At 65.4% G+C, this 113059-nt stretch carries 108 protein-coding genes and 2 tRNA genes (2 of these 110 only partly in view); 68 read left to right on the plus strand and 42 right to left on the minus strand.

Annotated features, from left to right (window positions below; translation table 11 throughout):
• Positions 1–1458: the 3' portion of a tannase/feruloyl esterase family alpha/beta hydrolase gene (locus CO669_RS22230; RefSeq protein ID WP_245444439.1), read on the plus strand. Its footprint begins 219 nt before the window's first position; the window shows 1458 of its 1677 coding nt (coding positions 220–1677); its start codon lies off the left edge, out of view; its stop codon occupies positions 1456–1458.
• A 13-nt stretch (positions 1459–1471) separates the two neighbouring features.
• On the opposite strand, the gene CO669_RS22235 is transcribed toward CO669_RS22230, so the two are convergent.
• On the minus strand, positions 1472–2479 hold the full coding sequence (locus CO669_RS22235) for an LLM class flavin-dependent oxidoreductase (RefSeq protein WP_097662076.1): 1008 nt from the start codon (positions 2477–2479) through the stop codon (positions 1472–1474).
• A gap of 122 nt (positions 2480–2601) precedes the next feature.
• The gene (locus CO669_RS22240; RefSeq protein ID WP_097662077.1) at positions 2602–3501 is read right to left on the minus strand and encodes a LysR family transcriptional regulator; all 900 of its coding nucleotides are present in this window, start codon (positions 3499–3501) and stop codon (positions 2602–2604) included.
• Between the two features lie 116 nt (positions 3502–3617).
• On the opposite strand from CO669_RS22240, the gene CO669_RS22245 reads away from it, so the two are divergent.
• The 5 genes from CO669_RS22245 (at position 3618) to CO669_RS22265 (ending at position 7240) form a co-directional block, all read left to right on the plus strand.
• A complete protein-coding gene (locus CO669_RS22245) occupies positions 3618–4781 on the plus strand; it encodes a mandelate racemase/muconate lactonizing enzyme family protein (RefSeq protein ID WP_097662078.1) in 1164 nt (387 codons plus the stop codon).
• A 134-nt stretch (positions 4782–4915) separates the two neighbouring features.
• Entirely contained in the window at positions 4916–5338 is a 423-nt protein-coding gene (locus CO669_RS22250; protein ID WP_097662079.1) for an MgtC/SapB family protein, read from the plus strand.
• Positions 5339–5492: 154 nt separating this feature from the next.
• On the plus strand, positions 5493–5996 hold the full coding sequence (locus CO669_RS22255) for a peptidase associated/transthyretin-like domain-containing protein (protein ID WP_097662080.1): 504 nt from the start codon (positions 5493–5495) through the stop codon (positions 5994–5996).
• A gap of 12 nt (positions 5997–6008) precedes the next feature.
• Positions 6009–6638: a ferric reductase-like transmembrane domain-containing protein gene (locus tag CO669_RS22260; RefSeq protein WP_097662081.1), complete on the plus strand. Its 630-nt coding sequence runs from the start codon at positions 6009–6011 to the stop codon at positions 6636–6638.
• Positions 6639–6763: 125 nt separating this feature from the next.
• Positions 6764–7240 (plus strand): cyclic nucleotide-binding domain-containing protein, encoded by a 477-nt coding sequence (locus CO669_RS22265; protein ID WP_097662082.1) that lies wholly within the window; start codon positions 6764–6766, stop codon positions 7238–7240.
• A 993-nt stretch (positions 7241–8233) separates the two neighbouring features.
• On the opposite strand, the gene CO669_RS22270 is transcribed toward CO669_RS22265, so the two are convergent.
• On the minus strand, positions 8234–8584 hold the full coding sequence (locus CO669_RS22270; RefSeq protein ID WP_097662083.1) for a RidA family protein: 351 nt from the start codon (positions 8582–8584) through the stop codon (positions 8234–8236).
• A gap of 64 nt (positions 8585–8648) precedes the next feature.
• A tRNA-Thr gene (locus tag CO669_RS22275) sits at positions 8649–8723 on the minus strand.
• Positions 8724–9040: 317 nt separating this feature from the next.
• Here CO669_RS22275 and CO669_RS22280 point away from each other — a divergent pair.
• From CO669_RS22280 to CO669_RS22300, 5 genes are all read left to right on the plus strand, one after another.
• Positions 9041–9229, plus strand: coding sequence for a hypothetical protein (locus tag CO669_RS22280; RefSeq protein ID WP_097662084.1), 189 nt, complete (start codon positions 9041–9043; stop codon positions 9227–9229).
• 25 nt (positions 9230–9254) lie between these two features.
• Positions 9255–10961, plus strand: coding sequence for an FAD-dependent oxidoreductase (locus tag CO669_RS22285; protein WP_097662202.1), 1707 nt, complete (start codon positions 9255–9257; stop codon positions 10959–10961).
• A gap of 203 nt (positions 10962–11164) precedes the next feature.
• Positions 11165–11473, plus strand: a complete 309-nt coding sequence (locus CO669_RS22290) for an EthD family reductase (RefSeq protein ID WP_097662085.1) — start codon at positions 11165–11167, stop codon at positions 11471–11473.
• A gap of 190 nt (positions 11474–11663) precedes the next feature.
• Positions 11664–12173 (plus strand): hypothetical protein, encoded by a 510-nt coding sequence (locus tag CO669_RS22295; RefSeq protein WP_097662086.1) that lies wholly within the window; start codon positions 11664–11666, stop codon positions 12171–12173.
• Between the two features lie 128 nt (positions 12174–12301).
• Entirely contained in the window at positions 12302–13126 is an 825-nt protein-coding gene (locus CO669_RS22300) for an alpha/beta fold hydrolase (protein WP_097662087.1), read from the plus strand.
• A gap of 6 nt (positions 13127–13132) precedes the next feature.
• Here CO669_RS22300 and CO669_RS22305 read toward each other — a convergent pair whose 3' ends face one another.
• Positions 13133–13762, minus strand: coding sequence for a TetR/AcrR family transcriptional regulator (locus CO669_RS22305; RefSeq protein ID WP_097662088.1), 630 nt, complete (start codon positions 13760–13762; stop codon positions 13133–13135).
• Positions 13763–13846: 84 nt separating this feature from the next.
• On the opposite strand from CO669_RS22305, the gene CO669_RS22310 reads away from it, so the two are divergent.
• From CO669_RS22310 to CO669_RS22350, 9 genes are all read left to right on the plus strand, one after another.
• Positions 13847–14785 (plus strand): SDR family oxidoreductase, encoded by a 939-nt coding sequence (locus CO669_RS22310; RefSeq protein ID WP_097662089.1) that lies wholly within the window; start codon positions 13847–13849, stop codon positions 14783–14785.
• A gap of 26 nt (positions 14786–14811) precedes the next feature.
• On the plus strand, positions 14812–15471 hold the full coding sequence (locus tag CO669_RS22315; protein WP_198964188.1) for a Rossmann-fold NAD(P)-binding domain-containing protein: 660 nt from the start codon (positions 14812–14814) through the stop codon (positions 15469–15471).
• Between the two features lie 82 nt (positions 15472–15553).
• Positions 15554–16003, plus strand: a complete 450-nt coding sequence (locus tag CO669_RS22320; RefSeq protein ID WP_097662091.1) for a DUF2948 family protein — start codon at positions 15554–15556, stop codon at positions 16001–16003.
• 145 nt (positions 16004–16148) lie between these two features.
• Positions 16149–17444: a histidinol dehydrogenase gene (hisD, locus tag CO669_RS22325; RefSeq protein ID WP_097662092.1), complete on the plus strand. Its 1296-nt coding sequence runs from the start codon at positions 16149–16151 to the stop codon at positions 17442–17444.
• The gene (locus tag CO669_RS22330) at positions 17441–17938 is read left to right on the plus strand and encodes a UPF0262 family protein (RefSeq protein WP_097662093.1); all 498 of its coding nucleotides are present in this window, start codon (positions 17441–17443) and stop codon (positions 17936–17938) included. The genes hisD and CO669_RS22330 overlap by 4 nt, the downstream gene beginning before the upstream one ends.
• Positions 17939–17943: 5 nt before the next feature.
• Entirely contained in the window at positions 17944–18411 is a 468-nt protein-coding gene (locus tag CO669_RS22335; RefSeq protein WP_097662094.1) for an arsenate-mycothiol transferase ArsC, read from the plus strand.
• Between the two features lie 153 nt (positions 18412–18564).
• On the plus strand, positions 18565–19194 hold the full coding sequence (locus tag CO669_RS22340) for a Maf-like protein (RefSeq protein ID WP_097662095.1): 630 nt from the start codon (positions 18565–18567) through the stop codon (positions 19192–19194).
• Between the two features lie 144 nt (positions 19195–19338).
• Entirely contained in the window at positions 19339–19521 is a 183-nt protein-coding gene (gene yacG / locus CO669_RS22345; protein ID WP_097662096.1) for a DNA gyrase inhibitor YacG, read from the plus strand.
• 185 nt (positions 19522–19706) lie between these two features.
• Positions 19707–19782, plus strand: a tRNA-Phe gene (locus CO669_RS22350).
• A 120-nt stretch (positions 19783–19902) separates the two neighbouring features.
• Here the strand turns inward: CO669_RS22350 and CO669_RS22355 are convergent.
• The 4 genes from CO669_RS22355 to CO669_RS22370 all read right to left on the minus strand — a co-directional run bounded on the left by CO669_RS22355 (position 19903) and on the right by CO669_RS22370 (position 24605).
• Positions 19903–21027, minus strand: a complete 1125-nt coding sequence (locus CO669_RS22355) for a Bug family tripartite tricarboxylate transporter substrate binding protein (protein ID WP_097662097.1) — start codon at positions 21025–21027, stop codon at positions 19903–19905.
• Between the two features lie 253 nt (positions 21028–21280).
• On the minus strand, positions 21281–22498 hold the full coding sequence (locus tag CO669_RS22360; protein ID WP_097662098.1) for an SAM-dependent methyltransferase: 1218 nt from the start codon (positions 22496–22498) through the stop codon (positions 21281–21283).
• A 3-nt stretch (positions 22499–22501) separates the two neighbouring features.
• Entirely contained in the window at positions 22502–23251 is a 750-nt protein-coding gene (locus CO669_RS22365; RefSeq protein ID WP_245444441.1) for a DUF1365 domain-containing protein, read from the minus strand.
• Positions 23252–23291: 40 nt separating this feature from the next.
• Complete coding sequence (locus CO669_RS22370) at positions 23292–24605, minus strand: NAD(P)/FAD-dependent oxidoreductase (RefSeq protein WP_097662100.1); 1314 nt, start codon at positions 24603–24605, stop codon at positions 23292–23294.
• A 167-nt stretch (positions 24606–24772) separates the two neighbouring features.
• Here CO669_RS22370 and CO669_RS22375 point away from each other — a divergent pair, with 167 nt between their 5' ends.
• Together CO669_RS22375 and CO669_RS22380 are read left to right on the plus strand one after the other, a co-directional pair.
• Complete coding sequence (locus CO669_RS22375; RefSeq protein WP_097662101.1) at positions 24773–25579, plus strand: DUF1295 domain-containing protein; 807 nt, start codon at positions 24773–24775, stop codon at positions 25577–25579.
• Between the two features lie 90 nt (positions 25580–25669).
• Positions 25670–26071 (plus strand): DUF2177 family protein, encoded by a 402-nt coding sequence (locus tag CO669_RS22380; RefSeq protein ID WP_097662102.1) that lies wholly within the window; start codon positions 25670–25672, stop codon positions 26069–26071.
• Positions 26072–26099: 28 nt separating this feature from the next.
• Here the strand turns inward: CO669_RS22380 and CO669_RS22385 are convergent, their stop codons facing one another.
• From CO669_RS22385 to CO669_RS22400, 4 genes are all read right to left on the minus strand, one after another.
• A complete protein-coding gene (locus CO669_RS22385; RefSeq protein ID WP_097662103.1) occupies positions 26100–26402 on the minus strand; it encodes a hypothetical protein in 303 nt (100 codons plus the stop codon).
• Positions 26403–26421: 19 nt separating this feature from the next.
• Complete coding sequence (locus CO669_RS22390) at positions 26422–26964, minus strand: RNA polymerase sigma factor (protein WP_502694503.1); 543 nt, start codon at positions 26962–26964, stop codon at positions 26422–26424.
• A gap of 121 nt (positions 26965–27085) precedes the next feature.
• Complete coding sequence (locus tag CO669_RS22395) at positions 27086–27727, minus strand: ChrR family anti-sigma-E factor (RefSeq protein ID WP_097662105.1); 642 nt, start codon at positions 27725–27727, stop codon at positions 27086–27088.
• The gene (locus CO669_RS22400; RefSeq protein ID WP_097662106.1) at positions 27724–28269 is read right to left on the minus strand and encodes a sigma-70 family RNA polymerase sigma factor; all 546 of its coding nucleotides are present in this window, start codon (positions 28267–28269) and stop codon (positions 27724–27726) included. The genes CO669_RS22395 and CO669_RS22400 overlap by 4 nt, the downstream gene beginning before the upstream one ends.
• Positions 28270–28568: 299 nt before the next feature.
• Here CO669_RS22400 and CO669_RS22405 point away from each other — a divergent pair, with 299 nt between their 5' ends.
• The 6 genes from CO669_RS22405 to CO669_RS22430 all read left to right on the plus strand — a co-directional run bounded on the left by CO669_RS22405 (position 28569) and on the right by CO669_RS22430 (position 32690).
• Complete coding sequence (locus CO669_RS22405; RefSeq protein ID WP_097662107.1) at positions 28569–28817, plus strand: hypothetical protein; 249 nt, start codon at positions 28569–28571, stop codon at positions 28815–28817.
• 111 nt (positions 28818–28928) lie between these two features.
• Positions 28929–29426, plus strand: a complete 498-nt coding sequence (locus CO669_RS22410; RefSeq protein ID WP_097662108.1) for a hypothetical protein — start codon at positions 28929–28931, stop codon at positions 29424–29426.
• 164 nt (positions 29427–29590) lie between these two features.
• Complete coding sequence (locus tag CO669_RS22415) at positions 29591–29770, plus strand: hypothetical protein (RefSeq protein WP_097662109.1); 180 nt, start codon at positions 29591–29593, stop codon at positions 29768–29770.
• Between the two features lie 234 nt (positions 29771–30004).
• A complete protein-coding gene (locus CO669_RS22420; protein WP_097662110.1) occupies positions 30005–30679 on the plus strand; it encodes an FABP family protein in 675 nt (224 codons plus the stop codon).
• 22 nt (positions 30680–30701) lie between these two features.
• On the plus strand, positions 30702–31409 hold the full coding sequence (locus CO669_RS22425) for a RibD family protein (protein ID WP_097662203.1): 708 nt from the start codon (positions 30702–30704) through the stop codon (positions 31407–31409).
• A 9-nt stretch (positions 31410–31418) separates the two neighbouring features.
• Positions 31419–32690 carry a flavin monoamine oxidase family protein gene (locus CO669_RS22430; protein WP_097662111.1) on the plus strand — a complete coding sequence of 424 codons (1272 nt, stop codon included), beginning with the start codon at positions 31419–31421 and terminating at the stop codon, positions 32688–32690.
• Between the two features lie 32 nt (positions 32691–32722).
• On the opposite strand, the gene CO669_RS22435 is transcribed toward CO669_RS22430, so the two are convergent.
• Positions 32723–33046 (minus strand): hypothetical protein, encoded by a 324-nt coding sequence (locus tag CO669_RS22435; RefSeq protein WP_198964189.1) that lies wholly within the window; start codon positions 33044–33046, stop codon positions 32723–32725.
• On the opposite strand from CO669_RS22435, the gene CO669_RS35725 reads away from it, so the two are divergent.
• Entirely contained in the window at positions 33045–33227 is a 183-nt protein-coding gene (locus CO669_RS35725; RefSeq protein WP_198964190.1) for a hypothetical protein, read from the plus strand. The two genes, CO669_RS22435 and CO669_RS35725, sit on opposite strands and share 2 nt — an antisense overlap.
• Here CO669_RS35725 and CO669_RS22440 read toward each other — a convergent pair.
• Both CO669_RS22440 and CO669_RS22445 read right to left on the minus strand, forming a co-directional pair.
• Positions 33210–33779, minus strand: a complete 570-nt coding sequence (locus CO669_RS22440) for a cysteine hydrolase family protein (protein ID WP_097662113.1) — start codon at positions 33777–33779, stop codon at positions 33210–33212. The genes CO669_RS35725 and CO669_RS22440 overlap by 18 nt on opposite strands.
• Before the next feature lie 106 nt (positions 33780–33885).
• Positions 33886–34233, minus strand: a complete 348-nt coding sequence (locus CO669_RS22445) for a DUF3088 domain-containing protein (RefSeq protein WP_097662114.1) — start codon at positions 34231–34233, stop codon at positions 33886–33888.
• Between the two features lie 112 nt (positions 34234–34345).
• Between CO669_RS22445 and CO669_RS22450 the strand changes: the two genes are divergently transcribed.
• Together CO669_RS22450 and CO669_RS22455 are read left to right on the plus strand one after the other, a co-directional pair.
• Positions 34346–36172 carry an AMP-dependent synthetase/ligase gene (locus tag CO669_RS22450; protein WP_198964203.1) on the plus strand — a complete coding sequence of 609 codons (1827 nt, stop codon included), beginning with the start codon at positions 34346–34348 and terminating at the stop codon, positions 36170–36172.
• A 95-nt stretch (positions 36173–36267) separates the two neighbouring features.
• On the plus strand, positions 36268–37827 hold the full coding sequence (locus tag CO669_RS22455) for an oleate hydratase (RefSeq protein ID WP_097662116.1): 1560 nt from the start codon (positions 36268–36270) through the stop codon (positions 37825–37827).
• Between the two features lie 18 nt (positions 37828–37845).
• Here the strand turns inward: CO669_RS22455 and CO669_RS22460 are convergent, their stop codons facing one another.
• The 5 genes from CO669_RS22460 to CO669_RS22480 form a co-directional block, all read right to left on the minus strand.
• Positions 37846–39696, minus strand: a complete 1851-nt coding sequence (locus CO669_RS22460) for a sensor histidine kinase (protein WP_097662117.1) — start codon at positions 39694–39696, stop codon at positions 37846–37848.
• 149 nt (positions 39697–39845) lie between these two features.
• Complete coding sequence (locus CO669_RS22465; protein ID WP_097662204.1) at positions 39846–40424, minus strand: hypothetical protein; 579 nt, start codon at positions 40422–40424, stop codon at positions 39846–39848.
• 203 nt (positions 40425–40627) lie between these two features.
• On the minus strand, positions 40628–41941 hold the full coding sequence (locus CO669_RS22470) for a tetratricopeptide repeat protein (protein ID WP_097662118.1): 1314 nt from the start codon (positions 41939–41941) through the stop codon (positions 40628–40630).
• 15 nt (positions 41942–41956) lie between these two features.
• The gene (locus CO669_RS22475) at positions 41957–42967 is read right to left on the minus strand and encodes an aldo/keto reductase (protein ID WP_097662205.1); all 1011 of its coding nucleotides are present in this window, start codon (positions 42965–42967) and stop codon (positions 41957–41959) included.
• A 163-nt stretch (positions 42968–43130) separates the two neighbouring features.
• Complete coding sequence (locus CO669_RS22480; RefSeq protein ID WP_198964191.1) at positions 43131–43556, minus strand: PaaI family thioesterase; 426 nt, start codon at positions 43554–43556, stop codon at positions 43131–43133.
• A gap of 71 nt (positions 43557–43627) precedes the next feature.
• Between CO669_RS22480 and CO669_RS22485 the strand changes: the two genes are divergently transcribed.
• Together CO669_RS22485 and CO669_RS22490 are read left to right on the plus strand one after the other, a co-directional pair.
• On the plus strand, positions 43628–44254 hold the full coding sequence (locus tag CO669_RS22485) for an NUDIX hydrolase (protein ID WP_198964192.1): 627 nt from the start codon (positions 43628–43630) through the stop codon (positions 44252–44254).
• A 53-nt stretch (positions 44255–44307) separates the two neighbouring features.
• Positions 44308–45522 (plus strand): hypothetical protein, encoded by a 1215-nt coding sequence (locus tag CO669_RS22490; RefSeq protein WP_097662121.1) that lies wholly within the window; start codon positions 44308–44310, stop codon positions 45520–45522.
• Between the two features lie 157 nt (positions 45523–45679).
• On the opposite strand, the gene CO669_RS22495 is transcribed toward CO669_RS22490, so the two are convergent.
• Positions 45680–45997 carry a hypothetical protein gene (locus CO669_RS22495; protein WP_097662122.1) on the minus strand — a complete coding sequence of 106 codons (318 nt, stop codon included), beginning with the start codon at positions 45995–45997 and terminating at the stop codon, positions 45680–45682.
• Positions 45998–46191: 194 nt separating this feature from the next.
• Between CO669_RS22495 and CO669_RS22500 the strand changes: the two genes are divergently transcribed.
• The 5 genes from CO669_RS22500 to CO669_RS22520 all read left to right on the plus strand — a co-directional run bounded on the left by CO669_RS22500 (position 46192) and on the right by CO669_RS22520 (position 51390).
• Entirely contained in the window at positions 46192–46671 is a 480-nt protein-coding gene (locus CO669_RS22500) for a hypothetical protein (RefSeq protein WP_198964193.1), read from the plus strand.
• 191 nt (positions 46672–46862) lie between these two features.
• Positions 46863–47810, plus strand: coding sequence for a TAXI family TRAP transporter solute-binding subunit (locus CO669_RS22505; protein WP_097662124.1), 948 nt, complete (start codon positions 46863–46865; stop codon positions 47808–47810).
• A 186-nt stretch (positions 47811–47996) separates the two neighbouring features.
• A complete protein-coding gene (locus CO669_RS22510; protein WP_198964194.1) occupies positions 47997–50117 on the plus strand; it encodes a TRAP transporter permease in 2121 nt (706 codons plus the stop codon).
• Positions 50078–50491 carry a DUF1850 domain-containing protein gene (locus CO669_RS22515; protein ID WP_097662125.1) on the plus strand — a complete coding sequence of 138 codons (414 nt, stop codon included), beginning with the start codon at positions 50078–50080 and terminating at the stop codon, positions 50489–50491. The genes CO669_RS22510 and CO669_RS22515 overlap by 40 nt, the downstream gene beginning before the upstream one ends.
• Before the next feature lie 92 nt (positions 50492–50583).
• Positions 50584–51390: an SDR family NAD(P)-dependent oxidoreductase gene (locus tag CO669_RS22520; protein WP_097662126.1), complete on the plus strand. Its 807-nt coding sequence runs from the start codon at positions 50584–50586 to the stop codon at positions 51388–51390.
• A gap of 103 nt (positions 51391–51493) precedes the next feature.
• Here the strand turns inward: CO669_RS22520 and CO669_RS22525 are convergent, their stop codons facing one another.
• Positions 51494–52264, minus strand: a complete 771-nt coding sequence (locus CO669_RS22525; protein WP_097662127.1) for a hypothetical protein — start codon at positions 52262–52264, stop codon at positions 51494–51496.
• Between the two features lie 105 nt (positions 52265–52369).
• The gene (locus CO669_RS22530; protein WP_097662128.1) at positions 52370–53947 is read right to left on the minus strand and encodes a cation:proton antiporter; all 1578 of its coding nucleotides are present in this window, start codon (positions 53945–53947) and stop codon (positions 52370–52372) included.
• 93 nt (positions 53948–54040) lie between these two features.
• Between CO669_RS22530 and CO669_RS22535 the strand changes: the two genes are divergently transcribed.
• The 5 genes from CO669_RS22535 (at position 54041) to CO669_RS22555 (ending at position 59817) form a co-directional block, all read left to right on the plus strand.
• Positions 54041–54805: a tetratricopeptide repeat protein gene (locus CO669_RS22535; RefSeq protein WP_097662129.1), complete on the plus strand. Its 765-nt coding sequence runs from the start codon at positions 54041–54043 to the stop codon at positions 54803–54805.
• Positions 54806–54894: 89 nt separating this feature from the next.
• The gene (locus CO669_RS22540; protein WP_097662130.1) at positions 54895–56280 is read left to right on the plus strand and encodes a tetratricopeptide repeat protein; all 1386 of its coding nucleotides are present in this window, start codon (positions 54895–54897) and stop codon (positions 56278–56280) included.
• Between the two features lie 184 nt (positions 56281–56464).
• Positions 56465–58375, plus strand: coding sequence for a propionyl-CoA synthetase (locus tag CO669_RS22545; protein WP_097662131.1), 1911 nt, complete (start codon positions 56465–56467; stop codon positions 58373–58375).
• 233 nt (positions 58376–58608) lie between these two features.
• Positions 58609–58878: a hypothetical protein gene (locus CO669_RS22550; protein ID WP_097662132.1), complete on the plus strand. Its 270-nt coding sequence runs from the start codon at positions 58609–58611 to the stop codon at positions 58876–58878.
• A gap of 192 nt (positions 58879–59070) precedes the next feature.
• Positions 59071–59817 carry an OmpW/AlkL family protein gene (locus CO669_RS22555; protein ID WP_097662133.1) on the plus strand — a complete coding sequence of 249 codons (747 nt, stop codon included), beginning with the start codon at positions 59071–59073 and terminating at the stop codon, positions 59815–59817.
• 157 nt (positions 59818–59974) lie between these two features.
• On the opposite strand, the gene CO669_RS22560 is transcribed toward CO669_RS22555, so the two are convergent.
• Positions 59975–60670 carry a DUF1013 domain-containing protein gene (locus tag CO669_RS22560; protein ID WP_198964195.1) on the minus strand — a complete coding sequence of 232 codons (696 nt, stop codon included), beginning with the start codon at positions 60668–60670 and terminating at the stop codon, positions 59975–59977.
• Positions 60671–60934: 264 nt separating this feature from the next.
• On the opposite strand from CO669_RS22560, the gene ispH reads away from it, so the two are divergent.
• From ispH to rnhA, 3 genes are read left to right on the plus strand one after another with little or no spacing between them, the layout of a single operon-like run.
• The gene (ispH, locus tag CO669_RS22565) at positions 60935–61903 is read left to right on the plus strand and encodes a 4-hydroxy-3-methylbut-2-enyl diphosphate reductase (RefSeq protein WP_097662135.1); all 969 of its coding nucleotides are present in this window, start codon (positions 60935–60937) and stop codon (positions 61901–61903) included.
• Positions 61904–61909: 6 nt separating this feature from the next.
• On the plus strand, positions 61910–62893 hold the full coding sequence (locus CO669_RS22570) for a homoserine kinase (protein WP_097662136.1): 984 nt from the start codon (positions 61910–61912) through the stop codon (positions 62891–62893).
• A complete protein-coding gene (rnhA, locus tag CO669_RS22575; RefSeq protein WP_097662137.1) occupies positions 62890–63354 on the plus strand; it encodes a ribonuclease HI in 465 nt (154 codons plus the stop codon). The genes CO669_RS22570 and rnhA overlap by 4 nt, the downstream gene beginning before the upstream one ends.
• Before the next feature lie 453 nt (positions 63355–63807).
• On the opposite strand, the gene CO669_RS22580 is transcribed toward rnhA, so the two are convergent.
• From CO669_RS22580 to CO669_RS22605, 6 genes are all read right to left on the minus strand, one after another.
• Positions 63808–64293, minus strand: coding sequence for a peroxiredoxin (locus tag CO669_RS22580; RefSeq protein ID WP_097662138.1), 486 nt, complete (start codon positions 64291–64293; stop codon positions 63808–63810).
• 108 nt (positions 64294–64401) lie between these two features.
• Positions 64402–64956 (minus strand): DUF924 family protein, encoded by a 555-nt coding sequence (locus CO669_RS22585; protein WP_097662139.1) that lies wholly within the window; start codon positions 64954–64956, stop codon positions 64402–64404.
• 15 nt (positions 64957–64971) lie between these two features.
• Positions 64972–66657 carry a long-chain fatty acid--CoA ligase gene (locus CO669_RS22590; RefSeq protein ID WP_097662140.1) on the minus strand — a complete coding sequence of 562 codons (1686 nt, stop codon included), beginning with the start codon at positions 66655–66657 and terminating at the stop codon, positions 64972–64974.
• Positions 66658–66846: 189 nt separating this feature from the next.
• Positions 66847–68325 carry a D-alanyl-D-alanine carboxypeptidase family protein gene (locus CO669_RS22595; RefSeq protein ID WP_097662141.1) on the minus strand — a complete coding sequence of 493 codons (1479 nt, stop codon included), beginning with the start codon at positions 68323–68325 and terminating at the stop codon, positions 66847–66849.
• Positions 68326–68515: 190 nt separating this feature from the next.
• Positions 68516–70312, minus strand: coding sequence for a glucan ABC transporter ATP-binding protein/ permease (locus CO669_RS22600; RefSeq protein WP_097662142.1), 1797 nt, complete (start codon positions 70310–70312; stop codon positions 68516–68518).
• 85 nt (positions 70313–70397) lie between these two features.
• Positions 70398–71450 carry an ABC transporter substrate-binding protein gene (locus CO669_RS22605; RefSeq protein ID WP_097662143.1) on the minus strand — a complete coding sequence of 351 codons (1053 nt, stop codon included), beginning with the start codon at positions 71448–71450 and terminating at the stop codon, positions 70398–70400.
• 226 nt (positions 71451–71676) lie between these two features.
• Between CO669_RS22605 and CO669_RS22610 the strand changes: the two genes are divergently transcribed.
• From CO669_RS22610 to CO669_RS22640, 7 genes are all read left to right on the plus strand, one after another.
• Positions 71677–72045, plus strand: a complete 369-nt coding sequence (locus CO669_RS22610) for a hypothetical protein (RefSeq protein ID WP_063200312.1) — start codon at positions 71677–71679, stop codon at positions 72043–72045.
• A 117-nt stretch (positions 72046–72162) separates the two neighbouring features.
• Complete coding sequence (gene hisE / locus CO669_RS22615; RefSeq protein ID WP_097662144.1) at positions 72163–72567, plus strand: phosphoribosyl-ATP diphosphatase; 405 nt, start codon at positions 72163–72165, stop codon at positions 72565–72567.
• 165 nt (positions 72568–72732) lie between these two features.
• Positions 72733–73314, plus strand: a complete 582-nt coding sequence (locus CO669_RS22620; RefSeq protein WP_097662207.1) for a YqaA family protein — start codon at positions 72733–72735, stop codon at positions 73312–73314.
• A 153-nt stretch (positions 73315–73467) separates the two neighbouring features.
• Complete coding sequence (locus CO669_RS22625) at positions 73468–74007, plus strand: hypothetical protein (RefSeq protein WP_097662145.1); 540 nt, start codon at positions 73468–73470, stop codon at positions 74005–74007.
• 37 nt (positions 74008–74044) lie between these two features.
• Positions 74045–75445, plus strand: coding sequence for an aspartate ammonia-lyase (locus CO669_RS22630; RefSeq protein ID WP_097662146.1), 1401 nt, complete (start codon positions 74045–74047; stop codon positions 75443–75445).
• Positions 75446–75697: 252 nt separating this feature from the next.
• The gene (locus tag CO669_RS22635) at positions 75698–76666 is read left to right on the plus strand and encodes an NAD(P)H-dependent flavin oxidoreductase (RefSeq protein ID WP_097662147.1); all 969 of its coding nucleotides are present in this window, start codon (positions 75698–75700) and stop codon (positions 76664–76666) included.
• Between the two features lie 39 nt (positions 76667–76705).
• Positions 76706–77479: a thioesterase family protein gene (locus CO669_RS22640; RefSeq protein ID WP_097662208.1), complete on the plus strand. Its 774-nt coding sequence runs from the start codon at positions 76706–76708 to the stop codon at positions 77477–77479.
• Positions 77480–77962: 483 nt separating this feature from the next.
• On the opposite strand, the gene CO669_RS22645 is transcribed toward CO669_RS22640, so the two are convergent.
• Complete coding sequence (locus tag CO669_RS22645) at positions 77963–79525, minus strand: AMP-binding protein (RefSeq protein WP_097662148.1); 1563 nt, start codon at positions 79523–79525, stop codon at positions 77963–77965.
• A 125-nt stretch (positions 79526–79650) separates the two neighbouring features.
• Between CO669_RS22645 and CO669_RS22650 the strand changes: the two genes are divergently transcribed.
• From CO669_RS22650 to CO669_RS22665, 4 genes are all read left to right on the plus strand, one after another.
• Entirely contained in the window at positions 79651–80625 is a 975-nt protein-coding gene (locus tag CO669_RS22650) for an NAD(P)H-dependent flavin oxidoreductase (RefSeq protein ID WP_097662149.1), read from the plus strand.
• Between the two features lie 140 nt (positions 80626–80765).
• Positions 80766–81014 carry a hypothetical protein gene (locus CO669_RS22655; RefSeq protein WP_097662150.1) on the plus strand — a complete coding sequence of 83 codons (249 nt, stop codon included), beginning with the start codon at positions 80766–80768 and terminating at the stop codon, positions 81012–81014.
• Between the two features lie 137 nt (positions 81015–81151).
• Complete coding sequence (locus tag CO669_RS22660) at positions 81152–81871, plus strand: hypothetical protein (protein WP_198964204.1); 720 nt, start codon at positions 81152–81154, stop codon at positions 81869–81871.
• 87 nt (positions 81872–81958) lie between these two features.
• The gene (locus CO669_RS22665) at positions 81959–82675 is read left to right on the plus strand and encodes a hypothetical protein (protein WP_097662151.1); all 717 of its coding nucleotides are present in this window, start codon (positions 81959–81961) and stop codon (positions 82673–82675) included.
• Positions 82676–82725: 50 nt separating this feature from the next.
• Here CO669_RS22665 and CO669_RS22670 read toward each other — a convergent pair whose 3' ends face one another.
• Positions 82726–84297, minus strand: coding sequence for a winged helix-turn-helix domain-containing tetratricopeptide repeat protein (locus CO669_RS22670; RefSeq protein ID WP_097662152.1), 1572 nt, complete (start codon positions 84295–84297; stop codon positions 82726–82728).
• Between the two features lie 391 nt (positions 84298–84688).
• Here CO669_RS22670 and pcaB point away from each other — a divergent pair, with 391 nt between their 5' ends.
• Together pcaB and CO669_RS22680 are read left to right on the plus strand one after the other, a co-directional pair.
• Positions 84689–86050, plus strand: a complete 1362-nt coding sequence (pcaB, locus tag CO669_RS22675) for a 3-carboxy-cis,cis-muconate cycloisomerase (RefSeq protein ID WP_097662210.1) — start codon at positions 84689–84691, stop codon at positions 86048–86050.
• A gap of 112 nt (positions 86051–86162) precedes the next feature.
• Positions 86163–87419 carry an aminopeptidase gene (locus CO669_RS22680; RefSeq protein ID WP_097662153.1) on the plus strand — a complete coding sequence of 419 codons (1257 nt, stop codon included), beginning with the start codon at positions 86163–86165 and terminating at the stop codon, positions 87417–87419.
• Here the strand turns inward: CO669_RS22680 and CO669_RS22685 are convergent, their stop codons facing one another.
• Positions 87420–87974 (minus strand): hypothetical protein, encoded by a 555-nt coding sequence (locus CO669_RS22685; RefSeq protein ID WP_198964197.1) that lies wholly within the window; start codon positions 87972–87974, stop codon positions 87420–87422. It lies immediately after the preceding gene.
• 237 nt (positions 87975–88211) lie between these two features.
• Between CO669_RS22685 and CO669_RS22690 the strand changes: the two genes are divergently transcribed.
• Positions 88212–88667 carry a cupin domain-containing protein gene (locus CO669_RS22690; protein WP_097662155.1) on the plus strand — a complete coding sequence of 152 codons (456 nt, stop codon included), beginning with the start codon at positions 88212–88214 and terminating at the stop codon, positions 88665–88667.
• Between the two features lie 80 nt (positions 88668–88747).
• Here the strand turns inward: CO669_RS22690 and CO669_RS22695 are convergent, their stop codons facing one another.
• The 5 genes from CO669_RS22695 to CO669_RS22715 all read right to left on the minus strand — a co-directional run bounded on the left by CO669_RS22695 (position 88748) and on the right by CO669_RS22715 (position 93675).
• Entirely contained in the window at positions 88748–89800 is a 1053-nt protein-coding gene (locus CO669_RS22695; protein WP_097662156.1) for an amidohydrolase family protein, read from the minus strand.
• Positions 89801–89911: 111 nt separating this feature from the next.
• Positions 89912–90433, minus strand: coding sequence for a hypothetical protein (locus CO669_RS22700; protein ID WP_097662157.1), 522 nt, complete (start codon positions 90431–90433; stop codon positions 89912–89914).
• Positions 90434–90495: 62 nt separating this feature from the next.
• The gene (locus CO669_RS22705; RefSeq protein ID WP_097662158.1) at positions 90496–91308 is read right to left on the minus strand and encodes an MBL fold metallo-hydrolase; all 813 of its coding nucleotides are present in this window, start codon (positions 91306–91308) and stop codon (positions 90496–90498) included.
• 91 nt (positions 91309–91399) lie between these two features.
• Positions 91400–92929, minus strand: a complete 1530-nt coding sequence (locus CO669_RS22710) for a permease (protein WP_097662159.1) — start codon at positions 92927–92929, stop codon at positions 91400–91402.
• Positions 92926–93675 (minus strand): ABC transporter ATP-binding protein, encoded by a 750-nt coding sequence (locus CO669_RS22715; RefSeq protein ID WP_198964205.1) that lies wholly within the window; start codon positions 93673–93675, stop codon positions 92926–92928. The genes CO669_RS22710 and CO669_RS22715 overlap by 4 nt, the downstream gene beginning before the upstream one ends.
• Positions 93676–93947: 272 nt before the next feature.
• Here CO669_RS22715 and CO669_RS22720 point away from each other — a divergent pair, with 272 nt between their 5' ends.
• The 6 genes from CO669_RS22720 to CO669_RS22745 all read left to right on the plus strand — a co-directional run bounded on the left by CO669_RS22720 (position 93948) and on the right by CO669_RS22745 (position 100739).
• Positions 93948–94823 carry a branched-chain amino acid ABC transporter permease gene (locus CO669_RS22720; RefSeq protein ID WP_097662161.1) on the plus strand — a complete coding sequence of 292 codons (876 nt, stop codon included), beginning with the start codon at positions 93948–93950 and terminating at the stop codon, positions 94821–94823.
• 5 nt (positions 94824–94828) lie between these two features.
• Complete coding sequence (locus CO669_RS22725) at positions 94829–95980, plus strand: branched-chain amino acid ABC transporter permease (protein WP_097662162.1); 1152 nt, start codon at positions 94829–94831, stop codon at positions 95978–95980.
• On the plus strand, positions 95977–96735 hold the full coding sequence (locus tag CO669_RS22730) for an ABC transporter ATP-binding protein (protein WP_097662163.1): 759 nt from the start codon (positions 95977–95979) through the stop codon (positions 96733–96735). Before CO669_RS22725 ends, CO669_RS22730 begins: the two co-directional genes overlap by 4 nt.
• Positions 96736–96738: 3 nt before the next feature.
• The gene (locus CO669_RS22735) at positions 96739–97527 is read left to right on the plus strand and encodes an ABC transporter ATP-binding protein (RefSeq protein WP_097662164.1); all 789 of its coding nucleotides are present in this window, start codon (positions 96739–96741) and stop codon (positions 97525–97527) included.
• A 92-nt stretch (positions 97528–97619) separates the two neighbouring features.
• Entirely contained in the window at positions 97620–99458 is a 1839-nt protein-coding gene (locus CO669_RS22740; protein WP_097662165.1) for an AMP-dependent synthetase/ligase, read from the plus strand.
• Positions 99459–99539: 81 nt separating this feature from the next.
• Positions 99540–100739 (plus strand): ABC transporter substrate-binding protein, encoded by a 1200-nt coding sequence (locus CO669_RS22745; protein WP_097662166.1) that lies wholly within the window; start codon positions 99540–99542, stop codon positions 100737–100739.
• Positions 100740–101015: 276 nt separating this feature from the next.
• Here the strand turns inward: CO669_RS22745 and CO669_RS22750 are convergent, their stop codons facing one another.
• Together CO669_RS22750 and CO669_RS22755 are read right to left on the minus strand one after the other, a co-directional pair.
• Entirely contained in the window at positions 101016–102119 is a 1104-nt protein-coding gene (locus CO669_RS22750) for a lysozyme inhibitor LprI family protein (RefSeq protein ID WP_097662167.1), read from the minus strand.
• Positions 102120–102205: 86 nt separating this feature from the next.
• Positions 102206–102937: a transglutaminase-like cysteine peptidase gene (locus tag CO669_RS22755; protein WP_097662168.1), complete on the minus strand. Its 732-nt coding sequence runs from the start codon at positions 102935–102937 to the stop codon at positions 102206–102208.
• Between the two features lie 621 nt (positions 102938–103558).
• On the opposite strand from CO669_RS22755, the gene CO669_RS22760 reads away from it, so the two are divergent.
• Positions 103559–109852 carry a VCBS domain-containing protein gene (locus tag CO669_RS22760; RefSeq protein WP_097662169.1) on the plus strand — a complete coding sequence of 2098 codons (6294 nt, stop codon included), beginning with the start codon at positions 103559–103561 and terminating at the stop codon, positions 109850–109852.
• Between the two features lie 130 nt (positions 109853–109982).
• Positions 109983–112211: a CHASE2 domain-containing protein gene (locus CO669_RS22765; protein WP_097662170.1), complete on the plus strand. Its 2229-nt coding sequence runs from the start codon at positions 109983–109985 to the stop codon at positions 112209–112211.
• A 301-nt stretch (positions 112212–112512) separates the two neighbouring features.
• Here CO669_RS22765 and CO669_RS22770 read toward each other — a convergent pair whose 3' ends face one another.
• Positions 112513–113059, minus strand: partial view of an ABC transporter substrate-binding protein gene (locus tag CO669_RS22770; RefSeq protein WP_198964198.1) — the 3' end only. It continues 1049 nt past the right edge of the window; the window shows 547 of its 1596 coding nt (coding positions 1050–1596); the start codon falls outside the window, past its right edge — the gene reads right to left on this strand; it ends in the stop codon at positions 112513–112515.

The raw sequence follows: 113059 nt of genomic DNA on the forward strand, positions 1-113059 counted from the left end.
GCGTATCTCGACGAGCGAACCGGCGCCGAGGGCCAGAAGCTTGCCATCGGCCTGCATCTCAGATTGCCGGAGGCATGGAACGGCCGCTTCGTGTTCCAGGGGCAGGGCGGCACCGACGGCGTGCTCGGCAGCGGCGATGCGCAGCCCGGCGGCGGACAGCCGACCGCGCTCAATCAGGGCTACGCGACGGTCACGACGGATGCCGGCCACAGCAATGCGCCGGGCCCGCTCGGCGGCGCCAGCTTCGGCCTCGATCCGCAAGCGCGGATCGATTTCGGCTATCGCGCCGACGACGCCGTGACGCGGCAGGCGAAGCGCTTCATCCAGGCCTATTACGGCCGCTTGCCGAAATACTCCTATTTCCTCGGCTGCTCCAACGGCGGGCGGCACGGCATGGTGATCACGCAGCGCTTTCCGGAGCATTTCGATGGCGTGGCCGCCGGGGCGCCGGCATTTCGAATGCCCGAGAAGGGGCTGTCAGGCGCCGCCGTGACGCAAGGCTTTGCGGCGATCGCACCGAAGGCGCCTGACGGCCGCCCCATCCTGGCGCAGGCCTTGTCTCAGGCCGATATGGACTTGCTCTCCAGGGCGATCGTTCAATCCTGCGATGAAGCCGACGGCCTTGCGGACGGCATCATCGACAATGTGCCGGCCTGCCGTTTCTCGCCGCGCGCGCTGCAATGTGCCGCCGAGAAGACCGCGAGCTGTCTTTCGGCCGCGCAGGTTGGAGCGCTCGAGAACTATTTCCAGGGACCGACCACTGCTCAGGGTCGCCGGATCTATGCGCCCTATCCCTATGACGCAGGCATTGCCACCGAGGGGTGGCGGCGCTGGATTCTCGGCACGGCGCCCGACAGCCGCGTCAACGCCTTCAACGTCTCCTTTGGCGCAACCCTGGCCTATCTCTACATGACGCCGCCCCACGTGCCCTTGGCCAACGACGCGGACGCCGTCTACGACTTCTACCGTACCGTGGATGTGACGGAAGCCCATGCCAGAATTTTCGGCACGAGCGCGGCGATGCCTCAGTCCTCCGTGCAGACGATCTCGGCGAACTCGGTCGATCTTTCCACCTTCCGGCAGCGGCGCGGCAAGCTGCTGCTCTATCACGGCGTCAGCGATCCCACGTTTTCGGCGCTGGATACGCTCGACTGGTACAAGCGGCTCACCGATGCCGCGGGCGGCGAGAAGGAGACGGCCGACTTCGCCCGCCTGTTCCTCGTGCCCGGCATGAACCATTGTGCGGGAGGACCTGCCACCGACAGCTTCGACGTGCTGACCCCGCTGGTGGCCTGGGTCGAGCAGGGCCGCGCGCCCGAGCGCATCGACGCGCGCGCGGGCGCGAAGACGCCCTGGCCGGATCGCAGCCGGCCCCTGTGCCCCTATCCGCGCCAGGCGCGCTATCTCGGCCAGGGCAGCATCGAGCAGGCCGCGAACTTCAGCTGCGCCGTCCCTTAGGCCGTCGTGATGCTCACGCCGCCGGCTGCTTCGCCAACCGGTCCCGCACCCCGGCCGCGATCTCGAACGAGCGCAGCCGCGCGGCGTGGTCGTAGATCTGTCCGGTGGTGATCAGCTCGTCCGCGCCGGTCTCTGCGATCAGCGCCTTCAGCCTGGCCTCGACCACATCGGGCGTTCCGACCGCGGAGCAGGACAGCGACTGGCCGACCATGGCCTTCTCGGCCGGCGACCACAGCGCGTCCATGTCTTCCACCGGCGGCGGCAGGGGTCCCGGCGTGCCGCGGCGCAGGTTGATGAACTGCTGCTGCAGCGAGGAGAACATCCGCTGCGCCTCGGCGTCGCTGTCGGCGGCGAACACGTTGACGCCGACCATCGCATAGGGCTTGTCGAGCTGCGCCGAAGGCTCGAAGCGCGCGCGATATTCGCGCAGTGCCGGCATCATCATCTGCGGCGCGAAATGCGAGGCGAAGGCGAATGGCAGCCCGAGCATCGCGGCCAGCTGCGCGCCGAAGGTGCTCGACCCCAGAATCCACAGCGGCACTTTCGTTCCCATGCCGGGCACGGCGCGGATCGCCTGGTTTGGCTGCACATCGCCAAGCAGCGCCTGCAGCTCCAGCACGTCGTGCGGAAAATTCTCCGATGCCGTCGCGAGGTCGCGCCGCATCGCCCGCGCGGTGAACTGGTCGGTGCCCGGCGCCCGGCCGAGCCCGAGATCGATCCGCCCGGGATAGAGCGACTCGAGCGTGCCGAACTGTTCGGCAATGACCAGCGGCGAATGGTTCGGCAGCATGATCCCGCCGGAGCCGACCCGGATCGTCTTCGTTCCGCCGGCGATGTGGCCGATCACCACCGACGTCGCCGCGCTGGCGATGCCCGTCATGTTGTGGTGCTCGGCCAGCCAGAAGCGCTTGAAGCCCCAGCTCTCGGCGTGCCGCGCGAGGTCGAGCGAATTGGCAAAGGCCTGCGCCGCGTTGCTGCCCTGACAAATGGGAGCGAGGTCGAGCACGGAAAAGGGGATCATGCGGACGTCCAGGTGAGGGCGCGCGGAGCGGGCCGGCCCTCACATGTAGGGCTTGGCATCGGAAATAACAGAGCAGTTGCGCGGCGCCCGAGCAACCAGGCCATTCCGAAATCGCCGCTCGCTCAGTTCCCCGTCAGCGCATGCCAGAGTTCGTCGGCCACGTCATTCCTGCAATCGGGCGAGCGGATCAGCCTGATCTCGATCGGAATGTCGAACCGGTCGTCGCCTGCGCGAACGAGGCGGCCCTGCTCGATCTCCTCTCTCGCCAGGGTCAGTGGAAGCCAGGCCACGCCGTGGCCCTCGCGCGCCATGGTCATCAGCGTTGCGGCAAGGTGCGAGGTGAAGCCGGTCTGCATGTTGTCGATCGTGCTCCGGCCGACCGGATGGGCCGCGAGAATGCGGCCGAGGCCCGAAGCGCGGCTGTAGGAAAGCAGGCGCGCCGGCGGCGCGGCTTGCCCGTCGAGAGACCATGCCGGCTGTCCGTCGGAGCCGGGCGCGCAAAGCGGCACCAGGCAGTCGTCGCCGATGCGGTGGCTCTGGAAGCGTTCCGGCTCGAAGCGTGCCGGCGCCTCGGCATGGGCATGGCAAAGCAGGAAATGCACCTCGCCGCTGAGCATGATCTGTTCGCAGCCTTCCATGCTTTCCGAGATCAGGCTGAGCGCGCCGAGCGCTTCGAAGCGCAGGTGCTTTCGGATCCATCCGGGAAAGAACGTGAAGGAGAGCGCATGCGTCGCCGCGATGGACAAGGCGACCGTATCGCGTTCGCCCACGGATCGCGTGTCGCGCTGCGCCCGCTCCAGGCCGCGGATCAGGTCGGCGGCAAGCGGCTGGAAGTGCTGACCGGCGGAGGTCAGGCTTGTGCCTTGCGCGCCGCGTGCGAACAGAGGCGTTCCAATCCAGTCCTCCAGCGCACGAATGCGGCGGCTGAAGGCGGGCTGCGTCACGTTCCGCGCCTCGGCGGCCCGCGAGAAGCTCTTCAGCTCCGCCAGTGCCGAGAAGTCCTTGAGCCAGTCGAGATCCAATTGAAATCCTAACGAAATTGCGCCGATGCCGCCCGTGCATGAGGTGAACCGATCATGGCATTGGCCAATCGGGCCTGTCCAGACGTACATGCGTCGAGCCAAGCGAGGAGACCACCATGCGCATCGTCGACGTCCGCGAGATCACCAAGCCGATCGCCTCCCCGATCCGGAACGCCTATATCGATTTCTCGAAGATGACCGCGAGCCTCGTCGCCGTCGTCACCGACGTCGAGCGCGATGGACGGCGCGTGGTCGGCTACGGCTTCAATTCCAACGGCCGCTATGGCCAGGGTGGGCTGATCCGCGAGCGGTTCCGCAACCGCATTCTCGAAGCCGATCCCAAGGGCGTCCTCAACGAGGCCGGCGACAATCTCGACCCGCACAAGCTTTGGGCCGCGATGATGAGCAACGAGAAGCCCGGCGGTCACGGCGAGCGCTCGGTGGCGGTCGGAACGCTCGACATGGCGATCTGGGACGCCACGGCCAAGATCGCCCGCAAGCCGCTGTTCCGCCTGCTCGCGGAGCAGAAGGGGCGCGAGGCCGATCCGCGCGTCTTCGTCTATGCCGCCGGCGGCTACTACTATCCGGGCAAGGACAACACCGCGCTGCGCGCCGAGATGCGCGGTTACCTCGATCGCGGTTACAACGTCGTCAAGATGAAGATCGGCGGCGCGGCCATCGACGAGGACCAGCGCCGCATCGAGGCGGTGCTGTCCGAGATCGGGTCAGAGGCGCAGCTCGCCGTGGACGCGAACGGCCGCTTCGACCTCGAGACCGGCATCGCCTATGCAAAGATGCTCCGGCAATACCCCTTGTTCTGGTACGAGGAGGTCGGCGATCCCCTCGACTACGCGCTGCAGGCTGCGCTCTCGGAATTCTATCCGGGCCCGATGGCGACCGGCGAGAACCTGTTCTCGCATCAGGACGCGCGCAATCTGTTGCGCTACGGCGGGATGCGGCCGGACCGCGACTGGCTGCAGTTCGACTGCGCACTGTCCTATGGCCTCGTCGAATATCTGCGCACCCTCGACGTGCTGCATCAATTCGGCTGGGCCCCGTCGCGCTGCATCCCGCATGGCGGTCACCAGATGTCGCTCAACATCGCGGCGGGCCTCGGGCTCGGCGGCAACGAGAGCTATCCCGATCTCTTCCAGCCCTATGGCGGCTTCCCCGACGGCGTCAAGGTCGAAGCCGGTCACATCGTCATGCCCGAGCTTCCCGGGATCGGCTTCGAGGGCAAGTCGGACTTGATCAAGGTGATGCGCGAACTGGCGGAGTAGGGACGTCGTTTCGCTACACGCAAACGCACCCCGCACCGGCACATGCGGCAAATCCGCCCGTCCTGAAACCATCGGCAGCCCGACCGCGTTGCAGGCCGGCTTGATTTGATGCGGCTTTCGTTTCGGGATTTGCCTTGGACAGATTCAACATCGGTGTGCATTTTCTCGCGCTGGCGGCCGCGTTCGCGTTGGCGATCCCGATCGGGTGGGACCGCGAGAAGCGGGCGCGCAGCGCGGGCCTGCGCACCTTTCCGCTGGTCGCGCTGGCGAGCTGCGGCTTCGTGCAGGCCAGCGAAAGCCTGCTGGCGCATTCGCCCGACGGCATGGCCAAGGTGATCGAGGGCCTCATCACCGGCATCGGCTTCATCGGCGGCGGGGCCATCCTCAAGCAGGGCAATTCGGTGCAGGGCACCGCGACCGCCGCGAGCCTGTGGGCCACCGGCGCCATCGGCGTCTCCGTCGGGCTCGGTGCCTACGATGTCGCGGTGACGGTCGCGGTGTTTACGTTCCTGACGCTTCGCTTGCTGACGCTGGTCAAGGAAGAGGGCGATCTGTGACGGCATGCTTCGTCATGGCGCCGTGCGGGCGGCCTGCGCCTTCGTTCACAACGCTGTTATTGCGACTTGGTGCGCCCTTCATCTCGATTGGGCGTGTCGTGCTTGTTGTTGTACACTGCTCAGAGCCTCGGAACGGTCGCCAGGAGGAATTGACATGACCACGGTCGTATTCAACCGCCGCAGCCTCCTTGTCGCCGGCGGCTCCGTTCTTGCAACCGGCCTTCTGGCAGCCGGAGCCTCCGGGCTCATCCTGCCGGCTCGCGCCGACGGCCTCGCTCCGACCGAATCGATGTCGGGCGGCGCGAACAACTATCGCAAGGGCGCCGCGGTCGTGGACCGGATCGGCAAGGGCGGCTTCTGGATGAGTGGCACCGTGCGTCGCGCCGGCGACGGGGCGCCGCTCGCCGGCCAGCGCATCCAGATCTGGGCGCACACGGTGGAAGGCCAGGAGCACGAGCCGCAGAGCCACGGCGCCACGCTCACCGACAAGGACGGCAAGTTCCGGCTCGAGATGCCGCAGATCATCCCGATCTTCGGCCAGCCGCACGGCCACCTCGCCTATGACAGCGGCGAGTTCAAGACCGTGTTCCTGCGGCCGGTGATGCGCAGCGCCAAGGAAACCAGCCTCGAAGCCCACTTCGTGCTGCAGCCGGCCTGACCGGGCCGACGCATGACGGGGTGGAGGTCGGCACGCGTGATCCTGATCTGGGTCGCGCTTGCCGTGGCCGTCGGCGTGCCGATCGTGTTCGCAGCAACGAGCGAGCAACTCGCCTGGCGCGGGCCGGTCTACATCCTCGCCGGCTTCGCCGGGATCGTCGCGCTCGGTCTCGTGCTCGTGCAGCCCTTGCTGATCGGCGGCTATCTGGCGCCGCTGTCGGCCTATCGCGGACGGCGCGCGCATCACTGGATCGGCGGCGCGCTGGTGCTGGCCGTGGTGATCCACGTCGCCGGCCTCTGGATCACCAGCCCGCCCGACATGATCGACGCGTTGACCTACGCATCGCCGACGCCGTTCTCCCCGTTCGGCGTGACCGCGATGTGGGCGATCTTCATTGTCGCGCTGCTGGCGTCGCTGCGCCGCCGGCTGGAGCTGCGGCCGCGAACCTGGCGCTTCATTCACATGCCGCTCGCGATCGTCATCGTCGTCGGCAGCGTGGTCCATTGCCTCCTGATCGAGGGAACGATGGAGACGGTCTCCAAGGCCGTGCTGTGCGCCGCGGTTCTCGCGGCGACCATCAAGGTCATGATCGACCTGCAGGTGTGGCGAAAGCGACGAACGCTGCGCGGGGAAAGCCCGTAGCCCGGATGGAGCGAAGCGTAATCCGGGGCGACTGCATCCGCGGCCGAGGGCCCCGGATTACGTTTGCGTTCCATCCAGGCGCTGCTCTGCTTGCCGCATTCGGCGACGCGGCGTAACTTCACGCAATGGTTGTCACCGCCCCCGATCCGAAAGCGTTCCTGCTCGCGACGCCGTTTTTCGGCGGGCTTTCGGAGCCAAGCCTCGACCTCCTGATGTCGATGCTGGTCGAGCGCCGCTTCGAGGTCGGCAGCACCGTCGTGGCGGAAGGCGAGGCGGGACGTTCGATGTTCATCGTCAAGTCCGGCCGCCTCGCGGTGAGCAAGCGGACGAATGCGGGCCGCGTCATCCCGATCTCCGTCCTGCAGTCCGGTGATTTCTTCGGCGAGATGACGCTGATCGAAATGCAGAACCGCTCCGCCACCGTGGTGGCGGAGGCGCCGACCGTGCTGTACGAGCTGACCGCCCAGAATCTCTACGCCTGCTACAAGGCCGACATCCACGCCTACGTGATCGTGCTGCAGAACATCAACCGCGAGCTATCCCGCCGGTTGCGCCGGGCGGACGATCGGTTCGCAGGGCGCGCGGCGGACAACGACAATTGATGGCGCGTAGTGCGTAGGATGGGTAGAGCGCAGCGAAACCCATCATGCTTCGGCACCAGATAGGCCCGCGATGGGTTTCGCTGCGCTCTACCCATCCTACGAGTTTGATCCGGCTACAGCAGCGCCATCGAGTGCAGCGAGTTTCGATGAAGGCCGAAGGCAACGATGCCGGAGAGAAGCAGCGCAGTCCCAGTCACGATCAGGCAAAACGCAAGCACTCTGGAAGCCTCTGGTTCGTCATCAATGACACGGACGATAATGGATAAAATTTTAGCGACAATCGAAAGGAAGGATTAACCTTACCTGCGCGGCCCCATCGCGGCCCGTCGGGCAAAACACCCACCTCCCGCAAAACTCCGTCAACCCCCTTCGCCAAAAATATTCCACTTTACCGAAATTCGGATTCGCGGCATATTCCCGCCATCCCGGCCCGAGGAGAGGGGCGATCGTACGTCGCAACGAACGTGGGCCGGGGTGCGGTGGACGCGGCTGCGTCGGGCACGGCAAGGCGGGACCAGGGCGGGGCATCCTCGTGAGGTTCTGCTCCGTGCAGACGAACGAAGCGGTCGCGTACGGCTAAACCATGTGGTCCTGGCTGTCGTTGCTACAGCCAAGCTTTCGCGAAGATGCAGCGGCCAACCGGTCGCGGTGCATCGCCTGTCGCTGAAGTGACGGAGGACAGAGGGAACTCGGCTCCGGGGAGAGCAGGCATAAGCCGTCAACCCATCGCGCAGGGAAGGCCGGGTGTTTTCCGGCCCACCTGTTTTCCGCCTGCGCATTTGCGTGTGCATTTTTGCGCGCAGCGGAGCAATGGGTGCCGGCCGGCACCCGGCCTTCCCTGCGCCCTCTTCACAGAAGAGGGCGAAAGAGAAGAGCAAAACTCGGGCGCTTCACGCCGCGAGAACGCTGCATCATGTGAGGACGAAGGAATGACCGTGCGTTGTCACGCGAGCACGGACATGACGGGCCTTCTCGCCGCGCCGGTCGCCTGGATCAGCGAACGGCTGCGGTCGCCGTCAGCTCCAGCCTGACGCCCGGGCCGAGATCGGCAACGCCGATGGCGGCACGCGCCGGCAGATGGTCCGCGGTGAAATACCGCTTCCACACCTCGTTGAACGCCGCCTTGTCGGCGAGCTCGGTCATGAAGATGGTCACCTGCAGAATGCAGGAGAGATCCGAGCCGGCCCCCTCGAGCAGCGTCTTCAACTGCCTGAGCACATCGTCGGCCTGGCCTGCTATGTCGAGCCCGGCATCCTCAGGGACGATGCCGCCGAGATAGAGCACGCCGTTATGCTCGACGATCTCGTGGAGCAGTCCTTCATAGGGCAGGGAACGTTTGATCACGGGGCATCCATGGACGTTGCGGGCGCGCGGGCGGGGCGCAAAGCTTGCTTCGAGAGGGGAAAAATGGTGCTGCCAGACAGGATTGAACTGTCGACCTCTCCATTACCAATGGAGTGCTCTACCACTGAGCTACGGCAGCATGTGCTGGTGAAGAATCGGGCGCCCGAGGGGCCCTGCCAAGCGGGCCGATATCTGCCACAAGCCCCCCTCCTGTGCAAGCTTGCAAGCCCCGCCAGAACGAGAAAATCGGGCCGATATCGGGGCCAAAATGCTTGTTTTGGCTCGAAACGGCCGACTTCCCGCCGATTCGCGCTCTGCGCGTCCCCGCCAACTGGCCAGGTGGCCAAGGGGGCGGATTCGGTCCATTTCGAGTTTCGCACGATCGGATCGCGACGGCCCTCTTGAGCTGCCGCATTCTCTGGGCATGTTATCGCAGATGGCCGTATCGGACCCGCAATGACTGACGAGAACGACAAGAGCGCGACCCAGGCGAAGACATCCCGCGACGAGCGGTTGAAATCGGCGCTGCGCGAAAACCTCAAGCGGCGGAAGCTGCAGGCGCGCGAACGCGCCGCAAGCGGCGAGCCCTCGCCAAACGACGAGGGTTCCCTCAATGAGGGGGCCGCCGGCAAGGCCGGCGCGTAGCAGATTGGAATGAGCGAGAATGACCATGGGGCAGGACGGACAGCAACGAACCGATGACGAGGCGCTGATGTCGCGGTTCACGCGCCCCGAACAGACCTTTCCGACGCTGACACCGCTCGAGATCGAACGGATCAGGCACTTTGGCGAGGTCCGCAACTATCGGGATGGCGAGTTCCTGTTCGAGACCGGCAAGCCGGGGCCGGGCATGTTCGTCGTGCTGAAGGGCCATGTCGCCATCACCCAGCGCGACGGGCTCGGTCACGTCACGCCGGTGATCGACCAGGGGCCCGGGCAGTTCCTGGCCGAGCTCAGCCAGCTCTCGGGCCAGCCGGCGCTGGTCGACGGCCGCGCCGAGGGCGATGTCGAGACGCTGCTGCTGCCGCCGGACCGGCTGCGCGCGCTGCTGGTCGCCGAGGCCGAGCTCGGCGAGCGCATCATGCGCGCGCTGATCCTGCGCCGGGTCAATCTGATCCAGGGCGGCATCGGCGGTCCCGTGCTGATCGGCCCGTCGAACTCCGCAGGCGTGGTGCGGCTGCAGGGCTTCCTCACCCGCAACGGCCAGCCGCATCATCTGCTCGATCCCGCGCGCGATCGCGACGCCGCCGAGGTCATCGCGCGCTATTCGCCCAAGCCCGGAGACTGGCCGCTGGTCGTCGCCGCAAGCGGCGCGGTGCTGCGCAACCCCGATGAGACCGAGCTTGCGCGCGCCATCGGCATGATCGGCGGCACCAAGGATGGCCGCATCTACGACGTTGCGGTCGTCGGCTGCGGACCGGCCGGGCTCGCCACCGCCGTGTATGCGGCGTCCGAAGGCTTGTCCGTCGCGGTGCTCGACATCCGCGCCTTCGGCGGCCAGGCCGGCGCCAGCGCGCGCATCGAGAATTATCTGGGCTTTCCGACCGGCATTTCCGGCCAGGCCCTGACCGCGCGCGCCTTCACCCAGGCGCAGAAATTCGGCGCCGACATCATGATCCCCGTCACGGTGAAGTCGCTCGACTGCACCCGCAAGGACGGCGCGTTCTCGGTGGCGCTCGAGGGCTGCGATGCCTTGCGCTCGCGTTCGATCGTGGTGGCGAGCGGCGCGCGCTATCGCAGGCCTGACATCGCGAATCTCGACAAATTCGAGGGGCGCGGCGTCTGGTATTGGGCTTCGCCCGTGGAAGCAAGACTCTGCGCCGGCGAGGAGGTCGCGCTGGTCGGCGCCGGCAATTCGGCCGGCCAGGCCGCCGTGTTCCTGTCGGGTCACGCCAAGAAGGTCTTGATGATCATCCGCGGCGGCGGTCTGGGCGCGAGCATGTCGCGCTATCTCATCGAGCGCATCGAAGCGACGCCGAACATCGAATTGATGTTCAACACCGAGATCACGGCGCTCGAGGGCGACGAGGCCGCGCTGCTGCGGCGGATCCGCTGGAAGAGCCGGCTGTCCGACGACGAGGATTCCGCCGACATCCGCAATCTCTTCCTGTTCGTCGGCGCCGATCCCGCCACCGCCTGGCTCGACGGCTGCGGCGTGACGCTCGATCGCGGTGGCTTCGTCGTCACCGGCGCGCAGTCCGAGCAGAACCAGGGCCGGCTCGTGGCGCCGCTGGAGACCTCGGTGCCCGGCGTCTATGCCGTCGGCGACGTCCGCTCCGGCTCGGTCAAGCGCGTCGGCGGCGCCATCGGCGAGGGCGCGCAGGTCGTGGCCTCCCTGCACGGCTATCTCGGCGACGCCGCAAAACCGGCGCTTTAGAGCGCGATCAGAACCCGGAGGGCCGCGTCAGCGCAAAGTGCGACCGGCCTTTTCGAGAAGATCGTGCTCGAACAATGAGTCAAGCAGAAGTCAAGAGAACGGCAAGTCGAATGAGGCTTGCCAACTTGGCGCGTCGCACGGACTATCGCCTGCCCGCGAGGTCAATCGCGCGTGGAAGACAAGAATTTACATGGGAGGACTAAATGGCTGAACTCGTCGTGCTCTACAAGACGCCCAAGGATGCTGCCGCCTTCGACAAGCATTATGCCGAAACGCACATCCCGCTCGCGAAGAAACTGCCCGGCTTGAAGAAGTACGCGGTCAGCACCGGCCCGGTCGGTTCCCCCGCCGGTCCTTCCGGAGTGCACCTCGTGGCTATCCTCACCTTCGACAGCGTGGCCGACATCCAGAAGGCGTTCGGCAGCGACGCGGGCAAGGCGGCGGCAGGCGACGTGCCGAAATTCGCCAGCGGCGGCGCCGACCTGCTGATCTTCGACACCAAGGAAGTGTGAGACTTCGATTCAACTTTCGTCGAAAGCTGCCGTCGTTTGTGACAGCGGTGCAAAAAATTCAGCCATGCGTTTGTCGATTCGCACGACGACGCATGGCTGCGCACATGCATGTGACGACAACGCGGGTGGCAATCTCATGAGGGCCGTAATACTACTCTCCTGAATTTTAATGCAGAGCAGGAGAGACGTCATGGTGCTTGGCTTGAGCCTGTCCACCTTCACCTTGGTCCATGTCGTCATCAGCCTGATCGCGATCGCCGCCGGCCTCGTCGTCATGTTCGGCCTGCTCGGCTCGAAGTCGATGCCGGGCCTCACCGCGATCTTCCTGTTGTTCACGATCCTCACCAGCGCCACCGGCTTCCTGTTTCCGTTCGAGAAGCTGCTGCCCTCGCACATCATCGGCATCATCTCGCTGGTGCTGCTCGCGATCGCCTGCTTCGCGCTGTACGGCATGAAGCTCGCGGGCGCCTGGCGGCCGGTCTATGTCGTCACCGCGATGATCTCGCTCTATTTCAACGTCTTCGTGCTGGTGATCCAGTCGTTCCTCAAGGTGCCGGCCTTGGCCGCGCTCGCGCCGGCGGTGGCGCCTGCGCCGCCGTCGGGCCCGGTGTTCGCCGTGGTGCAGGGCATCGTGCTCGTGTTCTTCGTCGTGCTCACCGTCGGCGCCTGGCGCCGCTTCAAGCCGATGGCATTTGCCTGATCACACGATTCTCAACATCCCGGTCGATGCGAGGCGTCGCATTCGGGATCTCGCGCGACTATCTGCGCAACGTCGGCGCGTTCCTGTTCGCGCGCAACGCAACCGAGCTTCACTGAAAGAGAGCGATCATGCCCACCATCACCACCAAGGACGGCGTCGAGATTTTCTACAAGGACTGGGGCAGTGGTCAGCCGATCGTGTTCAGCCATGGCTGGCCGTTGTCGGCCGATGACTGGGACGCGCAGATGATCTTCTTCGCCAACAACGGCTATCGCGTCATCGCCCATGATCGCCGCGGCCATGGCCGCTCGTCGCAGGTTTCCGACGGGCACGACATGGATCACTATGCCGACGACCTCGCGGCGGTCACGGCGCATCTCGACCTCAAGAACGCCATTCATGTCGGCCATTCCACCGGCGGCGGCGAAGTCGTGCACTACATCGCGCGCCATGGCGAGAGCCGGGTGGCGAAGGCGGCGATCCTCTCCGCGGTGCCGCCGCTGATGGTGCAGACCGCGGCCAATCCGGGCGGCCTGCCGAAGAGCGTGTTCGACGATCTGCAGAAGCAGCTCGCCGCCAGCCGCACGCAATTCTATCGCGACCTCCCCACCGGCCCGTTCTACGGCTACAACCGTCCCGGCGCCAAGCCGTCGGAAGCGGTGATCCAGAACTGGTGGCGCCAGGGCATGATGGGCGGCGCCAAGGCGCATTATGACGGCATCGTCGCGTTCTCGCAGACCGATTTCACCGAGGATCTGAAGAAGATCACCGTGCCCGTGCTGGTGATGCACGGCGACGACGATCAGATCGTTCCTTACGCCGATTCCGCGCCGCTGTCGGCCAAGCTGCTCAAGAAGGGCATCCTGAAGACCTACAAGGGCTTCCCCCACGGTATGCCGACCACGCACGCCGAAACCATCAACGCCGACCTGCTGGCGTTCTTCAAGGAGTGAGGCACCTCACTTCAAGATCGCCCGGATCGCATCGAAGGTGCGCTTGACGAAGGCATCCGGCTTCTCGCGCGTGCCTTCGCCGAGCCAGCTCTCGCCGCCGACGCGCATCGCGCCGGTGGCGATCATGGCGACGAGCCGGGCGTTCACCCGGTCGGATTTGGTTCGCCCGCGCTGGGCGAGCCCGTCGGCCAGAGCGCGCTCGAGCTTCTCGTATTTGAGCTGGTCGCGCGCCTGGAGCGCGGGATTGTCGCGCTTGAGCCGCGACATCGCGGCGGCTTCGGCGGGGTCGAGCCGCTTGATCACCGCGGCGATCGCATTCTCGGCCGCCGTCAGCATGGATTCATCCGCAGGCCGGGCGACGACCTCGTCGACCAGCGCGCTGGCGGCATTCTCCTGCCAGGCGGTGACCACGTCCTCCTTGGACGCGAAATAGTGGAAGAAGCTGCGGCGCGACACCTCTGCCGCCGCCGCGATGTCATCGATGGTCGTGGCCTCGAAGCCGCGCTCGAGGAACAGCGTCATCGCCGCCCGCGTCAACCGGGCGCGGGTCAGTTGCCGCTTGCGCTGGCGCAGCCCGGTGACATCAGGGGCTCTTCCGTCCGCGGGCAATTTCCGGGCAACCTTCGAAGCCTTCAAATCATGTCACCTCTTGCAAAGTTGCACTCAGTGCACATTTAGACCCGGCGCGGGCCTCGTTCCAGCCCCGGACGGAGATATGGCATGACCGACTGGACCACGGCTGACATCCCCTCGCTCAGCGGCAAGACCGCCGTCGTGACGGGAGCGACGGGCGGCCTCGGTTACGAGACGGCGATGGCGCTGGCGGGCGCCGGTGCCATTGTCATACTCACGGGACGCGACGACGCAAAGGGCTTGCGGGCGATCGAGGGCATTTGCGCGCGGTTTCCGGGGGCGCTGATCGCCTACGAGCATCTCGATCTCGCCAATCTCGCCTCCGTCGCCGATTTCGCCGGGCGCTTCGCCGCAGGCAACGAGCAGCTCGATCTCCTCGTCAACAATGCCGGCGTGATGGCGCTGCCGAAACGGCGAGAGACCGAGGACGGTTTCGAGATGCAGCTCGGCACCAACTATCTCGGTCATTACGTCCTGACGGCACGCCTGCTGCCGCAGCTTCGCCGGGCAACGGCGTCGCGTGTCGTCAATCTCTCCAGCCTTGCGCACCGCTCCGGCGTGATCGATTTCGACGATCTGCAAGCCAAGCATTCCTATCGTCCGTGGCGCGCCTACTGCCAGTCCAAGCTGGCGATGCTGATGTTTTCGCTCGAATTGCAGCGTCGCAGCGATGCGGCAGGCTGGGGCGTCAGGAGCATGGCCGCCCATCCCGGCTTTGCGCGCACCGATCTGATCGCGAACGGCCCGGGCGCCAACACGGTCCAGTGGCGGGTCGGCCGGCTGCTGCAGCCGCTGTTCAGCCAGTCCGCGGCCGAAGGCGCACTGCCGACGCTGTTCGCCGCAACCTCGCCCGCGGCGGAGCCCGGCGGGTATTACGGTCCGAACGGGTTCTATGAGATGAAGGGGGCGCCGGCGGCGGCGAAGATCATGCCGCACGCGAAGGACTTTGCTGTCGCGGCCATGCTGTGGGATGTCTCGGCGACGTTGACCGGTATATCCTTCGACGAGATCGCGGCCGCCGCGTGAGCCGTGCCGACGCCAGGAACATCCCGATGAAGGTCATCATCTTCGGCGCGACCGGCATGGTCGGGCAGGGCGTGTTGCGCGAATGCTTGGTCGATGCCGGCGTCGACCGCGTGCTCGTCGTTGGCCGCAGCCCGACCGGCGTGCGCAACGCCAAGCTCGTCGAGATCATCCACGACAACTTCCTGGACTATTCGGCGATCGAAACGCGGCTGACCGGCTTCGACGCCTGCTTTTTCTGCCTCGGCGTCTCCTCGATCGGCATGAGCGAGGAACGCTACCGCCATCTCACCTATGACCTGACCCTCGCGGCGGCGACGACGCTGGCGCGCCTCAATCCGCAGATGGTCTTCACCTATGTCACCGGCGCCGGCACCGATTCCAGCGAGCAGGGCTCGCGGATGTGGGCGCGGATCAAGGGCAAGACCGAGAACGATCTGCTCAAGCTGCCGTTCAGGGCCGCCTATATGTTCCGGCCAGGCGCGATCCAGCCTTTGCACGGCGCCCGTTCCAAGACCGCCTGGGTGCAGGCGGTCTATACCGCAACCCGGCCGCTCTGGTCGGTGCTGCGCCTGATATCGCCGCAACTCGTCACCTCGACCGAGCAAATCGGCCGCGCCATGATCCGCGTCGCCCGCGAGGGGTATCCGCGGAAGGTGCTGGAGATGGCGGATATCAATAGCCTCTAGCCGGCCGGTCCGTTAGTTTGAGCGGAAATATCGCGGCCTGCGCGCGTTGAGGCCTGTCCACTCCCAAGGAGAAGCGTCGGCGATGCCGCCCCAGCTCAAACTGATCGCCCTCGACGCCGACGATCTCGCCGTGATCTCGACCCATGTCCAGGACGCCCGCGTCCAGATCTCCGACATCATCTGGCGGCAGGCCGAGAAGCGGCTTGTGGTCGGGATGAGCCGGCTGGACTGGGAGCAGACGCTGGAAGGGCAGACCGAGCCGCGCCGGCTCGTCGCCGCGCTCCGCTTCGACCGCGTGCTCGCCTGCAAATCGCGCAACATCGACTTGGGCGCTCCCGACAAGGTCCTGGACCTCGTCGGCATCGAGTTTCACCCGCGGGACGGGCGCGAAGCCGAGCCCGGCGGCAGCGCCCTGCTCTTGTTCGCGCAAGGGGGCGCCGTCCGGCTCGACGTCGAATGCCTGGAATGCGAGCTCACCGACCTCGGGGGGGACGCGCTGGGAACAGGGGTGGAGATCGAGGGGGAGGTGTGAGGTTGCCTGTATACCAGCCGCACCGTCCCGGACCTGCGCCAGGACGGCGCCTTGCGAGGGTTGACGCCGCTTCCCCGCCGCGCCATTGAGCAGGGGACCTGGTGCGCCAATCCGCCCCAAAGACCATCCAGAAGCCAAGCCAGACATGCCCGTTCGTCTCGACCGCAGCAGCGCCGATTTTGACCAGCGATTCGCGGCCTTCCTCGCCACCAAGCGCGAGGTCTCGGCCGACGTCGAGGCTGCCGCGCGCGCGATCGTCGACGATGTCGCCCGGCGCGGCGACGCGGCCCTGCTCGAGGCCACGGCCAAGTTCGACCGCCTGACCCTGGACGCCGGCGGCCTGCGTGTCACGGCAGCGGAGATCGAGGCCGCGACAAAGGCCTGCGATGCCCTCACGCTGGATGCGCTCAAGCTCGCGCGCGACCGCATCGAGATCTATCACCGCCGCCAGCTGCCGCAGGACGAGCGCTTCACCGATCCGCTCGGCGTCGAGCTCGGCTGGCGCTACACCGCGATCGAATCCGCCGGCCTCTACGTGCCCGGCGGCACCGCGGCCTATCCGTCCTCGGTGCTGATGAACGCGGTGCCCGCCAGGGTCGCCGGTGTCGCGCGCCTCGTGATGGTGGTGCCCTCGCCCGACGGCAAGCTCAACCCGCTGGTGCTGGCGGCCGCGCAACTCGGCGGCGTCACGGAAGTCTACCGCGTCGGCGGCGCGCAGGCCGTGGCCGCGCTGGCGCACGGCACCGCGACGATCGCACCGGTCGCAAAAATCGTCGGCCCCGGCAATGCCTATGTCGCCGCCGCCAAGCGGCTGGTGTTCGGCAAGGTCGGCATCGACATGATCGCCGGCCCCTCCGAGGTGCTCGTGATCGCCGACGACACCGGCAATGCCGACTGGATCGCCGCCGACCTGCTGGCGCAGGCCGAGCATGACGCCAGCGCGCAGTCGATCTTGATCACCGATTCCGCACGGCTCGCGGCCGATGTCGAAAAGGCCGTCGAAGCGCAGCTGAAGACGCTGCCGCGCGCCGCGATCGCCGGCCCCTCCTGGGCCGATTTCGGCGCCATCATCTTGGTGAAGAATCTCGCCGACAGCATTCCGCTTGCGGATGCGATCGCCGCCGAGCATCTCGAGATCATGACGGTGGATCCCGATGCGCTCGCCGCGAAAATCCGCAACGCCGGCGCGGTGTTCCTCGGACCGCATACGCCCGAGGCGATCGGCGATTATGTCGGCGGCTCCAACCACGTGCTGCCGACGGCGCGCTCGGCGCGATTCTCCTCAGGCCTGTCGGTGCACGACTTCATGAAGCGTACCTCGATCCTGAAATGCGGCCCGGATCAGCTGCGGGCGCTGGGACCTGCCGCGATGACGCTCGGCAAGGCGGAGGGACTGGACGCCCATTCGCGCTCGATTGGATTGCGCCTCAATCTGTCATGACAAAGCCGCCCGAACAGGACGACTCCAACAACCGCATCGTGGGCGTCACGCTCGACGAAGACTCGATCGGCCGTTCCGGCCCCGACATCGAGCATGAGCGCGCGATCGCGATCTACGATCTGATCGAGCAGAACCTGTTCGCGCCGGACGGCGCCGAAGGGAAGGGCCCGTTCACGCTGCATATCGGCATCACCGGCAACCGACTGATGTTCGACATCCGCCGCGAGGACGGCACGCCCGTCGTCGCGCACCTGTTGTCGCTGACGCCGTTCCGGCGGATCGTGAAGGACTACTTCATGATCTGCGACAGCTATTACCAAGCGATCCGCACCGCGACCCCCGACAAGATCGAGGCCATCGACATGGGCCGTCGCGGCATCCATGACGAGGGATCGCGCACGCTGCAGGAGCGCCTGAAGGGCAAGGTGCGGGTCGACTTCGAGACCTCGCGCCGGCTGTTCACGCTCATTACCGTCCTGCACTGGAAGGGTTAAGTGCGATGGCGGGTCCGCCACGCGCACGCGATCCGCAATCGGTGCTGTTCGCCTGTGCGATGAACAGCGTGCGCTCGCCGATGGCCGAGAGCCTGTTGCAGCACATGTTTCCGCAGGGCCTCTACGTCAAATCCGCCGGCGCCAGGAAGGGCGAGCTCGACCCGTTCGCCGTGGCCGTGATGACCGAGCTCGGTCAGGACATCTCCGCCCACAAGCCGCAGACCTTCGAGGAGCTGGAGGACTGGGAGGGGCTGAATTTCGACCTCATCATCACGCTCTCGCCCGAGGCGCATCACAAGGCGCTGGAGCTGACGCGAACGCTGGCGGCCGACGTCGAATACTGGCCGACGCAGGATCCCACCACCATCGAAGGCAGCCGCGACCAGAAGCTCGCCGCCTACCGCGAGGTCTGCGACCAGCTGTTGATGCGCATCCGCAAGCGGTTCGCCAAGGTCGGTGCGGCGAGCGGTTAGCGCCGCGACCGTAACACCCGCGTCACAGACGGGAGGCACACGCATGTCGGAAACCTCGAATCAGCAAAGTCCGGGTTCCCGGGTTGTGAAATCAGCCCCCTTCCGATAGGTTCCGCGCGCAATTCACCCCTGCCTCATCCCCCAAATCACCTGATGCTTGGCCGCCCCAAATTCGTACTTGCCTCCGGTTCGCCGCGGCGCCTGTCGCTGCTCAACCAGGCCGGCATCGAGCCGGACGCGCTCCGGCCGGCCGACGTCGACGAGACGCCGCGGCGCGGTGAGCTGCCGCGTGCCTGTGCCAATCGGCTCGCGCGGGCCAAGGCCGATGCGGCGCTGAAATCAGTGCAGCTCGACGACGAGCTGCGCGGGGCCTTCATCCTCTCCGCCGATACGGTGGTCGCGGTCGGCCGCCGCATCCTGCCCAAGGCCAATCTGGTGGACGAGGCGGCGCAGTGCCTGCGGCTGCTGTCGGGCCGCAATCACCGCGTCTACACCGCGATCTGCCTCGTCACGCCGCGCGAGGCGTTCCGCCAGCGCCTGATCGAGACCCGCGTCCGCTTCAAGCGCCTCTCGGAAGACGACATCCGGGCCTATATCGGCTCCGGCGAATGGCGCGGCAAAGCCGGCGGCTACGCCGTGCAGGGCATCGCCGGCTCCTTCGTGGTGAAGATGGTGGGGTCCTACACCAACGTCGTCGGCCTGCCGCTCTACGAGACCACCACGCTGCTCGCCGGCGAGGGTTTTCCGATCCGCTTCGGCTGGCTCAACGCCACCGCCGTCTGAGCCGAACGCCGCGGCTCGACAAAATCGCGAAAACAACCCCATGCACAGTAGAATGGCCCGACGGGGCGCGCGTGCCGCCGCACGAGGAACCCGTTTGCCGACAGGCTCTTGACCCCTTTCACCCCTGCGCAAGCTGCCGATATCATGGACGACCAGATCAAAAAGCCCGCGAGCCCGCTCAAAACCTGCCCGATCTGCGGCAAGCCGCAATCGGAAGCCACCCGTCCATTCTGCTCCTCGCGCTGCCGCGACGTCGATCTGAACCGCTGGCTGAAAGGCTCCTACGTCATCCCCGGCCGCGACGACGAAGTCGACGATGTGGAATAATAAGTAATATCAATGGCTTGAATTGACGACCCGGCCGCCGCGCGCCAGCCGCGGCAAGGCGGCCGCAGCTTGTGCACAGCCGGGCCGCGCCCGGCGAAGCCTGTTGGCGAAGCCGGGTGGACAGGTCGCCCCGAGCCCACTATAAACCGCCCGCTCGATGGGCTTTGGCCCCTCTCTTGGAGCACGCCCAGGTAGCTCAGTTGGTAGAGCATGCGACTGAAAATCGCAGTGTCGGTGGTTCGATTCCGCCCCTGGGCACCATTTTTTGGCCTCTCAGTACAAGATAGCGAACAACCCTTCCGCTGCTGCGCGATCGGCCGGCGCCACGCCGACGGCCATTCCTCCGCGTGCGCGACGTCCACAACCGTGCGCCATCGCTAATTAATGCGCGGCGATGCCCGCGCTCTCGATCACCCGCTTGTAGCGTGCGGTCTCCGCGACGATGAACGGGCCCATCTCGGCCGGCCCCTTGTCGGCGATCGACACCTGGCCGTTGGTGACGAGGTCCGCGACGATGCCGGGGTCGGCGAGCACGGCGGCCAGCGCCTCGGAAAGCCTGTCCACGATTCTCGGGTCGGTCCCGGCGGGGACCGAGACCCAGGTCGAGCCGACGCTGACGGCGTCGGGATAACCGGCCTCGAGCACCGTCGGCGCGTCGGGCAGCGCGGTCAGCCGCGCCGTGCCGGTGGTGCCGAGCACCTTGACCTTGCCGGTGTCGATCAGCGGCCGGAGCACGGCGAGATAGTCGAAGGAGACGTCCAGGATGCCCGACATCATGTCGGTCATCTGGCTCGAGCCAGACTTGTAGGGCACGTGAGTCAGCTTGATGCCGGCGGCCGCCTGGAACATCTCGCCGGCAAGGTGCTGGGCGGTGCCGGGGCCGGGGGAGCCGAAATTGACCTTGCCCGGGTTCGCCTTGGCGTAGGCGACGAACTCGGCCAGCGTGTTGTAGGGCGCTGCTGCGGTCGCGACGAGGATCTGGTTCGCCGAGCTCACGCCGCGGATATGGACGTAGCTCTTGAGCGGATCGTAGTTGAGCTTCGTCAGCCCGAGGTTGGGCTGGATCGTCATCGGTCCGCCGGAGGCGTAGAGCACGGTGTAGCCGTCGGGTTGCGCCCGCGCCACGAACTCCGTTCCGATGGTCCCGCCGGCGCCGGGTCGGTTCTCCACCACCACGGGCTGCCCAAGCCGCGTCCGCAGCAGCTCCGCGATCTTGCGCGAGACGAGATCGGTGACGCCGCCGGCCCCGAACGGGACCACCCAGGTGATCGCGCGGTTCGGCCAGGATTCCGCGGCCGTCTGGGCCTCCGCGGTGCCCGCCTGGAGTGTCAGCGTCGTCGCGGCGACGAGATACAGGAGCGCTTTCGTCGACGGCGATCGGGGGCGACTGCTCAGGCCGTTGCGTGCACCAAATCTTGCGGAAGGGCCTTGCTCACTGCCGGCCACCTGCCGCGAGGATCGATGATGGCCGCGCTGCTGCGACAGGACAGAGAGTCCGGATTCCATGGATGCAGTCCTCCCTCGTCGCAGCGCGGCCGTTTATGGCCATGTTGACCGAAGGCTACAGACTTGAGTCTCTTCCAACCATTGGCGCAGTCCGAGCATCTCTTTTGCAGAATATGAAAAGATCGACGGCGCAGCATGTCGCCGAGGCCGGCACGACGACGACCACGCGTATCGCCTCAGGGCACAATTTCCCTGAGCCCACAGCAGATGACGGTGACAAGCTGCCTTGCAACCAGCGGCGCTGGATGGTCGGTCACCTCCGCCGCGCGAACACCAACTGCCCGACGTCGATCTTGCCGGCTCTGAACCCGGCCTCGCAGTAGCACAGATAGTATTCCCACAGCCGGCGGAAGGGCTCGTCGAACCCGAGCGAGGTCAGGTCGGTCCAGGCGCGGCTGAAATTGTCGCGCCAGAGTGAGAGCGTCTTGGCGTAGTCCTGCCCGAAGACGCGCTCGCGAATGACGGGCATCTCGAAGCGCTCGCCGAGCGCGCGCAGGATGTTGGTCGACGGCAGCATGCCGCCCGGGAAAATGTATCTCTGGATGAAATCGACACGCTGCCGATAGCTGCCGAACAGCTCGTCGCGGACCGTGATGGCCTGGATGCCGGCGAGGCCGCCGGGCTTGAGCCGCTGATTCAGCTGGTTGAAATAGGTTGGCCAGAACTGCTCGCCGACGGCCTCGATCATCTCGATGGAGGCGATGCGGTCGAAGCGGCCATCCTGGTCGCGATAATCCTGCAAGCGGACCTCGACCTTCTCGGCGAGCCCGGCCTCGAAGATCCGCCGGCGGGCGAAGTCATGCTGCTCCTTGCTGATGGTGAGGGCCAGGACGTTGGCGCCATGGGTCTTGGCAGCGAATTCGGCGAAGCCGCCCCAGCCGCAGCCGATCTCGAGCACGCTCTGGCCGGGCTGCAATTCGATGGCCTTGGCGAGCTGCTCGTATTTGTGCTGTTGCGCGGCGGGAAGATCGGCTGTCCCGGCCGAGAACAGGGCCGACGAGTAGGTCATGCTGGAATCGAGCCACGCCGCGAAGAACTCGTTGCCGAGGTCGTAATGCCGGTGGATGTTGTGCCGCGATCCCTGCCTGGTGTTGCGGCGCAGGCGATGCAGCGCCTGCCGGCACAGGCGGATCAGCATGTTTCCGGCAAAGGCGCTGTCGACCAGATCCTCGTTGAGACAGAACACGTAGAGAAGCTGGGCGAGATCGGGCGTGGTCCAGTCGCCGCGAATATAGGCCTCGGCCATGCCGATATCGCCGCCGATGACGAGGCTGCGCGCGAACCTGTAATTGTTGAGCTCGATCGTGGCCGACGGACCCGGGAGCTGGCCGCGCAACGTGACCATTCGGAGATCGGGAAGGCGCACGTGAACGGTGCCGCACCGAAGCTGCGATGCGAGGCGCAGGGCCAGTCGGGCGAAAAACGGGACGTCGTCAAATCGAACGGCTTGATGGGTGGCAGCGAGGTCCATGGTCTAGATCTCACGTTGTTTCAAACGAGGCACGTGGGGAACACCTTTGAGCCAGAGCCGCATTGCTTCCCAATGAATGGCCGCGATCACCTTGAACGTCAGGAAGGGCAGGGCGACGAGCGCCGCCAACAGGGAACGGCTGGTCAGGGCACGGCGTCGTCCGCAGAACGCCGCCGCGAACATCGGGCCCTGCGCGCCGCTCTGCAGGATTCTGACTTTCACATCCTGCTCCGGCGGAGACACGCTGAAGCGATAATGCGTCTCCATCGCCATGAAGGGCGAGACGTAGAATGCCTTCGCCTGGCGTTGTCGGATGGCGCCGTCCGCGGCGTCCTGCACCGGCAGCACGTAGGAATGCATCTCGCCGAAGGTGTTGCGGACCTCGTAGATCAACAGGGCCGGATCGCCGGACGCGCCGTAGCAGAAATAGATCGACAGCGGGTTGAACACGTAGCCGAGGATCCTGGGATAGCAGAGCAGCAGCACGCGGCCTCCGGAGAGGTCGATGCCGCGTGCCGCGGCAAGGCGTCGGGCGTGTTGGCCGAGGCCCGTGCCCTTGCCGTCACCGTGGTCGCGCTCGTGGAAGCTGAAGGGCGCGGCGCGATTGACGCCGAACAGCCGGGACTGGCGATCCGCTTCGCCGAGCCGGTCGAGGTCGATCAACAGGCTCATCACGCGATAGGTGAACCTGTGCTGCACGGGCCGCCATCGCGCGTGCATCACCTTTCCCCAATAGAGCGCGGCGGGCGCCATCGCATCCTCCGCTCCAACTGGTTGGGTTCGGACCATCGCTCTACTCGGCGGCCTCGGCCAGCATCGGATCCGGCTGACGCCACGGAGTCTCGCTGCCGAGTGCCTCGGCAACGGAAATGCCGGCCTGCAACCCATCCTCGTGAAAGCCATAGCCGGTCCAGGCGCCGCAGAACCAGGTTCGACGATGTCCCTGGATGGCGGGGAGCCGCCGCTGCGCCGCGAACGCAGCCAGGTCGTATTGCGGGTGGGCAAAGCTGAATTTTCCAAACGTCAGATCGGCTGCCGGCTCGAAAGGAGGGTTGAGGCTGACGAACAACGGCTTGCGGTCATCGATGCCCTGCAGCCGGTTCATCCAATAGGTCACCGCGACGTCGTTCTGGGCGGGCGTTTGCCGCGGCCATCGCAGGAAGTTCCAGGATGCCCAGGCCTGACGCCGCCGCGGCATGAGATTGCGATCGCGGTGCAGATAAATGGTGTTCGGGGCATATCGGATCGCCCCGAGAACGGAGCGTTCCTGCGCGTCGGCATCCGACAGCGCCGCCAGGGCCTGATCGCTGTGACACGCCATCACCACGGCATCGTAAGTCTCCACGCCGCCGTGACTGTCGCGCACGGTCACGCCATGCCCGGCCCGGTCGATCGACGTCACCGCGCAGCCGAGCCGCATGTTGTGCCTGAACGAGGCGGTCAGCTTGTCGACATAGCGCCGGCTGCCGCCTTCCACGGTGCGCCAGCGCGGTCGATCGAGGTGCAGCAGCCGGTGATTGTCGAAGAAGGCGACGAAGTTCTCCGCCGGAAAGGACTGGATGTCATCCGACGAGGACGACCAGATGGCTGCCCCCATCGGGCCGAGATAGTCGGAGAACAGGCGCGGCCCGAACGATTCCCGGCGCAGATACTCGCCGAGCGTCAGGTCGCGCAGCCGGCCGGCACGCAGATCGGCAACAGCCTGCCTGTTGAACCGTGCGACTTCCGCCAGCATGCGAAAGTAGGACGGCGATGCGAGATTGCGCGGTTGCGCGAACAGGCCGCAGGCGGTCTGAAAGGCGGTTTCGCCGCCACCGCGCCATTCGAACCGGCCGTGATCGGCAGACAAGGCGAAGCTCATGCACGTCTCGACCGTCTTCACGCCCAGATGCGTGAACAATGACGTCAATTGCGGATAGTTCGTCTCGTTGAACACGATGAAGCCGACATCGACGTCGATGGGGGCGCCGTCATAGTCGATCCGAACGGTGTGGCTATGCCCGCCCGGCTGCAGCTCACGTTCGTAAACGGTGACGGCGTAACGTTTCGACAGGAGCCATGCGGCGGCATTGCCGGCAATTCCCGTCCCGATCACGGCCAAACGCATCCTCTTTCGCCCCCATTGCGGTACCGTCAGCGGCGGTTCCTGAAGCAATCCTGAGGAAACGCCGGGCGAGATGGCCTGGATCACCTGTCATCGCCGAAAACCCGCCGTCGAGGGCGAAACCGCGGCCCGGCGGTGACGTAACGACAGAGGTCAATTCGGATGGGGACATGATCCTTCTCTACGTTCAGGCGATAGGCTGCATTGCGCTGGCCCTCTGCCTCCTGATGGCGCTGGCCTGGGTCGTTCAGCAGCGCACCGGCAATTCCGGCTGGGTCGATGCCATCTGGTCCTACGCGACCGGCCTCGTCGGCGCGGCGGCGGCCTTGTGGCCGCTCGACGAGGGGGCGCCGGCCCGCCGGGTGCTCGTCGCAGGGCTTGTGCTGCTTTGGTCGGTGCGGCTCGGCACGCACATTGCGCGCCGCTCTGCGGCCGGGATCGACGATCCCAGATATGCGAACTATGCGCGCCAATGGGGGCCTGATGCCCCTCGCCGGATGTTCCTGTTTCTGCAGTCACAGGCGCTGGTCTCGGTGCCACTGCCGTTCGCCGTCTTCCTCGCCGCGCACGCGCCCGAGCCCGGACTGCGACTGCAGGACTATGCCGGGATCGTCATCATTTTGGCGGCCGTCGCCGGCGAGGCATTGGCGGACCGGCAATTGCGACACTTCAAGCGCGATCCGTCCAATGCCGGCCTTGTCTGCGATGCCGGCCTTTGGCGCTGGTCGCGTCACCCGAACTATTTCTTCGAATGGCTGGGGTGGCTGGCTTACCCTGTCATCGCGTTATCATCAGGATATGCGTGGGGCTGGGCCAGCCTGGCGGCGCCGGTGATCATGTACTGGATCCTGGTCCATGTGACGGGAATACCGCCGCTCGAAGAGCAGATGCTGCAATCGCGGGGCGACCGGTATCGCCGCTATCAGGCCCGCACCAGCGCATTCTTCCCATGGCCGCCGCGACGGGCATCGCAATGAGTGTCCGATGTGATCCGCCACGGCTGCCGGAACGTTAATCTGGCGGCCGCTCGACAAGCCGCCGGATGCAGCGCGAATGGAAACACGGATATGAGCCTTTTCTTGACCTATCTCGCGGTGGCCGTGACCTTCGTTGCCGTCGACATGGCTTGGCTCACGACCATGGTCGAACGGCTGTATCGGCCGGTGCTGGGCGATATGTTGCGGGCCGAGCCCAATTTGCCGGCCGCGGCGGCGTTCTATCTGTTGTATCCCGTCGGCCTGATCTGGTTTGCCGTGCTGCCTGCGCAGCAGGACGGCGGCGCGCTGCGCGCGTTCACGTCGGGCCTGATGTTGGGCTGCTTCACCTATGCGACCTATGATCTGACCAATCAGGCGACGCTGCGCAACTGGTCGACCGGACTGACCCTTGCGGACGTTTGCTGGGGATCGTTCCTCGCAGGCATCAGTGCCTGGATCGGATTTCTTGTCGCCCAAAAGCTGGCGCATTGAGCCGGCGCGACCATGCGTGCCGATCGCGTCAGGTGGATGTCCCGCCTCCGAGCCGATCGAACGCTGCTCTCGTCTCCGCGATCTTGTCGGACAAGCGTTTGAAGGCAATCCGGGCCTGCAGCTTCGACTCCTCGTCGAGCATGAGGCTTGCGAGATCGACCAGCTGATCGCCCATGCGCTCCATGATGGCGAGCAGCCGATCGACGCCGGCTTCAGGCTCGTCGGCGACGACGCGCTCGACCTCTCTCACAATGGCTTCGAGCCTTGCGGTCGAGGAGACCAGCCGGTTGTCGCGTCCGCGCTCGGGGAATTCGATGATCTCTGCATCCATGCGCGCGATCTCGCCGGCTTCAGGCCGCAGCCGATGCGCTGAGGCAATCCTTGCGCATCGCCACGATGGTTCGGTGCAGCCAGGTCTTGATGGTGCCGACCGGCACGCCGAAGCGACGGGACAGGCTCGCGCGGCTCTCGCCTTCGAGATAGGCCAGAGCGACCAGCCTGCGACGATCTTCCGGCAAGCGAGCCAACGCGCCGCGGGCAATGGGTTCGGCGCTGGCGTAATCGAAATCCTCGGCGGTTGACGGCCCGGCTGCCGTCGGGACCAGCAGCGCCTTGTCGAGCTCGACACTCGGCTGTCGCTTGGTCCTGAGATGATCGATCGCGGTGTGCCGAACGATCGCGGACATCCAGGCCGTCGCTGGAGCCCGCGCGGAATCGAACCGGGCCGCATTGCGCCAGATCTTGACGAAGCTGTCCTGGAGGATGTCATCGACGTCATGCGGCGAGGCGCCGACGGCCAGCGCGATCCGGCGCAGCCTGCCGCGTGTCAGCGTATGGAGCTCGGCGAAAGCACGTGTTTCGCCTGCAGAGACGCGTGCCAGAAGTTCCGGCAATCTCTCGCTTCCTGCCTGACCTGGCGGGCTTGAAGAGGCCATGTCCTGTCTCCGTTGCGTTTCCCAGAAAACGCTCCGGACGTGCGCGCGGATCACCCGGCGGGAGACAGACGAAGCGGAATCAGAGCCGGACGAACGGCCCGATCAATCGGCCGAGGAACCCGTTCATGCGCAGGTCGCCGGTCATCGCGACCAGACACACGCAAGGGCCTTCGTCGCCGACGACGGGACGATGATCGATCTCGTCGTCGCCATAGTCAAAATCCCCGGGACCGAAGCGTCCGCCCTCATGGCTGAAGCTGCCCTCGAGCACGAGCGTCAGCTCGGTGCCGGTGTGCGTGTGCTCGAGCATGCGCGAGCCCGGTGCCGACCGTAGCAGGAAGGCGCGCGCCTGGCCCGAACCGGAAAGCTCGATCGGTCGCAGGCTGAGACCCGGCGCGACACGCCGGCGCTTGCCGATGCGGTATCTTCGCAGTGCCGGCGGAAGATCATGGTCCGTGGTGGACGCAGCGGGAGGCGCCGCCGTCTCTGGCGGAGACTCGTGGATTGCCGACATCACGCGGTCGAACGCATCTGGCGCGATCGGCACCGGCTCGACATCCTCCAGCGCTGCTCCCGCGAGGTGCTCGATCGTCTGCACGAAGCGGGCGCACCGGGCGCAGCCGGCCACATGCACGCCTACGACCAGTTGGTGGGCCTCTTCCAGCTTGCCGGCCGCGAAATCGGCCAGAAGATCTTCCGGCGGATGATGGCTGATCGTCATGCGTCTTCGTCCAAAATGTCTCGCAACCGGTTCATCGCCAGCCTGATCCGTGACTTGACCGTGCCGAGCGGAATCCCGAGCGCGCTGGCGATCTCCGGATGCGGCCTTTCCTCGATGAACGACAGCCTCACCACCATGGATTGCTCTGCCGAGAGTTGCGCGATGGCCGAGGCGATCCTTGCCGCGTCCTGTCCACGCGAGATCAGGATATCGGCCGCCTCGGCCTGATCCGCCTCGTCGGGCAGCTCGGAGCTGGTTTGCAGGCGCTCCGCGCGCGACCTGCGGCGGAAGAAATCGATCCGCAGATTGCGCGCGATCGTGAATATCCAGGCTGGCGCGCCCGCTGTCGCGGGGTCGAACTGGTGCGCCTTGCGCCACACGGCGATCATGGTGTTCTGGGCGATCTCTTCCGCCTCATCCGGGCTGCACCCGGCCCTGAGCATCAGCCCCTTGATGCGGGGCGCGAAATGCTCGAACAGCCGCTTGAAAGCCTCCCGGTCTCCGTCGGAGGCGACGCGCCCGATCAAATCAGCCCAGTCCACCTTTGCCTTCGGCCCTCTGCTCGCACCAATCGACAGCCGCGCTGCCACCCTCCGGGGTAAAGCAACCTCGGCCCGGATTGGCATCTCTAAAGCCCGGATAGCAGCGATCATAGCGCCTCGACAAGCGACCTCTTGGGCTGAAAACGACCGAGACCGGCCGCCGGATCACTGCGGAACCTGCATTGTTGCGTGTTCCCGGACCGCCTGCCGCGGGCGCGATTAGCCCTGGCACTTCCCTTGCTCAGTCTTGACCAAAGCCAGGCCTCGATGGAGAGGCCCGTTTCAGGTTGAGGCAAGCGATGCAAGAAATGTCCCGTTCTGGTACTGCCGGCGAACATCGGCTCGATGCGCTGATCGCCGATCTGTGGTGGCGCGTTCGGCTGTTGAATACCGATATTCTCGAGGAGGAAGCCAAAGCCGGCGTGTTCGACCCGGTTGCGCCGACCTATCCGCTGCTCGCCCTCAATCTTCGCGCGCGGCGTGACAATCTGGTCGCCACGATCGGCGTGCTCGAGCAGCGTGCGAAATCCGTGGCGGAAGCGGCTTGAGGGCAGTCATGACGGGTTGTGCCGCGGTATGTTGCAACTAAGAAAAGCGCATGACATCCTCCCTCTTTGAGGGACCGAATTGCCGATCCCGCTATTTGGAAGGACATAGTCATGACGCTGTCACGCTTTGCTGCCCGTCCCGCCGTCGCTGTCCCATCGATTGTCCTGCTGCTGTGCGGCCTGAGCGGCACGGCAATGTCTCAGCCGACGCCCGCCGACACCCAGCTTCCCGGCATCACGGTCGAGGCACCGAAGCAGGTGGCAAGACCCCACAGGCCGGCCCATCACGCAAATGTCCGCAGCACCAGGGTCGTCGCAACCTCGCCAACCCCGGCACCGGCTGCAGCGAACTCGGATGCCGCGAGGCTTGCCAAGCTTGCCGCCACGACGAACAACTGCGTCGGCGGTTGCCAATCGAGCTTCAAGACGGGCAACCAGCCGTGGGTCGGCTGCAGCGCCACGGGCGGTGTGTATTCGGCAACATGCCGCAACGTCGGCAACTACAAGAGTTACGACGAGTGCAAGGAAGCCGGGCGCCTCACCGGCTGGCGGTCGGGTGAGACTTCGGCCTATTGCAGCAGTGTGGCGTTGGCGGCGGGCTGGCGGTGAAGTCGCTGCCACGGCTCGCACGCTTCTCCTCCGATCGAACGATGCGGGATTGCATGCGGAGGCGATGACCATCGCGTGACTCCCGGCACATTGCTTTCTCGCGGGGCGCTCTAGCTTGCGAGTCAGGTGGTTCGCAGTGATCCACCAGGCAAAGGACAAGACTCATGCGCAATACCATCCTCGTGGCTTTCGCAGCGATTACCCTGGCAAGTGCGGTGACGCCCGCGAGCGCGCTGACCATCGTGCGCGATCATCGCGATCCGCCCATCGTGCGCGACCACCGCAACCAGACCATCGTCAGGGATCACCGCAATCAACCCGAGGTGCGCGATCACCGCCACTAAACGCGCCGGCGGCGGAGCCGAATCGAACAGGTTCGGCTCCGGTTCGCCCGAGGCAGGCGATCCCGCTTATCCCCCTCGGATGGTACCGCGACACGCAATGCGCGATCTTTCCTAAAAGCCCGACAATCGCCCCGCGCGCGACGCCGATGTCCATTCGCGATTGTGAGGCCTGAGCACGCGCCAGGTTCGCTGCTCCATGCTATGGCTGGTTCCGCAACTCGCTGCGAGGACGCCATGCTGCCCATTCCCGCCGACATCTTCACCGAACCCGAGGACGTCTCGCCCGATGGCCTTGCCAATCTCGGTCCGCTGCGCCGTCTCGCTGGCCGCTGGCAGGCGGACAAGGGCATCGACATCAATCCGAAGGCGGAGGGATCGGAACGGCGGACCTTCATCGAGCGCATCCGCATGGACCCGATCGATCCGCAGGCCAACGGGCCGCAGCTCCTCTATGGTCTGCGCTATCACATCCACATCAACACGCCCGAGGAAGACATCACCTTTCACGATCAGGTCGGCTATTGGCTGTGGGAGCCTGCGACCGGACTGATCATGCAGACGCTGGCGATTCCGCGCGGACAGGTGCTGCTGGCCTCTGGCAAGGCCGCATCCGACGACAAGACGATCTCCGTCACCGCCAGGCGCGGTGACACCGCCTACGGCATCTGCTCGACCGATTTTCTGGAACAGGCCTTCCGCACCGATTCCTACCGCTGCGACATCACCTTCAACGACGATGGCAGCTGGACCTATCTGATCCAGACCGAGTTGTTCGTGCGCGGCGCGCCATTCAACCATCGCGACACCAACACGCTGCAGCTGGTCGCGGCGCCAAAGCTCAATCCGCTCGCGGTGATCGTCAACGATCGCGCCAAGGGCGACGAGAAGAGCAGGGATGCGGCAGTGTGAAGCGCGGCGTTCGGAGACGAGCATGAAGCCCTATGTCATCTGTCTGATGCACTCCAGCCTCGACGGCCGCACCCACCCCAGCCGCTGGCGTCCGAAGGGGGCGGGGACCGACTGGTTCGAGAAGATCCACAACGAGCTCGGCGGCGATGCCTGGGTGATCGGCCGTGTCACCGGATCGGAGTTCGCCAAGGGCCAGCCCTATCCCGCCACGGAGATGACGTTGCCGCGTGAAAATTGGTTCGCGCGGCGCGACGCGAAGACTTATGGCGTTGTGCTCGACGCGCAGGGCAAGATCGGCTGGGGCCGCTCCGACATCGGCGGCGATCCGGTCGTCGTCGTGCTGACCGAGAGCGTGCCGGATTCGCATCTTGCAGGGCTCCGGGGTGAGGGCGTGTCCTACATCTTTGCCGGCAAGTCCGAGATCGACCTCGCGCTGACGGTGGATATCCTCAGCCGCGAGCTCGGTGTGAAGCGTCTCCTGGTGGAGGGCGGCGGCGTCGCCAACGGCGCGTTCCTGCGCGCCGGTCTCATCGACGAATTCAACCTGATCCTCAGCCCTGCGATCGACGGCGCAACGGGCGCGCCCTTCGTGTTCTCGTCGACCGACGCGGACAGCGACAAGCGCGCGCCGATTGCGGCGATGACACTGGAGAGCACGCGCGATCTCGGCGGGGGTGTCCTGCTGCTGCGCTATCTCATCAGGAACGATCCGCAAGCCGCGAGCCGGTGAAGCGCCGGCATGTCGGTTTCCCCGGAGCATATCGTCATCGTCGGTGCCGGCGCGGCCGGCCTGATGGCGGCGCGCGAGCTGGCACTTGCTGGCCGGAGAGTTACGGTCCTGGAGGCGCGCACGCGCTATGGCGGCCGTATCCACCCGCTGCCGGTTGAAGAGTTCGGCTATCCCGCCGCGGGCGGCGCAGAATTCGTCCATGGCGAGGCACCGGTCACGCGTGGATTGCTGCGCGAGGCCGGACTGTCCCTTCAGGAGATCAAGGGCGAGCAGTGGAGCTTCGACGGAACGGCGCTCTCGCGCGAGGGGCGCGACGATCCCCACGAGGCCGAGCTTCAGGCCGTGCTGAGGAATTTGAAGGACGATCTTCCCGTCGCCGAATTCCTGCGCAGGCATTTTGCCGGCGAGGACTATGCGCCGATGCGCCGTTCGATCGAGCGCATGGTCGAGGGCTATGACGCGGCGGACCCCGAGCGCGCCTCGACGCTGGCGCTGGCCGAGGAATGGATGGACGGCGGGCACGCGACGCAGGCGCGCATCGATGGCGGCTATGGCGCGCTGATCGATTTTCTGGTGGCCGACTGCCGCCGGCGGGGCGTGACCATTCATCTCGGCTCCGTGGTGACGGCGATCGAGGAAGAAGGCCGCATGCTGGCCGTTCGCTGCACCGGCGGCGATGTGCATGGCTGCGATCGCGCGATCCTCACCGTGCCGCTGCCGCTGCTGCGCGAGATCGCTCTGCCGGCGAGCGCGCGCCCCAGGCTTCCCGCTGCCGACGACATCGGCTTCGGCAATGTCATCAAGATCCTGCTGCGCTTCGCGAAGCCATGGTGGCGCGAGCGGCAACAGGATCTCGCAGGTATGACCTTCCTGTTGTCCGACCGGAGCATCCCGGTGTGGTGGACGCAATATCCGCGCGAGCATGCCGTGCTCACCGGCTGGTTCGGCGGCCCGGGCACGGTGGAGCTGGAAAGCCTCGATCCGCAAGGGCTGATCGAGGCCGGGCTCGGTTCACTCGCCGCGATCTTCGGCCTGTCGCACGAGGACATCGCGCGCGACCTCGTGGCGGCGTCCGCAATCAACTGGGCGCACGATCCCTTCGCCCGCGGCGCCTATTCCTGGGCGACGCCGCGAACGCGCGCGGCACAGGCGATCCTCGCGCGTGCCGAGGGGGTGGTGCTGTTCTCAGGTGAAGCGCTCTATCGTGGCCCCGACATGGGCACGGTGGAAGCGGCGCTGACCAGCGGCCGGGAGACGGCCGCGATGATCCTCCGCGGATGAAAAGAGGCCCGCATCTCTGCGGGCCTCATGTCTCACCAGCGTCCGCCGCCGAAGCTGAAGGTCACGCCGGGACCGCCGCCGTAATATCCGTACGGGCCGCCGCCGTAATAGCCGTGATGCCGCGGGTAATAGCCGTAGCTGCGGTAATGCGGACGGTAGTAGCCGTGATGGTGGTGATGAGGACGCCAGTGATGGTGATGGCGGTGTCCATGATGGTGCCGGTGCTGCGCGCTGATGTCGGTCGATTGGCCCGCTGGCGCGTTCTGCTTTGCGCCTGAACTGCCGGCCGCGTTTGCCGCCGATCCGCCGGCGAGCGCTGCGGCTCCGACCGCCATCGCGACAATGAGATACTTCATGTCATCACTCCAGTTGAATGTCCTGGGACAACACATGGGTGTCGGCGGCGTTCCGGCCAGTGCGGGCGTCGAAACGACGCAGCACGCGGCGTCGGATTCGCGGCGAATGATGCTGCGTCGTGAGGTCTATTGTCGCATCACCGGTGTGATCGCATTGCAGCCATCACTTGGCCGCGAATGAGGCGATCACGTCGCCGCTGGTGACGATGCTCGCGAACTCACCGTTGAGATTCGACAGCGTCATCGCATGGATCTCCTCGGCGGAATGCTTGTCGCCGTCGGGGCCGATGCGCTCGAAGGTCCATGTCGCATCGCGCACGAGGCGCGCGTCGAAGCCGAGATTGCCGGCCATCCGCGTCGTCGTCTCCACGCAATGATTGGTGGTGGCGCCGCAGATCACGACCGTGCCGATGGCGGCCGCGCGCAGGCGCTCCTCCAGGTCGGTGCCGATGAAGGCGCTGTTGACGCGCTTGACGATGACGGTCTCGCCCGGCTGCTCGCGCGCCTCGTCCTTGACGGCATAGCCGGAACGCGATGGCAGGAACGATGAATTCGGCTTCGTGCCTTCGTGGCGGATATGAAAGATCGGCGCGCCGCGCGTCCTGAACGCCTGCAGCAGATCGGCGATCCGTGTCACCGCATCGGGATTGTTGCGCCGCTTCCCCGCCGCCTCCCATTCGTCGAACGCGCGCTGGACGTCGATGACGATGAGGGCGGGGAGGGCGTGGGGCATGGAGACACTTTCGGTCGGGGGCTGGACGCGACTATGCGAGGCTATCGGAAAGGCGCAATGCCGATCTTCCCTCGTTTTGCGACCTCATGCGGGCTACGAACCTCTCTCACGGATGCGGATCGGGAAAACCGTGGCGCTCGGAGAGTGCGGCGAGGATCGCGTCCTTGTCGGCGATGAAGCCGCGGCCCTCATGGCTGCCGGTCTGGTGCGGCGATGTCGCTCCCTCCGCCAGCACCAGCAGCGGTAGCGATTGGTTCTGTTCACCGACCAGCGGGATCACCGGCTGTCGCGGGCGCGGCCAGGGGATGCGCTCGACGTCGAGCCTTGCGGCAAGCTGAGGAAACGAGGCCAGCACGCCTTCGATCAGCGCACAATGCCAGCAATAGAACAGGCGCCCCGGAAAGGCCGGGTCCTCGAAACCCGGGCGCAGCAGAAACAGGCGGTCGCGCGTCATGGGTCGCTCCAAAGCATGGCTACCTTGCTGAGGATCAAAGCGGCGGGAACTGGCCGGCCTAGTGTCAACGCCCCAGATGGATGGGGAATCGATCGAGGTGCGAAAGGACGCCATGCCGGAGCCGATCAGTCAACCGGACTCGCTTGCCGAGGTGAGGACGTTGCCGGAGTTCCTGCGCTGGCGCGTCAAGGCGACGCCGGCGGCAGAGGCTTACCGGCATTTCGACGCGGGTGCAAAGCGCTGGGTCAGCCAGTCCTGGCGGGAGATCGATGCCGAGTTCGAGCTGTGGCGACGGGCGCTGGCTGCAGAGAATTTCGCGCCGGGCGAGCGCGTCGCGATCCTGATGCCGAACGGCATCGCGCATATCGCGATGGACCAGGCAGCACTGTCGCGCGGCCTGGTCCCGGTGCCGATGCACGCCATCGACAACCCCGACAGCATCGCCTACGTCCTGATCGATTCCGGAGCGCTGCTCTTGTTTGTCGACACGCTGGAGCGCTGGCAGGCGATCGTGGCGACCGGCCAGCCGCTCGACCATCTCAAGCGCGTCGTCTGCGCGGATGCGGGCGGGCTCATTACGCCGGACGCGCGCATCGTCGGACTCGACCATTGGCTCGCACAAGCTCCCGGCGCGAGCGCACCGCTGCCCGATGTCGCGATCGAGCCGGACGACCTCGCCGCCATCGTCTACACCTCGGGCACCACCGGACGGCCAAAGGGCGTGATGCTGTCGCATGGCAATGTGGTCGCGAATGTGAAGGCGATCGCGCACCGCATCGCCGCCGCACCGCACGACGTCTTCCTGTCCTTCCTGCCGCTCTCGCACACTTTCGAGCGCACCGGAGGCTACTACTACCCCATCGCCGCCGGCGCTTGCGTCGCCTATGCCCGCTCGGTGCCGCAACTATCGGAGGACCTGAAGCATGTGCGGCCGACGGTGCTGGTGTCGGTGCCCAGGATCTACGAGCGCATCTACGCGCTGATCATGCAGCACCGCGCATCGGCCGGAATCGTCGAGCGCGCGCTGCTCGACCTCACGATCGCCGTCGGCGGGCGCCGCTTCGATGCGCGGCAGCGGCATGGTGCGCCGTCGCTGCTCGACCGGCTGGTCTGGCCGACGCTCAAGCGACTCGTCGCCGACAAGGTGCTGGCGCAGCTCGGCGGCCGCCTGCGCGTCGCGGTCTCCGGCGGCGCGCCGATCGCCGAGCCGGTCATCCGGCTGTTCCTTGCGCTCGGGCTCGACGTCCTCCAGGGCTACGGCATGACGGAGACCTCGCCGGTGGTTTCCGTCAACACCGTCGACGACAACGATCCGCACTCGGTCGGCCACGTCCTCGACGGCGTCGAGGTCCGGCTGGGCGAGAACGACGAACTGCTGGTGCGCGGCCCCAGCGTGATGATCGGCTACTGGCACAAGCCGGACGAGACGCGCCGCGTCAAGGACGCCGACGGCTGGCTGCACACCGGTGACCAGGCCCGCATCGAGGACGGGCGGATCACCATCACCGGCCGCATCAAGGACATCCTGGTCACCTCGACCGGCGAGAAGATCGCGCCGGTGGATCTGGAGACGGCGATCCTCGCCGATCCCCTGTTCGAGCAGGCGCTGGTGGTCGGCGAGCAGCGGCCCTTCCTCACCGCGCTGGTCGTGCTCAATGCCAAGGTCTGGGTCGAGGAGAAGGAAAGGCTGGCTGCGCGCGGCCAGCAAGGCGGCGCTGCGGAGCGGGCCGCGCTGCTGGCGCGAATTGCGGCGGCCGTGAAGACCTATCCATCCTATGCGACACCGCGCGCGGTGTGGTGGACGCTGGATCCGTGGACCATTGCCGCGGGCCTGCTCACGCCGACGCTGAAGAACAAGCGGCCCGCGCTCGAACGCCGCTTTGCAGACGAGATCGAACACGTCTATGCGAAAAGGCCGGCAGCGATAACGCCGACGTGATTTCGCCTGTTCGCCCGGTTGATCCAGCGCAACCTCTCTTGCTGCCTCCGGATGCAGTGTCGCCGGCGACAATTCGCACGTAATCGAGGCAAGTCATGAAGGCGTATTTCATCGGCGGTGGCATTGGATCGCTCGCGGGCGCGGCGTTCCTGATCCGCGACGCGCAGCAGGCAGGGCGTGACATCGTGATCTACGAGGCGCAGCCGCTGGTCGGCGGCAGCCTCGACGGCGGGCTGCTCGCGAACGGCGCCTATTCGCTGCGTGGCGGCCGCATGTTGACCACCGATCATTACGAATGCACCTGGGATCTGCTCTCCAGCATTCCCTCGCTCGAGCATCCGGGCCTCAGCGTGCGCGAGGAGACCATCGGGTTCAATCTGGAGAATCCGGCCGACTCGAAGGCGCGGCTGGTCGACCGCAACCGCTTCAAGATCGACGTCTCGCATATGGGCTTTTCCGCGCGCGACCGGCTGGAGCTGCTGCGGCTCACCGAGGCCTCGGAGGAGACGCTCGGCAATAGCCGCATCACCGACTGGTTGTCGCCGAAATTCTTCGAGTCCAATTTCTGGTACATGTGGCAGACCACCTTCGCGTTCCAGCCCTGGCACAGCGCGGTCGAGTTGAAGCGCTATCTGCATCGCTTCATGAACGAGTTCCCGCGCATCGAGACGCTCGGCGGCGTCAAGCGAACCGTCTACAATCAATATGACGCGATCGTGCGGCCGCTCGCCGACTGGCTGAAGCGGCAGGGCGTGCAGTTCGTGCGCGGCACGCGGGTCACCGACATGGCGATCGAAGACGAGGGGGGACGCGTCCGGGTGCGCCAACTGGTGCTCGACCGCGACGGCCGCATCGCCAATGTCCGGCTCGAGGACGGCGATCTCGTGTTCTTCCAGAACGGCTCGATGACGGATGCATCGAGCCTGGGGTCGATGACCGAGCCGCCGCCGCGCCTGACCAAGAAGGACAGCCAGGGCTGGGCGCTGTGGGAGACGATCGCGCAAGGACGTCCGGAATTCGGCAATCCCGCCGCCTTCAACTCTTCGATCCCCGAATCCTATTGGTTGTCCTTCACCGTCACTTGCCGCGATCCGCTGTTCTTCGACCGGATGGAGGCGTTCTCCGGCAACCGGGCCGGCACCGGCGGGCTGGTCACGTTCAGGGATTCCAACTGGCTGATGTCGGTCGTGCTCTATCACCAGCCGCATTTCGCCGGCCAGCCGAAGAATGTGCAGGTGTTCTGGGGCTATGCGCTGCATCCCGACCGCGTCGGCAATTTCGTCGCCAAGCCGATGTCCGATTGCGGCGGCGCCGAGATCCTGAAAGAACTGTGCGGCCACCTGAATTTCGAGCTTGACGTGTTCGAGAACGCGATCTGCGTTCCCTGCCGCATGCCCTACATCACCAGCATGTTCATGCCGCGCAACCTGACGGATCGGCCGTTGCCGGTACCGAAGAACGCGGTCAACCTCGCCTTCGTCAGCCAGTTCGTCGAAATCCCCGATGACGTCGTGTTCACCGTCGAATATTCGGTGCGCGCGGCGCAGATGGCAGTCTACCAGCTGATGAAGATCGATCGCCCGGTGCCGCCGATCACGCGGCACGACAAGTCGCTCGCGGTGATCTTCGCGACGCTGGAGAAGGCGTTCGCGTGACGCCGGTTGCGATAGGAGCTACCGCGACGCCGCCAGAGGCAGGCTGACGTGAAAGACGGCGCCCCCTGACGGCGCGTTCTCGGCCCAGATGCGGCCGCCATGCGCCTCGACGATGGTATGGGCGATCGACAGGCCGATGCCCATGCCTTGCGCCTTGGTCGTGAAGAACGGCCTGAAGATCTCCGTCACCTTCTCCGCGAGGATGCCGTCGCCGGCATCGGCGACGGAGACGAGGGCCACATTGCCGTCGGCGAGGCTGGTTCGGCCGACGACGCGGCGCCGCTTGTCCGGAAGATGGGCCACGGCATCGATACCGTTCACGACGAGGTTCAGAATCGCCTGTTGCAGCTGAACCTTGTCGCCCTTGACGCGGATCTCCGCAGGCGAGGGCTCCGTCACGAGTTCGACATCGTGCGTCAAGGCCTGCACGGAGAGGAAACGAAACACCTCGCCGACGATCGCATTGAGGTCGAGCTCGCGCCGTTCGGTCGGGTCCCGCTTCAGAAACGAGCGTAGCCGGCTGATGATCTCGGCGGCCCGCTGATCGTCCCGCCGAATGTGCTCCAATATGTCCTCGATCTCTCCGAGGTCGGGCGCCGGATTGCGCAAGAGCTGCTGGGCCGTTTCGGCATTGATCAGGATGGCGGCGAGTGGCTGATTCAGCTCGTGGGCGAGCGAGGTGGACATCTCGCCCGCGGTGGCGCGGCGATTGAGGTGGGCGAGCTCCGACATGCGCTGACGCGCCTCGACCTCGGCCACGAAGCGCAGGCGGCGCTCGCGCAGCAGAACGGCGATCATCAGCGCCTGCATCAGAACGACGCTCGCGACGGCGGTGGCGTGCCAGTGATATTGCTCCCAGAAGGTCGGCGCACGGAAACGCACCTCGCTGCCGGACGGCAGATTGGCTTCGTCCACATTCCAGCGTTTCAGCTCCCGCCAGTCGAAGATCGGCTTCACGTTGTCCCCGCCGAAAGGCACGATGCTCGACGGCGTTTCGCCGTCGAGGATCCGCATCGCCACTTCGCCGGCTTCCCGTCCGATCAGCTCGGGCAGCAGCAGGAAGCCGCCCACACCCGACCGCCCGAGAAACGTATCGGACGTGATGATGATCGGGCGGTTGGCACGCTCGGCGATGCGTGCGAGCGCCGAGGCCGGGGAATAATAGGTGCCTTCGCCGTCGGAATACATCGCCGAGGTCAGGATCGCCGAGCGGGCAGGCAAGGCGGCAACGCGATCGCGGACCTCGCGCAGCACCGCGCCGGACAGATCGGTGACTTCGAGGTCGGGCATTGCGGCCGCAAAATCCTGCTTCCACACGCCGTAGGTCAGCGGATTCTTCCAGGCCTCGCCGACGAGGACGACACGGTTCAGGTCGGGAACGACGGCGCGGGCTGCGGCCAGCAGCTGCGCCGGTCTCACCCGTGCGAAGACCGCCGTCGTATTGGGCAGGAACAGCGCGCGCGTCTCGGGCAGATCGGGCACGAAGCCGTAGACGACGGGCGCGGCGGGCCAGATCTCCTGCTTGCGCTTCTGCAGGAATTTCGCCGATGCGACGCCGATCGAAACGATGACGTCGATCGGGCGCTGCGCATATTTGGTCTTGAGGTGGCCGACCAGACTCTCTTCGTAGTCGGGTCCCGGAAAGCGGGTGAGATCGAGGCTCTCGCCGTAGGTCACCGTGTGGCTGGTGCCGCTCTGCTTCGCGGCGGCGCGGATGCCGGCAAAGATCTCGGAATAGAAGGGCGAGCGAAAATCGGCTTCCTCCAGGACCAGGATCGAACGATGCCGCTTGTCGTCTGCCGCGATGCATTCACGCGACAGGCTCGCGAGCAGGCAAACGATCAGGATGCGCACGAGGGCGGTGATCATACGCGTTGCTGGACCGTCAGCCCCGCCTCCAGTTGCAATCGCGCCTCCTCCATGAGGACGCACGCAAGAGCATACAAGCCGGAACTGGAGTTTCAAACGGAAGGATGCGCGTTCGCACGACCGGCGAAGCAGAGCGAGACGAAGTGCCGCTACTTGAACGGATCCTGGATCGAGGGTGACGATTGCCGGATGCGGCGCACGCTCACCGGCGTGCCGTCGGAGACGAACAGCAGTTCATATTGACGGCCTTCGTTGTCGGTCGCCGAGCAGGTCACGTCGTTCACCTTCCTGGCAGCGAAGTTTCCAGTCTGGCGGCAGAGGCCAGTGGATACCTGCTCGGCCGGCACCGGCAGGCCGTCGACCTTGGGGCGGTCCTTGGAGTTGAGCAGCATGCGGTCGATCGGCAGCTCGTAGGAATTGTCGTCGGCGCGCTTGCCGTTCTCGCCGGAGAACGACACGACGTGATTGGCGTCAGAGGGATCGTCGACCGCGACTGCGAAGTTGACCCGGCCCTTGTCGCCATGGGCGTAGGCCACCGTCTTGCAGGCGAAGGAGCGGCCGGCGACCTTGAATGTCTTGCAGTGGCCGGACATCAGCGCGAGCAGGTCGATGAAGGCAGTCTGCTGCGCCGGCGGATTGTTGACCGGGATCGGTTTGGAAGTTTCGGCAAAACAAGGACTTGCCAAGGCCAGGACCAAGGCGGCGAGGACCGGTCGGCGGAGGCGCATCGTCAGGCTCGCGTGCCAGAGGGCCGTGGTGGCGGAAAAGTCCCGCACCATAACCATCGAACCGCAAATTGGTTGCGATCCCGTTTGTTCTGCAAGACCCGTCTGGAATACCACCGCGCCACACCCCGACGGCGATTCGCCCAAATCGCCCCATCCGTCCGGCCGGCACTTGCCGTCAGGCCGGTGTTTTTTTCGTGGCGGAATCAGCCCATCGCCGCCTGCCAGCGGCTGTCGCGCAAGGACGGGCGGCGGTGCAGGCGCGCGTCCAGCAGGGCCCGGGCGTGGGACAGCTCGCCACCGCGCATGAGAGCGACGATGTAGGTGTCCTCGATCAGCTCGCGCTGGGCGTGGCTGCCGCCGATCCGCACGACCTCGGCGAGGACAGGCGCGAGCATTTGCGCGCATGCCGCGTAGTCCTCGTCGGCGAAGGCCGCGAGCGCGCGGAAGATCGCCGGCACCACGGGGCCTGCCGGCAGCTTGCCCTCGGCCAGCCGCTGATCGATGGCCGCGAGGCGCGCGCCGAGCGCCGCGTGGTTTTGCGTCGCCGCGGCGAACAGCGCCATGTGGACGTCGGCAAAGGACAGGCTCGACTTCGGAAACAGTTTTTGCGCGCTGGCGTCGGCCTCGAGCCAGAGCGCCTTCGGCACGGCATGGCCATACGCCGACAGCCGCCACAGCAGCGAGGCGGCGTCGGTGACGACGTTGAGCGGCGGCGCCTGCGTCGCCGTGGGCTGGAGTACGTCGGCATAGATCGCGAGCGCGCGGGCCGCGTCGCCGTGCTCGAGCGCGCCGAGCGCCTGATGCCAGCGGATATGGCCGTGCAAGATGCCGGCGCGGCCGTAAGAGGGAATCCACGCCTCGACGAGACGGTCGGCCGCCTCGATCGAGCCATCCTCGAACATCGCATGCAGCACGGCGTGCGCGGCGTGGGCATTGGCCCGGCGGAGGTCGAAGCCGCGTTCGGTGACGGCGCGGCCGCGCGCGACGTCGCCATTCTCGGTCATGGCCCAGCCGGCCATGGTGAGGAACCACCAGTCCTCGCCGTAATGCTGCGCCATGCGCTCGCACAATTCGTGCCGCGCGCGGTCGTGGTCGGCCATGCCGGAGAAGGCGAACAGGCCGAACGCGCCGAGCGGCAGCGACAGCACCAACGCGTCGCGCGGCCAGCTCTCGATATGCTTCAGAGTCGATGTGATCGCGTCTGGCAGCCGGCCCTCGATCGCAAGCGCCAGCGTCTCGACATGCGAGCGCTCACGCTCCGTGCCGCGCTTGGCGACCAGCTCGCGCGCGAGCGCTGCCTTGCCCCTGGCGAGGTCGCCCTGCTGATAGAAGGCGTGCACGCGGGCGCGGGCGATGTGGGGAAGCGCGAAGTCAGGGTCGGCGGCAATGGCGCGCTCGAGCATCTCCGCCATGCCGGTCCAGCCCGCAAGCATGAGGTCGACGCCTTCGCGATAGGCCGCCGCAGCGTCGTGAGAGGTGGTTGAGAGCGGCAGGCCGTAGCGGTCTTCGAGCGGCATCGTCGTCTCCGAACTTCAGGCCGTCCGCGCGCGGCGGCCCTCGATCGGGTAGGCGGGGTCGTTGTAGCCCGGGGTCGAGGGATGACCCGGCACGACCAGGCGGTCGATCAGCGCCTCGTCATCTCCGGTGAAGCGATAGTCGAGCGCGCTGATGTACCCGTCCCACTGCTCCTCTGTGCGCGGGCCGGCAACGATCGAGGAGACGAAAGCGGAGTTGAGCACCCAGGCCACCGCGAACTGGCCGGCCGTGATGCCCTTCTTCTCGGCGTGGATCTTGATCTCCTGCGCGAGCTGGAGCGATTCCGGCCGCCATTCGGTCTGCATCATGCGGGTATCGTTGCGGCCGGCGCGCGTCTCCTTGTCGGGGACGGCGTCCGGCTTGTACTTGCCGGTGAGCACGCCGCGCGCCAGCGGGCTGTAGGGCACGATGCCGAGGCCGTAATAGGAGCAGGCCGGGAAGTGCTCGACCTCGGGCATGCGGTTCATGGCGTTGTAATAGGGCTGGCTCACCGCGGGTCGGTCGATGCCGAGCCGGTCGCAGATGTTGCAGATCTCGGCGACGCGCCAGGCACGGTAGTTGGAGACGCCGAAATAGCGCACCTTGCCCGCGCGGATCAGGTCGCCCATCGCGCGCACCGTCTCCTCCAGCGGCGTCGCGTGGTCTTCCTTGTGCAGATAGTAGATGTCGATGTGATCGGTGCCGAGCCGCTTCAGGCTCTCGTCCGCCGCCTGCAGCACCCAGCGCCGCGACAGGCCGACGCGATTGGGGTCATTCCCCATGGGATTGGCGAGCTTGGTCGCGAGCACCCAGGCATTGCGATCGCTGGCGATGGCGCGGCCGACGACCTGTTCGGATGCACCCTTGGAATAGGCGTCCGCCGTGTCGATGAAGTTGATGCCGGCGCCGCGCGCCTTGTCGATGATGCGCTTTGATGCGGCTTCATCGGTCGGCCCGCCGAACATCATGCTGCCCAGGCAGATCGGCGACACTTTCAGGCCGCTGCGGCCGAGCTGACGGTATTGCATGGGCGGATCCTCGCTGCTTTTGGCTGGTGCAATCATAGCCGCCCAGTTCCGTCATTGCGAGCGCAGCGAAGCAATCCAGAGCTGCGTCGGCACGCTCGGTGTCAAGCCGGGCGACGACAGCGGAGTGTGCGGTGAGCAACAGTGGCGTTCTCGCTGAGCAGAGCTATCCCGGCCCCTTCAGAATCTTGAACACGCCGTTCGCCATCACGATGCAGCGGTTGTCCACCGTCACTTCCGTGCTCATGAAGATCAGGCTGCGGGTCGAGCGGACCACGCGGGGGCGGGAGATCAGGATGTCGCCGATCTGGCCGGCCTCGACGAAATGGGTGTCGAGCTGCACGGTCGCCATGTATTCCTTGCCGGAGGTGTAGCGGGCGGTCATGCCGCAGGTGCGGTCGGCGAAGGTCATCATCACGCCGCCCTGGACCATGCCGCGGCGGTTGTGGTGCTTGTCTTCGGTCGCGAGCGCGAACTCGTAATGACCGTCGACCTTGCGCTCCCACAGCGGGCCGACGAGGTGCATGAAGCCGGTGGTCTCGAGGATGCTCCAGCCCTCTGATTTGAGCCTTGCGGCGGCCTTGCTCGTCATCGCTCCGTACATCCCTCCAACGCGTCTCTCTCCTCGTTTCATCAGATGCGGTCCTGGTGTAGTCAAGCATCATGAGACCTTTCGGCGATGCCACCAGACGGAATATCGAAGCCGCCTGCGCCTCCTTCGCGCGGCTGCCTGACGCGGCCGAGCCGTCGGCGCTGAAGCGCGCGGCGGTGGTGCTGGCGCTGACCGAATCCAGCGACGGTGACGACACGGCGTTCCTGCTCACAAGGCGCGCATCGAGCTTGCGTTCGCATCGCGGACAATGGGCGCTGCCCGGCGGACGCTGCGATGCCGGCGAGACACCAATCGAAGCGGCGCTGCGCGAGCTGGACGAAGAGCTCGCGCTCAAACTTTCGGCCGACGCGGTGCTCGGCCTGCTCGACGATTATCCGACCCGCTCCGGCCATCTGATCACGCCGGTCGTGGTGTGGGCGGCCGACAGTGCCGCGATCAAGCCGAATCCGGACGAGGTCGCCTCGGTCCATCGCATCGCGCTCGACACGATCGAGCGCGACGAGGCCTTCGATTTCACCGCGATCCCCGAAAGCGCCCGCCGGGTGATCCGCTTCCATCACCAGATGAGCCTGATCCACGCGCCGACGGCGGCCTTGATCTACCAGTTCCGCGAGGTGCTGGCGGGGCGGCAGACCCGCGTCACCGAGCTGGAACAGCCTGTATTCGCCTGGAAGTGATGGTAAACGGCGCGTTAACGTGACGGTTACCGGATGCCTGCTAAGAGGGCGGCATGCATCGATCGATTCGAAACAAATTGGCGCTGGTTCCACTCGCGCTCGTCCTGCTCGCGCCGTCCGCGCGCGGCGGCGAGGCCGACGCGCTGCCGCCGGCCGTCCGCAATGCCAACGCCCAGCTGCTGTCGCAGTTTTTCGCGCAAGGCGGCGCGTCGCCGGCCGTGCTCGAATATCGCCGCAAGCTCGCAGAGTACCAGGCGGCGCGCGCGGCCTTCGACGCCGAGGCCGGCGCCTATTGGAGCCAGATCTCGGAGAAGCGGAAAGGCCGCAACGCCAAGCGGCGCAGCGGGCAGCAGATCACGCTCGACGACTACGTGCTGGAGCATCCGCCGCTCTATAACGGGCCGAAGAAGCCGGTGAATCCGGAGCCGGAGGAAACGCCGGACCGGCCTGCCAGGAAGCCGATCCCCGTGGTCGCCGACTTCCTGCGCGCGGCGCAGGAGCTCTACCAGTTCACGCCACAGCGCCCCTCCAGCGAGGTCGAGTTCAAGCGCGCCTATGCACGCTACGCGCTCGCCTCCGGGCTGACGCGCGATCAGGCGGTGCGGGTTTATTCGTTCGAGACCGGCGGCACCGGCAGCCACGACGTGCAGGCGGGCATCGAGCACGGCGGCAAGCGCGCGATCTCGACCGCGATGGGCTACAACCAGCTCCTGACCACCAACAGCGTCGAGCTGCTGGCCGAGCAGGGCCACGAGCTCATTCGCGCGCTCGCCGACAAGGTGGCGCGCTCATCGGGGCCGCCGCGGCAGGCGCTCGAGCACAAGCTCGCTGTTCTCAAGAAGATGGTGACGCATGCCAAGTCCGTGCCCGACACCTGGTCGGAGCACGAGAAGATCGGCAACACCGCGCAGGGCTGGGCCATGCACGCGATGGTGCTCGACATCGATGTCGGTCCGATGCTGCAGACCCACAAGCTGCTCACCTCGGTGCTGTTCGCCCGCGCCAAGGGCTACACCCGTCCGCTCACCGCGGCCGAGCTCGAGATGATGAACCTCACCGGCGACGGCACCGGGCTCGACATGGTGACGATGCCGCAGGCGATGCGCGAGCAGGTGCCGACCTCGAACTTCTTCCAGCGCGGCGGCTATGAGCGCAACCCGGTCGCGATCCGCCATAACACGGTGGCCAAGCTGCTGGCGGTGACGGACGACCGGATGGATTCGAACAGCGCCAAACCCGGCGCAAGGGAATTGGCGGCGGCGTTCTAGCTCATCGCCTGCCACATCCTCCGCTGTCATGCCCCGGCTCGACCGGGGCATCCAGTACGCCGCGGCCTCTCGATTCAATCACCGCGGCCTCTGGAATACTGGATCACCCGCTTTCGCGGGTGATGACACCGAGAGTGCTCCAGCTACGGCGCTGTCCCTACTGATCCGGCCCGAACTTGAACTTGCCGTCGCCTTCCAGATACGGGCCGCTGCGCATGTAGAGCTGGCCGTTGTGGCCGATGAAGAACAGCGTGCCCCGCGGGACCTTCTTGGCGCCCTTCAGCAGCTCGCCGGCGTTGCTGGTGCCCATCTTGTAGGAAAAGGTCTTGCCGTCCTTGTCATAGGCGTAGCCGGTGTCGGGCTTCAGCTCCCACGGCGTTGCCGGCGCTTGCGCGGCAGCGGGCCCGGCGAGGCCGCCGAGCAGCGTGACGAGGGCAATCGAAACAGGTGCAAATGTCTTCGTTGAAAATTCCATGATCCATCCTCCCCGCCGGCGGGGCACCGGCCTTGAACAAATCACGAACGGTGCGTCCGGGTCAATTTGAGAAAGCGCCGCAGCGCATCACGTCTTGCCCAGCAGTTTGTGATTTTCCCCGCGTCCCCTCGCGACTATGTTCCGCTTTCCGTCTAGAACGCAACTCGACAAAATTATTGGTAGGGATGATTCGGATGCGCCACGTGATTAAACTCTGCTGGGCTGCTGCATTGTCGTTGACGGCGCTGGCGCCGGCCGCTCGGGCCGATGACTACCAGCTCAGCCACAACCAGCGCATTTCGTGCAGCCGCGGCCTTGCCCCGGGCAAGCTGAACACGGCGACCTGCAAGTCCTACACCTATCTCTTCAACACCAGGACCTCGGAATATTTCCGCTGCCAGGTTTCGCTGGCGCTGACCCGCGACAACAAGGAAGTCATCAACGTCCAGACCGATGGCGGCTGCACCAAGAAGCCGCGCATCTTCGAGACCGACGGCCATTACGATTTCGACGCCACCGAGACCGAGCCGCCGAACACCAACTCGTTCTTCGGGCCCGGCGGCTATTCGATCTGGGCCGCCGACGTGACCGCGCAGAAGGTGCGCGGCTGCATCACCATCTCCTCGGGCCTCGGCTCCGATATCTCCAAGTGCCTGGACATGACGTTCCAGTAAACGGCTGGCGCGTCCGACCCGATGTCCGGACGTGCTTCAGATCCGACTGCGCCACGTCGCCGCAGCCGCCGGGTTCCCGAATAATCGAGCCGGAACGGCCATTTCCCGCAGTTCTGTTTTGTCTATTGGATGGGTTGACCCGCATCCCTCATCCGGCCAATTTCGCCGCCGGTTTGGGGAGAACAACAACCATGAAACGGACCATTTTCGGCGCGGCCGCGGCACTTGCTCTGGCGGCGTCGGCACCTTGCGCGCAGGCGCAATCCTTCATCAACGTGCTGACCGGTGGCACCTCGGGCGTCTATTATCCGCTCGGCGTCGCGATCGGAAAGATCTACGGCGACAAGATTCCGAACGTGAAGACGCAGGTGCAGGCCACCAAGGCGTCGGTCGAGAATTTGATCCTGCTGCAGCAGGGCCGTGGCGAGCTGGCGTTCACGCTGGGCGATTCGCTGAAAGCGGCCTGGGACGGCGAGGAGGAAGCGGGCTTCAAGACCAAGCTCGACAAGCTCCGCACCATCGGTGCGATCTACCCGAACTACATCCAGATCGTCGCCACCACCGAGTCCGGCATCAAGACGCTGGCCGATCTCAAGGGCAAGAGCCTCTCGGTCGGTGCGCCGAAATCGGGCACGGAGCTGAACTCGCGCGCGATCCTGGCCGCCGCCGGCATGAGCTACAAGGACCTCGGCAAGGTCGAATATCTGCCGTTCGCCGAATCCGTCGACCTCATGAAGAACCGCCAGCTCGCGGCGACGCTGCAATCTGCCGGCCTCGGCGTCGCCTCGCTCAAGGACCTCTCGACCTCGAGCCCGATCACGGTGGTGTCGGTGCCGAAGGAGACCGTCGACAAGATCGGCCCGCCCTTCGTCTCCGCGATCATTCCGGCCAACACCTATACCGGCCAGGACAAGGACGTGCCGACCGCGGCCGTGATCAACTATCTCGTCACGAGCTCCGCCGTGTCGGACGATCTCGCCTATCAGATGACCAAGCTGGTCTACGAGTCGCTGCCGGAACTGCAGAATGCGCACGCGGCCGGCAAGGAGATCAAGCTGGAGACCGCCGCCACCGGCAGCCCGGTTCCGCTGCACCCCGGCGCGATCCGCTATTACAAGGAAAAAGGGCTGATCAAGTAGGTCGGCTCTCGTCATCGAACGTCATGGCCGGGCATTAGCGCGAAGCGCGTCTTCGCACAGATGTCCCGGCCATCCACGTTCTAGGAGCAGGCGAAAGATCGTGGATGCCCGGGACAAGCCCGGGCATGACGGCGCGGGTGGACCGTGCCAATGCTATAAGCGCTCGACGATTGGGGATGGGTTGACATGCTGGAAAAGGCAGAGGGTACGGCGCCTGCGCCCGACAAGATCAAGGTCGAGTTCGACAATTTCGAGCACGGCTTCCCGGAAGGCTTCGGCCCGCGCGGCTGGGGCGCGCTCGCCTATTGGATCGGCATCGCCTTTGCCACCTTCCAGCTCTACGTCGCCGCCTTCAACTATCTGCCGAGCCAGGTGGTGCGCGGCGTCCATGTCGGCTTCCTGGTCCTGCTCACCTTCGGCCTGATCGCCAACTTCACCGCGAGGAGCAATGCCGGCCGCGCGCTCGGCTGGGCGATCGGTGCTGCCGGCTTCTTCTGCGGGCTCTACCAGTGGATTTTCTACGCCGATCTGATCGCCCGCGACGGCGATCCGACGCGGCTCGATCTCGTGGTCGGCACGTTGCTGCCGGTGCTGATCTTCGAGGGCACACGGCGCCTGATGGGGGCGGCGCTGCCGCTGATGTGCGGGGCCTGCCTCGTCTATTGGTTCTTCGGGCAATATCTGCCGTCGCCCCTGAATCATCGCGGCTATGATTTCGACCAGATCGTCACGCATCTGTCGTTCGGCACCGAAGGCTTCTACGGCGTGCCGATCTACGTCTCGGCGACCTATATCTTCCTGTTCATATTGTTCGGCTCGTTCCTGGAGCGCGCCGGCATGATCCAGCTGTTCACCGATGTGTCTCTTGGTCTGTTCGGCAGGACCCGCGGCGGACCTGCCAAGGTCGCGGTGTTCGCCTCGGGCATGATGGGCACGATCTCCGGCTCCGGTGTCGCCAATGTCGTCACCGTCGGCCAGTTCACGATTCCCTTGATGATCCGGTTCGGCTATCGCCGCGCGTTCGCCGCCGGCGTCGAGGCCACGGCCTCGATGGGCGGGCAGATCATGCCGCCGGTGATGGGCGCGGTCGCCTTCATCATGGCCGAGACGCTCGGCGTGCAATATTCGGAGATCGTCAAGGCGGCGGCGATCCCCGCGATCCTCTATTTCGCGTCGGCCTTCTGGATGGTGCATCTGGAAGCCGGCAAGCACGGCCTCGTCGGCATGAAGCGTTCGGAGATTCCGAGCGCCTGGAAGGCGCTGGTGACGCGCTGGTACCTCGTGCTGCCGCTCGCTGCGCTGGTCTACATGCTGTTCGAGGGGTTCACGCCGCTCTATGCCGGCAGCATGGGCCTCGCCCTGACCGTGGCCTTGATCCTCGGCACCGCCATCACGACGGGCGCCTCCTCGAACGTGATCCGCATCATCTTCTGGGTCGGACTTGCATTGATCGTCGCCGCGCTGTCGCGTGACGGCCTCAAGATCGTGCCGGTCGCGAGCGTCGTCGTCGGGCTGATCTTGATTGCCGCCTTCGTGCGTGGCGGGTTCAAGGCCTTGCGCGAGTGCCGCGACGCACTGGCCGAGAGCGCCAAATCCGCCATCACCGTCGGCATGGCCTGCGCCATCGTCGGCGTCATCATCGGCATGATGTCGCAGACCGGCGTCGGCACCATTTTCGGCGGCTGGGTGATCGGGCTCGGCGAGAAGAGCCTGTTCCTGGCGCTGATCATGACCATGCTGCTGTCGATCCTGCTCGGCACCGGCATTCCGACCATTCCGACCTACATCATCACCGCCGCGCTCGCAGCGCCGGCGCTGGCGAAACTCGGCGTACCCCTGATCGCGAGCCACATGTTCGCGTTCTATTACGGCATCATGGCCGATCTCTCGCCGCCGGTCGCGCTGGCCGCGCTCGCGGCGGCGCCGATCGCGAAGGAGAATCCGGACAAGATCGGCTGGGAGGCGATGCGCATTGCGCTTGCCGGTTACGTCATTCCCTTCATCTTCGTCTATTCGCCGGCCCTGATGCTTCAGGCCGGCGATCCCATGGCGGCCAAGCTCGGCTTCTACGGTGCGGTGGCGCTCGCAACGCTCAAGGCCTTGGTGGCGATCAGCTTGTTCGGGATGGTCGCGATCGGCTTCCTGTTCACGCGGCTGACGCTGATCGAGCGCCTGGTCGCGCTCGGTGCCGCGTTCTGCCTGCTCGGCGATTTCCAGTTCAGCGACACCGCGGGCTTCGTGCTCGCCGCGGCGATCGTGCTGTGGCAATGGCGGCAACGTCCGCCGGCGCCTGTCGAGGCGGTGTGAGCTTCTGCTTCGCAACGGCGTTCGGCGTAAAGGCGCTGGCGCTGTCCGCGTTCACGCTGGTGTGGACGCATTCGATCGCCAAGGTCGACTGGCAGGAGGATTGGCGCGTCACACCCGCGGGTCTCGAGCTCGTGCAGGCCCGCGTCAAGGGCACCGGCCCCGGCATGGAGCCGCCGCCGGAGGCGCGGCTGGTGGACGGCTGGTTTCAATGGCAGCCCGCGCGTGCGCCGATGCAGGACGTCGTGCTGGGCAATTCGGGCGCGGCCGGGGAATGGCGGCTGTGCCATGACGGGAAGTGCCGGACGCTGTCGGAGATTGTCGGACATCCCATTGGTGCTAACGTGACGACGATGAAGATCTGCAACGATCCGTAGCCCGGATGGAGCGCAGCGCAATCCGGGACGGTGGCCCCGGATTACGCTTACGCTCCATCCAGGCTACAAGAACAACAACAAGGAGACACGCGATGGATCGGCTCAGGGGCAAGGTTGCGATGGTGGTGGGGGCCGGCTCGATCGGTCCGGGCTGGGGCAACGGCAAGGCGACCGCGGTGACCTTTGCGCGCGAGGGCGCGCAGGTGTTCTGCGTCGACCGCAACGGGGCCGCGGCCGAGGAGACCGCGAAGATCATCACCGGCGAAGGCGGCAAGGCCACGGCGTTCACGGCCGACGTCGCGCGGCCCGCCGAGATCGAGGCGATGGTCGCGGCATGCCTGAAGGCCTATGGCCGCATCGACGTGCTCGACAACAATGTCGGCATCGCCGAGATGGGCAGCGTGGTCGAGGTCACCGAGGAGAGCTGGGACCGCGTGTTCTCGGTCAACCTCAAGAGCGCCTATTTCGCCATGAAGCACGTCATCCCCGTCATGGTGAAGCAGGGCGGCGGCTCGATCATCAACATCTCCTCGATCGCCTCGATCCGCCACATGGGCATCTCCTACGTCACCTACGGCACCTCGAAGGCAGCAATGAACCAGATGACGCGCACGACTGCGATCGAGTTCGCGCGCCATCATGTCCGCGTGAATGCGATCCTGCCCGGCCTGATGAAGACGCCGATGGTGGAGCATTCCGCCGGCCTCGCCGCCAGCTATGCCAAGGGCGATGTGGAAGCGATGTGGCGCGCGCGCGACGCGCAGGTGCCGATGGGCCACATGGGCGATGCCTTCGACGTCGCCAACGCCGCGCTGTTCCTGGCCTCGGACGAGTCGAAATATGTGACGGGGATCGAGCTCGTGGTGGACGGCGGGATCACGTGCAAGGCGGGGGCGTAGCTTCAATCTCCGCTGTCGTCCCGGATCGGCGCTTTGCCCCAGTCAACGCTGTGCGTTGTCTGGGGCTTCGCTTGTCCGGGACGGCAGCTGAATGTCGAGCCGCCTACTGCGCCAGCGCCAAGATCCCGCCGGCGAACGAATGCCACGCCGCGCTCTCGCTGATCGGCCAGTTCAGCACCTTCACCGCCAGCAGCGCGAGCGTGCCGGTGATGTAGACCGGGTGCACGCGGCCCTCGGTGCGCCAGTCGCGCACCATGGCGACGACGAGCAGCAGCGAGGCGACGACGGCCGGCGCGATCGTCACCGGCACCGGCGGCGGGCCGGGCGGTCCGGGAGGGGCGAGGAAGGTCAGGAACCAGCGCGCGATCGCGGCGTCGAGGATCGAGACCGCCGCGAGCAGCATCAGCCGCTTGTGAATCTCGGGCTTGCGCGTGTTCGCGATCGCCAGCACGAACACGATGGCGAAGAACGCGATCCCGCTCATCGGCACGATCGAGAAGCCGATGCCGGCCTCGCGCTGCCCGAGTGCAGCGGAATGCTGCATCACGTGCACGGAGGCGAGGAAGCCGAAGATCGTCATCGCGGTCGCGAGCGACACGCCGGCAATGCCGAGCGAGCGGTGATTGACCACGCGGCCGGAGGCCGCGAGCCATGTCTGCAGCACGAAATAGAGCGACCAGGTGAAGAACAAAAATCCGTGAAAATGAATCACCGGGCTTGCGGACAACGTCCGGTGAGCGAGCGGCACCCAATAGGTCGGTGCGAAGCCGAGAAAAGCCGTAGCCGCGCAGGCCAGGGCCATGTGAAGATAAAAATATCGTGCAGGCGACGCATCACGCGCGCGTACACGACGGTCGTCGGTCAGGGTCGTCATCAGGAGTGAGTCTGGAAAAGTGGCGGTTGGTTCAACGCCATTTTCGTTCCGGATCGGCGCGCGCCTGAGGGCGCGCTTGTCCGGGACGACAGAGAAATTGTTGCCTCATCCCCCCGCGCTCAATTCTGCGCGATCGAGCTCCTCTTCGATCCGGTGGAAGGCATCGTCGCCGATCACCTCGGTGGCGCGGAGTGCGATGATCGATTTGCGCGCGGCCTCGATGGCGCGGCGGCGCAGCGGATCGGCGGGCAATTCGCCGTTGGCGATGCCGCCCCTGGGATCGCTCTCGGCCTGCATCAGGATGGCGCGATATTCGAGCCGCAGGATCTCGGCCTCTTCCGACGGATCGCTCTCGATCGCATCCAGCGCGGCGCGATAGGCCACCGCGCGTGCGTGCGCGACCTCGGTGCCGACGGGATCGTCGTCCTTGAGGCCGAACGCCAGGATCAGCGGCCGCAGCGTCAGGCCCTGGATCACCAGCGATCCCAGCACCACGGCAAAGGCGATGAAGACGATGAAGTCGCGATAGGGAAAATTCTCCGGCAGCGCGAAAGCGGTGGCGAGCGTGACGAGACCGCGCATGCCGCACCAGGAGATGATGAGGCCGCCCTTGGGCGAGGCGACGGCCCTGGGGTCCTTCGGATGATAGAACCCCTGCGCGACCAGCATACGCAAGATCGTGCGATAGAACGTCACCCAGAGCAGCCGGACCAGCACCACGGTGAGCAGGATCCAGGCCGCGGCCACGCAATATTCCCAGCGCACGTCCGCGTCCAGCCGCGTCCAGATCGGCCGCATCTGCATGCCGATCAGCATGAAGGCGAGCACGTTGAGAACGAACACCATCGTCTCCCAGACCGCATAGGACGGCACCCGCAGCCGTGCCGGCATACGCAAGCCCGCCGAGCGCGCCATGGTCATGGCATAGACCACGATGGTGAGAATGCCGGAGAGGCCGAGATGCTCGGCGCCGATCCAGACCATGAAGGTGGTGGCGAATTGCACGATGATCGCGCTCGGGGCTTCCCTCACCCGCTCCATCAACAGCGGAATGATGCGGCCCGCGAGCAGGCCGGCGACGACGCTGCCGACCAGGGCGAGCGCCATGGTCGGCGCGACCTGGCTCCATGTCAGGTGCTCAGCCGCGACCGCGCCGACCGCGATGCGATAGATCAGCAGTGCGCTGGCGTCGTTGAGCAGGCTTTCGCCCTCCAGCACCTTCACCATGCGATGGGGCAGCTTGACCTGGCTCAGGATCGCGACCGCGGCGGCCGCATCCGGCGGCGCCACGATGGCGCCGAGCGCAACCGCGGCGGCCCAGGGCATGTCGGGCATCAGCCGGTGCGCGACGAAGGCGACGCCGGCCGTGGTCAGGCCGACCGCGGCGACGACCAGGGTCGAGACGGGAACCCAATTGTTGCGCAGATCGCGCAGCGAAGTGTCGAACGCGGCATCGAGCAGGACCGGTGCGACAAAAAGGGCCAGCGCCAGGTCGGGCTCCAGCGTCCAGGACGGGCTCGACGGCACGAAGGCGATCAGCGCGCCGCCGATGGCGAGAAAGGTCGGATAGGGGACCTTGATCCGCCGCGCCAGCGCCGATAAGCCAACGGCGCCGAGCAGAAGCACGATGATCCATTCGAATGTCGACACGATGATCCCCGAAACCGGTATGAGCGGCGCCACAAGCTAGCACCAATCCGGCCGTATGATGGATAGCAAGGTCCCGAGGCAAAACGTAAGACGAGCCCGAAAGCAAGACGTCCGACTGCAACGAACATGCGTTTTCAAAAACTCATTCAATTGTCAGGTGCCGTGCTGCTGTGCGCACTCTCGCTTGGCGCCGCCCAGGCTGCGACCGGGGGAGAGCCGGCCGCGGTGATACAGGTCGACGTCGCGCCATGCCTGGCGGCGGCCGCAGCCGACGACATGGACAAGGCCGCCACGGCGTGTGCCGCGGTTATCGACAATGAGAAGACGGCAAAGGGCGATCTGATCAAGGTGCTGGTCGCGCGCGCGGCGCTCTATGCCCGGCACGAACAGGTCGACCGCGCCATCGCCGACGACAGCCGCGTCCTGTCGCTCGATCCCACCCTCGCCGACATCTTCAACGCGCGCGGCGAGCTCTGGCTGAGGAAGGGCGACAAGCCCAAGGCGGTGCAGGATTTCGGCGCGGCGCTGAAGATCGATCCGAACCACGAGAAGGCCAAGGCCAATCACAAGGCGATGGCGCGCGAGATCGAGCGGATCGGCGCGCAGATGGCGGTCGCGGGCAAGCCCAGCTTCAATTGCGCGCGCGCACGCCGTGCGGTGGAGAAGGCGATCTGCGCCAATCGCGAGCTCGCCGATCTCGATCGCGATATCTACGGATCGCATTTGCGCGTCCTTCGCGAGGCGCAAAGCCCGGCGGAGGCCGGCAAGATCCAGCGCGAGCAGGACGATTTCATCGCGCGCAGGAATGCCGGATATGGCCGGCCTGGCTATGACCTGAAGAAGGCGATGCAGGACCGGCTGCAACAGATCAACGGGGTCGACGGGTATTGAGGGGCGCCGCTCCGGGAGGGAGGCGATTTGAACCCATCCCAATCCCGCCGCGACAATGGTGAAAACCTGACGTCACGGAGCAGTCTGTCATGTGCGGTATGCATTTTTCCGCGCAAATCCCGCCGCGGACCAAGACATCGCTGCGGATCGTTCTCGCCAGCGCGGCCATGAGCTTCGCCCTCGCAACTTCCGCCTTCGCCGAGACCGATTGCGTGATGGGCAGCAAGGCGGCTCCCTCCGAGCTGATCACGGCCTGCAGCGCCATCATCGACCAGACCTCGAACGTGACGGCTGATCGCACTGCGGCGCTGCTGGTCCGGGCCGACGCCAATGCGCGCATCTCGGGCGGCCTCACGCAAGCCCTGCGGGACATCGACCGCGCCATTGCACTCGACGGCAGGAACGCAAAGGCCTGGCGACTGCGCGGCGACCTCTTGCGCGAGGCCGGCGGCGATCTCAACCGCGCCGCGGCCGACCTCAGCAAGGCGATCGAGCTCGATCCTGCCGATGCGGAAGCCTACGCGCTGCGCGGGGTCGTCTACACCAATCAGCGCCGGCTCGACCGCGCGCTCGCCGACTACGACCAGGCGATCAAGCTGAAGCCCGATCATGCCCAGGCCTGGTCCGATCGCGGCGCGACCTATTATCTCGGCGGCGACAACGAAAAGGCGATCAGGAATTTCGACGAGGCCTTGCGGCTCGATCCCGACCGGGCCCGCACCTATTCCAACCGCGGCGCGGCCTGGAAGAAGCTCGGCCAGTACGACAAGTCGGTCGCCGACAATGGCGAGGCGATCAGGCTGGATCCGAAGCAGCCGGAATATTACGACAATCGCGGCCTCGCCTATGCCGCGATGGGCGAATACGACAAGGCCATCGCCGATTACGACCAGGCGATCCGGCGCGAGCAGCGCGCGAACTTCCTGACCAACCGCGGCGATTCCTACCAGTTCAAGGGCGAGCTCGGCGCTGCCTTGAGCGACTATGACGCCGCGCTCAAGCTCGATCCGAGCTTCGCGAAGACCTACAACAACCGCGCCGTGCTCTACAAGAAGATGGGCGAGCGTGCCAAGGCCCTGGCCGATTACGAGACGGCCCTGCGGCTCGATCCCGCCAACGACAATGCCGCCAGCGGCCGCCGCGTCATGATGGCCGAGATCGCGAAGTTCGGCACCGAGCCGCCGCGGGCGCTGAATGCGGCGTCCGGCAATGGTCCGTCCTTCGCATGCGCGACCGCCAGGCGCGAGGTCGAGAAGGTGATCTGCGCCGATCCGCAGCTCGGCGTGCTCGACCGCCAGATCGCCGAGACCTATGAGCGCGTGCTGAAGGCGGCGAACAAGCGTGCCGCCGCCGATCTGCGCAGGGCCCAGCGCGATTTCCTCAGCCTCCGCAACGCGAGCTTCGGCCGTCCCGGCTATGATCTGAAGAAGATCATGCAGGAGCGCCTGCAGAAGCTGAATGCGATGGAGAGCTGAGGCCCCGACCTTCTCCCCGCAAGCAAGGGGAGAAGGAAAGGGTGCATCCTTTTCAGCTTGAACCGCAGCCCGTTCCCGGGAAAATAGCCCCAAACAAGGCCGGCAATTGATCCTGGTCATGGCGGGGCGCCTGTCCTGCCATGAGGGTCGGGGCTAGGCCAAGAAAGGGAACGGGAGCGCGGGAATGAATGTCCAGGGCAAGAGTCTCTATTACGAGGTCCATGCGCGCTCGCTCGCGGACCCCGAGGGCTTCTGGGCCGAGGCGGCGAAGGAGATCGACTGGATCGAGCCGCCCAAGACGATCTTCGATGCCAGCCAGGGAACCTACGGCCGCTGGTTCACCGGCGGCGTCGTCAACACCTGCTACAATGCGCTCGACCGCCATGTCGAACGCGGCCGCGCCGACCAGGTCGCGCTGATCCATGATTCGCCGCTGACGGGCAGCACCACCAGGCTGACCTATGCCGAGCTGCTGAACGAGGTGCAGGCGCTTGGCGCCATCATGCAGGATTTTGGCGTCGCCAAGGGCGATCGCGTCATTCTCTATATGCCGATGGTGCCGGAGGCCGTGGTCGCGATGCTCGCCTGCGCACGGATCGGCGCGGTGCACTCGGTGGTATTCGGCGGCTTTGCCGCCAAGGAGCTCGCCACCCGCATCGACGACGCGCAGCCGAAACTCATCCTCTCCGCCAGCTGCGGCATCGAGCCCGGGCGCATCGTGCAGTACAAGCCGCTGCTCGACGAGGCGATCAAGCTGGCCGGCAGCAAGCCCAAGGCCTGCATCGTGCTGCAACGTCCGCAGCTCACCTGCGACATGACCCCGGGCCGAGACTATGATTGGGCGAGCCTGCGCCGCAAGGCGCTGAACGACGGCAAGAAGGCGCCCTGCGTGCCTGTTGCCGCCACCGATCCGCTCTACATCCTCTACACCTCGGGCACCACGGGTATCCCCAAGGGCGTCGTGCGCGACAATGGCGGCCATCTCGTCGCCGTGAAATGGTCGATGTTCAACCTCTACGGCGTCAAGCCGGGCGAGGTGTGGTGGTGCGGCTCCGACATCGGCTGGGTGGTCGGCCACAGCTACATCGTCTACGGCCCGCTGCTGCACGGCGCGACGACAATCATGTACGAGGGCAAGCCGGTCGGCACGCCCGATGCCGGCGCGTTCTGGCGCGTGATCTCGGAGCACAAGGCGGTTGCCTTCTTCACCGCGCCGACCGCGTTCCGCGCGATCCGGAAGGACGACCCGGAAGGAAAGTTCATCCGGCAATACGACCTCTCGAAATTCCGCACCCTGTTCCTCGCCGGCGAGCGGGCCGATCCGCCGACGGTGGAATGGGCGGAGGCGCAGCTGAAGGTGCCGGTGATCGACCATTGGTGGCAGACCGAGACCGGCTGGTGCATCGCCGGCAATCCGGTCGGGCTCGGCATGCTGCCGGTGAAGCACGGCTCGCCGACGGTGCCGATGCCGGGCTATCAGGTCGACGTGGTGGACGAGGCGGCCAAGCCGGTCGGGCCCAACACCATGGGCTCGATCGTCATCAAGCTGCCGATGCCGCCCGGCTGCCTGCCGACGCTGTGGAATCAGGATGCGCGCTTCAAGGAAGCGTACTTGAGCGAATTCCCCGGCTATTACAAAACCTCGGACGCCGGCTACAAGGACGAGGACGGTTACGTCTTCGTCATGGGCCGCACCGACGACATCATCAACGTTGCCGGCCATCGGCTCTCCACCGGCGGCATGGAGGAGATCCTGGCCTCGCATCCCGATGTCGCCGAATGCGCCGTGCTCGGCGTCAAGGATGCGATCAAGGGCGAGGTGCCCTGCGGATTCCTGGTGCTCAAGGCCGGCGTGAAGCGTGCTCCGAGCGAGATCGAAAAGGAGATCATCGCGCTGGTGCGCGACAAGCTCGGCCCGGTCGCGGCCTTCAAGCTCGCCATCACCGTCGGCCGCCTGCCCAAGACGCGCTCCGGCAAGATCCTGCGCGGCACCATCAAGAAGATCGCCGACGGCGACACCTGGACCATGCCGGCGACGATCGAGGATCCCAAGGCGCTCGACGAGATCGGGGAGGCGCTGAAGGGGCGGGTGTGAGGGGGCTCTGGCGGTCATGCGCGTGAGATGCAACGCTGTCTCACCACTTTCCGCTGTCATCGCCCGCGCAGGCGGGCGATCCAGTATTCCAGAGACGGCGCTGCTGGAGTCGATAGGCCGCGGCGTACTGGATCCCCCGCCTTCGCGGGGAATGACAGTGGTTGGAACGGCGTCCGGGGACTTACAATCTCCGCATTCCGCGCTAAACAGGGCCGGCCAACAGGGGACCTCGTATGCCACTCGCCGCCGCGCCGCGCTTTCTCGCAGCTGCCCTGCTCGCTATCGCCCTTTCCGCCTGCTCCGCGCGCTATCAGACGCCGGTGGCAGTGGGCGGCGACGACGATGACGCGGTCTGCCAGAGCCGGGGCTATGCGCAGGGCTCGCCGGAATATGTGGCCTGCCGCAAGGACCGCGACGTGCAGCGCAACGCCGCGACCGCGCGCGCGGACCGCCGCCAGCGCGATCTCGGCGAATACATGCTGAATCATCCCGACCGCCCGTGATGCGCCTGGCGGCATTATCTTGCCGCGCCGGACATCTCGCCGGCGTCCATTTCGTGACACATCTGCAACGCCATGGCCAAATCGTGGCGAGGTTTGCCTGAATTGATCGAAGTCAAATCCTTCAGCGGTCCCTTTCTGCTCTGACGCTCATGTCGCGCAACGACGCGCGAGAGATGGCTGAAGGGGACTGAAATGCAGAGAACGACAAGAAACCTGGCGCGGCTTGCGACGCTCGGCGCGATGATCGCGGGCACGTTTGCATCGGCGCAGGCTGCCGATTTGCCGGTTTACAAGAAGGCGCCGCCGCCGGTGGAGGCGTTCAATCCGTGGATGGTGCGCCTGCGCGTGCTCGGCGTGTTGCCGGACGCCGGCGGCTCGACCGTCAATGTGGCGGGCGTGCCTTCGCTGTCCTCGCCGAATTCCGGCCTGTCGATCAGCGACCAGGCCGTCCCCGAGCTCGACATCAGCTATTTCTTCACCAAGAACATCGCGGCCGAGCTGATCCTCGGCGTGACCCGGCACTCGATCAGCGGCACCGGCTCGCTCGCGAATTTGCCGATCGGCAAGACCACGCTGCTGCCGCCGACGCTGACGCTGCAATATCACTTCGACCAGTTCGGCGCGTTCAAGCCGTATATCGGTGCCGGCGTGAACTACACCGTGTTCTTCAACAATTCCGCCGCCAATGCGCCGGCCGCAATCGCCGGTCCGCCCGCGATCGTCGCCACCACCACCAACCTGCATGTCAGCAACGCCTGGGGCGGCGCCGTGCAGTTCGGCTTCGACTACATGATCGACCGGCACTGGGGTCTCAACGTCGACGTCAAGAAGCTCTGGCTGCGTCCGGATTACAGCGCGACCGTCTCCGGCCTGCCGGTCACCGGCACCGCCCATATCGATCCGTGGCTGGTCGGCGCGGGTGTGACGTACAAGTTCTGAGGACGTTGCTATAGCGACAGATTCCACTGTCGTCCCCGCCTATCGCGCAATTGCGCACTAGGCGGGGACGACACCGAGGGTAGGGTACACAAAACAAAAGCGCGGCAGGTTTCCCTGCCGCGCTTTTTGCGTTTGGTCGCAAACGACGAAGGAAATCCTATTCCTCCTCGTCTTCCTGCTTCTTGCCGCCGAGCGTCTTCAGCTTGGCGAACACGGCATCGACGTTGAGGTCGTCGCTCGAGCGCTCGGCCGGCTCGAACTCGTCCTTCTTGGTGGTCTCGGAGGCCGGCAGCAGCGTGGCGCCGCCATAGGCTGCGTCGATCGGCTTTTCCTTGGCCGCGCGCGCCACTTCGAAATCGAGCTCGATCTGCGAGCAGAGGCCGAGGGTGACAGGGTCGATCGGGGTCAGCTGGGACGTGTTCCAGTGGGTGCGGTCGCGCACGCTGGCGATGGTGCTCTTGGTGGTGCCGACGAGGCGCATGACCTGGGCATCCTTGAGCTCCGGGTGGCTGCGCAGCAGCCAGAGGATGGCGCTCGGGCGCTCGTGGCGGCGCGAAACCGGGGTGTAGCGCGGGCCCTTGCGCTTGGGCTGGGGCGGCAGCACCACCTTGCTCTCCTGGAGGCGGAGCCGGTAATCCGGGTTCTTCTCGCCCTTTTCGATCTCCTCGCGGGTCAGCTGGCCATTGGAGAGGGGGTCCATGCCCTTGATGCCCTGGGCGGCATCGCCGTCGGCAATCGCGCGCACCTCGAGGGGATGCATCTTGGTGAAATCGGCGACCTGGTCGAAGGTCAGCGCGGTGTTGTCGAGCAGCCAGACGGCGGTCGCCTTGGGCATCAGAGGTGCGTTGCTCATGGCAAATCTCCTTTGTGCTTCGCCCACCCCTCTGGAGGCGAAACCGGTGGTCATCAGCGATGACAGGGAATTCGGGCTATATAAGCCCGGAGGGGGTGGCCACGCAATGGTTCTGCTATAGATAGTGCCTTGACAGCGCCCGAAAGGGGGCCCAATTCCCTAAGAAATCGCGGTATAGTTCTAGCCGGCCGTTTAAGCCCCATTCCATCCATCGACCGCCCCCGCCAGAAGGCGAAACGGGTGATTCGGTCCCGAGATCGCTCAATGTCAGCCAAACCAGACCTCAAGATCGTGCTTTGTTCTCCCCGCGGCTTCTGTGCCGGGGTGGTCCGGGCGATCGACACCGTGGAACGGGCGCTCGATAAGTACGGCGCCCCCGTCTATGTTCGCCACGAGATTGTGCACAACAAGTACGTCGTCGACGGGTTGAAGAAGAAGGGCGCTATCTTCGTCGAGGAGCTCGCCGAAATCCCCGAGAATACCACCGCTCCGGTGGTCTTCTCGGCCCATGGCGTGCCGAAGTCGGTTCCGGCTGACGCCACCTCCCGCAATCTGTTCTCGCTGGATGCGACCTGCCCGCTGGTGACCAAGGTGCATCGCGAGGCCGCGATCCACTTCAAGCGCGGCCGCGAGATCTTCCTGATCGGCCATTCCCATCACCCCGAGGTGGTCGGCACGCTCGGCCAGCTTCCGACCGGCGCCGTGACCCTGATCGAGACCGCCGAGGACGCCAAGACGATCTCGCCGAAGGACCCGAACAACCTCGCCTTCGTGACCCAGACCACGCTGTCGATCGACGACACTGCGGAGATCGTGGCGCTGCTCAAGGAGCGGTTCCCGAACATCAACGGCCCGCACAAGGAAGACATCTGCTACGCCACCACCAACCGCCAGCTCGCGGTGAAGAAGGTGGCGCCGGTGGTGGACGCCTTGATCGTCGTCGGTGCGCCGAACTCGTCGAACTCGCAGCGCCTGCGCGAGGTCGCCGAGCGCGAGGGCTGCAAGATCGCGGTGCTGGCGCAGCGCGCCGCCGACCTCGACTGGACCAGGTTCGACAACATCAAGAGCCTCGGCATCACCGCGGGCGCCTCGGCTCCGGAAGTCATCGTCGAAGAGATCATGGATGCCTTCGCCGAGCGCTTCACGCTGCATGTCGAGACGGTCTCTGCCGCGGAAGAGAACGAGTTCTTCCCGCTGCCGCGTCAGGTGCGCCCCGAAGCTGCCGCCGAGTAGACTTTTATGGCGGTCTACACCGACGTTGCCGCCGATGAACTCGCGGATTTCCTGAAGCAATATGATCTCGGCGAACTGCTCTCCTACAAGGGCATCGCCGAGGGCGTCGAGAACACCAACTTCCTGCTGCACACCAGCCAGGGGTCGTTCATCCTCACGCTCTACGAAAAGCGCGTGGCGAAGAACGATTTGCCGTTCTTCCTCGCGCTGATGACCCATCTGGCCGAGCACGGGGTGAGCTGTCCGTTGCCGGTCAAGGCGAGAGACGGCGAGGCGCTGCGCGAGCTGTCGGGACGGCCTGCGGCGATCATCACCTTTCTCGAAGGCATGTGGCCGCGCAAGCCGAACGTGGCCCATTGCGCCGGCGTCGGCGAGGGGCTGGCAAGGATGCATCTGGCCGGCGCGAACTTTGCGGTTCGGCGCGCCAATGCGCTGTCGGTTGCGGGCTGGCGGCCGTTGTTCGATGCGGCCTCGGCCCGCGCCGACGAGGTGCAGCCGGGCCTGCGCGACTTCCTCGCCACCGAGCTCGATTATCTCTCGGGGGGCGTCTGGCCGACCGACCTGCCGGAGGGCGTGATCCACGCCGACCTCTTCAACGACAACGTCTTCTTTCTCGGCGACAGGCTTTCCGGGATCATCGACTTCACCTTCGCCTGCAACGACATGCTGGCCTATGACGTCGCGATCTGCCTCAACGCCTGGTGCTTCGAGCCGGATCATTCCTTCAACGTCACCAAGGCGCGCGCCTTTCTCAACGCCTATGGCCGGGTGCGCAAGCTCTCGGAAGCCGAAGAGGCCGCGCTGCCGCTGCTGGCGCGCGGCGCTGCGATCCGCTTCCTGCTGACGAGGCTGGTCGACTGGCTCAACGTGCCCGAAGGCGCCCTCGTCAAGCCGAAGGATCCGTTGGAATATGTCCGCAAGCTGCGCTTCCACCAGAGCGTGACGAGCGCGCGCGACTACGGGCTGATGCCGTCAGGACTGGTCGCGTGAGCGAGCTTCCCAATGTCACGATCTATACCGACGGCGCCTGCTCGGGGAATCCCGGGCCGGGCGGCTGGGGCGCGATCCTCAAGTTCGGCGACAAGGAAAAAGAGCTGAACGGCGGCGAGCGCCACACCACCAACAACCAGATGGAATTGATGGCGGCGATCTCCGCGCTGGAAGCGCTGAAGAAGCCGTGCACGGTCGATCTCTACACCGACAGCCAATATGTCCGACAGGGCATCACCGGTTGGATCCACGGCTGGAAGCGCAACGGCTGGCGCACCGCCGACAAGAAGCCGGTGAAGAATGTCGAGCTGTGGCAGCGCCTCGATGCCGCGCTGAAAGCGCACGAGGTTCGCTGGCATTGGGTCAAGGGCCACGCCGGCCATCCCGAGAATGAGCGGGCGGATCAGCTTGCGCGCGACGGGATCGTGAAGGCGAGGTTGCAGCAGCGGGTGGCGGAGTAGGGCACCGGCGTGACTACGTTTTCCGCCGTCATCGCCCGCGAAGGCGGGCGATCCAGTACGCCGCGGCCCCTCGATTCAACAATTGCGGTCTCTGGAACACTGTCATGCCCCGCCTTCGCGGGGCATGGCAGTGTCATTTGCGGCTGTAAGCGGTGACAGCCCTACAGGTAAAGCCTCAGAGCTGCCCCAGCAGCGTATCGCCGCCGGACACCTCGACCTTTCAGCTTGCGCGCGACGGGATCGTGAAGGCGAGGTTGCAGCAGCGGATGGCGGAGTAGGGCACCGGCGCGACTACGTTTTCCGCCGTCATCGCCCGCGACGGCGGGCGATCCAGTACGCCGCGGCCCCTCGATTCAACAATTGCCGTCTCTGGAATACTGGATGCCCCGCCTTCGCGGGGCATGACAGTGTCATTTGCGGCTGTAAGCGGTGACAGCCCCTACAGGTAAAGCCTCAGAGCTGCCCCAGCAGCGTATCGCCGCCGGACACCTCGACCTTGCCGGGCATCGCCTCGAGGTTCAGCTTCTTGACCACGCCGTCCTCGACCAGCATCGAATAGCGCTTGGAGCGGATGCCGAGGCCGTTGCCGGAGGCATCGAGCTCCATGCCGATCGCCTTGGCGAAGTCGGCATTGCCGTCGGCGAGGAAGATCGCCTCGTCGCGCTGGTCGGTGTCGCGCTTCCAGGCGTTCATGACGAAAGCGTCGTTGACCGAGACGATGGCGATGGTGTCGACGCCCTTGTCCTTCATGGCATAGGCGTTGAGGAAGATGCTCGGCAGATGCATCTTGTGGCAGGTGCCGGTGTAGGCGCCGGGCACCGCGAACAGCGCCACCTTCTTGCCCTTGAAGATATCGTCGGTGGTCTTCACCTGCGGACCGTCCGCCGTCATCACGCGGAATTTCGCCTCGGGCAGCTTGTCGCCAGTCTGGATCGCCATCGTCAGTCTCCCTGAATGTCGGTCCCGCTTTTTAGACCGTGCGGCGGGCCTGCACAATATTGCCGGCGGGCGAGATGGCGAGGGCGTAGCCCCTTCACCATGATGTCATCAGCCGGCAAAGCCGCCATTGTCGAGGAAGGCCCGCTCCTCCTCGGTGGTGTCGCGGCCGAGAAGGTGATTGCGGTGGGGAAACCGGCCGAACCGCTGGATGATGTCGGCGTGCTCCCGCGCATATTTCAGGTTTTCGGCATTCCCGGTGTTCTGAAACAGCGCGATGCAATGCAGCTGGTCGGGCAGGTGCTCCGAATGCATGAAGGGCAGATAGAGGAATTCGAGCAGGACCGGATCGACCCTGGCATCGACACCTCGCGCGATGGCGCGGCGGGCGACGTCGCGCGCCAGGCCGTCGCTGGCAAAGGCCTGGGGCGTGCCGCGGAACATGTTGCGCGGGAATTGGTCGAGCACGATGACGAGCGCCAGCGCGCCATCGTCGCTGTCTTCCCAGGACGCCAGCTCGCCGGCGCTGGCCTGCTGCCAGAGCGAGAGAAAGCGGCGCCGGACCTCGGCGTCGAAAGCGTCGCTGCGCTCGTACCAGCGCTCGCGGCCGGCCTCGCGCCAGAAGGCGAGGACGGCTGATGGTGTGACGTCGCCGACCGCGGTCATGAACCGGAGACGTGTTTACGCCGCCTGAGCCTTCTTCTCGTCGCGCAGCTCGCGGCGCAGGATCTTGCCGACATTGGTCTTCGGCAGGTCGGTGCGGAATTCGATGTGCTTGGGCACCTTGTAGCCGGTGAGCTGCTCGTGACAGAACTTGATCACCGCCTCGGCGGTGAGGTTTTGATCCTTCTTCACCACGAAGGCCTTCACCGCTTCGCCCGACTTGGAATCGGGGATGCCGATCACGGCGCATTCGAGCACGCCTGGATGGCTCGCGATCACTTCCTCGACCTCGTTGGGATAGACGTTGAAGCCGGAGACCAGGATCATGTCCTTCTTCCGGTCGACGATCTTGGTGTAGCCCTTCTCGTCCATGATGCCGATGTCGCCGGTGCGGAAATAGCCGTCCGCGGTCATCACCTTGGCGGTGTCCTCGGGCCTGTTCCAGTAGCCCGACATCACTTGCGGGCCCTTGGCGCAGATCTCGCCGGCCTGGCCGAGCGGGACTTCGTTGCCGTCGTCGTCGCGGATCGAGATGTAGGTCGACGGCACGGGGATGCCGATCGTCCCCGTGAACTCGGTTGCGGTTGCCGGATTGCAGGTCAACGTCGGCGACGTCTCCGACAGGCCGTAACCCTCAGCGATGAAGCAGCCGGTGATCGCCTTCCATTGATCGGCGACGGGCCGCTGCACCGCCATGCCGCCACCGTTGGAGATCTTCAGCTTGGAGAAGTCGAGCTTCTTGAAATCGGGATGGTGCATCAGGCCGTTGTAGAGCGTGTTGACGGCCGGGAAGCTGTTGACCTGATACTTCGCGAGCTCCTTGACGAAGCCCGGGATGTCGCGCGGGTTGGGGATCAGCAGATTGCAGCCGCCGGCGCGCACCGCGAGCAGGTAGCAGGCCGTCAGCGCGAAGATGTGATAGAGCGGCAGCGCGCAGACGATCATGAGCTGGTCGACATGCGGCGGCGCTGCGAGCGCCGGCTGCAGCCAGGCGTCGTTCTGCAGGACGTTGGCGACGATGTTGCGGTGAAGCAGGGTGGCGCCCTTGGAGACGCCGGTGGTGCCGCCGGTATATTGCAGGAAGGCGACGTCGCCCGGCGACAGTTTTGGCTTGTTGAAGGCCATGCCGCGGCCGGCGGACAGCGCATCGTTGAAGGCGACCGAGCCGGGCAGCGACCACGCCGGTACCATCTTCTTGACGCGGCGAACGACGAGATTGACGATCACGCCCTTGAAGCCGAGCAGGTCGCCCATGCTGGCGACGATGACGTGCTTCACCGGGGTCTTGGCGATCACCTGCTCGACGGTGTGGGCGAAGTTCTCCAGCACGATGATGGCTTCAGCGCCGGAATCCTTGAGCTGGTGCTCGAGCTCACGCGGCGTGTAGAGCGGATTGACGTTGACCACCGCGAAGCCGGCGCGGAGCACAGCCGCGGTCGCGACCGGGTATTGCAGCACGTTCGGCATCATGATGGCGACGCGGGCACCGCGCTGCAGGCCGCGGCCCTGCAGATAGGCGGCCAGCGCGACCGACATCTGGTCGAGGTCGCGGTAGCTGATCGACTTGTCCATGCAGATGAACGCCTTGCGGTCGGCGAACTTGGCGAAGCTCTCCTCCAGCAGGTCGACCAGCGATGCGTATTGGGTCGGCTCGATATCGGCAGGCACGCCGGGCGGATATTGCTTGAGCCAGATGCGCTCCATGGAAAACTCCCCTCATCTACCAGAGCCCGTTGTGTCTCGGGCTTGCCTCATTACCGCCAGTATCGAACCTGTCGGATCGGGTGGCAAGCGCTGGAGGCTTAGGGCAAAGGTCGGGGAGTGGCTACTGGAATCATGGCAACCGGCGCTGCCGCAGGTGCGAAGCGCCGGCCGTCGCGGTGAACGGCGCCGTTAACTGTTGTTGGCCGGCTTGGCGGGCTTGGTCGCCGCCTTGGGTTTGGCGGACTTCTGCTCGCCGCTGGCCGCAGGCTTCTCGGCGGGTCTTGCCGGCGTATCGTGCTTGGCTGGAGCTGCCGCATGCTTGGGCGCCGCCGGCTTCGCGGCAGTCTTGGTGTCGTTCTTGGCGTCGCTCTTGCCGCCGCTCTTGGCGTCGGCCGGCTTCGCCGCCGCCGTCTTGGTGTCCTTGCCAGCGTCCTTGGGCTTGTCGGCCGCATCGGGCTTCTTGGCGACGCGCGACTTCTTGCCACGCGGCTTGGACGCCGCCTGCTGGTCGGCATCGGCCGCGACTGCCGCGATCAGGGCGGTGCCGGTGCGGGTCGGGCCGGTATAGACCAGCACGGGCTCGGTCGCCGCCGGCGCCGAGGCCATCAGCTCGGAGGCCTTCATCAGCGGCGGCTGCAGGCCGGCGGTGAAGAAGGTCACCTGGGCTTCGCCGCCGGTCGCAGAGGCCGATCCTGATGGGCTGCCATTGGCCGCAATAAGTGCATCGTCGTCGTCGCTGGCCGGCCGCTTGCGGTGCGGGCCGCACATCTCGTCGCGCAGGTTCGGCGGCGAGGCGTCGACCGGCACGAGGTTCTCGACCGTGCCGAGCGAGGGGCGCAGCCACGTCAGATTATCCTGGCTGAAGCCGCGCTCCAGCAGCTGCGCCGCCTTCACCGCGCGCGCCGTGCCGGAATTGGAGCCGAGCACCACCGCGATCAGCCGGCGGCCGTTGCGCGTGGCCGACGCCACGAGATTGTAGCCGGACGCGCAGATGAAGCCGGTCTTGAAACCATCGGCGCCGGGATAACGGCCGATCAGCTTGTTGAAATTACCGGTGACGCGCTTGCCGAAGCGGATTGCCGGGATGTGCACGAAATATTCGTATTCCGGCAGGTCGCGCAGGAACGAGCGCGCGAGGATGCCGAGATCGCGCGCCGAGGTGATCTGACCGTCGGCGGGCAGGCCGTTCGGGTTGACGTAGCTGGTCTGCGTCATGCCGAGCTTTCGCGCGGTGTCGTTCATCATCGCGGAGAAGCCGTCGATCGAGCCGCCGACGCCTTCGGCCAGCACCACGGCCATGTCGTTCGCCGACTTGACCATCATCATCTTCAGCGCGTTGTCGACGGTGAGCTGCGTTCCCGGACGGAACCCCATCTTCGAGGGCGATTGCGAGGCGGCCGTCGGCGAAACCGTGAGCAGCGTGTCGAGCGTGAGCTTGCCGTCCTTGACCGCCTTCAGCGTCACATAGGCCGTCATGATCTTGGTGACGGAGGCCGGATACCAGGGAACCGTCGCATTATCGGCCTGCAACACCTTGCCGCTATCGGCCTCGATCAGCAGCAGCGCCTCGGCGCTCGCCGCGCGCGGCGCAAGCAGCGCGGCACAGGCGAGCGTCGCAGCGAACAGGTTGAACAAGGATTTGCGAAGCAGCGGGCGTAGGGCGTGCACTATCCGATTCCGGTCCTTGGAGACCCGCCTGATACGGGCGGTGCTCGTGATCTGATTGTCGGTTCTGAAATTTAAGCGCCGCCGCTTGCGGCGCCGCAAACCTATACCGGCTGGTGCGTCGAGAATAGGGGGCTCAGTGTGGTATTCCGCAATGAAATAGGCCGAATTTCGACGGTACTGTGGGGACTTGCTAGGGCGATTTGGCAGCCGTCGCGGCAGCCTCAGACGCCGTCACGCTGGCCCGTGCGCCGTCCTGCACCATGAACTGGGCCCTCGCGAGCTCGGCAAAATGGCCGCCTTTGGCCACGAGTTCATCGAAGGTTCCGCCTTCGATCACGCGGCCGTTCTCGAACACCAGGATCCGCGTGGCATTGCGGATGGTGGAGAGGCGATGGGCGATCACGAAAGTGGTGCGGCCCTTCATCACTTCGTCGAGAGCGGCGTTCACCTTGGCCTCGGTGACGGCGTCGAGTGCGCTGGTGGCTTCGTCCAGGATCAGGATCGGCGGGTCCTTCAGCAGTGCGCGGGCGATCGACAGGCGCTGCCGCTCGCCGCCGGACAGCATGCGGCCGCGCTCGCCGGCATTGGTCTCGAACCCGCCGCTGCGCTCGATGAACTCGAGCGCCTGGGCGCGCTCCGCCGCCTTGCGCATCTCGGCCTCGGTCGCATCCGGCTTGCCGACGCGTAGGTTCTCCGCGATCGAGCGGTTGAACAGCAGCGCTTCCTGGAACACGACGCCGATGTTCCGTCGCAGCGAGGTCAGCGTCACGCCGCGCACGTCCATGCCGTCGATCTTGATGAAGCCGGATTGCGGATCGAAGGCGCGATGCAGCAGCGCGATCGCGGTCGATTTGCCGGCACCGGTCGGGCCGACCAGTGCGATGGTCTGGCCGGGCAGCGCGGTGAAGGTGAGATCCTCGATCGCCGGCCGCTTGCCGTCATAGGAGAAGGTGACGTCGTTGAACTCGACGAGGCCGGACAGCCTGCCGGCATCGATCGCGTCGGGCCGGTCGTGCACCGCGGGCACGGCGTCGAGCACATTGAAGAATTCGCGCAGCCGCGGCGCTTCCATGAACACGTTGTTGATGAAGCTCACGACCTGCTCGAGCTTCTGGATCAGCATCGTCGCGAAGCTCACGAACATCACGATCTCGCCGACGGAAGTCAGCCCCTGGTCGTGTAGGGCGATGCCGAGCGAGAAGATCGCGAGCACCGTGATGGTGGTGGAGGCGCGCGTGATGACGGTGACGAGCGCCCACCACGACAGCACCGGCATCTGCGCGGCCAGCAGATCGTCGGCGACGGAGCGCAGGCCCTTCACCTCGGATTCGACACGGACGAAGCTCTGCACCAGCGCGACGTTGCCGAGCGCGTCGGATGCGCGCGCGGACAGCTCGCTGTAGTGCTCCTCGACCTCCATCTGCATGCCGAAGGTCTTGCGCACCACGAAGGTCGTCAGCGCGGTGAAGACGATGCAGAGCACGAACAGGAGGATCGCCAGCCGCCAGTTCAGGTAGAGCGACAGCGGCAGCAGCACCACGACCGAGAGGATCGCGGCGAAGTGCTCGCGGAAGAAGCCGAGCCACAGCCGCCACAGGGCGTCGGTTCCGTTGAGCATCACCTTCATCAGCCGGCCCGAATGGGTGCCGGAGTGGAAGGTCAGCGGCAGTTGCAGGATGTGCTCGAAATAGTCGGTCAGCACCGCCTGGCGCTGCCGGTGCGAGAGTCGGTCCGCCTGCAAGGCCACGAGCGCGCTGCACAGAATGGTGAAGAGCCCGAACGCGACCCAGGCGATGAGGAACGGCCAGGCCGAGTTCGAGCCGGCCACCGTCTTGCCGGAGAGCACGTCGACGATCCGGCCGAACAGCACGGGCTCGGCGAACTGCGAGGCGGCCAGCAGGAGATTGGCAAACGCCAGCAGCCAGCCCAGCCGCGCCTCCTTGCCAAGCAGCTCGAGAACGCGGGTGTAGAGGCTGAAAATAGTCATGCGGACCGGCAACTCAGGCAAATGGCGGGACCCGTATTCTAAGCAGGGATCGCCTGCGAGATACAGTGGAAGCTACGGGTTTTGCTCAATTGACCAGCCGCGCCGCGACCGGCGGCAGGAACCGGTCGTCGAAGATGTCGGCCACGGTCGGCCGCTTGCGGAATTTGAAGTCCAGCGCGATCTGGTCGACCGAGCGCTCCCAGCGCCGTGGATCGATGCCGCCGAGACCGTTGCGCCTGACCTCGTCGGTGAGGATGTTGTCGGAGAGGACGGTGCGCAGGCGTTCGAGCTCGAGGTCGCGGTCACCCCCGTCGATGCGGCTTGCGGCCTCGTCCGCTGCCCGTGCCGGCTCCTTGACGGTCGCGGCGATGCCGGCAATCAGGGCGCTGATGAAGCCCTTCACGGCATCCGGCTTTGCTGCGGCGAAGGCGGCATTGGCCACCACGGCGAAACCGTAGGCCTCGCAGCCATAGTCGGCATAGCGCAGCACGACGAGATCGGCTCCGGGCACGCCGCGATCACGCAGGTTCACCGCGGAGAGATAGCTGAAGCCCGCGACGGCATCGACCTGTCCCGCGGACAGGATCGGCTCGCGGACGGCGGCGCTGATCTTGTGGAATTTGAGGTGCGACGTCTTGATGCCGTTCTGCTGCGCCAGCGCCGGCCATAGCCGCATCGACAGGTCGCCGTCGGCAACGCCGACGGTCTTGCCGTCGAGATCGGGCAAGACATTGATGCCGCGGCTCTTGCGCGCGACGATCGCGTAGGGCGCGCGGTTGAACAGCACGAACACCGCCTTGACCGGCGCCGCATCGTCCTTGTCGCGAAACCGGATCAGCTCGTTGATGTCGACGAGTGCGAGCTCGCTGTCGCCCTTGGCGACGCGTGCGAGCGCCTCAGGCGATCCGCTCGCGCTGCCGAAGGACACGTTGAGATGCTCGGCGCCGAACCTGCCGTCCTTCGCCGCAAGGAAGAACGGCGCCATGCTGGCGTCGAGCGGGCGGTCGAAGGTGAAGTGAATCGCGACGGAGGGCGGCGCAACGGTCTCGGCCGCGCTGACACCGCGTGCAACGAGCGTTGCAAGCGAAATCGAGAGAGCCAGCAGGCAACGAAGGGCCGTGGTCTTGAATTTCGACATCAGTTGCGCCGGTCCCGCATTGTTATGGTTTGGTGACGCTCGCAGCGCCGGCTGGCGATCAGTCTCCCCCTGCCAACATGAACGCAGGATGAGCGGCGGTTGCGTCACGATTACGCAACCCCGTTCAGCTTGTGTTGGGGTTGGGAACCCAATGTGGCGGTGCGTGTTTGAAAGACATGAGCCTTGTCTGCAGGCACCATTCGAGGTCCCAAGGAGGGTCCAGGACATGTTTGACAGCTTTTCGAAGTTTACCGGCCGCAAGGCCGTTCTCGCCACTGCCGCGGTGTTGGCGCTAACCGCGGTCGCCCCCACTGCCTCCTATGCCGGCGGTCGCCACTGGCATGGCGGAGGTGGCGCGGCCTTTGCCGGCGCGGCTATCGCCGGCGCCATCGGCACCGGCCTTGCGATCGCCGCCACGCGTGACGCCTATGCCTATGACGCTCCCGCCTATTATGGCGGCGGCCCGGTCTACTATGACGAAGGCCCGGTCTATTACGGCGGCGACTCCTATATCGGCCCGCGCCCGTACCACCGTTGCGGCGGCCCCTACCAGTCCGCCCAGGGCGGCCAGGGCAATATCTCGACCTGCTACTAAGCAGGGCGACCGAGTTTAACCTGAACAGGCTGTCGCGCTTGCCGCGGCGGCCTGTTTTCTGCTTTTATTGCCGTGCGTTAACACGCTCGCCATTTGTTTAGAGTAGTTTTTTGTATCATGAGTGATTCGCTTGAGCGGCTATATCTGGCTGTGCTCGCGGCCAGAGACCTTGATCCGGCAACATCGCGTACGGCCCGGCTGTTTCAGCGCGGGCCCTCCAAAATGGCAAAGAAGCTCGCCGAAGAGGCCATCGAGGTCGTGATCGATGCCGTCAATGGTGACACCGACGCCGTGATCCGCGAAAGCGCCGACCTGTTGTACAATCTCACCGTGCTCTGGGCCTCTGCCGGCGTGCGCCCCGAGGACGTCTGGCGCGAGATGACCCGGCGGGAAGACATGCTCGGCATCGCCGAGAAGCTGCCGAAATCGTCGATGAAGCTGCCCAAGGTCGCGTCACCGCGGGTGGTCGCCAGGCGGCCAATTGTCGCGCTCGAGGGCCGTGCCGCGCGCAAGCGCCACTAACGCGCGATGAGACCCGGGTGAATGGCCATCGTGCTTTAGCCTCTTGTTTGAGCATGATCTTTTCGGAAAACCGCCGCACACTTTTCCGGATCATGCTGGAAGTGTCATAATTCGCCTCAATCTCGGCATGGACAAATCCGTCCCATGGTGCTTCATCGCGGCGCCATGCTGAAACGTATCTACGACTGGTGCATCGACGCCGCCCACAAGCCCTACGCGCTCTGGATCATGGGCATCGTGTCTTTCGCCGAAAGCTCCTTCTTTCCGGTCCCGCCGGATGTGATGCTGATCCCGATGTCCCTGGCGCGCCCGCAGCGCGCCTGGCTCTATGCTGCCGTCTGCACCGTGACCTCGGTGCTCGGCGGGGTTCTCGGCTACGCCATCGGCGCGCTGCTGTATGACTCGCTGGGCCATTGGCTGATCCAGCTCTACGGGCTCGGCGATCAGGTCGACGGCTTCCGTGCCAAATACGCCGAATGGGGCGCGGTGATCATCCTGCTCAAGGGGCTGACGCCGATCCCGTACAAGCTCGTCACCATCACCTCGGGCTTTGCCGGCTACAATCTGCTTTTGTTCGTCCTGTTCTCGGTCATCGCGCGCGGCGGGCGCTTCTTCATCGTCGCGATCCTGCTCAACCGCTACGGCGACTGGATCCGCGTCAAGATCGAGAAGCATCTCGGTCTCGTGGTGGCGGTCGGTGCCGCGGCACTGGTGCTGGGCTTCGTCATCGCCATCAAACTGATCTAGAGCTTGATCCGGACCCGAAGGGCCGTGCAGCGCAAGGTGCGAAGCGGTTTTCCCTCGCGACAAACGCGTAACGCGTTTGCGCGGAGATCATGCTCAATCAATAGACCCCAAGGCGGCTTTGCCGCCGGGCCGGCTTCGGCTACGGTTGCCATCATGATGGTTCGATCCGGCAATCCGGCGGCGCGGCTGGCGACGCTGATGTCAGCGGCGCTGCTGTTTCTGCTCGCTGCCGGCGGGACGGCCTGGCCGCAATCCGCGCCTCCGGCGCTTGGCCTGCAGGATCAGGGTCCGCAAGCCGCTCCGCCGCCGTCGACCCCCGATCCTGCGGCGCCGCCGGCGCGCGAGGAAAACCCCGGGCTGATCAACGAAATGGGCAAGCTGTTCGACAAGCTGCCCTCGATCCTGCCGCCGATCAAAAGCCCCAGCGAGACCATGAACGACCTGTCGCGGCTGGCCAAGCCCTCGACCATGGTGTCGGGGCGGGTGGCCTGTCCGGCCTCGTCGAACGGCGCCCCCGACTGCAAGCACGCCGCCGACCAGCTCTGCCAGAGCAAGGGCTACAAGGAAGGCAAGAGCCTGAATGCCGACTCCGCCGAGAAATGCTCGGCCAAGGTCCTGATCCCGGGCCGGCAACGCAAGCCGGACGACTGCCGCACCGACACTTTCGTGACGAGCGCGCTGTGCCAGAACTGACGTGATCTCGCCGCGCGCGAGCAACCAAGGAGCGCCCATGAGCCGCACGGAGCAGGACTTCCTCGGACAGCGTGAGATCGCCGACGACATCTACTACGGCGTCCAGACCATCCGGGGTAAGGAGAACTTCCACATCACCGGCATTCCGATGAACCAGGAGCCTTACTTCGTGAAGGCGCTTGGTTACGTCAAGAAAGCCGCGGCCATGGCCAATCGCGATCTCGGTGCGATCGACGCCAAGGTCGCGGGCGCCATCATCCTCGGCTGCGATCGCGTCATCGCCGGCGACATGATGGATCAGTTCGTCACCGACTTCATCCAGGGCGGCGCCGGCACCTCCACCAACATGAACGCCAACGAGGTGATCGCCAACCTCGCGCTCGAGTCGCTCGGCTTCGGCAAGGGCGACTATCAGCACGTCAGCCCCAACGATCACGTCAATTACGGCCAGTCGACCAACGACACCTATCCGACCGCGTTTCGCCTCGCGCTGATCCTGCGGCTCGAGAGCTACATGACCGCGCTGCGCCAGCTCCAGGAGGCTTTCTTCACCAAGGGACGCGAGTTCGACCGCGTGCTGAAGATGGGTCGCACGCATCTCCAGGATGCCGTGCCGATGTCGCTGGGGGCCGAATTCCGTGGCTGGGGCACCACGATCGGCGAGGAGGTGGACCGCATCTCCGAAGCGCGGGCGCTGCTGCGCGAGATCAATCTCGGCGCCACCGCGATCGGCACCTCCGTCACGGCCGCGGTCGGCTATCCCAAGCTCGCGGTCCGGCATCTGAGCGCACTCACCGGCGTCGACTTCATCCTCGCCGGCGATCTCGTCGAGGCGACCTCGGACACCGGCGCCTATGTGCAGCTCTCGGGCGTCCTGAAGCGCACGGCGAGCAAGCTGACGAAGATCTGCAACGACATCCGCCTGCTTGCCTCCGGCCCGCGCGCCGGCTTCAACGAGATCAACCTGCCGCAGCTGCAGCCGGGCTCCTCGATCATGCCGGGCAAGGTCAATCCTGTGATCCCCGAGGTCGTCAACCAGACCAGCTTCCTCGTCATCGGCCTCGACACCACGGTGACGCTCGCCGCCTCCGCCGGCCAGCTTCAGCTCAACGTGATGGAGCCGGTGATCTCGTTTGCGCTGTTCTTCTCGATCCGCACCATGGAGCGCGCGGTGAACAGCCTGCGCGAGAATTGCGTCGTCGGCATCACCGCCAACGAGGAGCACACCCGCAACATGGTGCTGAACTCGCTCGGCATCGTCACCGTGCTGAAGCCGCTGCTCGGCTACAAGCAGTGCGCCGAGATCGCGCGCGAAGGATACAAGAGCGGCAAGTCGCTGCACCAGATCGTCGTGGTCGAACGCAAGCTGCTGACACAGGAGAAGTGGGACGAGATGTTCTCGTTCGAGCGGCTGATCAACCCGGATCTGATCGGGTAGGCGTTCGCTGTCATTCCGGGGCGCGCGAAGCGCGAGCCCGGAATCCATTTTGCAGCGTGCGCTGAGGCCCGATGGATTCCGGGCTCGACGCTGCGGGTCGCCCCGGAATGACGGGACACGAATTCCGTTCCTTGGAATTGCGCCCGTCGCATCCGCTCCGGCGGCAAAACGCAATACTTGACAGTGGAAAGATTGCCTTGTTGGTATGGCGACCAACCTGCCATTGACCGGCCAATAGAGGATCGTTTCGCAATGTCCATGCCTGCCTTGTTCAAAGGGCGCCTGTCGATCCCCGTGATCGGCTCGCCGCTCTTCATCATCTCGGTGCCCGATCTCGTGATCGCGCAGTGCAAGGCGGGGGTGGTCGGCTCGTTTCCGGCGCTGAACGCGCGGCCGCCGGAGCTGCTCGACGAATGGCTGGCACGCATCACCGAGGAGCTCGCGGCCTATGACCGCGCCCATCCCGACAAGCCGTCGGCGCCGTTCGCGGTCAACCAGATCGTGCACAAGTCGAACAACCGGCTCGACCACGACATGCAGCTCTGCGCCAAGTACAAGGTGCCGATGGTCATCTCCTCGCTCGGCGCGCGCGAGGAGCTGAACCAGGCGGTGCACGGCTGGGGCGGCATCGTCTTCCACGACGTGATCAACCAGAAATTCGCCCACAAGGCGATCGAGAAGGGCGCCGACGGCCTGATCCTGGTCGCGGCCGGCGCCGGCGGCCATGCCGGCACCATCTCGCCGCTCGCCTTCGTTGCCGAAACGCGAAAGTGGTTCGACGGTCCGATCGCGCTGTCGGGTGCGATCGGCAACGGCAAGGCGATCCGCGCCGCGCGCATCCTGGGGGCCGATTTCGCCTATATCGGCTCGGCCTTCATCGCCACCAAGGAGGCCAACGCGATCGAGAAGTACAAGGAGATGATCGCGGGCTCGACGGCCGACGACATCGTCTATTCCAACCTCTTCACCGGCGTGCACGGCAACTATCTGAAGCCGTCGATCCTGGCCGCCGGCATGGATCCGGAGAATCTTCCGACCTCCGATCCCTCCAAGATGAATTTCGGCACCGACGCCTCCGGCGAACGCGCCAAGCCGAAGGCCTGGAAGGAGATCTGGGGCTCCGGACAGGGCATCGGCAGCATCGACAAGGTCCTTCCCGCGGCCGAGCTGATCGCGCGCTTCAAGAAGGAATATGACGAAGCGATCGATCCGCCGCTGTGAGCGGCGGCGTCCGCATCTCTCATGCGCCACGGTGAAACGATGACCGCCATCTACCGCGTCGAGGGCAATAGCGTCGTCACCAGCCCGGATGCCGCCGGTCCCTGGGACAGGCGCATGCAGCACGGATCGGCGCCGGCGTCGCTGGTGACGTGGGCGGCCGAGCGCATCCCGACGCCTGCTCCGATGGACATCGCGCGCGTCACCATCGATCTGATGCGCCCGGTGCCGGTGGCGCCGCTCACGATCGTGACTGAGGTCTTGCGTGAAGGCCGCAAGATCCAGCTCTGCGCGATCAAGCTGCTGGCCGATGGCGTGCAGGTCGTCGGCGCCACCGTGCTGAAGATCAGGCGTCAGGCGCTGATCCTGCCCGCCGACGTCGCGGAGCTGCCGGTCACATTGCCGTCGCCGGAAGACTCTCTGGTTGAGGACGGCCACGCCGCCACCAGCCCGTTCGTACGATCGGTCTCGATGCGCGCCGCGCGTGGCCGTTTCGGTCAAGCCGGTGCCGGCGCGATCTGGTTTCGCGTCGATCATCCGCTGATCGAAGGCGAAGCGATCTCGCAGGCCATGCGCGCCGTGGTCGCCGCCGATTTCTCCAACGGCACCGCCTCGACGCTCGATTTCCGCGCCTGGACCTACATCAACGCCGATCTCACCGTGAGCTTTGCGCGCCAGCCTGTCGGCGAGTGGATTTTGCTCGACGGCGAGTCCTGGATCGGTCCCGATGGCGCGGGCCTCGCGATGTCGCGGCTGGCGGACCGGCAGGGCTATTTCGGCCGCGCGGTGCAAAGTCTCGTGATCGAGAAGCGGTGAGGGGCGCGAAGTCAGTGCGTCATTCTCGCTGTCATGCTCCGCGAAAGCGGGGCATCCAGTACGCCGCGGCCTCTCGATTCAACAACGACTGTCTCTGGGATACTGGATCGCCCGGTCTTCGCCGGGCGATGACACCGATCGTGTAAGAGCTGCGTCGCGTATCGCGGGCTTGAACGGCTGGCTTCCGCCGCCGCGGAAGGGATGCCCGGTCGCGAGCTCTTGCTCGGCGCACGCATCCTGCCAGTTCACATTCCGTAGAAGATCTTGATCTCCCACAGCACCACGATGATAGCCGTGATCAACGTGACCGCGGCGACTGCACTTTCCAGGGAAGCGACTCTCATAGCTTACTCCGCTTCCCAGCCCCGTCAGCGGTCTAGGTGATTCCCCGATTCGCCGGCAATCGCGCGGGGCTCGCCGGCGCGCACTCCGTCGCGGGCTGTGGTGCCGGGGCCACAACGGCCCCGTAGAATCCCGGATTAATTACCCCACCATACGGTCCCGGCCGCTCCAGAAGCCCGCGCGCAGCACCTTCTTGTCGACCTTGCCGACGCCGGTCATCGGCAGCTGCTTGACGAACTGGATCTGCTTGGGCGCATGGGCGGAGCCTTTCCGGGTCTTGACCATGTTGATCAGCTCGTCCGGATCGGGCCTTGCGCCCTCGCGCGGCACGACGATGGCGGTGACGGCCTCGCCCCATTTCTCGTCGGGGATGCCGACGACCGCGACCATGGCGACGTCCGCATGTTGCGACAGCACGTCCTCGACCTCGCGCGGGAAGATGTTGAAGCCGCCGGAGACGATCATGTCCTTCTTGCGGTCGAGGATGAACATGTAGCCGCGCTCGTCCCGGCGCGCGATGTCGCCGGTGTGGACCCAACCGTTCTTCAATGTCTCGGCGGTGATGTCGGGCCGCTTCCAGTATTCCGCCATCACATGCGGTGCGCGCACGCAGATCTCGCCGGCTTCGCCCGTCTTCACTTCCTGATCGTCGTCGCCGAGAATCTTGACCTCGCAGGCCGCGATCGGGAAGCCGCAGGACAGGAACAGCTCCGGCGTCCTGGGATCGTGATCCGCCTTGCGCAGCACCGAGACCGGATAGCATTCGGTCTGGCCGTAGAGCTGCGAGAACACCGGCCCGATGCGCTCGATGCCTTCGACCAGCCGGCTCGGCGACATCGCCGACGCCCCGTAGAGCACCAGCTCGAGCGAGGAGAGGTCGGTCTCATCAAGCGCGGGATGATCGAGCAGCACATAGATCATGGTCGGCACGAACAGCGTGAAGTTGATGCGCTCGCGCGCAATCGTGGCCAGCACGGCCTCGGGATCGAATCCTTTGAGCATGTGCACGGTGCCGCCACGCATCAGGGTCGGCAGCACCTTCGTGCCGGCGACATGGCTGATCGGGGCGACCGTGAGATAGCGTGCCGCGTCGGGAATCTCGAAATCGGCGAGGATCGCGGCGGCGGCTCCGGCATTCTCGCGGTGATAGCGCAGCGCGCCCTTGGATTTGCCGGTGGTGCCGCCGGTGTAGTTCAGTGTGGAAAGATCGTCGGCGCCGGCGAGGCACAGCGCGCTGGCGTGGCCTTCGATCTCGATCGCCCGCAGCAGATCGACACCATAGCCGGCCGGCCCCATGGTGAAGACCGCCTTCAGCCGGCTCGCTTTCGCGGCGAGCTCGCCGCCGCGGTCGCGGAAGGCGGCCGCATCGACCACCAGCATCTCGGCCTCGGAATCCTCGAGCTGGAACAGCTGGTCCTCCAGCGATCCCAACGGATGCAGCCAGGTGATGCAGAGCCGCGACAATTGCGCCGCGACGCCGGCGCACCAGGTGTCGGCGCGGTTCGCGGTGAGGAAAGCGACGCGCGCGCCGGCTTGCAATCCGAGCCGCATGAACACGCCCTGGATGCGTCCGATCAGGTCGATCGTGCCTTGATAGCTCAGCGATCCCCCGGGCCATGCGAAAGCGGTGCGGCCGGGATAGCGCGACAGCGCCCGTAGCGTCTGCGCGCAAGTCGGGGACGATGCGTGGAGCGGATCGGACATATGTTTCCTCGTTGCTTTGTCACCGGCTTCTGACGTGCCAATGTTGCCGATGACGCTAGCACAGAGACCGCGGGAGGAAACGACAAAGCCCGCGCGAGGGAGGCATGCGTGACGAGGAGATTTGCGTGACGTCCGATCGACTGCAACGCTTCCGCGATCGTCTCGCTCTGCCGCTGATCGCAGCTCCGATGTTCCTGGTGTCGGGCGTCGAGCTCATGGTCGCGGCCTGCCGGAGCGGGGTGATCGGCAGCTTCCCCACCGCCAATTGCCGCAGCACGGATCAGCTCGATGCATGGCTCACGGAGATCGAAGCGCGGCTGCACCAGCATGAGCAACAGGCCGGCCGCAAGGTGGCGCCGCTCTGCCCGAACCTGATCGTGCACCGCTCCAATGCGCGGCTCGACCAGGATCTCGCAATGCTGCTGCGACACAAGCCGGAGATCGTCATCACGTCGGTGGGCTCGCCGGCGCCGGTGTTGAAGCCCCTGCAGGATGCCGGCGCGCTGGTGCTGGCGGACGTCGCCTCCATCCGCCACGCCGAGCGCGCAGCGGAGGCAGGCGCCGACGGGCTGGTGCTGCTCACCGCGGGCGCGGGCGGACAGACCGGCTGGCTCAACCCGTTCGCCTTCGTCCGCGCGGTGCGCGCATTCTACGACGGCATCGTCGTGCTCGCGGGCGGCATCAGCGACGGCCATGCGCTGCATGCGGCCGAAGTGCTCGGCTGCGATCTTGCTTATATGGGCACCAAGTTCATCGCGACGCGCGAGAGCATGGCCGACGATCGTTACAAGCGGATGCTGGTCGAGAGCAGTGCCGACGACATCCTGCTCACCACGGCGTTCACGGGCTTGCAGACCAGCATGCTGCGGCCGTCGATCGTGGCCGCCGGGCTCGATCCCGAGAACCTGCCGGCGCGCGGCGCGATCGATATCGCCGAGGATATCGACGTCGTCGCGCGCGAGAATCGGCCGAAGCGCTGGCGCGATATCTGGAGCGGCGGACATTCCACCTCTGGGGTCACCGATGTGCTCGCCGTCGACGATCTCGTGGCGCGGACGGCGGCCGAATATCGCGCGGCGAGAGCGCGCTCTTCCCCGTAGAATTGCGGGGCGGCGAGACCTGCTCATGCCGATCACGGTTAATCGCGTGCTCGCGCGACATGCCCCACTTAACGGCGGATTAACCAACGCCCGCCAAGAATCCCCTCACGGCCGCCAATCAGGACCGAGAGGGACAGGCGATGGACTTCGATTATCTCAACAGCAAGACAGCCGCGACGCTGGACGAAATCCGCATCCGCGTCGCCCATGCGCTGGCCCGTCATCCGCTGTGCCGCAACGTTCGCTTCGACATCGTCAGCGTTCCCCGAACCCGCCGCGGCGGCAACTGGACGGTGGCCTTGCAATCGGTCGAGCCGCGCGCGGTCTGGGAGGCCTCGGAGATCGTCTCGGACATCCAGGACGCCTACGATCTGGCCGCAGCCGCCTGATTTTATTGGCTTTTCAAAGCCGTGTGTCGTTGCAGGCATATTGATTGTCGCAACGAGGGCACACTCAAGCCTTAATTCGTTCCTTTTTCACGGGCAACGTTAACAAACTCGTGAAGCGGCGGTTCCCGGAGAGACGTTTGTCCAAAGCCATCACCATCGTTGTGCTGACCTGCTTCCTCGTCCTCGGCGCTGCCACCACCGCCATCCTTGGCCGCGACAGCGTGCCCAGCGTCAGCGAAGAGATGATCGCGCAGGCGCCTCCGGCCAAGCCCCTTGCAACCAATCGCGCCGCCAAGGCCGACCGTCTGGTCCCGACCCTGGCCCTGGCTTCGGCCGCGATCGCGCCGGTCCAGGTGCCGGCCGACAGGCTTTCGCAGGCGCCCGTGCTGGCCGAGCCGCTGCGCCAGGCCTTTGCCGCCGCCACCCCGACCGATTTCCCGATGCCCAAGGCGTCGTTGAGTGTATCCGAGGCGCCCGCCGCGGCTGAGGTTCCTGCCGTCGAAGTTCCGGCCAAGCCGAAGGTTGTGGCCAAGCCGCAGCCGCAGAAACATTATACCTTGCTGTCCGACGCCCAGATCGCCGGCATCAGGGATCGCCTGAAGCTGTCTTCGTCGCAGGAATATTACTGGCCTTCGGTCGAAACCGCCCTGCGCAACGTTGTCCGGAAGATCTCGGCCAACAAGCTCTCCAATCCGAACGCGCCACCCAGCGCGCAGATCGATCCGAATTGCGACGAGGTCCAGCAGTTGAAGTCGGCCGCCATGCCGCTCCTGTTCCAGCTGCGTGACGATCAGAAGGAAGAAGTGCGCAAGCTCGCCCGCCTCATCGGGCTCGAGAAAGTCGCGCAGCAGATCTGAGGCGCAAGTTCCTTCGGGAACTGCGTCCCCGACCAGGAACATCCGGCAATCAAAGCGCGTTGCTCGCTCCAAAGAGGGAGTGGATCAATGCGCGCCTCGATAGCCTATTTCGTCGGTGCCGGAACCATCATCGCAGCCATCGCCATTGGTCTCGGTGGCGGTATCGTCGCCGGCAATATCATGAATCCGATCGCGCCCAAGCAGGGCCCGGACACCGGCAAGATGGCGCAGCGCGCCGAATCCGCTGGCGCACCGGCAGCGACCAACGCGCCCTCGGAACGCGTCAACTATCTCACCGGCACGCAAGCCTTCGGCGCGGTGGTTGCGACGCCGGCGCAGGCCGAAGCCAGGCCTGAAGCCGCAAAGCCTGACACGCCGCCCACCCAGGCGAATGCCGAACCGCCGCCGCCTTCGCAAGCGGCCGCGGTTGAGCCGCCCAAAGAACTGTCCAGGGAACAGTCCAAGGAACAGTCGAAGCCGGCAGTCGCCTCGTCTTCAAAGCCGGCAAAGCCGGCCGAGCAGCAGACCTCGGCCGATCCGGCCTCTTCTCCTGACAACGCCTATGCCAAGGCCAGGGATTCCGACGTGAAGCGTGCTGCATCCGACCGGCGCCGGATGGAGCGTCGCGAGCGCTGGACGGAGCGGCGCCATTATGATTCCCGCGAGCCGCGCGGCATGCGTGACCGCACCGATTGGGACGACGTCGCGCGCAACATCCGCGAGGATTCCGATTCGCGCGACTACGCCGGCCGGTCGCGGGGCGGCTTCCCGCAGATCAGACTGTTCGGATCCGACGACGATTGATGCTCAGCCATCGACCGGTGTGAAGCAAGCAAGCGCACGTTGCGCCGCGGTCACGCCAGTCCCGCGCGCCGCAATCCTTCCAGATAATGCGCACGATCCGCGTCGCGCAGCATCGGCAGTTCGCGCGTGATCCAGGCGAGCGAGATTTCGGGCTGGGCGCGGCGCAGACCTTCCAGGGCGGACGCTGCGCGCGCCGGATCTCCTGACATTCCGGCCGCCGCCGTCAGCACGCGGTGCGCGCCGACGAAATCGCCGCGCTGCCGCATCGACTCCCGCGCCATCTGCACGGCTCCTTCGTAGTCGCGGCCGACGAAGCGGGCATAGGCCGCAACTCCGCAATAGATCGCCGCGAGCGGGTCGCGCGGGCTCAGCCGCAGCGCGCGCCGTGCTGCGGCGTCGCCATCCTGCCATCGTCCGGCGTAGCACAATGTCACGCCGTAAAAGGCATGCGCCATCGCGAAGTTCGGATTGAGTTGCAAGGCCAGCTCGAACTCGGCCAGCGCGTCGTCGAAGCGGCGGCGGAACAGATAGGCGTAAGCGAGGCCGTGATGGGCGAAGGCGTCCTCGCGATCGGCCTCCACCGCGGCAAGGGCCGCGCGTTCGGCGATCGGCACCGTCGCAGCCATGTCGGCCCAGCCCATATGCGCGCCGAAGATGTGGCTGGTTGCGAGCAGGCCCAGCGCCTTGCCGTAGGCGGGATCGATCGCGACGGCCCGTTCCAGCAGCGCTTGCGCCACGGCGTTGTCCTCGCGCGTGATGCGCCAGTGATGCGATAATGCGCGCATCACGAGGTCCCAGGCGTCGAGACTCCCCGGCGGCTTCTGCTGGGCGCGAAAGCTTTCAGCGGCATAGAGCTGCGGTTCTATCGCGGCGACGATCGCCTCGGTGATCTCGTCCTGCACGGCGAAGATGTCGGCGAGCTCGCGATCGTAGCGCTCGGCCCAGAGATGGCTGCCGGTGGAGACGTCGTTGAGCTGAGCCGAGATGCGCACCCGCTCGCCGCTCCGCCGCACGCTGCCTTCGACCACGTAGCGCACGCCGAGCTCGCGCGCGACCTCGCTGATGTGCACGGCGCGGCCCTTGTAGACGAAGGACGAGTTGCGCGCGACGACGAAGAACCAGCGCAGCTTCGACAGTGCGGTGATGATGTCCTCGCTGATGCCGTCGGAGAAATAATCCTGCCCGGCTTCGCCGCTCATATTGGTGAACGGCAGCACGGCGATGGCGGGCCGCTCGGGAAGCGCGAGCGCCGCGCGCGGCATCCATGCGGTGCGGCCGGTTGCCGGCGCGGTCGCGTCACCCGTCGCGCCATCCTTGGCCTCGACGTCGCCGACGAAGCGAAACCCCTTGCGGGCGATGGTTCGGATCAAGGCCTGGCTGGCGCCGCTGTCGCCGACCGCCTTGCGCGCCGCGTTGATCCGGCTGGTCAAGGTGGATTCGGAGACGCTGCGCCCGTGCCAGATCTTGTCGATCAACTCGTGCTTGCTGACCACGCGGTCGCGGTTCTGCATGAGGTGGACGACGAGATCGAAGACCTGCGGCTCCACGGCAACGGGAACCTGCTCGCGGCTCAGCTCGCGCCGGTCGGTATCGAGAAGATGGTCCCGGAACAGAAACTGCACGTTGAAAACTCTAGTCTCATGACAAACAGGCACGCAAAACGTCAAAATGAAATTTGGGTCGAAAACTGTGAGTCTGCCGAGAAGGTCGCTCGGTTCATCGCGAGCGGGTGATGGCAGCCATGCTGTTTGCGGAGGGGAATAAAACGATGACGAGCGCCGGGTTCGGGCCCGCGGACGCGTCGCCGCGCATGTCGCTTCGCTCATGCGGGCTACGCAGACGCCGCTCAGTCATGGCCATCCGATCGCAATCGATCCGTCATCCTGAGGTGATACACGCGGGCGCAACGTCGTCCGGGACGAATGTGTGGCGAAACTGCGAATGTCCATTGCCGAGCTGCACGGCGTGCGTAAGCTGTCGCCCGCACAAGACACCAGCCATGAAGAAACGCCCATGCCCGCCTTCCCTGCCTCCACCACCGTGCTCGATTCCATGCTGTTCCGCGACGCCTTCGGCACGCCCGAGATGCGGGAGGTGTTCTCCGACGTCGCGCTGGTCGCGCGCTATGCCGAGGTCGAGGTGGCGCTGGCGAAGGCGGAGGCGAAGTGTGGCGTGATTCCGCAGCAGGCGGCCGAGGCGATCGCGGCGAGGACCGATGTTGCCGCGCTCGACTTCGATCAGCTCAGGCAGGAGACGGACATCGTCGGCTACCCGATCCTCCCTCTGGTGCATCAGATGGTGAAGCAGTGCGGCGAGGCCGGCCGCTACGTGCATTGGGGCGCGACGACGCAGGACATCATGGACACCGCCGTGGTGCTGCAATTGCGCGCTGCGCTGGAGATCGTCGAGCGCGACATCGCCGAGCTGCGCAGGATCCTTGCCGATCTCTCCAGGCGATATCGCGATACGCCGATGGCGGGCCGCACCCACCTTCAGCAGGCGCTGCCGGTCACCTTCGGCTACAAGACCGCGATCTGGCTCGCCATGTTCGATCGTCACGCCGAGCGGCTGGCGCAGCTGAAGCCCCGGGTGCTGGTCGGCCAGTTCGCCGGCGCTGCCGGTACGCTGGCCTCGCTCGGAGACAAGGGTTTTGAGGTGCAGGAGGCCCTGTGCGCCGAGCTGAAGCTCGGCGTTCCCGCCTCGACCTGGCACGTCGCGCGCGACGGGTTCGCCGAGGCCGTGAACTTCCTCGCCCTCGTCACCGGCTCGCTTGGCAAGATCGCCCTCGACATCATGATCATGGCCTCGACCGAGTTCGCCGAGGTCTATGAGCCTTTCGTCAAGGGACGCGGTGCCTCCTCGACCATGCCGCAGAAGCGCAACCCGATCTCGTCGGAACTGATGCTGGCGGCGTCCAAGGCGGTGCGCCAGCATGCCGGCCTGATGCTGGATGCGATGGTGCAGGATTTCGAGCGCGCCACGGGTCCCTGGCACGCCGAATGGATGGCGATTCCGGAAAGCTTCGTGCTGACTGCCGGCGCGCTGCACCAGGCGAAGTTTGCGCTCGCGGGCCTCATCGTGGACGAGGCGAGGATGAGCGACAATCTCGCCATCAGCCGCGGCCTGATCGTGGCCGAAGCGGTCATGATGGGGCTCGCGCCGCAGCTCGGCCGGCAGGAGGCCCACGACGTGGTCTATGACGCCTGCCGTCAAGCCAACGAGACAGGCATGAGCCTGGCCGATGCGCTGTCCGCGGACGCGCGGATCACGAGCCGCATCGATCGCGCCACAATCGAGGCGCTGACCTCACCGAAAAATTACCTCGGGCTCGCGCCCGCCATGGTTGACCGGGTGCTGAAATCGGCAACGCGTTGAAAACCAAAATGCGCGAAACTGCGTATCTTCTCCGTGCCGCAAGGTGCTCGCGCACTTGCGCCTCGCGATGCTAGACTTAAATTGAACGAGAGACTTCGGCAGAGGGCCCCGCATGACTGATCACCGCAATTCCACCGCTCCCATCGATCCCGCAAAGCTCGACCGGCTGGCCGAGGTGGCGGTGAAGGTGGGCCTGGGCTTGCGGCCGGGACAGGATCTGCTTCTGACCGCGCCTGCGATCGCGCTGCCGCTGGTGCGGCGGATCGCCGTGCACGCCTACAAGGCCGGCGCCGGTATCGTGACGCCGATCCTGTCGGACGAGGAGATGACGCTGGCGCGCTACCGCCACGGTCACGACAACAGTTTCGATCGCGCCGCCAACTGGCTCTACGAAGGCATGGCCAAGGCGTTCTCGGACAACACCGCGCGCCTTGCGATCGTCGGCGACAATCCGATGCTGCTGTCGGGCGAGGATCCTTCCAAGGTGGCGCGCGCCAGCAAGGCGAACTCGATGGCCTACCAGCCGGCGCTGGAGAAGATCGTCAATTTCGACACCAACTGGAACATCATCGCCTATCCGAGCCCGTCCTGGGCGAAGCAGGTGTTCCCCAATGAACCCGAGGACGTTGCGGTCGGCAAGCTCGCGGACGCGATCTTCGCGGCCTCGCGCGTCGATCGCGAGGACGCAATGGGCAATTGGGCGAGCCACAATGCGGTGCTGCGCGAGCGCACCAACTGGCTCAACGGCCAGCGCTTTCGCGCTCTGCAGTACAGCGGTCCGGGCACCGACCTCACCATCGGTCTTGCCGACGGCCATGAATGGGAGGGCGGCGCCTCGCTCTCCAAGAACGGCATCAGCTGCAACGCCAATATCCCGACCGAAGAGGTCTTCACCACGCCGCATTGCCGGCGGGTCTACGGCCACGTCGTGAGCTCGAAGCCGCTGTCCTACCAGGGCACGCTGATCGACAACATCGCGGTGCGCTTCGAGGACGGCAAGATCGTCGACGCAAAGGCCTCGCGCGGGGCCGAGGTGCTGAACAAGGTGCTCGACACCGACGAGGGCGCGCGCCGGCTCGGCGAGGTGGCGCTGGTGCCGCATTCCTCGCCGATCTCGCAGAGCGGACTGTTGTTCTACAACACGCTGTTCGACGAGAACGCGGCGTCTCACATTGCGCTTGGCCAGTGCTATTCGAAATGCTTCGTCAACGGTGCGCAGCTCACCCCGCAGCAGATCGCGGCACAAGGCGGCAACCAGAGCCTGATCCATATCGACTGGATGATCGGCTCGGCCGAGACCGATATCGACGGTATCCTGCCCGACGGCAGCAAGGTCCCTGTGTTCCGCAAGGGCGAGTGGGTGAAGTAACTACGCCGCCGCGTTGCGCAGCATAGGATCGTTGTCGATGCTGAAGCGGTTGAACAGCGTCGTGAACGGGCTGCCGTCGGTGGCCCGTACGATGGCGTCGGAAGCCGCGATCGCCTCGTAGAGCGCGACGACCGGATCGTCCGCTTCGCCGAGGTCGAGGCTCCTGCGGATCTCCTCGCGGGTCTCGTTGATCTCGTCCTCGTCGTCGAGCGTCGCCTCCAGTGCCTCCGCCGCACGCCGCATCTCCTGGAGGTCGCCGCCCCCGGAAAATTTGAGGATGTCGAGCCAATAGGGGCGGGCGACGACGAGCTGGACGAACGCCTCGAACGTGCCGGCAATGATTCCTGCCCGTCCCTCCGATGAGACGTAGAGCACGTTCCGTTGCGGCATCAGCACGAACGCGCCGCCGGAGCCGTCACTGCCGATCTGCCGGGGGCTTTCGACGCCGTCGACGGTAAACCAGGGCTCTTCGTCCGGCACGAAGGAGACATCGAGACTGGCGAGCCGGGCGACGACCGCGCGATTGGCTGTCACGACCTCGGGCGTGAGGGGCATCGACATGGCTCCGTTTTGGTGCTTCCGCGCACTTTGTCGCACCCCGAAAAGGATGGGTTCATGTGCGCGATTTTGCAGGGAAATCGCGATGTTAACCGCGTTGCGCCTGCAGCTTCCGGCTGATTTTCGAGGCCTGCGTAATAAAGAATTAAAAACCGGTGACTAGCGTTCTCGCCATCTTTCGAAACAATCCGGGCCGAGACCCGGCCATACTTATTATATCCTCTGGGGGAGAAGATGTCGCGTTCATTGATTGAAATCGGTAGTTGCAATGTGGACCTCGAGCTGCGGCCGATCGAGCCGTCCTGGATCATCGAGGGCAACCCGGTATCGCGCTCGCACATCCTGTCCACCAGCGCCGACGGCACCGCCTCGACGATCATCTGGCACTGCACCGAAGGGCGCTTCAACTGGTACTACGATATCGACGAGACGATCATGATCATGGAAGGATCGATCGTGCTCGAAAGCGACGGCATGCCGCCGAAGCGTTACGGCCCCGGCGACGTCATTTTCTTCCGCGACGGCGCGCATGCCAAATGGCATGTCGAAGGCTACGTCAAGAAGATCGCCTTCTGCCGCAAGACCAACCCCGTGATGATCGGCTTCCTGATCCGCGTGGTCAACAAGCTCAAGAAGACCTTCGCCTTTACCGGCGAGCGCCGTCCGGCCTCGCTGATGGGCGCCGGCTAGAGCTCACATCAGGTTTCAAGGACGCTTCCCAGCGGCCACGACGAAGAGGGGTCGGGATCATATCCCGGCCCCTCTTCTCGTCAGGACGGCAGCTCGAGCCGGTAGACGTCGGTTGCGGTCTGCGAGAACAGGGCCGTCTTCTCGGCCTCGCTCAACGGTGCGGCGATCCGTTTGAAAGCGTTGAAGATCACCTGGTAGCTGCATTGGCCCTTGTCCGGCGGGAAGTTGCTTTCGAACATCGCACGTTTCGGGCCGAACGCCTCGATGCAGGTCTCGACATAGGGCCGCCACGCCGCGGCAAGCTCGTCGGATGTCGGCGGCCTTTCGCGCAAATGGAAGTCGTAGCCGAGCAGGCACATGGCGAGGCCGCCGAGCTTCACCACCACGTTCTCGCATTTGGCGATGTCACGGATCGAGGCGCGCCATTGCGCAAACACCTCTTCGCGGCGTCCCGCGAAGCGGCCGACGCCGGCGGGGCCGCCGCAATGATCGAGCACGATCCTGGTGTCGGGGAAGTCGAGCGCCAGCTCGGTCAGTTCGCCGATCTGCGGATGAAACAGCCAGGCATCGAAGCTGAGGTTCAGCGGCGCGAGGCAGGCAAATCCCTTGCGGAAGGCCGCGTCCTGCAAAAGTCCCTTCGGCCGGTTCGCATACATGCCGGCGACGACGGGATCCTCGTCCCAGGCCGAGGAATGCCTGATGCCGCGGAAGCGGCCGTTGCCGGCCGCGATCTCGGCCTCCAGCACTCTCTTTGCGGCGTCGCCGAGCAACAGATTGGCGTGGCTGACAATGCCGGCGCAGATCGCAGCCTTGCCGTAGCCACCGCTCGCGCTCATCGCGGCGACGCCGTTGGCGAACTCGACCTCGCCGACGGGCCGGAATGCGTCCGGCCCGTGCGCGCGATACATCGAGCGGCAGTCGACATAGACGGTCGCGATCACGTTGTGGCCGGAGGCGATATCGTCGGCCATCTCCTCGATCAGATAGCGGTGCCCGCGATTCCACAGATGATGATGGGGATCGACGATCGGCCGCGCGGGATCAATGATCTCCTCCTGATGCAGCGCGAGCCAGTCCTCGCGCGGCTCGACGAACAGCCCGCTCGTATTGGCGGGCACACTGCTTGCAGCCATCGGCGTTCGCTCCCTCGCGTTTCTTGGGGGGGAGCCTAGCATCTCATATCGTCCTGCAGCTGTGCGCGTTGCGCAACCGCATCCGTCTTCGCGAGCACAGCGGTGCCTTGGTCAGCCCTTCCGCCGCTTCGCCCTTACCTCGACCATCAGTCGCCAGTCGGCCGCGGTGTTCGGCTTGGCCTCACCGAGCCAACGGAAGGAATCGGTGGTGATCCCGGTAAAGCTCCAGCGCGTCAGCTCGCCGGCCTCGGTCGTTCCCTCCTGCACGATGTCCTGTCCGTGCGGACGGCCGATCTGCTGGCGGAACACGGAGCGCGCAGGATCGAACCAGCAAATCCGCCACGCAGACATGGTGGGATCATAGACCCGCAATGTCGTGCCGTACCAATTGCCCGCGATCGGAAAGGCCGGCGCGCCCGCGGGCCGCGGGATGATCCAGACGTCCTGGACGGCGCGGCCCTCCAGCACCCAGCCGAAATGGATTTCGCCGGGCGCCGCGTGTGTCGTCCCATCGGACCCATGGGCGGTTATCTCGGCATCCCAGTCGCCGACGAAGCGGCCGTAAAGTTGCAGCGCCGCCGCATGCTCGGAATTCGGTCCGTCCGCGTGCAGCAATCTGGCAAAATCGGTCATGTCGATCTCCTCTCGCTGGAGATCAGCACCGCGGGGCGCAGAAGGCTTGGAGAAAATTGCGCTCAGACCCCGTCGAGGATGATCACCGTCGGCTTCGACGGCAGCGCGTCCCGCGACATCCGGAACGACCGTTCGGTGCGGCGGTCGATCTCGAACTGCTGGCCGATCCGGCGCATGAAGTCGTCGAGCGGGGTGGCGAAGCGGTGCATCGGCAGCACCACCGAGGCGCGCAACCGCTTGGTGATGTCGGAGATGCCGTCCAGCGACATGGTGTAGGTGCCGTCGATCGGCACCATCACGATGTCGAGCCGTCCGATCTGGGCGAAATGGCTGTCGTCGAGCTTGTGGTGGAGGTGGCCGAGATGACCGATGCAGAGGCCGGCGACCTCGAAGATGAAGATCGAATTGCCGTCGCGGATCATGTCGGTGCCGGCATCGTCGCCGAAATAGCGGCGGATGTCGGTGGTGACGTTGCGGATGAAGGTGTCACTGATGCGCTCCGACACGATCGCCGGCTTGCCATCCTCGCCCCAGCCATGCAGCACGTGGGGAATGCGCCGATCGGGAAACAGGGAATAGTGCGTGCTATGGGCCCGGTTCATGGTCACGACGTCGGGGAGCCGTCCCACCTGATAGGCGCCGCTGTAATCGGTCGCAATGCGCAGGCCGCCGGGCGTGTCGATGAAATAAGTGGAATGGCCGGCATAGGTGATCTCGACCTCCGCCGCGGTCGCCGCCCGCCGGAATGCAACGGGCATGGCCCGCGGGGCCGCGTTGGCCATCGCCAGGCATTCGCTGCGCTGGGGCTGCTGGGCGAGGGCAGGGGTCAGAAATGCGCCGAACAGCGCCAGAGCCGCCGAAACCAGTCGCCACATGGATCCGTCCCCGATGACTTCGCGGCGAAGTCTAACGTGCAATGCAGCGTCTCGCCAATGGGGTGGGATCGACAGCGCGTCAGTGCCGCACCTATTGCTCGCGCCTCGGGCTGAACTTCCAGGTGATTGCAACGAGGCCTGCGGTGATCAGGCCGCAGATGAGCCCGGCGATCGGCAGCGCGAGCAGCAGCGCGGCGCTGGCGGCCCAGCCGATCGAGGAAAAGGCCTCGGCGAAGGTCGCCAGCCGCGATGAGGTCTGGCGGCGGCGGAACTGGCTGCGCCGGGCCTGGACCCGGAACCAGAGCTGGATCGCGGTCGCCGAGGCCGCGCTGATGATGATCGCGGCGGCGCTGACCGCCGCCTGGTAAGGTGAGGCGAAAGCGAGCGCGGCCACCAGCGGGCAGAAGATCGCGGCGATTGCGATCAGCACCACCTCGATCTTGGCGCGGATGACGCCGGACGGCGTCAGCGGCGCGGTCGCGACCAAATCGGGGGCGTCCTCGCCCGAGATCGTCAGCCAGGCAAGCCCGCCGGCGAGCTGTCCGGCCGCCATCACGATCACAGGCGTGATCAGCGTCAGCGCCGCGGAGCTGTCGGCAAAATTGCGCCAGAGCAGCAAGGCCGGCGGCACCAGATAGAGCAGCTGCATCAGCGTCTGCGAGATCAGCCAGGGATCGCGCCAGAGTAGCGAAAATTCCTTGCGCCGCAGCGCCTGCTGCCGCGACCCGCCGCGGAACGGACGTTCCTTCGCGCGCCGGCTGCCGGACGCGCCGTAAGCCGCCGCATCGATCGCGGTGTCGGCAAAGCGGTGCGAGAACATCGCCATGACGCTTCCGAGCAGCATCAGGGCGAGCGCCAGGAGCAGCAGCAGCGCCTTGCTGTCGCCCATCACCGCCCGCGCCGGCCACCACCAGATGCTGTCGGCATCGGGCGCGTAGGCGACGACGCTGCCGGAGGTCAGAATGGTGAAGCGCGACAGCGTGCCGTAGGACATGATCGCCGCGACCTGGAGCGCGATGACGAAGCCGGCGCCGATGATGGCGGCGAGGATCTGGGCAATCAGGCGCGTCCGCGCCGGGCCGATCAGGCGAAACAGCAGGATGGTCACGGCGATCGCGATCGCCGCGGCCGACAGGCCCATCGCGACCACCACCCCGAACGCCGCGAGCCAGCGCGCACCCCCGCCGATCACGAGCACGTCGATGAAGGGCGTCGAGAACAGAACCGCGATCGCGGTGACGGACAGCGCGATTGCGGCGATCCGGACCGAGAACAGATTGGCCAGCGTCGCCGGCGAGGACATGATCAGGTCGAGATCGGCGCGGGCGTAGAACACCCGCGTCACCGATTCGATCGCCTGCGAGAGCATCAAGGTCCAGGCCAGAAAGATCGTCGCCGAGATCACGATCAGCGAGGATTTGTCGAGCGGCAGCTGCAGATCGGCGAAACGGCCGATCACCGCCCAGGCCGGCAAATGCAGCAGCGCGGCGAAACAGACCAGGCCGATGATGGCGGCGCGCGTCCGCTTGCGCCGTCCGCCGGTCATCATGGCGAACCATTCGCGCCAGGCGAGCCGAAGCTCGTGGCGGGCAAACCAGGAGAGCGCGGTTGCCGAGCTCATGCCGCTTCCGGAAGCGTCACCAGCGCGATGAAGAGATCCTCCAGGCTGGTGTCGGCATGGCCGTTCTGCTGGCGCAGTTCGGTCAACGTGCCTTCGGCGACGAGGCGGCCCGAGGCGATCACGCCGATGCGGTCGGCCATGCGCTCGGCCACTTCGAGAATATGCGTGGTCATGATGACCGTGCAGCCGGCGCGGACGCGCATCCCAAGCAGGCCCTTCACGTGTCGGGCGGAAACCGCATCGAGCCCGGTCAGCGGCTCGTCGAGGATGATGAGGCGGGGATCGTGCACCAGCGCGCCCGCGAGCGCCACCTTCTGGCGCATGCCCTTGGAAAAGCCCTCGCAGCGTTCGTGACGGTGCGGCGCGAGGCCGAGCGACTCCAGCAGGTCCTGCGCCACCGGCTGCGAGACCGACGGCGCGATGCCCCAGAGGCCGGCGACGAATTCGAGATATTCGAGCGGGGTCAGCTTGTCGTAGATCATCGGCTCGTCGGAGACCCACGCCATCACCTGCTTGGCGGCGACGGGACTCTGGAGCGCATCGATGCCGAAGATCGAGACCGCGCCGGCGTCGGGACGCAGCAGGCCCGCAACCATGCGCAAAGTGGTGGTCTTGCCGGCGCCATTGGGGCCGACCAGGGCGTAGAATTCACCGGCGTGAATGGTGAGATCGAGGTTATCGACCGCCAGCCGGTCAAAACGCTTCGTTAACCCCTTCACTTCCAGCGCCGAGCTGTCGGGCTTCATGACGGCCACACCATCCGGTTTCGCATCGCCTGCGACCATGACCCGAAGATGTTTCGGCACGGTGAATCGCAACGCGGCAAATTCCGGCATACGGGTTGGACTAAAGGCAAGTCGCCGTGCAAGTCACCGTTTGTTGACAGCGCTCGGCGGTTCAGGCTGAATTGGTTCCGGACAAATGGAGCTAACGCGGCGAAACGACTGCGTAGCGACTGGACACAAGATGCGGCAAGGCGGTCAAAAGAACCGCCGTTGCATCGGGAGGAAGCGCGGCGATGCTGGATTTCGTTCAGCAGCTGGTCAGCGGTGTTGCGCTCGGCTGCGTCTACGGCCTGATCGCGCTCGGCTTCGTGCTCGTCTACAAGGCCACCGAGGTCGTCAATTTCGCCCAGGGCGATCTGATGATGCTCGGCGGCTTCTTCGCCTTCACCTTCATCGGCATGATGGGCCTGAACTACTGGATCGGCTTTGCCGGCGCGGTGGCGGCCATGGCGCTGTTCGGCATGCTGGCCGAGCGCGTGGTGGTGCGGCCGATCCTCGGCTATCCCCAGTTCTCCATCATCATGGCCACCATCGGGCTCGGCTATTTCCTGCGCTCGATCGCCGGCATGATCTGGGGCACCGACGATCTGAAGATCGAGACGCCGTTCAGCCAGGGCGTGCTGCGGATCGGATCGCTGGTGCTCGCCTATGACAAGTTGTCGGTGATCGCGGCGACGATGATCCTGTGCACGCTGCTCTGGCTGTTCTTCAACAAGACCACGCTCGGCACCGCGATGCGTGCCAGTTCCGAGAACATGCTCGCCGCCTATTACATGGGCATTCCGGTCAAGCGCGTGGTGTCGGTGGTCTGGGCGATCAGCGCGGCGGTCGCGACCTGCGCCGGTGTGCTGCTGGCGCCGATCACCTTCATTCATTCCAACGTCGGCCTCGTGCTCGGCCTGAAGGCGTTTCCCGCCGCCGTGCTCGGCGGCTTCGGCTCGATACCGGGGGCCGTGGTCGGCGGCGTCCTGATCGGCGTGATCGAGAGCATGGCCGGGTTCTACCTGCCGGAGGGCTGGAAAGACGTCGCACCTTACATCGTGCTGCTCGCCGTGCTGCTGCTGAAGCCCGAAGGCCTGTTCGGCCATCACGTCCGCAAGAAGGTCTGAACGCCATGCGCTTCCTGTTCAAGACCGACTATGAGGACGACATCAAGCTGTTTCCGCACTCGGGCTATCTGGTCTCCTACGGCATCCTGCTCGCGCTGCTGCTGATCGCGCCCTATTTTCTCTCCAGCTATCTGATGAGCCAGCTCGTCTTCGTCTGCATCTATGCGACCGTCGGCGTGGCGCTGCTGATCCTGACCGGCTTCACCGGGCAGGCCTCGCTCGGGCACGCCGCGTTTCTGGCCATCGGCGCCTACACGGCGGCGTACCTGCAGAAATACAACGTGCCGTTTCCGGTCTACTTCCTCGCCGCCGGAGGCTTGACCGGCATCATCGGTGCAATGGTCGGCTTTCCCGCGCTGCGCCTCACGGGCATCTACCTCGTCATCGCCACCATCTCCTTTGCCCTCATCGTCGAGGAGATCCTGGCGCGCTGGGAGAGCGTCACCAACGGCAACGAGGGCATGCGGGTCAAGACGCTGTCGCTGCTCGGCGTCACGGTGCCGCGCGACAGCCCGACCTTCTATTACCTCTGTCTTGCCGTGCTGGTGCTGACCATCGTCGGCACGCTCAATCTTCTGCGCTCGCCGACGGGGCGCGCCTTCGTCGCGATCCGCGACAGCGAGACCGCGGCGCGCAGCATGGGCGTCAACGTCGCGCTCTACAAGGTAAAGTCCTTTGCGATCTCGGCGGCGATCACCGGCTTTGCGGGTGTGCTGTTCGCGCACAAGCTCTCCTTCATCTCGCCGGAGATGTTCACGCTGCAGCTTTCGATCGAGTTCATCATCGTGATCCTGATCGGCGGCACCTTCAGCCTGCATGGCGCGGTGCTGGGCGCAATTTTCATCGTGATGATCGACCCGTTCCTGACCTATCTGAAAGACGACATGCCCGGCATGATCGCCGGCATCGCCGCGACATTCGGCGCCGGACCGGCCGCTGCGGGAAGCATCAAGTCGAACGTCGCGGCCTTTGCCTCGCTGAACGGCCTCAAAGGCGCGATCTACGGCATCATCATCGTGCTGTTCGTGCTGTTCGAGCCGCTTGGGCTCTACGGCCGCTGGCTCAAGATCAAGCTCTTCTTCCAGCTGTTTCCGCTCTACAAACGCGCCACCTTCAAGCGGCAGAAGATCTACGTGAAGTCGGAGCGGAACCGATGAGCTATTTCCGCGCCGAGAATTTGTCGCTGCATTTCGGGGGTCTCAAGGCCGTCGATGCCGTGTCCTTCGCGGTCGAGAAAGGCGAGATCCTGTCGATCATCGGCCCCAACGGCGCCGGCAAGAGCTCGATCTTCAATTTGATCTCGCGCATCTACCGACCGACCTCGGGCCGCATCTTCTTCGAGGACCAGGACATCACGGAAGAGCCGCCCTACGACATCGCCAGGCTCGGCATCGCCCGTACCTTCCAGAACATCGAGCTGTTCGAGAATGCCACCGTGCTCTCCAACCTTCTGGTCGGCCGCCATCGGCATTCGACCACGCAGCTCTGGCAGGAGCTCCTGTTCCTGCCGAGCGTGCGTTCCAACGAGAAGCTGCACCGGCGCCGGGTCGAGCAGGTCATCGAATTCCTCGATCTCGAACCCTATCGCGACAAGCTGATCTCGGGCCTTCCTTACGGCGTGCGCAAGGTGATCGAGCTGGCGCGCGCGCTGTGCTCGGAGCCGAAGCTGATCCTGCTCGACGAGCCGTCAAGCGGCCTCAATGTCGAGGAAACCGACGACATGTCGTTCTGGATCCGCGACATGAAGAGCGAGCTGGGGATCACCGTGCTGATGGTCGAGCACGACATGTCGCTGGTCAACCGCGTCTCCGATCGCGTCATCGCGCTGAACTACGGAAGGGTGCTCGCCATGGGCTCGCCCGCCGAGGTGCAGCAGCACCCTGATGTCGTCGCCGCGTATCTGGGAGCTTGACGCATGGACGCCGCCGTCACGCCCGAGATCATCCTGAAACTCTCCAACATCGAGAGCTATTACGGGCCGATCATGGCGATCCGCGGCATCTCGCTGGAGGTGCCGCGCGGCCGCATCGTCACGCTGCTGGGGGCGAACGGTGCCGGCAAGACCACGGTGCTGAAGACCATCTCGGGCATTCTCGATCCGCAGAAGGGCTCGATCGAATTCCTGGGCAAGCCGATCCAGCGCATGGAGGCCGACCGGATCGTACGGCTCGGCCTCAGCCACGTGCCGGAGGGACGCGAGGTGTTCCCATTCCTGTCGGTGCGCGAGAACCTGATGATGGGCGCCTATCCGCGCAAGGACCGTGACGGCGTCGCGGAGGATCTGGAGCGCGTCTACGGCTATTTCCCGCGCCTGAAGGAGCGCGTCAACCAGCCTGCCGGCCAGCTCTCGGGCGGCGAGCAGCAGATGCTCGCGATCGGACGGGCGCTGATGAACCGGCCGACGCTGCTGCTGCTCGACGAGCCCTCGCTCGGGCTGTCGCCGCTGCTGGTGAAGGAGATCTTCACAATCATCCGGCGCGTCAACGAGGAGCAGGGCATGTCGATCCTGCTGGTCGAGCAGAACGCCAAGGTGGCGCTGGAGACGGCGCATTACGGCTATGTGCTCGAGATCGGCCGCATCGTCATGAACGACAGCTGCGACCGCTTGATGCATTCCCAGGACATCCAGGAGTTCTACCTTGGCGCCAAGGAAGCGGGCGCGCGAGGCGAGCGGCGCTGGAAAAAGAAGAAGACGTGGCGGTGAGGACGAGCTGGCAGTAAGATGAACCCCGTCATCCGCAACAGAGACCGCCGACAAGGCTGGCAGCGGAGGCAGGCGACAGGGAGGAGAGGCGCATGGCCCGAACGGCGGTGCTGACGGTCGCGGACACGATCGCGAAGAGCTTTCTGCGTGCTGCCCAGACGCGTGGCGACAGGCCGGCGATCCGCGAGAAGAAGTTCGGGATCTGGCAACCGACCAGCTGGCGCGAGTGGCTGGAGATTTCCAGGGAAATCGCCTACGCGCTTCACGCCTCGGGCTTCCGGCCCGGCGACGTCGCCTCCATCATCGCCAACGCCGTCCCGGAATGGGTCCACGCCGACATGGGCGTCCTCTGCGCCGGCGGCGTTTCCTCCGGCATCTATCCGACCGACGCCTCGTCCCAGGTCGAATATCTCGTCAACGATTCCAGAACGAAAGTCATCTTCGCCGAGGACGAAGAGCAGCTCGACAAGATCCTCGCCTGCCGTGGGCGCTGTCCGTCCCTGCAGAAGATCATCGTGTTCGACATGGAGGGCCTCAGCGGCTTCACCGACGACATGGTGATGTCGCTCGACGAGTTTCGCGCGCTCGGCCGCAACCACATGGTCGGCCGCGAGGCGCTGTGGCAGGAGATGATCGACAGCCGCGGCGCCGGCGATCTCGCCATCCTCGTCTATACCTCCGGCACCACCGGCCCGCCCAAGGGCGCGATGCACGCCAACCGCAGCGTCACGCACCAGATGCGGCACGCCAATGACTTCATCCCGGCGCTGGAAGACGAGGACCGGCTGATCTTCCTGCCGCTCTGCCACGTCGCCGAGCGCATCGGCGGCTATTACATCTCGGTCGCGCTCGGCTCGGTGATGAATTTCGCCGAGAGCCCGGAGACCGTGCCGGACAATCTGCGCGAGGTGCAGCCGACCATCTTCCTCGCTGTGCCGCGCATCTGGGAGAAATTCTACTCCGCCATCACCATCGCGCTGAAGGACGCGACCCCGCTGCAGCAATGGGTCTATCGCCGCGCGATTGCCATCGGCTACCGCACGGTCGACTACAGGCTCGAGGGCAAGCCGCCGCCGCTGTCGCTGCGGCTCGCGAGCCGCATCGCCTACCGGGTCGCATTCCGCAACATCCGCCGCATGATGGGGCTGGACCGCTGCCGGATCGCCTTCACGGGGGCCGCGCCGATCGCGCCGGAGCTGATCCGCTGGTATCTCGCGCTCGGCATCGACATCCACGAGGTCTACGGCCAGACCGAGAATTGCGGCGTCGCCACCATGATGCCCGCGGAAAGGGTCAAGCTCGGCTCGGTCGGTACCGCCGTGCCCTGGGGCGAGGTCGCGCTGTCGCCCGAGGGCGAGATCCTGATCAAGGGCGACTTCCTGTTCATGGGCTATCTCAACCAGCCGGAGAAGACCGCCGAGACCATCGACTCACGCGGCTGGCTGCACACCGGCGACGTCGGCACCATCGACAATGAAGGCTTCGTCCGCATCACCGACCGGATGAAGGACATCATCATCACCTCCGGCGGCAAGAACATCACGCCGTCCGAGATCGAGAACCAGCTCAAATTCTCGCCCTACATCTCGGATGCCGTCGTGATCGGCGACAAGCGGCCGTATCTCACCTGTCTCATCATGATCGACCAGGAGAACGTCGAGAAGTTCGCGCAGGACCACGACATCCCTTTCACCAATTACGCCAGCCTGTGTCGCGCGGCGGAGATCCAGGACCTGATCGGGCGCGAGATCGAAGGCGTCAACGGCAATTTCGCCCGCGTCGAGACCATCAAGAAGTTCTACCTGATCGAGCGCCAGCTCACGCCGGAGGACGAGGAGCTGACGCCGACCATGAAGCTGAAGCGCGGCTTCGTGAACAAGCGCTACGCCGACGAGATCGAAGCGATGTATCGCCAGCGCGCGGTGGCGTGAGGCACGGAATCATTCGAGAAAGCGAAGGAGCGACGGCCCTCGCCCTTCGTCCAACACGGGCCTTTAGGAGAGGAGACGTCAATGTCGAAATCGTTCAGCGCATTCGGCCTTGCTGTGGGTGCCGTGGTGCTCACCTGTCTGCCGGCCGCGGCGCAAACCAAGGTCACCAACGAAGGCATCTCGGCAAGCGAGATCGTCGTCGGCACCCACCAGGATCTCTCAGGTCCCATCAAGGGCTGGGGCGTCCCGGTCTCCAACGGCATGAAGATGGCGGTGGAGGAGATCAACGCGGCGGGCGGCGTCAACGGACGCAAGATCCGTTTGGTCGTCGAGGACAGCGGTTACGATCCGAAGAAGGCCGTGCTGGCTTCGCAGAAGCTGATCGAGCGCGACAAGATCTTCGCGATGGTGGGGGCGATGGGATCGCCCACCGTGCTCGCCGCGCAGGACATCCTGCTCGACGCCGGCGTGCTTCAGCTCTTCCCGCTGACCGCGGCCGAGTTCACCTTCAAGTTCGATCCGGCCAAGCCGCAGGAGCGACTCAAGTTCAACAATCTGCTGCCCTATGTCGAGAGCACGCGGGCGGCGCTGAAATACATGATGGAGTGGAAGAACTTCAAGAAGCCCTGCATCATGCATCAGGACGACGAGTACGGCAAAAACGTGCTCGACGGCTTCAACCAGCAGCTCACCGCCATGAAGGTGCAGCCGGCCTCGATCACGAGCTACAAGCGCGGCGCCTCCGACTTCAGCGCGCAGGTGGCCAAGATGAAGTCCGACGGCTGCGACCTCGTCGTGCTCGGGGCGGTGTTGCGTGAGCCGATCGGCGCCATGACCGAGGCCAAGAAGCTCGGCTGGGACGTCACCTTCCTCGGCGCCACGCCGACCAACGTGATGGAAGTGCCGATGCTCGGCAAGGACGCCGTCGAAGGCCTCTACGCCGCGAGCGGCTTCGAGATTCCTTACGAGGACACCGCGAAAGGCAAGGTCAAGGACTGGCTCGTCAACTACAAGAAGATGTTCGGCACCGACGCCAACACCCAGGCGATCATCGGCTACAATGCGATGATGACGTTCGCGTTCTATGCGCAGAAGGCCGGCAAGGACCTCACGGGCCAGAAGATGCTGGATTCGCTGGAGTCGGGCGAAAAGTTCCTCGACATCTTCAACTCGCCGCCGACCAAGTTCTCCAAGACCGACCACCTCGCCAACACCATCACCCAGGTGCAGCAGGTCAAGGGCGGCCGCTGGGTGCTGGTGAAGGACAATCTGATGTTCTGATGTAGGGCGGCTCTCGCGACACGAAGGCTGCACCCTCTCCCCTTGCGGGAGAGGGTGGCATCGCGAAGCGAAGCCGAGTGAGGGGTTCTGCCCTACGATGCTTTCTTACCCTCCCCTGGAGGGGGAGGGTCGGCTCGCATCTGAGCGTAGCGAAGATGAGAGACGGGGTGGGGTGACGGTCTCTCCCCATCCAACAGTGTCCGAGTGGAGAGATCACCCCACCCCGCTCGCGCTGCGCGCGATCGACCCTCCCCCTCCAGGGGAGGGTAAGAAGCGTTACGATCCCCCGCCCGCCGTGCCCGAAATCACCGGCGCCAGCTCGTCCTCGCGGCAGCGCCAGCCGTCGGCGGCTTTGACGAACGCGAAGGTCCGCTGGATGCGCAGGCGGCGCGTCACGTTGAAGGCTTCTGCCGCGCGCTCCTTGTTGGCGGCGCCTGGCTGCGGAAGACCCGTCCTCGCGTCCCAGCAGGTGCCGGTGCAGGTGGAGGCGACCTTGCTGCACATGGTGAAAGGCGCCAGCACGGCCATCTCGATCTCGCCCGTGACCTGCGCCTCCTGCTCGGTCACCTGGCTGTCGAGCGCGTAGACGCGGTTGATTCGGAGGAAATTGCCGCAGGAATTGGCCGCATGGATCCGCGCCGCGCAGAAGTCGATGGCGTCGGTGTCGGGGATGCGGGCCGCGACCTGCCGGCCGAACACCTTCCTGGGATCTCCCTTCGCCGCGCGGATTTCGTCGGTCCTGCGCTTCAAATGACCGGCGAGACAATCTTCCGCGGATTCGAGCTCCTGCAGCGGCACGTTCTCCTTGCCGACGAGATTGCATTTGCGGTCGCGCTCTCGGGTCCACCGGCCATATTCGGCGAAGGCAAAGCGCGCGGCGGTCGGGTCCAGCTTGCCGATCAGAGCGCGCACCTCGCCATTGAGCTCGGTCTCGGCCTGCGCTAGCGATGGATCTGCACAGATCAGGGCGCCGGCTGCGGTGTTCGCCGCAAGGCAGTCGAAATCAGGATCGCCCAGGATCGCAGCACGCTCCTCGGTCACCTTGAGCAGGCACGCCTTCACCCGATCGAAATCGTCGGCGCGGATCGCGGTCTGGCCGACGATGCCGCAGCTGAGATTGCGCTGGCGGATCCAGATCGCATTCTCCTCGATCGCCGGCAAGCGATCGGGCAGGCGGGCGAGCCGCGCCTCGATCGCCGTGTTGAGCTTCTCGGCGGAGGCGGCCAGCGTGGGATCACCACAGAACAATTGATTGCCGGGGTCGCGAATCTGCTGGCAGTTGTTCCTGGCAAACAGCGGCAGCCGGTCGGCGAGGGAGGGGCCGGACTGCGCGAACGCGGGAGCGGTGAGCGCCAGCACAGACAGCACGATGAACCGCATTCCAGTCGCCCCCGCATGGAAGGCGCCATGCTAACGTCTGGGATCGCGCGGCGAAATGGCTTTGTGGTGGATGTCGCCCGAAGGAATCAACGCGCCTCGGCGGCGGCCACCGAGACCTGCACCGGCTCGTCGACATATTTCATCACGGCCGATTGGTAGAGTGTGAACAGCGGTTGGTAGCTCCGCGCAGCGCCATCCTCGACCATCGCCATGCGGCGGTTGTCGAGCATCAGCCAGTGGCCGTCGAGCCTTGCTGCGGCAACCGCATGCTCTTCGCCGGCCCTGACGTCGCGCACCACGACGATACGAAGGTCTTCGGCGGCAATGCCGGCCAGCCGCAGCGCGGCCAGCTTGGCGATGGCGTAGTCCTCGCAGTCGCCGGCGCCGCGGGCGAAGGTCGCAAGCGGCGAGCTCCAGACGTCGTCAATGCCGTCATTGGCGGCCCGGATCGCGAGGTTGATGGCGCGGTTGGTTTCGCCGAGCCGCGCCCGGCCGTCGCGGGCGCGGGCCTGGTCGACGATGGCGAGCAGCTTCAGGGCTGCCGGCGAAGCGCAATTGTTCCGGTCGCCGTCGCATAGGGCGAGCTGCACCATGTCGTCGTCGAGCCTGCTCTTCAGGGCCGACCATTTCTGCTGCAAGTTGCCGGACGAGATGGCGAAGGCGAACACGCCGAACGGCTCGGCGGATTTACGCACGAGCATTCCGGCTCCCGGCGACAGCAGCGTGCCGGCGCGAAGCTCGGCGGCCGATCCGAGCAGGACCAGTCCGCACAGGACAAGGATTGCGCGCCAGGCGCGCGAGCGAGCAGCGGTCTCCATCTGACATCCCCTTCCCAGGCTTCGTCAGGTCCCCCTCGACCTCAACGTGCCGGGCTTTGTTGCTTTCGCGGAGATAGTGCGAGATCGGCCGTTTTGTTCTGCTTAACGCGCTGGCCCGGGGCCCCAAAACCGGGGAACAGGCTGAAATACGCTTGGCCAAATTGCGTAAAATTTTACGATTCGCCGGCTAGGAGGTGTCCGGTTGCCGCGAAATGGAACCAATTGCAGGCCCAAGTTGTGGGGCGTGCCGAATCTGGGTCCTATGGCTAACGCCCCCCTATTTCATGGGGTTCTGTTAGTTGGGTCACAGATTTAACTCCGTATTTGCCGCAGGATGCTGCGGGACCTCGCGAAGGAAAGATGACGCAAGTATCTGCTCCGTGACTATACGGAAGGTTACTTTGGATGACTGGAAATGCGTGAAAACAGGTCGGATTCGACTTCCGAATATTTGATATATTACTTTCGCTTCTCTGCAGCGGTGCCCAACCGTATGGCCTCCTTGGGCCAAGTGATGCGAAATCACACAAGCAATAGATGGTATCCCTAAGGACTTGCTAATGCTATGCAAGCTTAGGCGGTCGATACTTACTTAAATTTTAACCCTTTTACGGTGCCCGGTTGAATTACGCTGGCCAATTTGACGGCGCGATTTCCTTGGACGGCCTGGGTTCCCGCTCGCCCGCCGACGCCCATGTCGATTCCTTTACGGCGAAAGCCCATGGTCACGTGCCTGAGGGCGCGTTCGTCGTTCCCGACCCCAACCTGATCTTCAACGGTGAATTCAAGCGCACCGGTCTCGATCTCGTGCTGTCCCATGAGGGGCACGAGTTCGTCGTTCACGATTATTTCCGGGGCGACAAGCGTGCGGCGCTCGCCTCGCCCGACGGCGCCCACCTCACCGGCGACATCGTCAACGCGCTCACGGGCCATGTGCAGGTTGCGCAAGCCGCGCCCGGCGCCACGGCGGCCCAGGTCATCGGCCATGTCACCAAGCTGGTGGGCAGCGCGACCGCCGTCCGCAACGGCGTCTCGGTCATCCTGAACAACGGCGACAATGTCGAGAAGGGCGACGTGGTCTCGACCGGCGCCGATTCGACCCTCGGCATCACCTTCATCGACGGCACCGTGTTCGGCCTGTCCTCCAATGCGCGGATGGTCCTGAACGAGATGGTCTACGACCCCAACGGGTCGAGCAATTCCTCGCTGCTGAGCCTTGTCGCCGGCACCATCACCTTCGTCGCCGGCGAGACCGCCAAGCATGGCGACATGAAGATCGACACGCCGGTCGCCACCATGGGTATCCGCGGCACCGCCGTGCTCACCCAGATCAATTTCGTGGTTCCCCCTGGCGGCGGCGATCCGCAGCCGCAGGCGAGCTTCCAGGTCCTGGTCGAGCCGAACGGCACGACGGGCTCCTACATCCTGTTCGACAAGATCACGCTGCTGCCGATCGCGACGGTCAACCAGGCCGGCCAGATGATCCAGATCAGCGGCGGCAACGTCTCGATCTCCAATGCGCTGATGTCGCCGGACATTCAGAAGCTGATCACCGACGTGTTCACGCTGAAGTTCACCGACAACAACACCAACACCAAGCTGACGACGAACTTCACCGACACGCTCACGCCGATGAGCCAGGACCTGGTGTTCAAGTCGGGTTCGGGTCCCGTCGTGGTCGCGACCTTCGTCAACCTCAATCCGCAGGGATCGGAGGGGACTGGCGCTTCCTCGCCGGGTGTCACGCGTATCCCCGGCCAGCCGATTGCGCAGAGCTTCGACGCCAGCGGCAATGTGAAGACGGCGTTCGCGGTGACGGAGCGAGCCGACACGACCGGCGACACGCATAGCGACACGATTTCCGGCCTGATCCGATTCGTCGATCAAAACCTCGGCGACCGGCCGACGGTGAGCATCAGCCTCGCTGACGCGCCGAACTATATCTACAAGGACGCCGGCCAGCACGACGTCACCGGTTCGCTCTCCGCGCTGCAGAAGCAGGATATCGCGGCGACGCTGATCCAGATCAGCGTCGTCCCCGACGCCGGCAACAACAATAACGGCTCGGCGGTCTGGACCTATACCATCCCGGACAACGTCTTCGATTTCCTCGCGGCCGGTGAAACGCTGACGCTGACCTACATGGTCCGGGTCGACACCAATTTCACGGTGAACCCCGAGTCCAGGCTCATCCCGATCACCATCACGGTCACGGGGACCAACGACAAGCCCACGGTCGCGACGGCGGGCGGAACCGTCATCGAAAAGGTCGGCACCGGCAACGAGGCGCTCGACACCATCACCGGCACGGTCACCTTCACCGACGTCGACTTGACGGACCGGCCGATCGTGAGCGCGGCGCTCTCGTCCACCCATCCGTTCAAATATCTCGACGCGCAGGGCCACGACATCAGCTCGACGCTGACGCCGCAGCAGCTCGCGGCGATCGCCGCCGTCGAGGTGCCGCTGACGGTGGTGCAGGGCGCAGGGAACGGCAACAACGGCTCGGCCACCTGGACCTACAGCGTTCCCGACCATCTGTTCGATTTCCTCGCCGAAGGCGAGACGCTGACCCTCAATTACGTGGTGCAGGTCGACGACGGGCATGGTGGTGTCGTCAGCACGCCGATCACCGTGTCCATCAACGGCGCGGACGTCAACGTCGAAGGCACCAACGACCTGCCGACCATCGTCGCCGACGACACCAATCCGGCCGGTGCGGTGACCGAGGATTCGTCGGCAACGCTCGCAGCCAACGGCACCATCACCTTCAACGACCCTGATCTCACCGATACGCACACCGCGAGCTACGTGCTCAAGTCGACGGTGTCGAGTGCGCACCTGCCCGGCTTCAACGCCGGCACGTCGCATATCGGCACGTTCGCACTTGATCCGGTGGTCGAAAATCCGGGCGCCAGCTCCCGCGGGTCAGTCGGCTGGACCTTTACGCTCGACGACAACAATCCGGTGCTGCAATCGCTGGCCGAAGGCCAGACCATCACGCAGGTCTACACCGTCACCGTCGACGACCACCACGGTGGAACGGTCACCCAGGACGTCACGGTGGTCATCACCGGCAAGAACGACGCGCCGACCGTGACCAGCAGCGCTGCGGCGGCAACCGGCAAGGTGATCGAGGATGCCGGCCTGACCCTGTCGATCGACGGTACGCTGGCGATTCAAGACCTCGATCTGATCGACACCCATACCGCGAGCGCGGTGTTCAAATCGTCGTCCTCCAGCGCGCACTTGCCGGGCTTTGACGAGGGCGCCACGAATCTCGGTACGTTCACGATCGATCCGTCGGTGCTCGAATCCAATACGGACACCAACAACGGCGCGACGCTGATTTGGCACTTCACGCTCGACAACAGCAACGCGATGCTGCAGTCGCTGGCCGAAGGGCAGACCATCACGCAGGTCTACACCGTCACCTTCACCGACAATCACAATGCGACGGTCACGCAGGACGTCACTGTCACGATCACTGGCGTCAACGACGCGCCGACGATCACCAGCGATGCCGAGGCGGCGACAGGTCACGTCGTCGAGGACACGAGCCTGACGCTGTCGATCGACGGCACGCTGGCGATCCAGGATCTCGACCTGATCGACACCCATACCGCGAGTGCGGTGTTCAAGTCGTCGTCCATCAGTTCGGCTCTGTCCGGATTCGATGCCGACAGCACGAATCTCGGCACGTTCACGATCGATCCGTCGGTGCTCGAATCCATCACCGACGCCGACAACGGTGCGTCGCTGGGCTGGCACTTCACGCTCGACGACAGCAACGCGATGCTGCAGTCGCTGGCCGAAGGGCAGACCATCACCCAGGTCTACACCGTCACGTTCGGCGATCATCATGGCGGCACCGTCAGCCAGGACGTCACCGTCACGATCACCGGCGTCAACGACGCGCCGACGATCACGAGCGACGCCGACGCCGCAAAGGGCGCGGTGACCGAGGATGCGCACGCCACCCTCACGGCCGACGGCACGCTGACGATCCAGGATGTCGATCTGACCGACACCCACACCGCGGAATGGTCGTTCAAATCGTCGTCCGTCAGCTCCGACCTGCCGGGCTTCGGCGCCAGCTCGCATATCGGCACGTTCTCGATCGATTCGTCGGTGACCGAATCCGGCACCGATGGCGACAATGGTGCGTCGCTGGGCTGGCACTTTACGCTCGACGACAGCAATCCCATGCTGCAGTCGCTGGCGGAAGGCCAGACCATTACCCAGGTCTACACCGTCACGTTCGACGACCAGCACGGCGGCAAGATCAGCCAGGACGTGACCGTCACGATCACCGGCACCAACGATGCGCCGACCATCACCAGCGATGCCGACGCCGCAAGGGGCGCGGTGACGGAGGATGCGCACGCCACCCTCACGGCCGACGGCACGCTGACGATCCAGGATGTCGACCTGACCGACACCCACACCGCGGAGTGGTCGTTCAAATCGTCGTCCCTCAGCTCGGACCTGCCGGGCTTCGGCGCCAGCTCGCATATCGGCACGTTCTCGATCGATTCGTCGGTGACCGAATCCGGCACCGATGGCGACAACGGCGCGTCGCTGGGCTGGCACTTCACGCTCGACAACAATGATCCCGTGCTGCAGTCGCTGGCGGAAGGCCAGACCATCACCCAGGTCTACACCGTCACGTTCGACGACCAGCACGGCGGCAAGATCAGCCAGGACGTGACCGTCACCATCACCGGCACCAACGATGCGCCGGCGGTGTCCTATGTGACGTCGGACTACATGAATTTCGACGGCCATACCATCGCGGTCGGCGACGTGCCGACGGTCGCGTCCAACGACGTGACGCTGGACGGCTGGGTGAACTGGAACGGGAGCTCCGATCCCGGCCACGGCCAGATCCTGTTCTACAACGGCAACACCTCGACCACCGGCTTCGGCCTGCTCGGGACGGTCAACGCCGACGGCACGATGGAGCTGCAGATCCTCGCAGGCGGCGTTGAGATCGCCGATACCGGCGTGGCGCTCGCGGCCTCGCAGTGGCACAACATCGCGCTGACCCGCGACGCCGGCACCTTCACGCTCTATCTCGACGGCAATCTCGAATATTCGCAGGCCTGGTCGGTTAACGCGATCGACGGCAGTGCGTCGAATCCGTCGCACTCCTACATGATGATCGGTGCTGCGAGCGAGCCGGACGCGGCTGGCTTTGGCGCGGAAGGCTTCTACGGCTCGATCGCCGATGTCAGCGTCTGGACCACCGTGCTGACGCAGGCGCAGATCCAGTCGATCGACTTCACTGCGCTCACCGGCAGCGAGGCCAATCTGGCCGGGTATTACCAGCTCGCCGACGGCAGCGGCAACACGGCCGCCAATACGGCCGGTCCCGCCAATCCCGCCAAGGGCCTTGCAATCGAGGGCGATGCGGACTGGGCCAGCAGCACGTCCGGTCCGGGCGGCGCCCGTGCCGATCTCGTGGAAACCAATGCCGGCCAGCTTGCACACGGCACGCTGGCGATCTCCGATGTCGATGCGACCGATCACGTCACCGTGTCGGTCAGCGAGTTGAATGTGGCTCTTGACGGCGCGGCGCAAACCGGCAGCGTCGGCGGGCTGTCGCATGAAACCCTGTTGAACTATCTCTCGGTCCCGTCCGGCGACATCCTCGACGGCACGGCCACGCACGCGCAGTTCGCGTGGCAGTTCAATTCGGGCGGCCAGGCCTTCGATTTCCTCGCGGCCGGCCAAACGCTGTCTCTGCAATACACCATCGTTCCGGCGGACGGGGTCCGCGCCGGCACGGGCGCGATCGTTACCGTCAACATCGTCGGCAGCAACGATGCGCCGACGCTCGCCGATCTCCACATCGGTCCGCTCGCGGATACGGCCGCTGCCGATACCTTCTCCGACCTGACCGGCACGCTGGCGGGCCACGATGCCGATGCCGGCGAGACGGCGACGCTGACCTATGCCGTGCTCAACGCGGATCATCACGCGGCGACGACGGTTACGGGCCTGTACGGGACGCTGACCGTCAACCCCGACGGCAGCTACAGCTACGCCGCCAATGCGGAGGCCATCAACGCGCTGCCGCAAGGCTCCTACGCGGATGCGTTTACGGTTCAGACCACGGACGTGCACGGTGCGACCGGCACGGCGACGCTCACGGTAGATGTGACCGGCGTGGACGACGCCAACGGCCCGGTCATCGACACAACGCGCTTCTATGTTTGGCACGACAACGAGTCGAACACCGACCTCATCAGCGGTCTTGCGGTGGTCGATACTGATTCCGGCGCCGCGACGGATGACTTCAAGATCACGGCCCTGACCGCACATGATCCGGACAGCACTGTCTCTCCGGCGACGACGAGCGGCAGCCTCGACGACATCAATCTGGCCCTCGCGGATGGCATCACCTACGATCCGGGCGAGACGCCGCCGAATACTGAACAGATCACGTTTACGGCTTTGGACAACACCACGGGCCTGTCCGATACCGTCAACTTCATCTTCAACGAGGCCGGTGACACGGGCCAGGGTGTCCTTCTGGAAGGCGCCGGCGGCAAGGACGTCATCTTTGCGACCGATACCAACGACACGCTGACCGGCGGCGGCGCCAAGGACCAGTTCGTGTTCGCGCCGGGCTTGATGTACGACGGCAACGGGCAGCCCGTCACCGAGCTCTCGCATACCATCACCGATTTCACGACGGGTCTGGACAAGATCGACCTCCGCCAGTTCTCGGACGTCAGCTCGATCGGCAACCTCTCGGTCGTCCAACAGTCCGGCGATACGTTGGTGACCTGGGATCAGCACGTAACTCAGCTCGAGGGGGCGTCGTTCGTCGAGCACGAGTCTCTGTTGCTGAAGAACGTCATTGCCACCAATCTCAAAGCCGGTGATTTCATCTTCCACATCACCTGAGCGCCGCTCGCCGGCTCGTGACCGCGGCAAAAAATTCCATAAGCCTCAGCTGCTCGGGCATAGAAAATCGCGCGCCGACGCTCCATGATCGGTGTGCCCGGCCCGGTCCGGGGCAGGAAGTCCGATCGAAATGAAGCGTCTCAAGATCCTGCGGCGGTGGTTTGCGCAAAAGTTCGGCTTCGCGCGGCTGATGTGCCTTGCGCTGCTGGTGGTGTTCGCCGCCGTGCGCTTGTGGGATCCGCTGCCGATCCAGGAATTGCGGCTGCGTACCTTCGACATGTTCCAGCTGATCGACCCGCGCGACAAGAAGGGCGTGCGGCCGGTCGTCATCGTCGACATCGACGACAAGAGCCTCGCCAAGCTCGGCCAGTGGCCGTGGCCGCGCACGCGGATCGCGGATTTGATCCAGAACCTCACCAGCAGCGGCGCGGTTGCGATCGGTTTCGACGTGGTCTTTTCTGAAGCCGACCGGCTCAACCCGGATCAGGTCGCGAGCCAGATGCGATATCTGGACGATGCCACCCGCGCCAAGCTGCGCGAACTGCCGAGCAACGACCAGGTCCTCTCCGACGCGATCAAGCGCTCGCGCGTCGTGCTGGGCGAGACCGGCCAGCGGGCGATCTCGTCCGAGATCGACAAATCGCTGCCCTTCACCGGCGTCGCCACCGTCGGGGAGGAGAGCGCCGAGCGCTTCCTGTTCGAATTCCCCGGCCTGCTGCGCAACGTCCCGGTCATCGAGAAGGTCGCGGCCGGCCGCGGACTGTTCACGATCAGGCCCGAGCGCGACGGCCTGATCCGCCGCGTGCCGATGATCATGCGCGCCCAGGGCAACATCATGCCCTCGCTCAGCCTCGAGATCCTGCGCGTCGTCACGGGCACGCCGACGCTGCTGGTGCGGACCGACAAGACCGGCGTGCGCGCCGTGCGGCTCAAGGGCGTGGAGATTCCGACCGACAAGAACGGGCAGCTCTGGGTGCATTATGCCCGCCAGGATCCTTCGATCTACGTCTCCGCCGCCGACGTGCTCGACAACACCGTGCCGCCGGCCAGGATCGCCGGCAAGCTCGTGCTGGTCGGCACCTCTGCGGTCGGCCTGAACGACATCAAGACCACGCCAGTCTCCCGGGCCATGCCGGGGGTCGAGATCCATGCCCAGGTGCTGGAGAGCGTGCTGAGCGGTGCGGTGATCTCGCAGCCGAATTACGGCCTTGGCGTCGAGCTGCTCGCCGCGCTGATCATCGGCCTGCTCGTCATCATCTTCACGCCGAACCTCGGCCCCGTGCGCCTCGTGTTGGCGGGCGCGACCTTCGCCGCCATCCTGATCGGCGTGTCCTGGTTCTTCTACGCGCGGTACCGGTTCCTGATCGACTTCACCTATCCGCTGCTGTCGACCACCGCAATCTATCTGACGCTGATCTTCGCGAGCTTCGTGCGCGAGCAGCGCCAGCGCAAGGAGATCCGCGGCATGTTCGCGCAATATCTGTCGCCGGAGCTGGTCGAGCAGCTCACGCCGGAGAAGCTCAAGCTCGGCGGCGAGGAGCGCGAGATGACGATCATGTTCTCCGACGTGCGCGGCTTCACCTCGATCTCGGAGAGTTACAAGCACGATCCGCAAGGGTTGATCACGCTGATGAATCGTTTCCTGACGCCGCTCACCAACGTGATCCGGGCGCGCAAGGGGACGATCGACAAATACATGGGCGACGCCATCATGGCGTTCTGGAATGCGCCGCTCGACGATACCGAGCATGAGATCAATGCCTGCGAGGCGGCGGTCGGCATGCTCGAGAAGATCGACGAGGTCAACAAGGAGCGGGAGCAGGAGGCTGCCGACGGCGGTCACGTCTACATCCCGCTCAATGTCGGCATCGGCCTCAACACCGGCATCGGTGTTGTCGGCAACATGGGGTCCGACCAGAAGTTCAACTATTCGGTGCTCGGCGACAGCGTGAACCTCGCCTCGCGGCTGGAAGGGCAGACCAAGGAATACGGCTTTCCGATCATCGTGGGCTCCAGGACCGCGCTCGCCGCCAAGGACAAGTTCGCGATCCTCGAGCTCGACTTCATCATGGTGAAGGGCAAGAGCGAGCCGGAGGTGATCTACGCCATCGCCGGCCGCGAGGACGTGATGCATTCCGGCGCCTTCCAGCGCCTGCGCAACATCACCATCGAGATGCTCGGCTGCTACCGCGGCCGCGACTGGCAGGGTGCGCTGGATGCGATCGAACGCGGCCGCAAAAGCGAGGACGCGGACACGCTGGAGAAGCTGTTCAGGCTCTACGAGGCGCGCATCAAGGATTTCCAGCTCAATCCGCCGGCCGAGGGGTGGAACGGGGCGTATGCGCTGCTGACGAAGTAGGGGACGGCGAGAGGCTTCGCTGGAGCCACACCAAAGGTGTCGTCCCCGCGAAGGCGGGGACCCATACGCCGCAGCAGTAATCGTTGCGCGAGATGGTCATTGCCTGTCCTCGCCAAACTGCTGCGGCGTATGGGTCCCGGGCTCGCGCTTCGCGCGCCCCGGGACGACAGCTGAGTTTGATGCGGCGGTTCGGCTCAAAGGCCAGCTTGAGCCTCAACCCCCGTAGGGTCGGCAAAGGCGCGCAGCCGAGGTGGTGGGCATGCTTCGCTTTGCCACCCTACGGCACTTCTGCCGCCGCCCCTCACTCCATCCCGATCGTCGTCAGGTCCTGGAACCAGTGCTGGGCCTGCACGAACTGCTTGATCTTCGGCGACAGCGCGTGCGGGTTGGTGTCGTGGACGACCCAGACCAGCGTGGCATCGTCCACGATCAGCGCATGCGCCTGCGCCAGCAGCTCGTCCTGCTTGGCACTGTCGAAGGTTTGCTTGGCCTCGTCAATCAGCGCGTCGACTTTCGGGTTCTTGTAGCCGCCCCAGTTGACGCCGACAGGCGCGATCTGGCCGGAATGGAAGAAGCGGACGATGGCATAGAGCGGGTCGGAGGTGACATAGGCGATGTTGTTGGCGGTAATGCCGGCGTTCATCTCGTCGGCCGCGCCCTTGCGCCAGTGCGTATAGAGTGTCTCGAGCTCGACCACCTTGAAGTCGATGTCGATGCCGATCTCCTTGAAGCTCTGCTGCAGGAATTCGTTCATCGGCAGCGACAGCATCTGGCCGGTGCCGCCTTGCGCAATGATGAAAGTGGTCTTCAGGGGCTTCGCCTTGGAGTAGCCCGCTTCCTCGACCAGC

Source organism: Bradyrhizobium sp. Y36 (genome assembly GCF_002531575.1).
Taxonomy (GTDB): domain Bacteria; phylum Pseudomonadota; class Alphaproteobacteria; order Rhizobiales; family Xanthobacteraceae; genus Bradyrhizobium.

What these genes read in the sequence shown, in the direction of transcription:
- CO669_RS22320 (WP_097662091.1), top strand. Translation starts at nt 15,554, where the DNA reads ATGCCGCCCCAGCTCAAACTGATCGCCCTCGACGCCGACGATCTCGCC.
- CO669_RS22450 (WP_198964203.1), top strand. Translation starts at nt 34,346, where the DNA reads ATGCCGGAGCCGATCAGTCAACCGGACTCGCTTGCCGAGGTGAGGACG.
- CO669_RS22365 (WP_245444441.1), bottom strand. Translation starts at nt 23,251, where the DNA reads ATGGCGCCCGCCGCGCTCTATTGGGGAAAGGTGATGCACGCGCGATGG.
- CO669_RS22600 (WP_097662142.1), bottom strand. Translation starts at nt 70,312, where the DNA reads ATGACTATTTTCAGCCTCTACACCCGCGTTCTCGAGCTGCTTGGCAAG.
- CO669_RS22725 (WP_097662162.1), top strand. Translation starts at nt 94,829, where the DNA reads ATGCGCTTCCTGTTCAAGACCGACTATGAGGACGACATCAAGCTGTTT.
- CO669_RS22445 (WP_097662114.1), bottom strand. Translation starts at nt 34,233, where the DNA reads ATGACGCGCGACCGCCTGTTTCTGCTGCGCCCGGGTTTCGAGGACCCG.
- CO669_RS22360 (WP_097662098.1), bottom strand. Translation starts at nt 22,498, where the DNA reads ATGGACCTCGCTGCCACCCATCAAGCCGTTCGATTTGACGACGTCCCG.
- CO669_RS22260 (WP_097662081.1), top strand. Translation starts at nt 6,009, where the DNA reads ATGACGGGGTGGAGGTCGGCACGCGTGATCCTGATCTGGGTCGCGCTT.
- CO669_RS22455 (WP_097662116.1), top strand. Translation starts at nt 36,268, where the DNA reads ATGAAGGCGTATTTCATCGGCGGTGGCATTGGATCGCTCGCGGGCGCG.
- CO669_RS22535 (WP_097662129.1), top strand. Translation starts at nt 54,041, where the DNA reads ATGCGTTTTCAAAAACTCATTCAATTGTCAGGTGCCGTGCTGCTGTGC.
- CO669_RS22690 (WP_097662155.1), top strand. Translation starts at nt 88,212, where the DNA reads ATGTCGCGTTCATTGATTGAAATCGGTAGTTGCAATGTGGACCTCGAG.
- CO669_RS22540 (WP_097662130.1), top strand. Translation starts at nt 54,895, where the DNA reads ATGTGCGGTATGCATTTTTCCGCGCAAATCCCGCCGCGGACCAAGACA.
- CO669_RS22745 (WP_097662166.1), top strand. Translation starts at nt 99,540, where the DNA reads ATGTCGAAATCGTTCAGCGCATTCGGCCTTGCTGTGGGTGCCGTGGTG.
- CO669_RS22355 (WP_097662097.1), bottom strand. Translation starts at nt 21,027, where the DNA reads ATGGAATCCGGACTCTCTGTCCTGTCGCAGCAGCGCGGCCATCATCGA.
- CO669_RS22340 (WP_097662095.1), top strand. Translation starts at nt 18,565, where the DNA reads ATGCTTGGCCGCCCCAAATTCGTACTTGCCTCCGGTTCGCCGCGGCGC.
- CO669_RS22500 (WP_198964193.1), top strand. Translation starts at nt 46,192, where the DNA reads ATGCGCCACGTGATTAAACTCTGCTGGGCTGCTGCATTGTCGTTGACG.
- CO669_RS22490 (WP_097662121.1), top strand. Translation starts at nt 44,308, where the DNA reads ATGCATCGATCGATTCGAAACAAATTGGCGCTGGTTCCACTCGCGCTC.
- CO669_RS22480 (WP_198964191.1), bottom strand. Translation starts at nt 43,556, where the DNA reads ATGACGAGCAAGGCCGCCGCAAGGCTCAAATCAGAGGGCTGGAGCATC.
- CO669_RS22265 (WP_097662082.1), top strand. Translation starts at nt 6,764, where the DNA reads ATGGTTGTCACCGCCCCCGATCCGAAAGCGTTCCTGCTCGCGACGCCG.
- CO669_RS22410 (WP_097662108.1), top strand. Translation starts at nt 28,929, where the DNA reads ATGACGCTGTCACGCTTTGCTGCCCGTCCCGCCGTCGCTGTCCCATCG.
- CO669_RS22555 (WP_097662133.1), top strand. Translation starts at nt 59,071, where the DNA reads ATGCAGAGAACGACAAGAAACCTGGCGCGGCTTGCGACGCTCGGCGCG.
- CO669_RS22465 (WP_097662204.1), bottom strand. Translation starts at nt 40,424, where the DNA reads ATGCGCCTCCGCCGACCGGTCCTCGCCGCCTTGGTCCTGGCCTTGGCA.
- CO669_RS22255 (WP_097662080.1), top strand. Translation starts at nt 5,493, where the DNA reads ATGACCACGGTCGTATTCAACCGCCGCAGCCTCCTTGTCGCCGGCGGC.
- CO669_RS22585 (WP_097662139.1), bottom strand. Translation starts at nt 64,956, where the DNA reads ATGACCGCGGTCGGCGACGTCACACCATCAGCCGTCCTCGCCTTCTGG.
- CO669_RS22235 (WP_097662076.1), bottom strand. Translation starts at nt 2,479, where the DNA reads ATGATCCCCTTTTCCGTGCTCGACCTCGCTCCCATTTGTCAGGGCAGC.
- CO669_RS22415 (WP_097662109.1), top strand. Translation starts at nt 29,591, where the DNA reads ATGCGCAATACCATCCTCGTGGCTTTCGCAGCGATTACCCTGGCAAGT.
- CO669_RS22380 (WP_097662102.1), top strand. Translation starts at nt 25,670, where the DNA reads ATGAGCCTTTTCTTGACCTATCTCGCGGTGGCCGTGACCTTCGTTGCC.
- CO669_RS22420 (WP_097662110.1), top strand. Translation starts at nt 30,005, where the DNA reads ATGCTGCCCATTCCCGCCGACATCTTCACCGAACCCGAGGACGTCTCG.
- CO669_RS22635 (WP_097662147.1), top strand. Translation starts at nt 75,698, where the DNA reads ATGTCCATGCCTGCCTTGTTCAAAGGGCGCCTGTCGATCCCCGTGATC.
- hisE (WP_097662144.1), top strand. Translation starts at nt 72,163, where the DNA reads ATGAGTGATTCGCTTGAGCGGCTATATCTGGCTGTGCTCGCGGCCAGA.
- CO669_RS22710 (WP_097662159.1), bottom strand. Translation starts at nt 92,929, where the DNA reads ATGAGCTCGGCAACCGCGCTCTCCTGGTTTGCCCGCCACGAGCTTCGG.
- CO669_RS22645 (WP_097662148.1), bottom strand. Translation starts at nt 79,525, where the DNA reads ATGTCCGATCCGCTCCACGCATCGTCCCCGACTTGCGCGCAGACGCTA.
- CO669_RS22630 (WP_097662146.1), top strand. Translation starts at nt 74,045, where the DNA reads ATGAGCCGCACGGAGCAGGACTTCCTCGGACAGCGTGAGATCGCCGAC.
- CO669_RS22430 (WP_097662111.1), top strand. Translation starts at nt 31,419, where the DNA reads ATGTCGGTTTCCCCGGAGCATATCGTCATCGTCGGTGCCGGCGCGGCC.
- CO669_RS22550 (WP_097662132.1), top strand. Translation starts at nt 58,609, where the DNA reads ATGCCACTCGCCGCCGCGCCGCGCTTTCTCGCAGCTGCCCTGCTCGCT.
- CO669_RS22665 (WP_097662151.1), top strand. Translation starts at nt 81,959, where the DNA reads ATGCGCGCCTCGATAGCCTATTTCGTCGGTGCCGGAACCATCATCGCA.
- CO669_RS22620 (WP_097662207.1), top strand. Translation starts at nt 72,733, where the DNA reads ATGCTGAAACGTATCTACGACTGGTGCATCGACGCCGCCCACAAGCCC.
- CO669_RS22460 (WP_097662117.1), bottom strand. Translation starts at nt 39,696, where the DNA reads ATGATCACCGCCCTCGTGCGCATCCTGATCGTTTGCCTGCTCGCGAGC.
- CO669_RS22560 (WP_198964195.1), bottom strand. Translation starts at nt 60,670, where the DNA reads ATGAGCAACGCACCTCTGATGCCCAAGGCGACCGCCGTCTGGCTGCTC.
- CO669_RS22370 (WP_097662100.1), bottom strand. Translation starts at nt 24,605, where the DNA reads ATGCGTTTGGCCGTGATCGGGACGGGAATTGCCGGCAATGCCGCCGCA.
- CO669_RS22605 (WP_097662143.1), bottom strand. Translation starts at nt 71,450, where the DNA reads ATGTCGAAATTCAAGACCACGGCCCTTCGTTGCCTGCTGGCTCTCTCG.
- hisD (WP_097662092.1), top strand. Translation starts at nt 16,149, where the DNA reads ATGCCCGTTCGTCTCGACCGCAGCAGCGCCGATTTTGACCAGCGATTC.
- CO669_RS22720 (WP_097662161.1), top strand. Translation starts at nt 93,948, where the DNA reads ATGCTGGATTTCGTTCAGCAGCTGGTCAGCGGTGTTGCGCTCGGCTGC.
- CO669_RS22520 (WP_097662126.1), top strand. Translation starts at nt 50,584, where the DNA reads ATGGATCGGCTCAGGGGCAAGGTTGCGATGGTGGTGGGGGCCGGCTCG.
- CO669_RS22425 (WP_097662203.1), top strand. Translation starts at nt 30,702, where the DNA reads ATGAAGCCCTATGTCATCTGTCTGATGCACTCCAGCCTCGACGGCCGC.
- CO669_RS22545 (WP_097662131.1), top strand. Translation starts at nt 56,465, where the DNA reads ATGAATGTCCAGGGCAAGAGTCTCTATTACGAGGTCCATGCGCGCTCG.
- CO669_RS22625 (WP_097662145.1), top strand. Translation starts at nt 73,468, where the DNA reads ATGATGGTTCGATCCGGCAATCCGGCGGCGCGGCTGGCGACGCTGATG.
- pcaB (WP_097662210.1), top strand. Translation starts at nt 84,689, where the DNA reads ATGCCCGCCTTCCCTGCCTCCACCACCGTGCTCGATTCCATGCTGTTC.
- CO669_RS22735 (WP_097662164.1), top strand. Translation starts at nt 96,739, where the DNA reads ATGGACGCCGCCGTCACGCCCGAGATCATCCTGAAACTCTCCAACATC.
- CO669_RS22525 (WP_097662127.1), bottom strand. Translation starts at nt 52,264, where the DNA reads ATGACGACCCTGACCGACGACCGTCGTGTACGCGCGCGTGATGCGTCG.
- CO669_RS22730 (WP_097662163.1), top strand. Translation starts at nt 95,977, where the DNA reads ATGAGCTATTTCCGCGCCGAGAATTTGTCGCTGCATTTCGGGGGTCTC.
- CO669_RS22700 (WP_097662157.1), bottom strand. Translation starts at nt 90,433, where the DNA reads ATGACCGATTTTGCCAGATTGCTGCACGCGGACGGACCGAATTCCGAG.
- CO669_RS22485 (WP_198964192.1), top strand. Translation starts at nt 43,628, where the DNA reads ATGAGACCTTTCGGCGATGCCACCAGACGGAATATCGAAGCCGCCTGC.
- CO669_RS22280 (WP_097662084.1), top strand. Translation starts at nt 9,041, where the DNA reads ATGACTGACGAGAACGACAAGAGCGCGACCCAGGCGAAGACATCCCGC.
- CO669_RS22245 (WP_097662078.1), top strand. Translation starts at nt 3,618, where the DNA reads ATGCGCATCGTCGACGTCCGCGAGATCACCAAGCCGATCGCCTCCCCG.
- CO669_RS22685 (WP_198964197.1), bottom strand. Translation starts at nt 87,974, where the DNA reads ATGCCCCTCACGCCCGAGGTCGTGACAGCCAATCGCGCGGTCGTCGCC.
- CO669_RS22300 (WP_097662087.1), top strand. Translation starts at nt 12,302, where the DNA reads ATGCCCACCATCACCACCAAGGACGGCGTCGAGATTTTCTACAAGGAC.
- CO669_RS22590 (WP_097662140.1), bottom strand. Translation starts at nt 66,657, where the DNA reads ATGGAGCGCATCTGGCTCAAGCAATATCCGCCCGGCGTGCCTGCCGAT.
- CO669_RS22580 (WP_097662138.1), bottom strand. Translation starts at nt 64,293, where the DNA reads ATGGCGATCCAGACTGGCGACAAGCTGCCCGAGGCGAAATTCCGCGTG.
- CO669_RS22330 (WP_097662093.1), top strand. Translation starts at nt 17,441, where the DNA reads ATGACAAAGCCGCCCGAACAGGACGACTCCAACAACCGCATCGTGGGC.
- CO669_RS22440 (WP_097662113.1), bottom strand. Translation starts at nt 33,779, where the DNA reads ATGCCCCACGCCCTCCCCGCCCTCATCGTCATCGACGTCCAGCGCGCG.
- CO669_RS22640 (WP_097662208.1), top strand. Translation starts at nt 76,706, where the DNA reads ATGACCGCCATCTACCGCGTCGAGGGCAATAGCGTCGTCACCAGCCCG.
- CO669_RS22695 (WP_097662156.1), bottom strand. Translation starts at nt 89,800, where the DNA reads ATGGCTGCAAGCAGTGTGCCCGCCAATACGAGCGGGCTGTTCGTCGAG.
- ispH (WP_097662135.1), top strand. Translation starts at nt 60,935, where the DNA reads ATGTCAGCCAAACCAGACCTCAAGATCGTGCTTTGTTCTCCCCGCGGC.
- CO669_RS22385 (WP_097662103.1), bottom strand. Translation starts at nt 26,402, where the DNA reads ATGGATGCAGAGATCATCGAATTCCCCGAGCGCGGACGCGACAACCGG.
- CO669_RS22435 (WP_198964189.1), bottom strand. Translation starts at nt 33,046, where the DNA reads ATGAAGTATCTCATTGTCGCGATGGCGGTCGGAGCCGCAGCGCTCGCC.
- CO669_RS22335 (WP_097662094.1), top strand. Translation starts at nt 17,944, where the DNA reads ATGGCGGGTCCGCCACGCGCACGCGATCCGCAATCGGTGCTGTTCGCC.
- CO669_RS22750 (WP_097662167.1), bottom strand. Translation starts at nt 102,119, where the DNA reads ATGCGGTTCATCGTGCTGTCTGTGCTGGCGCTCACCGCTCCCGCGTTC.
- CO669_RS22315 (WP_198964188.1), top strand. Translation starts at nt 14,812, where the DNA reads ATGAAGGTCATCATCTTCGGCGCGACCGGCATGGTCGGGCAGGGCGTG.
- CO669_RS22510 (WP_198964194.1), top strand. Translation starts at nt 47,997, where the DNA reads ATGCTGGAAAAGGCAGAGGGTACGGCGCCTGCGCCCGACAAGATCAAG.
- CO669_RS22475 (WP_097662205.1), bottom strand. Translation starts at nt 42,967, where the DNA reads ATGCAATACCGTCAGCTCGGCCGCAGCGGCCTGAAAGTGTCGCCGATC.
- CO669_RS22705 (WP_097662158.1), bottom strand. Translation starts at nt 91,308, where the DNA reads ATGTGGCGACTGGTTTCGGCGGCTCTGGCGCTGTTCGGCGCATTTCTG.
- CO669_RS22570 (WP_097662136.1), top strand. Translation starts at nt 61,910, where the DNA reads ATGGCGGTCTACACCGACGTTGCCGCCGATGAACTCGCGGATTTCCTG.
- CO669_RS22755 (WP_097662168.1), bottom strand. Translation starts at nt 102,937, where the DNA reads ATGGAGACCGCTGCTCGCTCGCGCGCCTGGCGCGCAATCCTTGTCCTG.
- CO669_RS22395 (WP_097662105.1), bottom strand. Translation starts at nt 27,727, where the DNA reads ATGACGATCAGCCATCATCCGCCGGAAGATCTTCTGGCCGATTTCGCG.
- CO669_RS35725 (WP_198964190.1), top strand. Translation starts at nt 33,045, where the DNA reads ATGTCATCACTCCAGTTGAATGTCCTGGGACAACACATGGGTGTCGGC.
- CO669_RS22310 (WP_097662089.1), top strand. Translation starts at nt 13,847, where the DNA reads ATGACCGACTGGACCACGGCTGACATCCCCTCGCTCAGCGGCAAGACC.
- CO669_RS22515 (WP_097662125.1), top strand. Translation starts at nt 50,078, where the DNA reads ATGGCGGCAACGTCCGCCGGCGCCTGTCGAGGCGGTGTGAGCTTCTGC.
- CO669_RS22505 (WP_097662124.1), top strand. Translation starts at nt 46,863, where the DNA reads ATGAAACGGACCATTTTCGGCGCGGCCGCGGCACTTGCTCTGGCGGCG.
- CO669_RS22680 (WP_097662153.1), top strand. Translation starts at nt 86,163, where the DNA reads ATGACTGATCACCGCAATTCCACCGCTCCCATCGATCCCGCAAAGCTC.
- CO669_RS22405 (WP_097662107.1), top strand. Translation starts at nt 28,569, where the DNA reads ATGCAAGAAATGTCCCGTTCTGGTACTGCCGGCGAACATCGGCTCGAT.
- CO669_RS22290 (WP_097662085.1), top strand. Translation starts at nt 11,165, where the DNA reads ATGGCTGAACTCGTCGTGCTCTACAAGACGCCCAAGGATGCTGCCGCC.
- CO669_RS22295 (WP_097662086.1), top strand. Translation starts at nt 11,664, where the DNA reads ATGGTGCTTGGCTTGAGCCTGTCCACCTTCACCTTGGTCCATGTCGTC.
- CO669_RS22610 (WP_063200312.1), top strand. Translation starts at nt 71,677, where the DNA reads ATGTTTGACAGCTTTTCGAAGTTTACCGGCCGCAAGGCCGTTCTCGCC.
- CO669_RS22470 (WP_097662118.1), bottom strand. Translation starts at nt 41,941, where the DNA reads ATGCCGCTCGAAGACCGCTACGGCCTGCCGCTCTCAACCACCTCTCAC.
- CO669_RS22495 (WP_097662122.1), bottom strand. Translation starts at nt 45,997, where the DNA reads ATGGAATTTTCAACGAAGACATTTGCACCTGTTTCGATTGCCCTCGTC.
- CO669_RS22285 (WP_097662202.1), top strand. Translation starts at nt 9,255, where the DNA reads ATGGGGCAGGACGGACAGCAACGAACCGATGACGAGGCGCTGATGTCG.
- CO669_RS22375 (WP_097662101.1), top strand. Translation starts at nt 24,773, where the DNA reads ATGATCCTTCTCTACGTTCAGGCGATAGGCTGCATTGCGCTGGCCCTC.
- CO669_RS22765 (WP_097662170.1), top strand. Translation starts at nt 109,983, where the DNA reads ATGAAGCGTCTCAAGATCCTGCGGCGGTGGTTTGCGCAAAAGTTCGGC.
- CO669_RS22740 (WP_097662165.1), top strand. Translation starts at nt 97,620, where the DNA reads ATGGCCCGAACGGCGGTGCTGACGGTCGCGGACACGATCGCGAAGAGC.
- CO669_RS22715 (WP_198964205.1), bottom strand. Translation starts at nt 93,675, where the DNA reads ATGAAGCCCGACAGCTCGGCGCTGGAAGTGAAGGGGTTAACGAAGCGT.
- CO669_RS22655 (WP_097662150.1), top strand. Translation starts at nt 80,766, where the DNA reads ATGGACTTCGATTATCTCAACAGCAAGACAGCCGCGACGCTGGACGAA.
- yacG (WP_097662096.1), top strand. Translation starts at nt 19,339, where the DNA reads ATGGACGACCAGATCAAAAAGCCCGCGAGCCCGCTCAAAACCTGCCCG.